98 protein-coding genes, 1 tRNA gene and 2 pseudogenes (1 of these 101 cut by a window edge) are annotated in these 112,987 nt (G+C 60.3%); 58 read left to right on the forward strand and 43 right to left on the reverse strand.

Translation table 11 applies throughout. The features are described from left to right. The first annotated feature begins 21 nt into the window (after nt 1-21). Complete coding sequence (locus F3Y30_RS12255) at nt 22-597, forward strand: dTDP-4-dehydrorhamnose 3,5-epimerase family protein (protein WP_203422989.1); 576 nt, start codon at nt 22-24, stop codon at nt 595-597. A gap of 77 nt (nt 598-674) precedes the next feature. Here the strand turns inward: F3Y30_RS12255 and F3Y30_RS12260 are convergent, their stop codons facing one another. The 3 genes from F3Y30_RS12260 to F3Y30_RS12270 all read right to left on the reverse strand — a co-directional run bounded on the left by F3Y30_RS12260 (nt 675) and on the right by F3Y30_RS12270 (nt 2,105). Beyond that, nucleotides 675-1,160 (reverse strand): VOC family protein, encoded by a 486-nt coding sequence (locus F3Y30_RS12260; RefSeq protein WP_203422990.1) that lies wholly within the window; start codon nt 1,158-1,160, stop codon nt 675-677. Nucleotides 1,161-1,385: 225 nt separating this feature from the next. Beyond that, nucleotides 1,386-1,769 carry a glyoxalase superfamily protein gene (locus tag F3Y30_RS12265; RefSeq protein WP_203422991.1) on the reverse strand — a complete coding sequence of 128 codons (384 nt, stop codon included), beginning with the start codon at nt 1,767-1,769 and terminating at the stop codon, nt 1,386-1,388. A gap of 105 nt (nt 1,770-1,874) precedes the next feature. Beyond that, nucleotides 1,875-2,105, reverse strand: a complete 231-nt coding sequence (locus tag F3Y30_RS12270; RefSeq protein WP_203422992.1) for a hypothetical protein — start codon at nt 2,103-2,105, stop codon at nt 1,875-1,877. 216 nt (nt 2,106-2,321) lie between these two features. Between F3Y30_RS12270 and F3Y30_RS12275 the strand changes: the two genes are divergently transcribed. Continuing rightward, nucleotides 2,322-2,723, forward strand: a complete 402-nt coding sequence (locus F3Y30_RS12275) for a pyridoxamine 5'-phosphate oxidase family protein (RefSeq protein WP_281435463.1) — start codon at nt 2,322-2,324, stop codon at nt 2,721-2,723. 624 nt (nt 2,724-3,347) lie between these two features. Here the strand turns inward: F3Y30_RS12275 and F3Y30_RS12280 are convergent. From F3Y30_RS12280 to F3Y30_RS12290, 3 genes are read right to left on the reverse strand one after another with little or no spacing between them, the layout of a single operon-like run. Then, complete coding sequence (locus F3Y30_RS12280; protein WP_203422993.1) at nt 3,348-3,812, reverse strand: hypothetical protein; 465 nt, start codon at nt 3,810-3,812, stop codon at nt 3,348-3,350. Nucleotides 3,813-3,843: 31 nt separating this feature from the next. Beyond that, the gene (locus F3Y30_RS12285) at nt 3,844-4,818 is read right to left on the reverse strand and encodes a YVTN family beta-propeller repeat protein (protein WP_203422994.1); all 975 of its coding nucleotides are present in this window, start codon (nt 4,816-4,818) and stop codon (nt 3,844-3,846) included. A gap of 20 nt (nt 4,819-4,838) precedes the next feature. Continuing rightward, a complete protein-coding gene (locus F3Y30_RS12290) occupies nt 4,839-5,027 on the reverse strand; it encodes a hypothetical protein (protein ID WP_246752725.1) in 189 nt (62 codons plus the stop codon). A 521-nt stretch (nt 5,028-5,548) separates the two neighbouring features. Between F3Y30_RS12290 and F3Y30_RS12295 the strand changes: the two genes are divergently transcribed. The 3 genes from F3Y30_RS12295 to F3Y30_RS12305 all read left to right on the forward strand — a co-directional run bounded on the left by F3Y30_RS12295 (nt 5,549) and on the right by F3Y30_RS12305 (nt 9,672). After that, nucleotides 5,549-7,090 (forward strand): ATP-binding protein, encoded by a 1,542-nt coding sequence (locus F3Y30_RS12295; protein ID WP_203422995.1) that lies wholly within the window; start codon nt 5,549-5,551, stop codon nt 7,088-7,090. Further along, nucleotides 7,087-7,752 carry a response regulator transcription factor gene (locus F3Y30_RS12300; protein ID WP_203422996.1) on the forward strand — a complete coding sequence of 222 codons (666 nt, stop codon included), beginning with the start codon at nt 7,087-7,089 and terminating at the stop codon, nt 7,750-7,752. Before F3Y30_RS12295 ends, F3Y30_RS12300 begins: the two co-directional genes overlap by 4 nt. Nucleotides 7,753-8,157: 405 nt before the next feature. Beyond that, nucleotides 8,158-9,672 carry a PAS domain-containing sensor histidine kinase gene (locus F3Y30_RS12305; RefSeq protein WP_203422997.1) on the forward strand — a complete coding sequence of 505 codons (1,515 nt, stop codon included), beginning with the start codon at nt 8,158-8,160 and terminating at the stop codon, nt 9,670-9,672. Between the two features lie 59 nt (nt 9,673-9,731). On the opposite strand, the gene F3Y30_RS12310 is transcribed toward F3Y30_RS12305, so the two are convergent. The 3 genes from F3Y30_RS12310 to F3Y30_RS12320 are packed head-to-tail and all read right to left on the reverse strand — an operon-like array spanning nt 9,732 to nt 11,755. Beyond that, on the reverse strand, nt 9,732-10,373 hold the full coding sequence (locus F3Y30_RS12310; RefSeq protein WP_203422998.1) for a response regulator: 642 nt from the start codon (nt 10,371-10,373) through the stop codon (nt 9,732-9,734). Then, nucleotides 10,367-11,059 (reverse strand): HD domain-containing protein, encoded by a 693-nt coding sequence (locus F3Y30_RS12315; protein ID WP_246752726.1) that lies wholly within the window; start codon nt 11,057-11,059, stop codon nt 10,367-10,369. Before F3Y30_RS12315 ends, F3Y30_RS12310 begins: the two co-directional genes overlap by 7 nt. 21 nt (nt 11,060-11,080) lie before the next feature. Further along, nucleotides 11,081-11,755, reverse strand: a complete 675-nt coding sequence (locus F3Y30_RS12320) for an NAD(P)H-dependent oxidoreductase (protein WP_203422999.1) — start codon at nt 11,753-11,755, stop codon at nt 11,081-11,083. 154 nt (nt 11,756-11,909) lie between these two features. Here F3Y30_RS12320 and F3Y30_RS12325 point away from each other — a divergent pair, with 154 nt between their 5' ends. The 3 genes from F3Y30_RS12325 to F3Y30_RS12335 all read left to right on the forward strand — a co-directional run bounded on the left by F3Y30_RS12325 (nt 11,910) and on the right by F3Y30_RS12335 (nt 14,288). Beyond that, nucleotides 11,910-13,337: a PLP-dependent aminotransferase family protein gene (locus F3Y30_RS12325; protein WP_203423000.1), complete on the forward strand. Its 1,428-nt coding sequence runs from the start codon at nt 11,910-11,912 to the stop codon at nt 13,335-13,337. Nucleotides 13,338-13,429: 92 nt separating this feature from the next. Continuing rightward, nucleotides 13,430-13,888 carry a carboxymuconolactone decarboxylase family protein gene (locus tag F3Y30_RS12330; RefSeq protein ID WP_203423001.1) on the forward strand — a complete coding sequence of 153 codons (459 nt, stop codon included), beginning with the start codon at nt 13,430-13,432 and terminating at the stop codon, nt 13,886-13,888. 85 nt (nt 13,889-13,973) lie between these two features. Next, nucleotides 13,974-14,288: a multidrug efflux SMR transporter gene (locus F3Y30_RS12335; RefSeq protein ID WP_203423002.1), complete on the forward strand. Its 315-nt coding sequence runs from the start codon at nt 13,974-13,976 to the stop codon at nt 14,286-14,288. A 392-nt stretch (nt 14,289-14,680) separates the two neighbouring features. On the opposite strand, the gene F3Y30_RS12340 is transcribed toward F3Y30_RS12335, so the two are convergent. After that, nucleotides 14,681-14,926, reverse strand: coding sequence for a hypothetical protein (locus F3Y30_RS12340; protein ID WP_203423003.1), 246 nt, complete (start codon nt 14,924-14,926; stop codon nt 14,681-14,683). 753 nt (nt 14,927-15,679) lie between these two features. Between F3Y30_RS12340 and F3Y30_RS12345 the strand changes: the two genes are divergently transcribed. The 4 genes from F3Y30_RS12345 to F3Y30_RS12360 all read left to right on the forward strand — a co-directional run bounded on the left by F3Y30_RS12345 (nt 15,680) and on the right by F3Y30_RS12360 (nt 19,214). Next, a complete protein-coding gene (locus tag F3Y30_RS12345; RefSeq protein ID WP_203423004.1) occupies nt 15,680-15,868 on the forward strand; it encodes a hypothetical protein in 189 nt (62 codons plus the stop codon). Nucleotides 15,869-16,116: 248 nt separating this feature from the next. Beyond that, the gene (locus F3Y30_RS12350) at nt 16,117-16,398 is read left to right on the forward strand and encodes a hypothetical protein (RefSeq protein ID WP_203423005.1); all 282 of its coding nucleotides are present in this window, start codon (nt 16,117-16,119) and stop codon (nt 16,396-16,398) included. Nucleotides 16,399-16,647: 249 nt separating this feature from the next. Further along, nucleotides 16,648-18,942 carry an FdhF/YdeP family oxidoreductase gene (locus F3Y30_RS12355; protein ID WP_203423006.1) on the forward strand — a complete coding sequence of 765 codons (2,295 nt, stop codon included), beginning with the start codon at nt 16,648-16,650 and terminating at the stop codon, nt 18,940-18,942. Further along, nucleotides 18,939-19,214: a hypothetical protein gene (locus F3Y30_RS12360; RefSeq protein WP_203423007.1), complete on the forward strand. Its 276-nt coding sequence runs from the start codon at nt 18,939-18,941 to the stop codon at nt 19,212-19,214. Before F3Y30_RS12355 ends, F3Y30_RS12360 begins: the two co-directional genes overlap by 4 nt. Nucleotides 19,215-19,509: 295 nt before the next feature. Here F3Y30_RS12360 and F3Y30_RS12365 read toward each other — a convergent pair whose 3' ends face one another. From F3Y30_RS12365 to F3Y30_RS12375, 3 genes are all read right to left on the reverse strand, one after another. Then, complete coding sequence (locus tag F3Y30_RS12365; RefSeq protein WP_203423008.1) at nt 19,510-20,619, reverse strand: sulfite oxidase; 1,110 nt, start codon at nt 20,617-20,619, stop codon at nt 19,510-19,512. 277 nt (nt 20,620-20,896) lie between these two features. Then, nucleotides 20,897-21,535, reverse strand: a complete 639-nt coding sequence (locus F3Y30_RS12370) for an alpha/beta family hydrolase (RefSeq protein ID WP_203423009.1) — start codon at nt 21,533-21,535, stop codon at nt 20,897-20,899. A 352-nt stretch (nt 21,536-21,887) separates the two neighbouring features. Next, the gene (locus tag F3Y30_RS12375) at nt 21,888-22,331 is read right to left on the reverse strand and encodes a cupin domain-containing protein (protein ID WP_203423010.1); all 444 of its coding nucleotides are present in this window, start codon (nt 22,329-22,331) and stop codon (nt 21,888-21,890) included. 109 nt (nt 22,332-22,440) lie between these two features. Between F3Y30_RS12375 and F3Y30_RS12380 the strand changes: the two genes are divergently transcribed. Continuing rightward, nucleotides 22,441-24,057, forward strand: coding sequence for a winged helix-turn-helix domain-containing protein (locus F3Y30_RS12380; RefSeq protein ID WP_246752727.1), 1,617 nt, complete (start codon nt 22,441-22,443; stop codon nt 24,055-24,057). 75 nt (nt 24,058-24,132) lie between these two features. On the opposite strand, the gene F3Y30_RS12385 is transcribed toward F3Y30_RS12380, so the two are convergent. Then, nucleotides 24,133-24,708, reverse strand: coding sequence for a TetR/AcrR family transcriptional regulator (locus F3Y30_RS12385; protein WP_203423012.1), 576 nt, complete (start codon nt 24,706-24,708; stop codon nt 24,133-24,135). A 111-nt stretch (nt 24,709-24,819) separates the two neighbouring features. Between F3Y30_RS12385 and F3Y30_RS12390 the strand changes: the two genes are divergently transcribed. Next, the gene (locus F3Y30_RS12390) at nt 24,820-25,848 is read left to right on the forward strand and encodes an aldo/keto reductase (RefSeq protein ID WP_246752728.1); all 1,029 of its coding nucleotides are present in this window, start codon (nt 24,820-24,822) and stop codon (nt 25,846-25,848) included. Between the two features lie 105 nt (nt 25,849-25,953). On the opposite strand, the gene F3Y30_RS12395 is transcribed toward F3Y30_RS12390, so the two are convergent. Further along, entirely contained in the window at nt 25,954-26,964 is a 1,011-nt protein-coding gene (locus tag F3Y30_RS12395) for an ABC transporter ATP-binding protein (RefSeq protein ID WP_246752729.1), read from the reverse strand. Nucleotides 26,965-27,244: 280 nt separating this feature from the next. Here F3Y30_RS12395 and F3Y30_RS12400 point away from each other — a divergent pair, with 280 nt between their 5' ends. Continuing rightward, complete coding sequence (locus tag F3Y30_RS12400) at nt 27,245-27,400, forward strand: hypothetical protein (RefSeq protein WP_203423013.1); 156 nt, start codon at nt 27,245-27,247, stop codon at nt 27,398-27,400. Nucleotides 27,401-27,463: 63 nt separating this feature from the next. Further along, nucleotides 27,464-28,447, forward strand: a complete 984-nt coding sequence (locus F3Y30_RS12405) for a zinc-dependent alcohol dehydrogenase family protein (protein WP_203423014.1) — start codon at nt 27,464-27,466, stop codon at nt 28,445-28,447. Between the two features lie 43 nt (nt 28,448-28,490). Here F3Y30_RS12405 and F3Y30_RS12410 read toward each other — a convergent pair whose 3' ends face one another. Further along, a complete protein-coding gene (locus F3Y30_RS12410; RefSeq protein ID WP_203423015.1) occupies nt 28,491-28,946 on the reverse strand; it encodes a pyridoxamine 5'-phosphate oxidase family protein in 456 nt (151 codons plus the stop codon). A 249-nt stretch (nt 28,947-29,195) separates the two neighbouring features. Here F3Y30_RS12410 and F3Y30_RS12415 point away from each other — a divergent pair, with 249 nt between their 5' ends. Then, a complete protein-coding gene (locus F3Y30_RS12415) occupies nt 29,196-30,881 on the forward strand; it encodes a heavy metal translocating P-type ATPase (protein ID WP_348649841.1) in 1,686 nt (561 codons plus the stop codon). Further along, on the forward strand, nt 30,812-31,030 hold the full coding sequence (locus F3Y30_RS26710) for a hypothetical protein (protein WP_348649842.1): 219 nt from the start codon (nt 30,812-30,814) through the stop codon (nt 31,028-31,030). The genes F3Y30_RS12415 and F3Y30_RS26710 overlap by 70 nt, the downstream gene beginning before the upstream one ends. Nucleotides 31,031-31,057: 27 nt before the next feature. On the opposite strand, the gene F3Y30_RS12420 is transcribed toward F3Y30_RS26710, so the two are convergent. Beyond that, nucleotides 31,058-32,785: an adenylate/guanylate cyclase domain-containing protein gene (locus F3Y30_RS12420; RefSeq protein WP_203423016.1), complete on the reverse strand. Its 1,728-nt coding sequence runs from the start codon at nt 32,783-32,785 to the stop codon at nt 31,058-31,060. 183 nt (nt 32,786-32,968) lie between these two features. Here F3Y30_RS12420 and F3Y30_RS12425 point away from each other — a divergent pair, with 183 nt between their 5' ends. Beyond that, nucleotides 32,969-33,805, forward strand: coding sequence for a universal stress protein (locus F3Y30_RS12425; protein ID WP_203423017.1), 837 nt, complete (start codon nt 32,969-32,971; stop codon nt 33,803-33,805). A 10-nt stretch (nt 33,806-33,815) separates the two neighbouring features. Here F3Y30_RS12425 and F3Y30_RS12430 read toward each other — a convergent pair. Continuing rightward, nucleotides 33,816-35,596: pseudogene (locus F3Y30_RS12430) on the reverse strand (ABC transporter ATP-binding protein/permease). A 197-nt stretch (nt 35,597-35,793) separates the two neighbouring features. Continuing rightward, nucleotides 35,794-36,240 carry a DCC1-like thiol-disulfide oxidoreductase family protein gene (locus F3Y30_RS12435; protein ID WP_203423018.1) on the reverse strand — a complete coding sequence of 149 codons (447 nt, stop codon included), beginning with the start codon at nt 36,238-36,240 and terminating at the stop codon, nt 35,794-35,796. A 584-nt stretch (nt 36,241-36,824) separates the two neighbouring features. Here F3Y30_RS12435 and F3Y30_RS12440 point away from each other — a divergent pair. Both F3Y30_RS12440 and F3Y30_RS12445 read left to right on the forward strand, forming a co-directional pair. Further along, nucleotides 36,825-39,752 carry an autotransporter outer membrane beta-barrel domain-containing protein gene (locus F3Y30_RS12440; RefSeq protein WP_203423019.1) on the forward strand — a complete coding sequence of 976 codons (2,928 nt, stop codon included), beginning with the start codon at nt 36,825-36,827 and terminating at the stop codon, nt 39,750-39,752. A 61-nt stretch (nt 39,753-39,813) separates the two neighbouring features. Further along, nucleotides 39,814-41,607, forward strand: a complete 1,794-nt coding sequence (locus F3Y30_RS12445) for a poly(glycerol-phosphate) alpha-glucosyltransferase (RefSeq protein WP_203423020.1) — start codon at nt 39,814-39,816, stop codon at nt 41,605-41,607. A gap of 6 nt (nt 41,608-41,613) precedes the next feature. Here the strand turns inward: F3Y30_RS12445 and F3Y30_RS12450 are convergent, their stop codons facing one another. Beyond that, complete coding sequence (locus F3Y30_RS12450) at nt 41,614-42,867, reverse strand: sensor domain-containing diguanylate cyclase (protein WP_203423021.1); 1,254 nt, start codon at nt 42,865-42,867, stop codon at nt 41,614-41,616. A 259-nt stretch (nt 42,868-43,126) separates the two neighbouring features. Between F3Y30_RS12450 and F3Y30_RS12455 the strand changes: the two genes are divergently transcribed. From F3Y30_RS12455 to F3Y30_RS12480, 6 genes are all read left to right on the forward strand, one after another. After that, nucleotides 43,127-43,900 carry an adenylate/guanylate cyclase domain-containing protein gene (locus tag F3Y30_RS12455; RefSeq protein ID WP_203423022.1) on the forward strand — a complete coding sequence of 258 codons (774 nt, stop codon included), beginning with the start codon at nt 43,127-43,129 and terminating at the stop codon, nt 43,898-43,900. 176 nt (nt 43,901-44,076) lie between these two features. Then, the gene (locus F3Y30_RS12460) at nt 44,077-45,525 is read left to right on the forward strand and encodes an amidohydrolase family protein (protein WP_203423023.1); all 1,449 of its coding nucleotides are present in this window, start codon (nt 44,077-44,079) and stop codon (nt 45,523-45,525) included. 413 nt (nt 45,526-45,938) lie between these two features. Continuing rightward, nucleotides 45,939-46,682, forward strand: a complete 744-nt coding sequence (locus F3Y30_RS12465; RefSeq protein ID WP_246752730.1) for a GntR family transcriptional regulator — start codon at nt 45,939-45,941, stop codon at nt 46,680-46,682. An 81-nt stretch (nt 46,683-46,763) separates the two neighbouring features. After that, entirely contained in the window at nt 46,764-47,249 is a 486-nt protein-coding gene (locus tag F3Y30_RS12470; RefSeq protein ID WP_203423024.1) for a flavin reductase family protein, read from the forward strand. Between the two features lie 48 nt (nt 47,250-47,297). Next, complete coding sequence (locus tag F3Y30_RS12475; RefSeq protein ID WP_203423025.1) at nt 47,298-48,782, forward strand: 4-hydroxyphenylacetate 3-hydroxylase N-terminal domain-containing protein; 1,485 nt, start codon at nt 47,298-47,300, stop codon at nt 48,780-48,782. Then, on the forward strand, nt 48,779-49,180 hold the full coding sequence (locus F3Y30_RS12480) for a cupin domain-containing protein (RefSeq protein ID WP_203423026.1): 402 nt from the start codon (nt 48,779-48,781) through the stop codon (nt 49,178-49,180). Before F3Y30_RS12475 ends, F3Y30_RS12480 begins: the two co-directional genes overlap by 4 nt. A 207-nt stretch (nt 49,181-49,387) precedes the next feature. Here the strand turns inward: F3Y30_RS12480 and F3Y30_RS12485 are convergent, their stop codons facing one another. Beyond that, complete coding sequence (locus F3Y30_RS12485) at nt 49,388-50,290, reverse strand: LysR family transcriptional regulator (protein ID WP_203423027.1); 903 nt, start codon at nt 50,288-50,290, stop codon at nt 49,388-49,390. A 219-nt stretch (nt 50,291-50,509) separates the two neighbouring features. Between F3Y30_RS12485 and F3Y30_RS12490 the strand changes: the two genes are divergently transcribed. Next, complete coding sequence (locus tag F3Y30_RS12490; RefSeq protein ID WP_203423028.1) at nt 50,510-51,127, forward strand: pyridoxamine 5'-phosphate oxidase family protein; 618 nt, start codon at nt 50,510-50,512, stop codon at nt 51,125-51,127. Nucleotides 51,128-51,815: 688 nt separating this feature from the next. On the opposite strand, the gene F3Y30_RS12500 is transcribed toward F3Y30_RS12490, so the two are convergent. After that, on the reverse strand, nt 51,816-52,589 hold the full coding sequence (locus F3Y30_RS12500; protein WP_203423030.1) for a type 1 glutamine amidotransferase domain-containing protein: 774 nt from the start codon (nt 52,587-52,589) through the stop codon (nt 51,816-51,818). Nucleotides 52,590-52,746: 157 nt separating this feature from the next. On the opposite strand from F3Y30_RS12500, the gene F3Y30_RS12505 reads away from it, so the two are divergent. From F3Y30_RS12505 to F3Y30_RS12515, 3 genes are all read left to right on the forward strand, one after another. Further along, complete coding sequence (locus F3Y30_RS12505; protein ID WP_203423031.1) at nt 52,747-53,664, forward strand: LysR family transcriptional regulator; 918 nt, start codon at nt 52,747-52,749, stop codon at nt 53,662-53,664. Nucleotides 53,665-54,096: 432 nt separating this feature from the next. Further along, complete coding sequence (locus tag F3Y30_RS12510; RefSeq protein WP_203423032.1) at nt 54,097-56,406, forward strand: rhodanese-like domain-containing protein; 2,310 nt, start codon at nt 54,097-54,099, stop codon at nt 56,404-56,406. Between the two features lie 160 nt (nt 56,407-56,566). Continuing rightward, nucleotides 56,567-57,370: a hypothetical protein gene (locus F3Y30_RS12515; RefSeq protein ID WP_203423033.1), complete on the forward strand. Its 804-nt coding sequence runs from the start codon at nt 56,567-56,569 to the stop codon at nt 57,368-57,370. A 162-nt stretch (nt 57,371-57,532) separates the two neighbouring features. Here F3Y30_RS12515 and F3Y30_RS12520 read toward each other — a convergent pair whose 3' ends face one another. Then, nucleotides 57,533-58,399 carry an amino acid ABC transporter substrate-binding protein gene (locus F3Y30_RS12520; RefSeq protein WP_246752731.1) on the reverse strand — a complete coding sequence of 289 codons (867 nt, stop codon included), beginning with the start codon at nt 58,397-58,399 and terminating at the stop codon, nt 57,533-57,535. A 317-nt stretch (nt 58,400-58,716) separates the two neighbouring features. On the opposite strand from F3Y30_RS12520, the gene ilvD reads away from it, so the two are divergent. Further along, on the forward strand, nt 58,717-60,390 hold the full coding sequence (gene ilvD, locus F3Y30_RS12525) for a dihydroxy-acid dehydratase (protein ID WP_203423035.1): 1,674 nt from the start codon (nt 58,717-58,719) through the stop codon (nt 60,388-60,390). A 58-nt stretch (nt 60,391-60,448) separates the two neighbouring features. Here ilvD and F3Y30_RS12530 read toward each other — a convergent pair whose 3' ends face one another. Further along, nucleotides 60,449-60,661, reverse strand: coding sequence for a hypothetical protein (locus F3Y30_RS12530; protein ID WP_203423036.1), 213 nt, complete (start codon nt 60,659-60,661; stop codon nt 60,449-60,451). Between the two features lie 434 nt (nt 60,662-61,095). On the opposite strand from F3Y30_RS12530, the gene F3Y30_RS12535 reads away from it, so the two are divergent. Beyond that, a complete protein-coding gene (locus tag F3Y30_RS12535; RefSeq protein WP_203423037.1) occupies nt 61,096-62,280 on the forward strand; it encodes a phosphatase PAP2 family protein in 1,185 nt (394 codons plus the stop codon). A gap of 248 nt (nt 62,281-62,528) precedes the next feature. Here F3Y30_RS12535 and F3Y30_RS12540 read toward each other — a convergent pair whose 3' ends face one another. From F3Y30_RS12540 to F3Y30_RS12550, 3 genes are all read right to left on the reverse strand, one after another. Then, nucleotides 62,529-62,744, reverse strand: coding sequence for a 4-oxalocrotonate tautomerase family protein (locus tag F3Y30_RS12540; RefSeq protein ID WP_203423038.1), 216 nt, complete (start codon nt 62,742-62,744; stop codon nt 62,529-62,531). Nucleotides 62,745-62,912: 168 nt separating this feature from the next. Continuing rightward, complete coding sequence (locus tag F3Y30_RS12545) at nt 62,913-63,128, reverse strand: hypothetical protein (RefSeq protein WP_203423039.1); 216 nt, start codon at nt 63,126-63,128, stop codon at nt 62,913-62,915. A gap of 77 nt (nt 63,129-63,205) precedes the next feature. After that, complete coding sequence (locus F3Y30_RS12550; RefSeq protein ID WP_203423040.1) at nt 63,206-63,664, reverse strand: Lrp/AsnC family transcriptional regulator; 459 nt, start codon at nt 63,662-63,664, stop codon at nt 63,206-63,208. Between the two features lie 218 nt (nt 63,665-63,882). Here F3Y30_RS12550 and F3Y30_RS12555 point away from each other — a divergent pair. The 3 genes and pseudogenes from F3Y30_RS12555 to F3Y30_RS12565 form a co-directional block, all read left to right on the forward strand. Further along, nucleotides 63,883-64,068, forward strand: a pseudogene (locus tag F3Y30_RS12555) (AzlD domain-containing protein); the annotation flags it as partial. Nucleotides 64,069-64,154: 86 nt separating this feature from the next. Continuing rightward, the gene (locus tag F3Y30_RS12560; RefSeq protein ID WP_246752732.1) at nt 64,155-65,219 is read left to right on the forward strand and encodes a class I SAM-dependent methyltransferase; all 1,065 of its coding nucleotides are present in this window, start codon (nt 64,155-64,157) and stop codon (nt 65,217-65,219) included. 140 nt (nt 65,220-65,359) lie between these two features. Further along, nucleotides 65,360-65,950 carry an isochorismatase family protein gene (locus tag F3Y30_RS12565; protein WP_246752733.1) on the forward strand — a complete coding sequence of 197 codons (591 nt, stop codon included), beginning with the start codon at nt 65,360-65,362 and terminating at the stop codon, nt 65,948-65,950. 15 nt (nt 65,951-65,965) lie between these two features. Here the strand turns inward: F3Y30_RS12565 and F3Y30_RS12570 are convergent, their stop codons facing one another. The 3 genes from F3Y30_RS12570 to F3Y30_RS12580 form a co-directional block, all read right to left on the reverse strand. Beyond that, complete coding sequence (locus F3Y30_RS12570) at nt 65,966-66,814, reverse strand: PhzF family phenazine biosynthesis protein (RefSeq protein ID WP_203423042.1); 849 nt, start codon at nt 66,812-66,814, stop codon at nt 65,966-65,968. A 325-nt stretch (nt 66,815-67,139) separates the two neighbouring features. Then, nucleotides 67,140-67,772, reverse strand: coding sequence for a CatB-related O-acetyltransferase (locus F3Y30_RS12575; protein WP_203423043.1), 633 nt, complete (start codon nt 67,770-67,772; stop codon nt 67,140-67,142). Between the two features lie 230 nt (nt 67,773-68,002). Further along, a complete protein-coding gene (locus tag F3Y30_RS12580) occupies nt 68,003-69,490 on the reverse strand; it encodes a DUF1254 domain-containing protein (RefSeq protein WP_203423044.1) in 1,488 nt (495 codons plus the stop codon). A 351-nt stretch (nt 69,491-69,841) separates the two neighbouring features. Here F3Y30_RS12580 and F3Y30_RS12585 point away from each other — a divergent pair, with 351 nt between their 5' ends. Beyond that, nucleotides 69,842-70,618 carry a DUF4239 domain-containing protein gene (locus F3Y30_RS12585; RefSeq protein WP_203423045.1) on the forward strand — a complete coding sequence of 259 codons (777 nt, stop codon included), beginning with the start codon at nt 69,842-69,844 and terminating at the stop codon, nt 70,616-70,618. Nucleotides 70,619-70,805: 187 nt separating this feature from the next. Here the strand turns inward: F3Y30_RS12585 and F3Y30_RS12590 are convergent, their stop codons facing one another. Further along, a complete protein-coding gene (locus tag F3Y30_RS12590; protein WP_203423046.1) occupies nt 70,806-71,627 on the reverse strand; it encodes a fumarylacetoacetate hydrolase family protein in 822 nt (273 codons plus the stop codon). A gap of 130 nt (nt 71,628-71,757) precedes the next feature. Further along, nucleotides 71,758-72,180, reverse strand: a complete 423-nt coding sequence (locus F3Y30_RS12595) for a helix-turn-helix domain-containing protein (RefSeq protein ID WP_203423047.1) — start codon at nt 72,178-72,180, stop codon at nt 71,758-71,760. A gap of 72 nt (nt 72,181-72,252) precedes the next feature. Between F3Y30_RS12595 and F3Y30_RS12600 the strand changes: the two genes are divergently transcribed. After that, nucleotides 72,253-73,653, forward strand: a complete 1,401-nt coding sequence (locus tag F3Y30_RS12600) for an MFS transporter (RefSeq protein ID WP_203423048.1) — start codon at nt 72,253-72,255, stop codon at nt 73,651-73,653. Nucleotides 73,654-73,759: 106 nt separating this feature from the next. Here F3Y30_RS12600 and F3Y30_RS12605 read toward each other — a convergent pair whose 3' ends face one another. Beyond that, the gene (locus tag F3Y30_RS12605) at nt 73,760-75,685 is read right to left on the reverse strand and encodes an adenylate/guanylate cyclase domain-containing protein (RefSeq protein WP_203423049.1); all 1,926 of its coding nucleotides are present in this window, start codon (nt 75,683-75,685) and stop codon (nt 73,760-73,762) included. 793 nt (nt 75,686-76,478) lie between these two features. On the opposite strand from F3Y30_RS12605, the gene F3Y30_RS12610 reads away from it, so the two are divergent. Both F3Y30_RS12610 and F3Y30_RS12615 read left to right on the forward strand, forming a co-directional pair. Further along, a complete protein-coding gene (locus F3Y30_RS12610) occupies nt 76,479-77,258 on the forward strand; it encodes an alpha/beta fold hydrolase (RefSeq protein ID WP_246752734.1) in 780 nt (259 codons plus the stop codon). A 198-nt stretch (nt 77,259-77,456) separates the two neighbouring features. Continuing rightward, on the forward strand, nt 77,457-80,267 hold the full coding sequence (locus tag F3Y30_RS12615; RefSeq protein ID WP_203423050.1) for an MASE1 domain-containing protein: 2,811 nt from the start codon (nt 77,457-77,459) through the stop codon (nt 80,265-80,267). 304 nt (nt 80,268-80,571) lie between these two features. Here the strand turns inward: F3Y30_RS12615 and F3Y30_RS12620 are convergent, their stop codons facing one another. Then, the gene (locus tag F3Y30_RS12620) at nt 80,572-81,474 is read right to left on the reverse strand and encodes an MBL fold metallo-hydrolase (protein WP_246752977.1); all 903 of its coding nucleotides are present in this window, start codon (nt 81,472-81,474) and stop codon (nt 80,572-80,574) included. Between the two features lie 424 nt (nt 81,475-81,898). On the opposite strand from F3Y30_RS12620, the gene F3Y30_RS12625 reads away from it, so the two are divergent. The 4 genes from F3Y30_RS12625 to F3Y30_RS12640 all read left to right on the forward strand — a co-directional run bounded on the left by F3Y30_RS12625 (nt 81,899) and on the right by F3Y30_RS12640 (nt 87,116). Next, nucleotides 81,899-82,339 (forward strand): hypothetical protein, encoded by a 441-nt coding sequence (locus tag F3Y30_RS12625; protein WP_203423052.1) that lies wholly within the window; start codon nt 81,899-81,901, stop codon nt 82,337-82,339. Nucleotides 82,340-83,033: 694 nt separating this feature from the next. Then, a complete protein-coding gene (locus F3Y30_RS12630; RefSeq protein WP_203423053.1) occupies nt 83,034-84,194 on the forward strand; it encodes an HlyD family secretion protein in 1,161 nt (386 codons plus the stop codon). Between the two features lie 154 nt (nt 84,195-84,348). Beyond that, entirely contained in the window at nt 84,349-85,893 is a 1,545-nt protein-coding gene (locus F3Y30_RS12635; protein WP_246752735.1) for an MDR family MFS transporter, read from the forward strand. A gap of 29 nt (nt 85,894-85,922) precedes the next feature. Next, nucleotides 85,923-87,116: an adenylate/guanylate cyclase domain-containing protein gene (locus tag F3Y30_RS12640; protein WP_203423054.1), complete on the forward strand. Its 1,194-nt coding sequence runs from the start codon at nt 85,923-85,925 to the stop codon at nt 87,114-87,116. Nucleotides 87,117-87,211: 95 nt separating this feature from the next. Here F3Y30_RS12640 and F3Y30_RS12645 read toward each other — a convergent pair whose 3' ends face one another. After that, a complete protein-coding gene (locus tag F3Y30_RS12645) occupies nt 87,212-87,646 on the reverse strand; it encodes an EF-hand domain-containing protein (protein WP_203423055.1) in 435 nt (144 codons plus the stop codon). Nucleotides 87,647-87,966: 320 nt separating this feature from the next. Here F3Y30_RS12645 and hlyD point away from each other — a divergent pair, with 320 nt between their 5' ends. The 8 genes from hlyD to F3Y30_RS12685 all read left to right on the forward strand — a co-directional run bounded on the left by hlyD (nt 87,967) and on the right by F3Y30_RS12685 (nt 97,618). After that, nucleotides 87,967-88,977, forward strand: a complete 1,011-nt coding sequence (hlyD, locus tag F3Y30_RS12650) for a secretion protein HlyD (RefSeq protein ID WP_203423056.1) — start codon at nt 87,967-87,969, stop codon at nt 88,975-88,977. Beyond that, a complete protein-coding gene (locus F3Y30_RS12655) occupies nt 88,974-90,716 on the forward strand; it encodes an ATP-binding cassette domain-containing protein (RefSeq protein WP_203423057.1) in 1,743 nt (580 codons plus the stop codon). The genes hlyD and F3Y30_RS12655 overlap by 4 nt, the downstream gene beginning before the upstream one ends. Continuing rightward, complete coding sequence (locus F3Y30_RS12660) at nt 90,713-91,858, forward strand: ABC transporter permease (RefSeq protein ID WP_203423058.1); 1,146 nt, start codon at nt 90,713-90,715, stop codon at nt 91,856-91,858. The genes F3Y30_RS12655 and F3Y30_RS12660 overlap by 4 nt, the downstream gene beginning before the upstream one ends. Before the next feature lies 1 nt (nt 91,859). Then, nucleotides 91,860-92,972, forward strand: a complete 1,113-nt coding sequence (locus F3Y30_RS12665; protein ID WP_203423059.1) for an ABC transporter permease — start codon at nt 91,860-91,862, stop codon at nt 92,970-92,972. Between the two features lie 86 nt (nt 92,973-93,058). Continuing rightward, nucleotides 93,059-94,378, forward strand: coding sequence for an ATP-binding protein (locus F3Y30_RS12670; protein ID WP_246752736.1), 1,320 nt, complete (start codon nt 93,059-93,061; stop codon nt 94,376-94,378). Nucleotides 94,379-94,539: 161 nt separating this feature from the next. Further along, complete coding sequence (locus F3Y30_RS12675; RefSeq protein WP_203423061.1) at nt 94,540-96,042, forward strand: mechanosensitive ion channel family protein; 1,503 nt, start codon at nt 94,540-94,542, stop codon at nt 96,040-96,042. A gap of 94 nt (nt 96,043-96,136) precedes the next feature. Further along, complete coding sequence (locus tag F3Y30_RS12680; RefSeq protein ID WP_203423062.1) at nt 96,137-96,772, forward strand: response regulator; 636 nt, start codon at nt 96,137-96,139, stop codon at nt 96,770-96,772. Between the two features lie 207 nt (nt 96,773-96,979). Next, entirely contained in the window at nt 96,980-97,618 is a 639-nt protein-coding gene (locus F3Y30_RS12685; protein ID WP_203423063.1) for a response regulator, read from the forward strand. A 71-nt stretch (nt 97,619-97,689) separates the two neighbouring features. Here F3Y30_RS12685 and F3Y30_RS12690 read toward each other — a convergent pair whose 3' ends face one another. Beyond that, the gene (locus tag F3Y30_RS12690) at nt 97,690-98,049 is read right to left on the reverse strand and encodes a response regulator (protein WP_246752737.1); all 360 of its coding nucleotides are present in this window, start codon (nt 98,047-98,049) and stop codon (nt 97,690-97,692) included. A gap of 365 nt (nt 98,050-98,414) precedes the next feature. Between F3Y30_RS12690 and F3Y30_RS12695 the strand changes: the two genes are divergently transcribed. Both F3Y30_RS12695 and F3Y30_RS12700 read left to right on the forward strand, forming a co-directional pair. Next, entirely contained in the window at nt 98,415-98,825 is a 411-nt protein-coding gene (locus F3Y30_RS12695; RefSeq protein ID WP_203423065.1) for a cupin domain-containing protein, read from the forward strand. A 102-nt stretch (nt 98,826-98,927) separates the two neighbouring features. Then, nucleotides 98,928-99,686 carry an SDR family oxidoreductase gene (locus tag F3Y30_RS12700; protein WP_203423066.1) on the forward strand — a complete coding sequence of 253 codons (759 nt, stop codon included), beginning with the start codon at nt 98,928-98,930 and terminating at the stop codon, nt 99,684-99,686. 168 nt (nt 99,687-99,854) lie between these two features. On the opposite strand, the gene F3Y30_RS12705 is transcribed toward F3Y30_RS12700, so the two are convergent. Together F3Y30_RS12705 and F3Y30_RS12710 are read right to left on the reverse strand one after the other, a co-directional pair. Further along, nucleotides 99,855-100,055, reverse strand: coding sequence for a 4-oxalocrotonate tautomerase family protein (locus tag F3Y30_RS12705; RefSeq protein WP_203423067.1), 201 nt, complete (start codon nt 100,053-100,055; stop codon nt 99,855-99,857). A 9-nt stretch (nt 100,056-100,064) separates the two neighbouring features. After that, nucleotides 100,065-101,096 carry a proline racemase family protein gene (locus tag F3Y30_RS12710; RefSeq protein ID WP_203423068.1) on the reverse strand — a complete coding sequence of 344 codons (1,032 nt, stop codon included), beginning with the start codon at nt 101,094-101,096 and terminating at the stop codon, nt 100,065-100,067. A 178-nt stretch (nt 101,097-101,274) separates the two neighbouring features. Here F3Y30_RS12710 and F3Y30_RS12715 point away from each other — a divergent pair, with 178 nt between their 5' ends. Then, nucleotides 101,275-101,958 carry a GntR family transcriptional regulator gene (locus tag F3Y30_RS12715; protein WP_203423069.1) on the forward strand — a complete coding sequence of 228 codons (684 nt, stop codon included), beginning with the start codon at nt 101,275-101,277 and terminating at the stop codon, nt 101,956-101,958. A 5-nt stretch (nt 101,959-101,963) separates the two neighbouring features. Here the strand turns inward: F3Y30_RS12715 and F3Y30_RS12720 are convergent, their stop codons facing one another. The 5 genes from F3Y30_RS12720 to F3Y30_RS12740 form a co-directional block, all read right to left on the reverse strand. Then, nucleotides 101,964-103,016, reverse strand: coding sequence for a proline racemase family protein (locus F3Y30_RS12720; protein ID WP_203423070.1), 1,053 nt, complete (start codon nt 103,014-103,016; stop codon nt 101,964-101,966). 528 nt (nt 103,017-103,544) lie between these two features. Continuing rightward, nucleotides 103,545-107,369, reverse strand: a complete 3,825-nt coding sequence (locus F3Y30_RS12725; RefSeq protein WP_203423071.1) for a vitamin B12-dependent ribonucleotide reductase — start codon at nt 107,367-107,369, stop codon at nt 103,545-103,547. Between the two features lie 834 nt (nt 107,370-108,203). Further along, nucleotides 108,204-108,701 (reverse strand): xanthine phosphoribosyltransferase, encoded by a 498-nt coding sequence (gpt, locus tag F3Y30_RS12730; protein ID WP_203423072.1) that lies wholly within the window; start codon nt 108,699-108,701, stop codon nt 108,204-108,206. A gap of 118 nt (nt 108,702-108,819) precedes the next feature. Continuing rightward, nucleotides 108,820-109,662 carry a universal stress protein gene (locus F3Y30_RS12735; RefSeq protein WP_203423073.1) on the reverse strand — a complete coding sequence of 281 codons (843 nt, stop codon included), beginning with the start codon at nt 109,660-109,662 and terminating at the stop codon, nt 108,820-108,822. Nucleotides 109,663-109,728: 66 nt separating this feature from the next. Next, complete coding sequence (locus tag F3Y30_RS12740) at nt 109,729-110,484, reverse strand: competence/damage-inducible protein A (protein WP_203423074.1); 756 nt, start codon at nt 110,482-110,484, stop codon at nt 109,729-109,731. 172 nt (nt 110,485-110,656) lie between these two features. On the opposite strand from F3Y30_RS12740, the gene wrbA reads away from it, so the two are divergent. From wrbA to F3Y30_RS12755, 3 genes are all read left to right on the forward strand, one after another. Beyond that, nucleotides 110,657-111,256 carry an NAD(P)H:quinone oxidoreductase type IV gene (gene wrbA / locus F3Y30_RS12745; RefSeq protein ID WP_203423075.1) on the forward strand — a complete coding sequence of 200 codons (600 nt, stop codon included), beginning with the start codon at nt 110,657-110,659 and terminating at the stop codon, nt 111,254-111,256. A gap of 155 nt (nt 111,257-111,411) precedes the next feature. Next, nucleotides 111,412-111,496 (forward strand) — tRNA-Leu (locus F3Y30_RS12750). A 95-nt stretch (nt 111,497-111,591) separates the two neighbouring features. Next, nucleotides 111,592-112,987, forward strand: partial view of a hypothetical protein gene (locus tag F3Y30_RS12755; protein WP_203423076.1) — the 5' portion only. It continues 215 nt past the right edge of the window; only the first 1,396 of its 1,611 coding nucleotides appear in the window; the start codon lies at nt 111,592-111,594; its stop codon lies beyond the right edge, outside the window.

Genomic DNA, 112,987 nt, shown 5'->3' on the forward strand with positions numbered 1-112,987 from the left:
CGCTGGCCGGAGGCCGCGCCCATGAAGCTCAACCCGCTGTCCGTCGACGGCGCCTTCCTGATCGAACTCGACCAGCAGGAAGACGAGCGCGGCAATTTTACCAAGCTCTTCTCGGCCGATCTTCTCATCGAACAGGGCCTCATCGCCTCGATCGGACAGATCAACAATTCGGTCACGTTCAATGCCGGGACCGTCCGGGGCCTGCACTATCAGGTGGAGCCGGCCGCCGAGGCGAAGATTTTGAGATGCGTGCGCGGGCGCATCTACGACGTCGTTGCGGATGTCCGCCACGGATCCCCGACATTCGGCCGCTGGGCGGGTGTGGAACTCTCAGCGGAAAAGCTCTCGCTCGTCTATGTTCCGCCCGGCTGCGCGCATGGTTTCATGTCTCTCACCGACGCGACCGAAGTGATCTACACCACGTCGGCCGGGTATTCCGAGCAGCATGAACGCGTCGTTCGATGGGACGACCCCTTCTTCGCGATCGGCTGGCCGATGGCGCCCACCCGTGTATCGCAGAAGGATTCGAGCGCGGCCGACTTCGCGCTTCCCGGGCGCGCGGTGCAACGCGACAGGGTGTGCGAGCCCCACAACTGAGGCCGACACGCCGCGTGGCGGCGTCATGCCGGAGATGCTCCGCTGCCACCCGACCGGGTTGCGCTCTGCTCCGAAATTCAGGTCGGCGAGGCGGAAAAGGCACGCTCGAGCCCGGCGATATCGAGCTTGATCATTCCCAGCATGGCTTCGGTGGCCCGCTTCGCAGCCGCGCGGTCGGGATCGTCGACCATTTCGATGAGCACGCGCGGAACGATCTGCCAGCACAGGCCCCAGCGATCTCTCAGCCAGCCGCATTGCTCCGTGGCGCCGCCATCGGCGAGCAGGCCATCCCAGATCCGGTCGATTTCCTCCTGGGTATCGCACAGGACCTGGATCGAGAAGGAATGGTTGAACGGATCGAGAGGGCCTGCTTCCAACGCAGTGAAATGCTGGTCGCCGAGCGTGAACTCGATGATCGTGACGCTGCCGGGCGGGCCGCTCGGTGTCTCCGCCGGCACGCCGGACGTGCGGATGACTTTGGAGTTCGGGATGAGCGAAACGTAGTGCGCGACCGCCTCGCGGGCCTTTTCGGCGAACCACAGATGGGAAATGACCTTCGGCATGAATGAAACCCTCCTTGCTCGTAACCGGGTGGTTACATCCGAAGGACGTTCCGCTTGCGCCGTTTCCGACAGGGGCAGGGAATTTGCGGAACCAGGTAGCAGATGCCACCAATTGACAACGACGCGGCGTTGGCAGCTTTGCGCCAGAGGCGGTCATTTCACCATTGCGGAAATGCACTGATTGCTATGGTTCTGATAGCGCCAAACGCCTCGGATAGATCACCGTCATTCGTACGCGACGAACGAAATCGCGTTCCCGTCGGGGTCACGGACATGGAAGTCCGTTCCACCCCAGTTCTGGCTGGTTGGTTCCTGAACAAACTCTGCGCCGCGTCCTTTCAGCTCCTCAAAAAGCCCGTGCACGTCCGAGACCTCAATTGTGGCGAGGACAAGCGAGACCTCGCGTGCCGCCAGATCGGCAAAATTCGGTTTGCTGACACAGCGAAGATGCAGGCAGGCCGCGCCGCGCGACACAGAGCCGTAAAACGGCGGCGTACCGTGGAGGAAATCGACGTCAAATCCGAGTTTCTCATTAAAGAATCGGGCGCTCGCGGGCACATCACGCACAAAGAGGATCGGGACAATAGACGTCAGGGAAATTTCGCTCATGCAATTCTCCGGAACGCCGATAGCTACTGGTTGAGTCTACAGGTCGATTCGTATGTCTGCAAAGGGGGGCGAGCCAAGCGACAGCGCCTCGTGGGCAAAGTGCCCTCATCTCGGACATAGCTTGCATCCTAGCAAAATCCCATAAGCGGCATCTCGGCGGATCCGCGAGTCGGCAGGTTTGCGCCAAGAGCGGTCATCCCCATGCAGGTGAAGCAACGTCCTGTCGGCGATTTTGCGTTCTTTTAAAACCTTGACCGTCTTCATGATGTTCGGCGCAGGACCCTGCCGGCCGATGACGTGGGAGAGCACCTCTGCAACCACTTCCTCGCTTGCCATGTCCCGGTCTCGACGATCATCGAACGAGGGCGAGCAATGTGTTAATCGTCTTGGAAGGTAACGGACGCGTCAATAGCTCGGTCGGGTGGTGAACGCATATCTCGCGGCGCTGGCCGCCAAACTCTGCCGAGGCCGGCGGGCTATCGAATGGGAGTGCACAAAAGTCGAGAATACTCACTGAGGGATGAGGCAATGGACGACGATCATAAGAAACGCATGATCCTTGAATTCCTGAGGAAGCACATCTTGGCGGTCATTGCGACATGCCACCGCAACGGAACGCCGGAGGCGGCCACGATCGACTTCTCGGTGCTGGACAATCTTGAGATCGTGTTCAGCTCTTTCAAAGAGACACGGAAGTTCGGCAATCTGGCGGAGCGTCCCGGCGTCGCGTTCGTTGTCGGATGGGACGACAACATCACGGTTCAATACGAGGGTGAGGCAACAAAGGTTCCTGCCGCCGATATCGAACAATACCAGGAAGCCCTTCTCAACAGCGTTCCTGCCGACCGGGAGTTTATCGAGAGAGGAGCAGTGATGTTCAAAGCAACGCCGCGGTGGATTCGATATTCCGATTTCAACAAGGAGCCTCCCGAGCTGATCCAGATTCAATTCTGACAGACGCAACGGCTTCGAGTCGCCGTCCGAGGGCGTCGGCTAAGGCTAAATCGTGACACCGACGGCCGCAATGGGCCTAATTGCGGACATCCGCGTTCATCCGCCAAGCGCCAAAAGCGGTCACCAGCTTGTTAGGTTGAACAACCTGTCCGGAAACATGGGGCAAGCCCACTTATGCCGTGTCATGGGAATGTTATCATTTCATCTGCGTCAACATGGCTGATGTTGTACGCAGCAGTCTTGAGGTAGTGCTCCCTCACGATAGATAGTGACAAGTAATAGCCTGGAAATATCTGAAATGTGGGATTGGTTCCCTATAGTCTTCTTTCCGCTCAAGGTTCTCGTGTTAGGCACGGGCATGTTCTTCGCCATCAAGTGGCATCACGATCAAGCGAAGAAGAAATAACGAAACCAGCGGACCGTAAGCGCCCACCGATTAGAGAAGCGCCGCCCATTTCGTCTGCTTAGGGCCCAAAAGTGGACGAAGTGCCATGATCGGAATGCGCCGAATACAGATCTCCCCCGACGTCTCCTTCGCAGCACAGCGGATATCGCGCCAACTTCCAAGCGCCCCTCGACCAAGAGGCGCTGCTTTGCGAAGCTCTGCTACTTGCGGGCCTTCGGCTACTTGATGATGATCTTCCCCGTCATGCCCTTGTCCGCGAGATCGGGAACCGACCATGTATACTCGCCGGGCCGCACAGCTGTGAACTGGACGCTGATCGTCCCTTCCGAATCGAACTCGAGCCACGCGGGCGCGCCGTTCATGTGCACCTCTAGATCGTTGATGACGATCTGGTTCATCCAGACATTGCGGAACAGATCGGTCTGGAACTTGTATTCGAGCCCCGCCGCCGAGGTTATCTTCCAGCGATACCCCTGACCGGAGACAAGTTCGAAATCCTTCTGGTTCACCGCGTAGCTGTCGTCCTTCGATCCGAGGATCAGCTCGGGAACGTTCTTGCTGGCTCGGGTGACGGCCGCCGGCTGTTCGTCGCCATCGTCGTCATCCTCCTGGGCAAAGGCGTAGGGTTGGATGCACAGAACACCAATCAGCGCGGCGAAAGCGAGTATTTTGGACTTCATCATTCTTCTCCTCCTCTAAGAACTTTGATGCAATTCAGTTCGGTGCCACGACCACTCCCCAGGGCATGGCGCCGACGGTGACGGATTTTATCGGCTCGTCCGTTGCCGTATCGATAAACGTGATGTCGTTCGAGAGCCCGTTGGTGCTGATGATATATTTGCCGTCCGGCGTGAACGCGAGCTGCCAGACCCTCTGGCCAACGAGGATGTATTTCTCGACTTCGTAGGTTTCGGTGTTGACCACTGCGACCCGGTTTGCCGGGCCAAGGGCGACATAGGCCTTCTTCCCGTCCGCCGAAATGCGCAGGCCCACCGGCTGGATCGCTTCCGACCGAATTCCCTGGATTTCGAAGGTGATCTTCTTCTTGACCTCGCGAGTGGCGTTATCGACAACGGAGACCGTCCCGCCGATTTCGGACGTTATCCACGCCTCGGATCCATCGGGCTTGAATTCGGCGAAGCGCGGGCGCGCATCGACCAGCACGTTGTTGACGATCTCATGGGTCGACGTGTCGATGAAATGGGCCATGTTGGTCGTTTCGGACGTGTTGACCATCGTCTTGCCGTCCGGGCTGATGCCCATGCCCTCCGGCTCCACGCCAACCGGTATCTCTGTGATAAGGCTGCCTTTCTCGACGTCGATCACCGTGACGAGATTGTCGTCCTCATTGGCGACGTAGAGTGTCTTGCCGTCCGGCGAAAGCACGAACAGCTCCGGATCCGGCCCGGAGGGCAGGGAGCCGATGATTTCATGTGTCGCGGTGTCGATAACCTCGACCGTGTCGTCATCGCTGGCGCAAACATACAGATGCTTCCCATCGTGAGAGATGGTGATGCCGCGCGGCCTCTGACCCACATTGATCGTCTTGACCACCTCCATGGTGGCTGAATCGACCACCGTAACCGTATTGTCCTTTTCGTTGGAAACATAGATCGCATTGGCCCAGGACGGCTGGGCATAGGCTAAGGCCGCCGCCGTGCCGAGGCATAATATCGGATACCTGCGCATTCTTCTCCTCCCTGCAATTTCTAGTTTAGCTTACAGGCCAACTGCCCAAGGAACTTGCCGGTCGTGTTGTTGTCGTTGATCGCGACCGTCGCGCCGGCCACTCCCTCGTCGCGCGGCGGCACGTCCAGAACTGAAAGCGCAAGTTGCGGCTCGTAGGCGCGCAGATATTCGATCCGGATTTCTAGGGGGCTTTTGCCCTCTTGCGCCAAAGGTGCGGACGCAGTGGGCTAGAGAAACCGAGGAAGAAAGCAAGAATAATTGGCACCACGTTTTCAAGGCCGTAACCCTCCGGGTGCCGTCCTCGACAAGGACGCCGCCGCTCCAGGTGCCACTATGTTCCCGCGTGTCGCCGCCTTGTGAAACGCTGGTCGATACCGCATTCCACAAGGTGAACATTCTTGATCTACAACCCGCGGTGGACGCCGGACGGCCCGGTTGAGTTCAGGGAGTGGGCCTCCCGGACGCCCAGTTCGCGTGTAAGCACCAAGCCTTTGAGCCAAATGCTCCGATATCCTATGAAGAGTGTTCTGGTGGCGCTATGGAAGATGGGCGCGACTTGATTGCCAAAAGTTCCCGAACACGTTGCCAACAATTCCCTTGTAGGAGAGGATGCCCTGGGCAGAACTGGTTTTGCCTGGTGTGAGCGAATTTGGGTGTTGGACGAGGCACCGAGGCCGAATAGTCGGCGAAGATTGCCCCTCAGGCCAGAGCGGGAGAGACAATAGCCGGGATGGCAATCGAGAACTCGGGCATAGCACCCCATCACTACGCGACGTTGCCGGTCGACGCGGAGCGGTCAGCACGGGTGTCCGGGCTTGATGGGCGGCCAGTTCGGCTATGGGATCGAGTTTCCCTGCGATGGCAAATTCTCTCGGCATTCTTCATTGCCACGCTTCTCGCTGGCATCGTCGCCGCGGTTGTCACTGTCTACGATGCGCGCCGGGCTGCCGAATTGGAGATCGCAGCATCGATGCGACTGGCGGAGCGTGTTGTGGTCGAAGCAATCGGTCACGCCCCGTCGGGTGGAACGGGTTCCACTGTTCTCGCGAATCTCGCAAGGGAGTTGGACGGCCTGCGGCATGTTCGAGTTCTCGTGACCGGTGACGGGGGCGGCATGGCATCACTGTTGCCATCGGAGGACAACGAGAGGCAAGAGGAAACAGTGTCGGCACCCGCCTGGTTTACTAGCCTCGTGCGGGTCAATGACGTAAGGCGCGAGATGCGGATCGGCTTGAGCGGACATCAGATTGGCTCCGTCGTGCTTATTGGCCACGCCGGCGACGAGATCGCCGAAGTGTGGAAAGACAGCAAAAATCTTGCCGCGGTCGCCCTTGCGCTTAACGCGGGCGTGGCTGCCATACTTTACGTCGCGCTTGGACGCGTCCTTCGCCCACTGATCAATCTTGGTGAAGGCCTGGAGAAACTGGAAAGAGGTCAGTTCCAATATCGTCTCGCTCGGTCAACGATACCGGAGTTGGCCAATGTCGCTGGCCGCTTCAATGCCCTCGCAGACCGACTGGCTGCCGCGAAAGCCGAAAACAGCCGACTGACGACCAGATTGATCACCGTTCAGGACGACGAGCGGCATCATATCGCGACCGAACTTCACGACGAAATAGGACCCTGTCTGTTCGGCCTCAAAGCGAACATCGCGTCACTGGACCAGTTCGCTGATGACCTTCCGCCAGCCTCAGCCGATCGTATGCGGGAACGCGCGGCGACGCTTGGCGATATAACCGACAAAATCCAAATGCTGAACCGTCGCCTTTTGAACAGAGTTCGCCCGATGGCATTGGGACACGTACCCCTTACTGATCTCGTGACCGGCCTCGTCGCGGACTTCGAGCGGCTCAATACAAGCACAGGAATCTCCCTGGCCCTTGGCGTGGTCGCCCATAGCTATGGCGACAGCATCGATCTTACGGTCTATCGTTGCCTCCAAGAGGGCATAACGAATGCCAAGCGTCATGGAGAAGCGAGGACCATTGCCGTGGAACTGGACGAAATACCAGTTGAGAACGGGCTCTCCCGCGACGCGTCCTCTGCGGTTTTGCACCTTTCCATCAGGGATGATGGGCACGGTTTCGCAGTAGAAACGCCCTGGGGCTTCGGCCTAACCGGAATGGAAGAGCGCGTGCGCGCACTCGGCGGCACCCTGGCGATCGTCGGATTGTCGCAAAGAGGCACCACCCTTACGATTACAATTCCGTTCGACAAAAGCCGAGTACAGACCGCTTCAAAGGCTCGAGGCCGACAAGGAACTAACAAATGACGCGCGTGCTGATTGTCGATGATCATCCAATCGTGCTGCAAGGCTGCAGACGCGTCCTGGAGGACGCGGGCATGTCCGAGATCGCGGAGGCCAGCAGCGCCGTCAACGGCTATCGACTTTTTCGGCGCAACCATCCGGAAATTGTCATCGTCGATCTTGCCTTGCAAGGTAACAGATTGGGCGGGCTTGATCTGATACGCCGCATGCGGTTTCAGAACCGCCGCGTTCCGATCCTGGTCCTCAGCATGCACGCTGATCCTCATATCGTTAGCCGTGCTTTGGAGGCTGGCGCTACCGGCTATGTGCTGAAGGACGCAGGTCCTCGCGACTTTATGGAGGCGATCCAGACGATACGCGCAGGCAAGCCGTACCTGAACCATGAAATCGCCGTGCAGGTGGCCATTCTGGGACCGCGTCAAAGTAGCGGCCTTCACGGCGATCTTTCGCCAAGAGAGTTGCAGACGCTCGCCTTGCTCGCCGAAGGTAAACCATACGCCGAGATCGCGCAGGATCTCAACGTTAGCTACAAGACCGTCGCCAACAATTGCTCGCAACTAAAGGAGAAACTTGGCGCACGCAATCTTCCGGAATTGATCCGAATGGCAATCCAGTACGTCACTGACGGACACGACCGACGGCTCACTCGGCCCCCTGGAATATGACATACTGACTTCGCAGTGGCTTGGCTGAGAAAATCGGAAGGCAAAATCTCCGTTGTCTTAACGTGTGTACGCTCGACGCACGAAAACCTTCGCGCGGAAATCTGCCGCTTTAGGGCCAGAAACCGAAATCCGCGTTCGTCCGCTAAACGCCCCCTAGTCGGCCGTAGAGACCAAATTGGCCGCTACCCGAAAGCAGACGTCGCCCAGCGACAAAGATGCCCGACTTAATTGCGCCAAAGGCATACGTGAGACCGGTTCTTATGTTGGTGTCCGCCGAAAAAACCGCTCTTCCTCTGTGCGATTGATGACTTGCGCCCATTGGGTATAGTGGAGCGCTCCGATTAACACGCTGCTGTGCAAGCGCCGTCTGCCGGTCGCGCGACTGTTCTTATATTGGGGGACGAGATGTCCAACAATGAAGCGCCGACGAACGAGAATGCTCCCTCCCGAGAGATCCGGAATGGAGGGGAGCTTGCTCTGCTGGAAACCATTCCTGGCCACGTGTGGTCGACGGATCCGGTCGGTCGTTTCACCTTCCGGAATCGCAGCATGGAATCCTTTTTTGGGGGTGGTTTCCCAAGAGATCTGGGGGACTGGCTGGAACGCGTGCACACGGACGACCAGCGCCCTGTTGCCGAGACCTGGCAGGCGAGTATTGACACTGGCCAACCACTCGAGAGTGCGCACCGCCTCTGCGGCATTGACGACAAGTACCGTTGGTTTCGCGTGTCCGGACGACCAGTCAGAGACGTCTTTGGACATATCCTCGCTTGGCACGGCCAGACGATCGACATCGAGGATGAAAAGCGGGCCGCAGAGGAATTGCGAGCCCGCTCAATTGAGTTGTCTCTCTTGGTCGACATTGTTCCGAGCCACGTTTGGCTGATGGCGCCCGAGGGCACGACGACCACGGTCAACAAGCACATGGCAGACTTCCTCGGCCTCGACCTGTCCAATGCCGGGAATGTTGAGGCCGTGATGGAAACGATCTTTCATCCCGACGACTCCGAGCCTGTTCGCAGCGAGCTCGGCCGTTGCCTGGCGACGGGTGAGAGTTTTTCAATGAGCTACAGACTTCTGCGGGCAGACGACACGTTTCGTTGGATGTTGGGACGAGTCGAACCAATACGGGACAAGGACGGAAACATCGTACAGTGGTTCGGCCTCTGCCACGACATAGAGGACCAGGTCCAAGCGGCAGCAGCCCTGCGCCGTTCTGCTGAACAGCTTGCTCACGCCGCTCGAGCAGCCAACCTGTCCCAGCTCGCCGCTTCTATCGCACACGAGATCAACCAACCGCTTACCGCGGTAGTAACGGATTCCGAAGTGTGTGTGCGATGGCTGTCTGCGGATCCCCCAAACGTCGAGCGTGGCAAGCAGGCGGCCGAAAGGGTCACGCAAGACGCACTCTCGGCCTTAGATATAGTCGGCCGCATTCGAGCACTGTTCAGGCGCCAGCCACAGACGCGGACGATGGAGGACATCAATCGTCTGGTGACGGAGGTGGTGGCCCTCATGTCCGACGAGTTCTCGGCGAACATGACCCGGGTCGATATGGAACTGGGCGTCCATCTTCCTACGGTCGCGCTGGACCGGATACAGGTGCAACAGGTTCTCGTAAATCTTATCCGGAATGGGATCCAGGCCATGGACGGCACCAACCCAGCCCGTGCCTTGAAGATCAAGTCAACCTGCGATCCTGCAAATGCAATCCTCGTCTCCGTAGAGGATGCAGGAACTGGCTTTACACATCCCGATCGCGTGTTTGAGCCCTTTTTCACAACGAAGAGCAACGGCATGGGGATGGGACTTCCGATTTGTCGTTCGATAGTCGAGGCCCATGGAGGGCGTCTCTGGGTGGAGAACAATCTCACGGGCGGAGCCACGGTCTCGTTCACGCTGCCAGCTACGGAAACCTAATGCCGCGGTTATCTATTGCGGTCGTACTCAGGAGATATTTGGCGCAGACTCTTGAGAGATCAGTCCGTGCGGAGCTTTCCAACCTTTCTGACGAGATCGGCAAGCGACCGAGTTTTCATTTTTCGCATGACGCTCATCCGATGAATCTTCACGGTCATCTCGCAGACGCCAAGCTGGTAGGCGACCTGCTTGTTCATGAGGCCACTGACAACCCCAAACATCACTTCCGTTTCCCGCGGCGTAAGCGTGTCGGCCAGCGTTCGAACCTCATCGCGCTCGGCATCTGCTTGGCGCCGCTCGACATTCACCTGCATTGCATGGTCTACGGCTTCAAGCAAAGCCTGGCTGACAAACGGTTTCATTATGAAATCGGTCGCACCTGCCTTGAGCGCCGCCACGCTGGACGGGACGTCTGCGTGCCCTGTGAGGAAAATCACGGGCATCCTGCTGCCAAGAGAGGCCAACCGGCTTTGCACATCGAGACCAGTCTCGCCAGGCATTTGAAGATCCACTACGACGCAACCGGGACAGTCAGCATCATCAACGGTTTCAAAGAACTCCGTGCCGCTGGCAAAGGCCGCCGCCCTCATGTTGGTCACCGTGAAAAGGTCAAGAAGGGAATCCCGCACGCTCCTGTTGTCATCGATAACGTAGACCGTTGGTTCGATGCTGGGATTCATACCTGCGTTCGAGTTCAACATGTGTGCCTCCGCCCATAGCCCGGTGGATGTGCCTCCGATCCGGTCTTCCTGCCGCTGCAAGGGGTGAGGATTCCCATTTCGATGGCAGAGTTTACGAGCCTTGAAACGAGGTGACCCAAAGTGCCTGAAGCGGCTGCGACGGGTTGCATGCGGCGCTCCACATCGGACGACGTGACACTGGCTGACTGCCAGTTTTGACCACCTGTAAAGTAGCTGTGAAGCATTGGTTGCAAGCGATCGATGGCATTCGCAAACAGGGCCTCAGGCGAAGCATTCGCCTCGAATTCGTCCCAGAGCAACCGAAATTCCACCGCCTGATCCTGGGGCAACAACTCGAAGATCCGTTCGGCAGCCCTGATTTCCCGTTCAAGCTTGTCGGTCGCGCCAACATTGTCGAAGGCAAAGGTATCGCCGGCATCAATTTCGACGATATCATGGATGAGCAGCATCTTGATGACGCGCGGTAGGTCGATGGTCCTGTCGGAATGCTCGGAAAGCACTACTGCCATCAGCGCCACTTGCCACGTGTGTTCCGCATCGTTCTCGACGCGCGAGCGATCCAGCAACGGTGTTCTGCGCAAGACGGTTTTGAGCTTTTCGACTTCAAGTACGAAAGCGAGTTGCTCTGACAGGCGACGGTCGCCTGTGAAATCCTCGATAGATCCTGCCGTCATTCGACTGGCCACGTTTATCCTCCTTTGGCTGGTTCAAAGCGCTTGCGTGAATTCCGTTCGCTTCGGACTGATGTGGATGCCTTCGTCCGAACTGATTGGGAGGAGCAAAGCAAAGTGCTCCTTGATTTCAACTGACGTTTGCGTCCTCGTCACCGCGACGTGCTCCGGGCTGGCCCCTGTTCCCTGGATGGAGAAGTACGTCAGATCGTGCAGGCCGATGGTGCCGAGGATCGTCGTCAGATAGGGTGTCAGAAAGTCTGGCTGGCGGGCCTGTTCCCCCGAGAACCGTCCTCCGGAGGCAACGGCCACGTAAACGGGACGATCACTCAGCATGCCGACCTTACCTCGTGCACCGATTGTGAAGGTCCTACGAGCCCGAACGACATAATCTAGCCATGCCTTCAGCGAGGCCGGGACGGTAAGATTGTGCATCGGTGTACTAACGACAAGGTAATCCGCGCCTTCAAGCTCTCGGACAAGCAGCTCCGACACCGCCATGGATCCTTCCCGTGAGACGTCCTCCCGAGATGACTGAGAAAGGGCATAGTCGTTGTCGATGTGCTGAAGAGAGCCGTCTCCGATGACCCGTTCGCGAACGCTGACAGCTGGCTCTCTTGCCAGCAAGGCCCTTATGATTTCCTGAGAAAGCCGGTAGCTCTCGGCGGTCTTGCCCCGCGGGCTGCAGCTCACATGTAGAATTGTCTTCATGGCTCGGTCCTGAAAAAGTTGGCCGTGCCAACGATTTGGCACAGGATTTCGGCCCAGGTTACCGCGAGAGCGGCTCGTTCCACAGAACCAAGAATGGCGTTTGTGTGTGGGCCATAATAGAGTCGCGGAACAACGCGGACGAGGGATAGTGAAGATGAGCGGTATTCGGAAAAGCAATATCTCTCCCCCGGATCCGAACGCCGACAAGCCTTACTATCGGCAAATTTACGATCGGTTCCTCAATGCATTCTCGGAAGGTGTCCTCAAGCCCGGGGATCGGATACCCGCAGTGCGCGCGCTTGCGAAAGAACTGGGACTGGCAAGAGGCACGGTAGAACAGGCCTACTCCTTGTTGGCGGCGGAAGGATACGTCCTGTCCCTCGGCCAGGCGGGGACCATCGTTTCTCCGGATATCAAGCCACAGCGATCCAGGCCACCTTCAGCCCGCAGCTTTGACCCGCTTCTCGCTCCAGTAACCTATCGGCCCGATACGGTTTTGCCTTTTCAAATGGGGCTTCCAGCGTTGGATGCCTTTCCACGAAAGATATGGGCAAGATTGGGAGCACGGCTGGCTCGCGCTATGCAGCCAGAGGACATGGTCCATCCGGATGTCCGCGGACTTTCCACGCTGCGGACCCAACTTGCCGCGTATTTGCAGGTTTCGCGTGGGATCAACTGCTCTCCCGAGCAGGTCTTCGTCACCAGCGGGTACAGGCATTCGGTCGAGCTTGTGTCCCACTCTCTGTTGAACGCCGGAGACAGCGTATGGCTTGAGAGCCCTGGTTACCCTCCCACCAGAAGGATCCTAGAGCACATGAAAATCACTCCGGTTCCGGTCGCCGTCGATCGGGACGGAATCATGGTTCCAGATGGCATCAAGTCTGCTCCTCGGGCGCGAGCGGCGGTCGTGACGCCCGCACACCAGAGTCCACTCTCGATGTCACTGTCGCTGCCTCGGCGCCTGGAACTGCTGAACTGGGCATCGGAAACCAAGGCTTGGATCGTCGAGGACGACTATGACGGCGAGTACCGTTATGTCAGCCGCCCGCTTTCTGCTCTAAAGAGCCTCGATAGGGATGGTCGGGTCGTATACACAGGGACTTTCAGTAAGGTTCTGTTCCCAGCCATTCGGCTGTCCTACCTCGTGGTGCCAGAGGCCCAGATCGAAACATTCGAACGCGTCGCAGGAGATCTTTCCGGCGGAAGCCCTTCTTTCACTCAAGCCATTGTCTCGGACTTCATGAACGGGGGGCATTTTGCGCGACACATTCAGCGCATGCGGCGGCTGTATTCGGAGCGCCGGGAGGCGACTGTAGCAGGGCTGGACCTTGCGCTCGGCGACAGAGCGGTACGGATCGATCCGCAACCCGGAGGCATGCATCTGATCTTGCGTGTACCGGATGTACCCGACTACGAGCTCGTTTCACGAATGCGGGTAGATGGACTGTATGCGGAAGCGCTGTCGGACTGGACGTTCGAAGGAAATCGGATGTCAGCCATTCTTGTCAACTTTACCAATGTGACGTCGCGGTCGATGGCGGAATCACTCGGTATCCGCATCTGCAAGCTTTTGGACGCTTGATTTATGGCCCAGGTCGGAACTCCATTCTTGGACCTTCAAAACTAGGCCAACAAGAGCGACCTTCCACTTCATCAAGAAAGGGAAGGAACGTTATGACCAATCGTATCAAGTATGCAGAGGTTTCACCGGAAGGCTACAAGGCGTTCGGCGGCGTCTACATGACACTGCAGAAGGGCACTTTGGCGAAGGGCCTTGTCGATCTCGTCAATCTCCGTGTGTCTCAGATTAACGGCTGCGCCTTTTGCATCGACATGCACACGCGCGACCTGATCAAGGAGGGCGTAGATGTCGAGAAGCTCGCGCTGGTAGCGGTATGGCGAGATGCGGGGGCTCTTTTCACAAACCGTGAGCGCGCAGCTCTCGCCTGGGCGGAAACCGTTACCCGCATTTGCGAAACAGGTGTCCCTGATTCCGAGTATGCGGCTGCGGCCGGCTCATTCAACGACAAGGAACTTGCGGATCTCACCTACGCGATCGGCTTGATGAACGCCTTCAATCGATTTGGCGTGTCGTTCCGCTCCATGCCCGTGGCTGCGACCAAGGCCGCTTAACACAGGATACTACGGGTGCTGGCAGGGCCCTCTCTTCGTCAGCGCCCGCCGCTTCATGTGGCCCATTCCAAAGGACATCATCAATATGGCGTGGGGCATGCTCGTCCTCGCAGGCACTCTCGAGATCGTCTTCGCGGTAGCCATGAAATCATCCGAGGGCTTCACGCGAGCCCTCCCAACACTTGTGACCATTGCAAGCGGCCTGTCCAGCGTACTGCTGTTGTCACTCTCTCTGCGTTCGCTGCCGGTCGGGACAGGCTATGCAGTCTGGACAGGTATTGGAGCTGCAGGAACTGCGATCGTCGGAATGATTGCTTTCGGTGATCCGGTCGGGCTGCCGAGACTTCTTTGCATCGGCCTCATCTTTTCAGGGGTCATCGGACTGAAAATCGTGGGTTGAGACTTTCACTACCGGCGATGTCGGTGAGTGATAGCTGCTTACGCTGGAGGCTGGAGGAACGAGCGCAGTTATCTCCACGAAGCCGGAACTCTGACCGCAAGGAGAAGAATTTGTCCGCTATGGTCGAACATCGGTTTTCGCACGTCGACCGCTTTGCGCCCGCATTTTCAGTCGTAGAGACCAACTTGGCCGCGGCCCGAAAGCAGACGTCGCCGGTGACAGGGCTGGACGGCTTGATTGCGCCTTCATAACGGTCATCGAGCCACCGGTCGATGTCGCTGCAAAGCGGACATGACGCGGAGACAACGCGGGTCGCAGTTGCGACAGAAGCGGTCATAACACGATCTTCTGTGTAATGGCGGCGGCTCACTACAGCGCCGTCGCCGGCAGTGTCATTTCAACTTGATCTGAACTTCCTTCAGGTCGCCTTTGAACGCGAAGGGTGGTGTGTAATCGAAGGTCACCGGTTGCCCGCTATCTCCACCAACTCCAAAGGTGTCGATCCCAAAGCGACCCGCGACGGTCTTCTCGATCTTGCCTTCGGCGACCTTCTTGTCATCGATGAATATGCTGGCAGTGCCGGATTTGCCGAGTTCTTTTCCACCCTCGTAGTCGAAATCGAACTGTTGGATCGTCATGCCGAGGCCGAATGCGAGCGGGCAATGGCTCTATTTGGTCCCTTCGCCATTCGGCGGAGGTGCTCCTCCAAAATCCTCAGCCACCCTGCAGAAGTTGACCGATTCGCCCGTCGCTACATCGCCTCGTCTGTGATACATTGGGGTTGAAGCGCTTAGCGCACGCAACCAATCGACCGCTTCAATCCCTGAAAATCTGCAAATTCACCGGACACGGGAGTGCAGGAGGTGCCCCAATGTCACCTCAATGAATGCGGCATTAGTTGCGAGTTCGGATGTTCGCGCATGCGGGACGCGACCGGCTGTGAATGCTTTTGCGAGAGCATGTCACTTCCACCTCTCCAACTTTTCAAGGCGAGGGGGCGGGCTGACCATGACATGATTTTGAGCTTCAGCGCTACCGACATGCCACTTTGCCGGCTAGCCCAGTGGTTCGATATATTGTTTCCCGGGCAGATACTCGTACCAGCTTCGAGGGTTAGCGAGTTGGTCACTACGGATGAAGCGATCAGGGACATCAAGCTCGGGGAATTGATCTAGCGTATAGGCCTGGTGCCATTGCAGAAGCCCCTGGTTGGACGCCACCTTGCGGACTACGTCGGTAATAGTGGGGAAGGATGTTGCGGTTCAAGCTAGACAGGCGCCGCCAGCCTCCCGATCAGGTTTTTCACCAACCATTCCCGGTCTCTCCCTGGAACCAAGCTGCTAGCCGTTTCGTTGCAGGACAGTGACATCACACCCACGGAGGAGATCACAATGGGCATCGAACAAGCACCGACGAAACAGGGCAAAGAATCCGCGCGCGGCCTTCGCAAGGCTGCCGCCGCAGAGGAACGCAAGGTGGAAGCAGAGAAGGGCTCTGAACTTCCTAAAGGAGCGGATCGTTTTGAGGAGCGCTCACGCAGTTCGGACGGGAAGAGCGCCGGCGAAAAGCAACGAGACTGAGTTTTCCGCGCGCGCGGAGCTTTTCAGTTGTTCGGGATGCTCGAATGACTGATCACTATGCGCTTTCCGTATCTTGCATCCAGCTGCGGTTGTGTGTTCAGCAGTTCGTGGGTCACGGGCTTTCTTTTCGGTGTGGAAATTCCAAAGCTTCATTCCCATCTTATGCCAAGAGAAGGACGCCTTCTCAAGCTGGCCAAAGACGGAAAAATCCGGAAAACTTAAGACTTACAGAAACATAGGAGACATGAATGGGTGCCGAACTCGGTCCTCACGTTCAGATGCGCACACTGGCGGAGCGTATGGCCACTGGTTATCAGATGGACACAAAACTCGACTTGGAGCCGTTGGTCGCGCACTACATGGAAGAGGTTGAAGTAAACATTGCTTCCGACAGGTTCGATCACTCGGGATTCATGAGCAACATTCGCGGCCCTCTAAAGATTGTTGCCACAGAAACTTCCAATCCTCGACGCAAGGAGTTCCTGCAAGCCGTGGTCGACGCCCTTCAGAGCCGTCTCCAACAGCCCTAAGCCGACTTAGCCCCGGCCACGCCTCGAGTTCGCTTCTTTGGACGATTAATTGGGTGGCGGGTTCAAAGCCAAACCTTATCACCGGTTTCGAGTTCTCGTCGACGCACGAAAGTTCAAGATGGTTGAGCTTGGCGGCGGCGGTGCGCGAGGCAAGACCCGCGCTCCACTCTGGGGCTTGATAGGTTTTAGCTATCGACACATGCTGTGCGCCCGCTTGACGGGAGAACCGCACAAAAACTACCTGGGCGCATGGACAATTCTTTCATCGGTAAGAAATCGTCAGCCGCTGGCGGCTGGGGGGCGTTGAAAAGCTGCGGCAAAAGACTCCTGCAGACCGGAATGCCAATATCCGGCGCCCGGACGATGCTCAAGGCAAACCAGCCCGATGGGTTCGATTGCCCTGGTTGCGCATGGGGTGACCCCGAACACGGCTCGTCCTTCGAGTTCTGCGAAAACGGTGTAAAGGCCGTGGCCTGGGAAGCGACCGAGAAGCGTGCTTCGCCCACGTTCTTCGCCGCACATACGGTCACCGAGTTGCGGCGGATGACCGACTACGAGGTCGAACTGAATGGCCGGCTCACACATCCGATGCGCTATGATCGGCTGTCTGACCGATATGTCCCGGTCGAGTGGGAGTCAGCGTTCTCGGAAATCGGCACGATCCTTCGCGACCTGCCGACTCCGGACAGCGCCGAGTTCTATACGTCGGGCCGTGCGAGCAACGAAGCAGCCTACCTCTACCAGCTCTTTGTACGCCTCTACGGAACCAACAATTTCCCGGATTGCTCGAACATGTGCCACGAGGCAAGCGGTGTCGCCTTGAAACAGGCCATTGGGGTCGGGAAGGGCACGGTCCTTCTTGAGGACTTCGAACACGCCGACGCCATCTTTGTCATTGGACAGAACCCCGGCACGAACCATCCTCGCATGCTCGGTGATCTTCGTCGTGCCGCCATGCGCGGCGCCCGTATCCTGGTCTTCAATCCAGTTAGGGAGAAGGGGCTAGAGAGGTTCTCCGATCCCCAGGACAAGATCGAGATGATCCGCGGCGGCTCGACCGAAATCGCCAGCCACTATTTTCAGCCGAAACTTGGCGGAGACATGGCTGCTTTCCGCGGAATGGCGAAGGTGGTGTTCGATGCTGAACGCGATGCCATCGCTTCCGGCGACCCATCGGTCTTGGACCAAGCGTTTATCGCGGAGCACTGCCAGGGATTCGAGCAATACCGCGATGCGGTCGAGGCCACCTCGTGGGGCGAGATTGAAAGCCAGTCAGGTCTCACACGAGAAGATATCGAGAAGGCTGCAGAGGTCTACCTGAACGCCTCGAAAGTGATCTGCACCTGGGCAATGGGAGTAACGCAGCATCACCACTCGGTGGAGACAATCCGTGAGATTGCCAACTTCATGTTCCTGCGTGGCAACGTGGGCAAGCCTGGCAATGGCCTATGCCCCGTCCGTGGCCACTCCAACGTTCAAGGCGACCGCACGGTCGGGATCAACGAGCAACCGTCGTCCGAATTCCTGGACGCACTCGAAGCGGAGTTCGGCGTTCCCATGCCACGCCGCCATGGCCACAATGTCCTGGCGGCCATAGGAGCGATGCTTGACGGCTCGGCCAAGGCGTTCATCGGGCTTGGCGGCAACTTCGCTCGCGCCACGCCGGACAGTACCCTTGTCGAGAAGGCGCTGAAGAACCTGAAGCTTACCGTCAACATCGCGACGAAGCCCAATCATTCGCATCTGATGCCGGGCGAGGTCTCCTACATCCTGCCATGTCTCGGCCGGACGGAAATGGAACTGTCCGCCGATGGGAGGTCTCAGCTCATCAGCGTGGAGGACTCCATGAGCATGGTTCACGGCTCGGCTGGCATCAACCGACCGGCTTCACCCCATCTTCTTTCTGAAGTGGCGATCATCGCCGGCATCGCCGGCGCGACGGTTGGATCGGACGTCGTGGATTGGAAGGCGCTTGCCGGGAACTACGACCTGATCCGCGACCGCATCGAGGCTACGATCCCAGGGTTCGACAATTACAACGAGCGCCTTCGCAAACCACGCGGCTTCCATCTGCGAAATGCCGCGGCCCACAGGGAGTGGAATACCGACAGCGGCAAGGCAACCTTCTCGTTCTGCCGGCTGCCGGAGGAGACAGTGCATCAGCGCGCGTCGAAGCGCGAGGGCCATTTCGCTTTGCAGACATTCCGCTCGCACGACCAGTACAACACGACCGTCTACGGCTTGGACGACCGCTATCGCGGCGTCTATGGCGAACGCAACGTGGTGTTTGTCAATCCGGCGGATCTGGCAGAGCTTGGCGCTGTGGCCGGGGACCGTGCCGATATCGTCGGACGCCACGACGATGGCGTCGAGCGGGTCGCACCAAACTTCCGCTTTGTGCCCTACGACATCCCACGGGGTAGCGTCGCCGGCTACTATCCGGAACTCAATGTCCTCGTGCCATTGAGCAGCTTTGGAGACCAAAGTGATACGCCGACGTCGAAGTCGGTCATGGTCTCCTTTCGAATGCGGGAGACGGCGTGAGCACGGCGGCCGACATTGAGGCATACTTCGACCTCGTCGCTGCACACCAGCGGCGAGATCCGGCTCTAACGCCACTGCAGGCCGGAATACTCTCTGGGGCTGATCTCGGCATAGCGACGGACACGCGGACATTCGCCCGTGCTCTTGGCATCGCACATGCGCTGGTACTTCGCGAACTGGCGGCGCTGGTTGAGCGTGATGTCGGAATTCGGATTATACGACGTGACGAGCGGACAATGCGCGTCTTCTACGCGTTCAACTCTGACGGCTAAGCCCGCTGTGGACGTTTTCCAGCGGGGTTGACCGCATCAAATGCTTTTGAAGATCGCGGGGTGCGGTTATGGCCCGTTTCGGGCGATTCCGCATTCGCGAAGCCGACGGGGTGGCTTTCCTTCGTTCAGCCTATCACGCGAACGATCGCATGGAAGGCGCGTTTCAGACGGAAAGGGATAAGCGGTGTTTTCCTCGCACACTGACCAAGCGCGGCAGGTCGTTCCGGAAGCTACCCCTGCGACATTGATGGCAAGAATGCGCGCCGGAAGCCGCCATTCCGCCCCATGCGGGTGACTAGATCACGAATTCTGCCTCGTACGTCTGTGGCTCGGGAACGACCGTAAGGTCCACCGGAATGATCCAGTTGGCCGCGTAGCTCTCGCAGTCGGACCGCTGGAGCTCGGGCTGTACGCGTCCCGCCCCATCGATCGCGCGACATCGCAGTATATATCGGCCCACTTCTTCAGGGGTCCACATGTACTCCCACAAGCGCCATGCAAAGGGACGTTCTGTTTCGAGGAGCCTTCCCTCGCGCCAGCCCCTGCCATCTCCGGTGCAGACCTGCACCTGCCGGATGGCAGCCTCTCCGCTCCAGGCGGCTCCGAAGATCCGGTACGGTTGGCCGACGATGAGATGCGCGCCCTGTACGGGACGCGCGATCTGCGCTTTGACCTCCATCTCCGTAAGGGGGACCAGCGTGGGTTCCCCGAGGCTGCGCTCCCAACGGAAATAGTCGCGCGCCTGCCAGTAGCCAAGGAACGGTTGCTCCACAACCGTGATATGCGTGATCCACTTGACCCAGGCCATGCCGAACCAGCCACCCACGACCGCGCGTAGCGGGTAGCCGTGATCGCGCGTCAACGGCTGCTCGTTCATCGAATAGGCAAGGATCGTGCTGGGAGCCATGGCCTTCTCAAGCGGTAAGCTGCGCGCAAAAGCGATGGGGCCGGGAGAAGCCGTTTTCTTGTTCGCATCGACGACGCCGCTGTCGGCACCTACGAGCAGAACCTCACGTGCGGTTTGCTTGACGCCCGCCATCTCCAAAATCTCGCGCAGAGGGACACCTGTCCACGCGGCATTGCCGACGGCTCCATTCTGCCACTGCAACCCCTCCCTCGGCGGCACATAGTAGACGCGCCCGTTCCCTGCGCACTCGACGACGGCGGTCAAAGTCGTGCTCCGCATCGCCTTTATGCTGTCGAGATCAAGTTCGATCGGCCGCTCCACCGCCCCGTCAACGCGCAATCTCCAGTCTCGCGCATCGAGATCCGGCGACGGGAAATGGTTTCGCACGAAGAACAGCTCGGTCGGGATCAGCCAATCGGAGAGCGACGCAAACGGAAACTCGATGTTGTCCGGGGATTTCTGTCGCACTATCAGACTGGGTTGCTGTCGTGTCGGCATCGTCCTCGTCTCCCCTTCCAAGAGCACAACGTCGGCTTTCGGTCGCGCGAATTCCGGTTCTCGATCACACCGCCCCTCGCAGTGCGCCTGTCGCATTCTGCCTTCGGACCGCATTCTAGTACATACCGCACGTTCCCCGGATCGACCTCGAACAGCCTACATAATATAGGGAATGCGCGGGGGATGAACGGGCGCGGGGGGCGTCTCGGTCAGGACGTGACGAAGAAGGCGCGGTGGGGAGCCATCATGGAATGCGGCGGACCCGCCGCACCGCGCGCTAGGGAAGCTCCGTGGCCCAGCTCTTCACGCAATCGGCCATTGTGGCGAGATGATCGGATGCGGAGAAGCCGGAGATCTTCTTCCGGGGCTTCAGGTCATGGTCTCCGTCCTCGAGCCAGAGCAGGCGGATTTTTTGAGACAGGCTGTAGGACGCGACTTCGTCCCGGGTGCCAAACTCGTCCCGGGTCCCTTGGACGATCAGCGCCGGCGTCTCGAGGTTTTCGAGATGGGCGGTGCGGAGGCTTTCTGGCTTGCCGGGAGGGTGAAAGGGATAGCCGAGACACAGCAGCCCGCGGATCTTTCCCGCCCCATGGAGTTCGTCGGCAAGCATGCTGGCGACCCGTCCGCCCATCGACTTGCCGCCGATGACGAGAGGGCCCGTCCCGCCAAGCTCGGCGACGGCCGCCCGGTATTCCGGAATGAGCGTTTCGGCCCGGGGCGGGGGCTTGCGGCTGCCTTCGAGCCGCCGCGCCGCCATGTAGGAGAATTCGAACCTGACCACGCGAAAGCCGGCCGAGGCAAGCGCCGTGCTGGCAGCCGTCATGGAGCCGGAGTCCATGGCGCCGCCGGCGCCGTGGGCGAGCAGAATCGTGCAAGGGGCGTCGCCCGCGCCGGTGATCAGGAATCGGTCGCTCATCGTGAATTCATAGACCCCGGTGGTGGCCGACGGCAACGGATTGGTGAGGTTCGACCCTTGTCGGGAGCGGTTTCCACCCCTCTATCGGGCGAATTTCTCGATCTTTCCGGCAGGCCCTTGACAACCGGGCGCATTGAGACCATCTACACGCCATCACCCGTTTCGACGACCTTCCGCGCGATCCATGATCGAGCATTCGATGGTTGTCCGGGTCGAAAAGGGCGCTCCCCGGAAACGGGTCGAGCGCCTTTTTCATTTCTCGCCTGCCGCTCAACTCAGCGGGGAGCTTTTCCGAAATTGTGCAGCAAATGCCACCAATGGCTGCTTTTTGCCGGTTGCGGCCTTCCACCTGTCACGGCACTCGGGAATCCATTTCAGGGTAAAGAACAACGCTTTCCTGTGCGGTTGGCTCGTTACGCGCCCCGACAAATACGGCTGGTTGGGCTCCCCGATTGACGGCTACGTGCAACACGTTGGCGGGGATGTATAGATAGTCTCCGGGATGCATCACATCCCTGTGCTGGAGTTCATCGCCACTCCACAGCTCCAACTCTTCACCGCTCAACATGTAGAAGGCAGTCTCGTGGCGCTCATGCACATGCGCCTTGGTGCGTCTCCCAGGCGGGATCGTAGCGATGCCGAGCCACAATGCGGTTGAGCCGACTGATTCCGCACTAATGCCGGGGAGGTAATCGGACCCCTGTTCGGCCCGGTATCCTGCGTCTCCTTTGGATACCGTGGCCTTGCCCCGAGAGAAGCCTGGACCTGCAACGGTTCGGTCTTTTGAAATCGTCATTTTGACCTCCTCTGTGGTAGCCTGCTCGACCAGCGCAAAAGGATCGCAAGAAGACCGACCGGAGTCCTTAATGGGAGGGCGAAAAGTTCCGAATTCTTCCGAAGAGGCCATGGCCGATAGCGTCGCGCCGGAACGGTTCGCGTTCGGGGCGTTCATCCTCGACATGCAGCGCGGCGAACTGACCTGTGAGGGGCGGCGGGTGGCAATTGGCCATAAAGGCTTGTTGTTGCTGCACGCGCTCGTGCGAGCGTCGATGCAGGTCGTGAGCAAGTCCGCGCTGATGGAAGCAGCCTGGCCCGCCGCTGTCGTTGAGGAAAGCAATCTCTCGGTTCAGATCGCTGCCTTACGCAAGATGCTGGGGCCCCAACCGGAGGGGAACGAGTGGATCGCCACCGTGCCTCGTGCGGGGTATCGTTTTGCCGGCCGGGTGAATAGCCTGCATCCCGCTGCCGCTGATGCGCCCGAGGCTTTGCCCGGTTCGCTCGAGAACCTCGGCACACCATCGATAGTGGTCCTGCCGTTCGCTAATTTGAGCAATGACAAGGAGCAGGCGTATCTGGTGGATGGTATCACCGAAGATGTGATCACTGCGCTCACGAGATTTCGGTGGTTTCGGGTCATCGGACGCAATTCAAGCTTCGTCTACAGGAACAAGTCCGTGAACGCCAAGCAGGTGGGCCAGGAACTGGGTGTCGGCTATGTGCTCGAAGGAAGTGTGCGCCGCTCTGGCGGTCGCCTTCGGGTCTCCACTCAACTGGTCGAGACCACCTCGGCCAGCCAAGTCTGGGCCGAACGGTATGACGTGGAACTGGTAGAGGCATTCGCAGTTCAAGACGCCATCGCGGAGAGGGTCGCAGGTGCGATTGAGCCGGAACTGCTGAAGACGGCATCACTCCCCGCGGCGGCGCAGCATACGGGAAACATGACAGCGTGGGAGATAGTGCGGCAGGGGACCTGGTATTTCCACCACGTTGGCCAGCAGACCCATCTGGCGGCACGAGAGCTATTCAGGCAGGCGTGTCGGCTCAACCCCGAACTTGCTGAAGCACATCTCTGGCTTGGTCGCGTGAGCGCCGGCATCGTCGCCTATGGATGGAGCGAGCACCCTTCGGAAGACATCAGGGAAGGGTTGAATGCCGCCTTCGCGGCAGTTCGGCTCGATGAAAAGAACCCGTACACACATTACGCGCTGGCGATCTGCAGCGCTTACTCGGATGCACCCGAACAGGCGGTCCTTGCCGCCGAAAGGGCGATCGAGATCAGCCCGAGTTTCGCCCTTGGCCACCTTGTCCTGGGAATGGCGGAACTCTTTAGGGGTAACGCGTCCAGTGCCATTGCGCCACTGGAACACGGCCTCATGTTGAATGCCAACGACCCTCAAAACTTCGTTTGGCTGAACCTGCTGGCGCTGGCCCACCTGTTTGCAGGCGACGGAACAAACGCGCTAGCTGCTGCCGTGAGAGCCCAAAAGGTGCGCCCTGCATGGCGGCCGGTCCAGGAAACGCTGGCCTGCTGCTATGCGACTGTCGGGCGTCTTGCAGAGGCTCGACAGTCGCGCGAGTTGATGAGCGAAATGGAGAACCCGCCAGGCGATGCTTTAGAGCCGCTAAGACAGCGCAATCCGCATTGGCAGGAACGATTGGCAGAATTGTTGAAGCAAATCCCGAGTGAGCCGCTTCCGACAGGAGCCGCGCATCAGGAGCTGCGGCAAAGGACGTTCGACTAGGCCGTTCCCAGATACCGCCGTCCACACATGGCGCAAGGCTGCCAACGCCGCATCGTTGCCGAATGGTGGCATTCGCTACCTGATACCCGAGTTTTCTCCGGTGCCGGAGGAGACCATCCGAAGCGTATCCTCGAGAATTTCGTCCGACAGATCCGGATCCTCCACCAGGCGTGACATGACCAGGGCGCCGACCAGGCTCGAGAGGTCGCGGATCGCGCGGGCGCGGTCCGGTTTCTGGCCGGCTTCTTCCTGAAGTTTCCCGATCAGCGCGATCCGGCTGCGCACGTAGTCGGTGATCTCCCCACGTTGGCCGGCGGGCAGTCGCGCGATCTCAGGGCCGAGCGCGGCGACGGCGCAGCCATCTCCGACGGCATCGCGATGCGAGGGCGCGAGATAGGCAGCGGCGAAGGCTTCGAGAGAGGGGATGGCAGGGTCCGCGCTCTCGCCTTGCCGGATGGCATGGGAGACGGCCTCGGCGACAAGGTCGTCCTTCGATTTGAAATGACCGTAGAAGCCGCCATGGGTCAGGCCGGCCCCCTTCATGACAGCATCGATGCCGACGGCGTGGATACCGTTCTCGCGAAACAGCTGTGCAGCCGTCTCGATGATCCGCTGCCTGTTTTCCCTTGCCTGCTCCTTGGTGGGGCGCATGTTTGATCCTCATGAATTCCTGCTTGACAAATTATATGACGATCGTAATTTAAATGCAACAAATGACGATCGTCATGCAAAATCATATTCACTCATCAAGGAAGGTGACACATGCGCTACAGGATGTTCGGCCGCACCGGCCTTCGCGTTTCCACCCTCGCGCTCGGCACGGGCAATTTCGGCACCGGCTGGGGCTACGGGTCCAGCCGTGACGAGGCCAAGGCGGTCTACGACGCCTATCGCGCGGCCGGCGGAAATTTCATCGATACCGCCGACCAGTACCAGTTCGGCCAGTCCGAGACGATGGTCGGCGAATTCATCGCCGGCGAGCGTGAGGACGTGGTCGTCGCCACAAAATTCTCGCTGGGCGCCACATACGGTGCCGGGCTTCACCACACCGGCAACAGCCGCAAGGCGATGGTCCAGTCGGTGGAGGCGAGCCTGAAGCGGCTGGGCACCGACCGGATCGACCTCCTGTGGGTGCACATGCCCGATGGCGTGACGCCGATCGACGAGATTGCCCGGGGCCTCGACGATCTCGTTCGGTCCGGAAAGATCCTCTATTCAGGCCTCTCCGATTTCCCGGCCTGGCGGGTCGCGACGGCGGCGACGCTCGCGGACCTGCGCGGCTGGGCGCCGATCTCTGCCCTCCAGCTCGAATACAGCCTCGTTGAGCGCACGGCCGAACGCGAGCTCCTGCCGATGGCCGCCGCCTTCGGGCTTGGCACCGTCGGCTGGTCGCCGCTCGGCGGCGGGCTGCTTACCGGAAAGTATCGCAAGGGCGAGACGGGAAGGGCGCAGGGTCTCGGCGTGGTGATCCACGGCGAGAGCGACGCGCGCAAGACCGCGACCGTCGATGCGGTTCTCGCCATCGCGGAGGAGATCGGGACTGCGCCCGGCCAGGTTGCCATTGCCTGGGTTCTGTCCAAGGGGACGCTGCCGATCCTCGGGCCGCGTACGCCCGCGCAGCTCGCCGACAATCTTGCTGCCATCGACGTGAAGCTGAGCGAGGACCAGATTGCCCGCCTCGATGCGGCAAGCGCGATCGTCCTCGGCTTCCCCACGATGTGGTGGCGGCAAGCGCCGGAACGCTTGCCGGCGGCAAGCTGGACCTCATCGATTGGCCGGCAGTGCCGGTGAAGTGACGGCGAGGCTTTCTTTCATTATCGGGCAAGGGGAGCCGCCGGTCGGCGGTTTACTGAGCCCCGGCAGCCGTTTACCCGGTGAGCGCACGGTGCCGCGCGGTCACTGGGGCAGTTCAAGCGCGGACGCAGCTTCTTCCCTGGAGGCCACAGGGACATTCGCGTCCGTGACCTTGCGGACCAGCTCGTATTTGGCTTCGGTAATCTTGAGCATGCGGTACCAGTCCACGAGGTCGTCCCAGGGGTCCTTGATCTTGCCGAGCCCCGAGACGAAGGCGACGACGGTGCCGATTTCGGTCTTTCCCTTCACGACGAAGTAGCCGCCAAGCGCGAAGATGCCGATGTACCCGATCTGGGACATCAGGTTCATCAGGAAGTTCATCACGAACTTCAGCATGTAGATGCCCATGCTGATCGAGAAGATCGTGCTCACGCGCATTTGCTGTGCGCCGTCGCTGTCGAACGCGCCGCCGGCCGCCACGATGCCTTCGCTGACGTCGCGCATGGTCGAAGTCTTGTTGACCACCCGGTAGTTTATGGCGCCCTGGATGATCGGCACGAAGACGAGCTGGGGCACGAACACGACCATCGTCACCAGGGCCATCATGGGTTGCAGGTAGATCAGGTAGCCGGTCACCGCGCACAGGATGCCGATCTGCAGGCAGGACTGGGACAGGCTGTCGCCCACGAAGCTCCCGATCGGCTCGGCCTCTGCAACGATGATCGACAGCTGGACGCCTTCCCCGAACCCGGGCCGCGGGTGGTCTTCGATGCACCTTGCCGTCTCGAAGATGTGCAGGCGGAGCCACCGCGTCGCCGACTCGCTGATCCAGTTGCGGTAGATGTTGAGGAGAAGCTTGGTCAGCCCTTCGCCGACGACCAACACGCCATAGACGATTGTGAGCAGCGCGATCATGCCGAACGGGCCGCCCTCGGTTGCGATATTGATGATGCGCCGCTGCAGCTCGAGCGGCACGGTGCCGATCGAGAAGAGCAGCACCGAGATGAGGATGACGCCGATCTGGTGACGACCGCTGACGTTCCAGACGAAGCCGATGAGACGCGCCGACAGCAGGCTTGCAGCGAAATCCGAGTTGGCGAGCAATGGTTTCATGTCACGACGCACCCGCGACACGGCGCATTCGCCGTGGACCGGTGGAGAGCATTGCAGCCGGCCTCGCATGCCGCCTTGATATTGCTCAAATGCCGGCCGGGAAAATCCGGCGGATGAGGGTCCAAGGCGGCGGAAGCGGCGCGCGAAAAGCTCGGACCGGCCTCCAAAATATGCGAAACTCCTCGTGGCGCTTGACCTGACGCAAGGACGACCCGCTGCAGTCTGCAATCATGAGCAGGACATCAACCGGCGGGAGCGGGAAGAGGGAGGAGGGCTTTCAATGATCGACGACGCGTGGCGAAACCTCTGGGTCGCAGCCCTTATGGCTGTGTTCATCGCGATCTCCTGGTACCTGTATTACAGTCGGTCCGCTGCCGAGAGCGGTCCGCCGCAGCCGACACAGTCGATGGAGCAGCGGATCGGCTCACCGGCATGAGCCGGGTCTGTCCGCTTGTCGGAAGGCTTCGGTTTGAAAAATGTCTGCGGAAGGAGGCCGGGCTTGAGGGCGATGGTTCTGGAAGAGACCGGTGGCGCTCTGAAGAGCGTGGAGCGTCCGGATCCGGTGCCGGGGGCGGGCGAAATCGCTGTCAGGGTGGAGGCCTGCGCGGTGTGCCGAACCGACCTGCACGTGATCGACGGCGACCTGCCTCCACCAAAGCTTCCGCTCGTTCCCGGGCATGAGATCGTCGGGATCGTCGAGGCCGTGGGGCAGGGCGTACCCTTCGAGCGGATCGGGCGGCGGGTCGGGATCCCGTGGCTCGGTCAAACCTGCGGGCGCTGCCCCTATTGCAGGACGGATGCGGAAAACCTCTGCGACAACCCGCTCTTTACCGGCTACACGCGCGACGGAGGCTTTGCCACCCATGCCGTTGCCTCCTCCGACTTTGCCTTCGACCTCGATCCCGACGCCGATGCGGTTTCGCTAGCACCGCTGCTGTGTGCCGGCCTCATTGGCTGGCGGTCGCTGAAGAAGGCGGGCGAGGGCCGGCGGATCGGGATATACGGCTTCGGCGCGGCGGCCCACATCATCACGCAGGTCTGCGTATGGCAGGGTCGCGCCGTCTATGCCTTCACCCGCGACGGGGACAACGAGGCCCAGCGCTTCGCGATGGAGCTCGGCGCGACATGGGCCGGCGGCTCAAGCGAACCCGCTCCCGTGTCCCTCGATGCCGCAATCATCTTCGCGCCGGTGGGCGATCTCGTACCGAAGGCGCTTGCGGCGGTGCGCAAGGGCGGCCACGTCGTCTGCGGCGGCATCCATATGAGCGACATTCCGGCCATGCCCTACGAGATCCTCTGGGGCGAGCGCAGCGTGGCGTCGGTAGCGAACCTCACGCGTTCCGACGCCGCCGAGTTCCTTGAGGTTGCGCGGCAGGCAAGGGTCAGGACCCGGACGACGGCCTATCCGCTGGCCGCGGCAAACGAGGCGCTCGCCGATCTGCGTGCGGGCAGGCTTAGCGGTGCCGCAGTGCTGGTACCGTGATGGCGAGGGGACGTTTTGCTCGGCGTGAGCAGGACCGGCACCATCAAGACGCCCGTTCCACGGCCATGCGGCCGGTGATCTCGGTGGGCTCGATGGCGTAGAAGATATGCACCGATTTTCCGGCGATGGCTTGCGTGTCGGGTTTCAGGCCACCCGGCTCCCACCAGTTCACGTAGCGCTCGAGCAGCGACCACGCTGTCATGTGCTGCTGGTGCCACTGGCCGGTGTCGGGCAGTTCCCGATAGCGGCCGTAGAGGACGACGCTTCTCCATTCGCTCGGGCCGCCGTGCTTTTCGGCCTGGACGCAGACCTTGGGATTCTCCCGCATCCAGTCGACCTTCCGCCCCGGCATGGTGAAGCTGTAGAGCATGTTGTTCGAGAACGCGTAGTAGATCGGGACGACATAGGGCTGCCCCTCATGAGAACAGGCGAGCCGTCCCAATCGACAGCTTTCGAGCAGCGAGACGCAATCTTCGTAACTCATCGGCTTGATAAACATCGCATGCATCCCCCGCCGAGAACAGGATGGCACTCTAGCATATCCGACGGTTCGTGACGTCCCAATCGGCCGCTCTCGTCGGAACATGAAAGCGCGAATGCCCCCCGTTTCCATTGATCCCAGTCAACGGGCAGCCGGGAATTCTCGGGCAGACGGAAGAGACGCCTTTGCGGAGAACGCCCATCCGTGCTCTGCTCGAGGCGCCACGCATGCGGCCTGCAACAGTTGTTCCGAGGATACCGGTCGCCGATGATCGTCCTGCCCGCATTGTCGACCTCTCGCGCCGTGCTCGTCGCGATCGCCTGCAGCGGGCTGGTGATCGGCGGCGCTCTCTGGATGGCTTCCGGAGAGACGGCCGCTGAGTGGGCGTGGACCGTGGCCACGCTTCCCGTTCTCGCCGCACTGGCCGTCGAGATCGTTACGGCCTTGAGAAGAGGGGAGGTCGGGCTCGATCTGGTCGCGGCCCTCTCCATGTCCGCGGCTCTTGCCTTCGGCGAACCGCTCGCGGGAAATGTCGTGGCGCTGATGTATGCGGGCGGGCAGCTTCTTGAAAGCTACGCCGAGGGGCGTGCGCGCCGCGAGATGACCACCCTGCTTGGACGCGTCGCGCGCACTGCCATGCTCCACGACGGCGAAACGCTCAGGGAGGTGCCCGTCGTCGATCTGAAGCCGAAGGATCTCATACTGGTTCGCCACGGTGAGGTCGTCCCGGTCGACGGATCGCTCGTCTCCGAGATCGCCGTCCTCGACCAGTCGAGCCTTACCGGCGAAAGCGTGCCGGTGGAGAAGTTCAATTCCGACGAGATCCTCAGTGGTTCCACCAATGTCGGCAATGCCTTCGATCTCAAGACTGAGAGATCCGCCACGGACAGCACCTATGCCAATATCGTCCGGCTCGTCAGCCAGGCGCAGGAGAGCAAGGCGCCGAGCGTTCGCATGGCCGACCGCTTTGCCGTCTGGTTCCTGCTGCTGACGCTGCTGATTGCAGGGGTGGCCTGGTGGGTCTCGGGCGACCGCGTGCGCGCACTTGCAGTGCTCGTCGTGGCGACGCCCTGTCCGCTAATCCTAGCCCTGCCGGTCGCCATCATTTCCGGGATGTCGCGTGCGGCGAAGCTCGGTGTCCTCATCAAGGGCGGGGAAGCCCTGGAGACGCTCGCCAAGGTGAAGGCGGCGGTGCTCGACAAGACGGGGACGCTGACCTACGGCCAGGCGCGCATCGTGGACATCAGGACTGTCGAAGGCTGGCGGGAAGACGAGTTGCTGAGGCTCGCCGCCTCACTGGACCAGGCGTCGAGCCATGTGATCGCCGAGGCGCTGGTGGAAGGGGCGCACCGAAGGAACCTGGTGCTCTCCACGCCGACGGGCGTGCGCGAGGCCGCAGGGACCGGTGTCTCGGGCACCGTCGAGGGCCGGCGCGTCGTCATCGGCGGCAGCCGCTACGTGCGCGAAAACAGCACGCGCGGCGACCCCTACGCCCTGCGACAGGGCGTTGCCGACGATGCTGCGGTCGTCGCCGTCGCCGTGGATGGGGCGGTCGCCGGAATAATCCTGCTCGCCGACCGGCTAAGACCCGATGCACCGGCCATGCTGCAGGCCTTCCGGGAAATCGGCATAGAGCGGGTCGTTCTCGCTTCGGGGGACAGGAAGGACGTCGTCGCGTCGATCGCCCGCCAGCTCGGGATCACAGAGGCGCACGGCGAACTGGACCCTGTTCACAAGGTGGAACTGGTGAAGCGGGAGGCCGAGCGATGTCCGGTCATGATGCTCGGCGACGGCGTCAACGACGCTCCGGCGCTCGCGACGGCGACGGTGGGCGTCGCCATGGGGGCGAGGGGGCGGCGGCATCGTCGGAGAGCGCGGGCGTCGTGCTGCTGGTCGACAGGCTCGACAATCTCATCGGCGCAGTCAGGGTGGCGCATCGCACGCGAAGGATAGCGCTGGAAAGCGTGCTTGCCGGTCTCGGCCTGTCGGTCGCCGCAATGATCGTCGCCGCCTTCGGCTATCTTCCGCCGGTGGCCGGCGCCCTTGCGCAGGAGGCGATCGACGTTGCCGTCATCCTGAACGCCCTGCGTGCCCTGCGGTAGGCATCGCCGGGCTTCGGGCGACCGGGGTTATCTTGGCGGCGATCGCGGGAGACCGGCACGCTGGACGCGGGCGACCAGCTCGTCGATGATGGCGCGGTTCTCGTACAATTCCTGAAGGCGTACATACTGCGTCGACAGGCCCGGATCGAGCGCCAGCGCCTGCTGGACGAGCGCGCGCGCCTGATCGAGGTCGCCCAGGGCCGAAACGGCGGCAATCTGGTAGATCAGCGTCCTGCGGGTCTGGAACAGAAGCGCATGGGCGATCCGCAACATCTCGTCGTACCGCCCAAGCACGTAGAGCGCCGCCACGCGTTCCTCCACGATCCAGACCGGCAGGAACGGATCGAGGGAATCCGCCCGGTCGAGGAGTTCGAGCGCGCGCTCCGGGTCTCCCGAAAACAGATGGAACGAAGCAATCCTGCCGATCGTGTAGGCATTGTTCGGCGCAAGTTCATAGGCCTTGCCGTGATGGTAGCGGGAGGTGGCGAAGTCCCCCGACTTCATCTTGATCGCGCCCATGATCCGGTGCGCTTCAGGGTCGGTCGGGTCGACATCGAGCGCGTGGGCAACCTGTTTTTCGGCGCGGGGCATGTCGAAGTTCGGCAAGTTGCTCCAGGAGCATACATGCATTGCGAAGGGCCGGCCGAAACCCGGATCGGCGCTCATCGATCGCTCGAACCAGCCCATGGCCTTGTGGATGTGATCGTCCGACACGCCGACCAGCCGGTGATGATCGAGGCCGCGAAGGTAGCATTCATAGGCGGACATGTTTTCGGGGCGCTTGAGGCGCGCGGCCGCGAGCTCCGACTGTTCGACCCGGCCTGAAACGGTCGCCGCCACCTTTGCCGTGATCTCGTCCATGACGTCGAAGATGTGGTCGAACGGGCGCACGATCCGGTCGCTCCAGATCAGATGGCCCTCCGCTGTCTCCGTCAGCGCGATGTTGATGCGGATGTCGGTGCCGGTCTTGCGCACCGATCCGCCGACCACGTAGCGCACGCCGAGCTTCCTGCCGATCTCGACCGGGTCGGCGGTCGTCAACACGGTCGAGGCGGAGCGGGAACTGACATAGAGGCTCTTCAGCCGGCCGAGTTCGAGCGTCAGGTCGTCGGTTATTCCTTCCGCGAGAAACAACTGGTCCTGGTCCGCTCCGGAGGCGACGGAAAAGCGTGAAACCGCGATGGAATTCGGCCGGACAGGGTTCACGAGGCTTGCCTCGGGACGGGTGGGAGCGACCTGGCAGGCGTGCCGGTCCATCACCGCAGCCACGCGGTAGATCCGCAACGGCTCCGATATGCCCTTAAGCGTCCTCTCGCCGACGAAATCGAACTTGCACGGCGAAATGCGGTGAACGTGGTCATAGAGAGCACCCGAGACCTCGATCTCGCCTGGCGCCGCTGAGGCCTCTATCCGGGCGGCGATGTTCACGCCATCACCACGCAGGTCATCTCCGACGATCACGACGTCGGCGACATGCAGGCCGAAGCGCATGTCCCGCGCCGACACTCCGCTGTCGACGTCCATGCGCCATCGCGCCTCGATTGCGGCCCTGAGCGCATTGACGGGGCTCTCGAACTCCGCAAGCGCCGCGTCACCTGACGTAGCGAACACGCGGCCGCTGTGGCGCCGCACGATCTCGTTGACGATGCTCAGGCACGAATGGACCCTCGAAACAGTTGCCTCTTCGTCCACCTCCATTGCAGGAGTGGAGCCGACGAAGTCGCCCACCAATATGGTCGCCAGCTTGCGCTGCATCTCCTGAACCTCGGATCGCAGGTGCCCTATTGACGGACGATCTTAGCATAGGGTGCCGTGATCCGCGTCGAACAATACTGGACCGAAATCCTTCGCTTTCCGGCTTGACGGAAATCAATGCCCGATCATGACAGCCAGCTACTCTGACCGCTATAATCTGCGCATCAGCCAAGGAGTTCCGTCATGCCGTACAAGACTGTCTTGAGCGTTTCCGGCGTCGGCGATCCCGACGACGATCTGAGATCAGCAATCGAGCTTTGTGCGGCCGAGGGCGCCCATCTTTCGGCGCTGATCATGGCACTCGCAGCGCCGCCACCGATCGGGGAGTATGCCGCGGCCGTATCGGAGGCATGGCTCGAAGAACGGGAGCGCGACATGTCCGCCCTCGGAGATCGCAGGGTGCGCGCGCAGAACCTGCTCAACAACTCCGGCATCTCCTACGAACTCGCCGAGATCTATACCGAGGCCGCGTGGGTGTCGGATGAGGTCGGCACCCGTGCCCGGTATGCGGACGTGGTGCTGGTCGGCGGAGCGCTTTCGGCCGAGCGCAATCTCAGGAAAGGCGCGGTCGACGGCGGTCTCTTCAATTCCCCGTGCCCGGTCCTGATGGTTCCCAAGGGATGCAGGGCGACGCTTTCACCGCGCAGGATCCTGCTTGCCTGGAACTCCGGCCTCGAAGCTGCGCACGCGGCACGCGAAGCGATCGGCATGATGGCCGGCGCCGAGATGGTTCATGTGACGATGATCGATCCGAGGGCTTCGGAAATCGGCCAGGGCGAGGAGCCCGGTGCCGACATCGCCGCGCATCTCGCGCGCCATGGCATCACGGTGACGGTGGATCGCCTGTCGGGCGGCGGACGCACAGTGAGCGCGGTACTGAACGCGCATGCGCGCGACATCGCCGCCGACCTCATCGTGATGGGTGGTTACGGCCACTCGCGCCTCAGGGAACAGATCTTTGGCGGCGTCACGCGGGAGATGCTCGACACGGCGCAGGTGCCGCTGCTGATGGTGCACTGAAGCCGCTCGGTCACGCAGGCCCCGGCGTCACCTCCGCGGGCACGTGCGCCGGCGGGGGTGTGCCGAAATCGCGCTTGGGCTGCGGCGACCGGATGAGACGGAGCTCCCGCAGGAAGAAGCCTCGCGCCCGCTGCTGGCTACCGAGATTGATGACCGATGCGTTCGGCAGGTCGTTCTCGAAGAGCGACAGGACCCGCTGGAGCGTGGCGCGGTCCATGGTCTCGAGCGCCTCGTCGATGATGACCCACTGCGGCTTCAGCAGGCGAAGCCGGGCAAAGGCGAGAAGGCGCTGCTCGTCTTCGCTCAGCGTCCGGTCCCAGCGGCCCTCGCGGTCGAGTTTCGCCGAAAGCCGTTCGAGCCCGACGGCGGCAAGCGCGCCGGCAAGATCCGTATCGGTGAACGCTCCGAAGCGGGGGTAGGAGAGGACATCCCTCAACTTGCCCGTGGGCACGTAGGGGGTGCGGGGACAAGTGCGACCGTTTCGCGCGGTGGCATGTCGATCCTGCCGCTTCCCCAGGGAAGCAGGCCCGCGATCGTACGGAACAGCAGGGTCTTGCCGACGCCCGGCTCGCCGGTGATCAGCACCCGTTCTCCGGCCCGTATCGTGACATGCGGTTCCGTCAGCCGCGCGGAGCCGGTCGGGCACTTCATCTCGATCGCATCGAAGGTGAGGTGATCGCCCGAATTCTCTGAAAACTCGATATGCCGGTCCTGGTCGAATTCGGGGTCGGTGGAGACCAGCGCATTGCGGAAGTCCGCCACCCGCAGGAGCGTCGCCCGCCAGTCGGCGATGACCTCGATGTTGTTGATGAACCAGCGAAGCGACGAGTGCACCTGCGTGAAGGCGCCGACGGCCATCATAAGTCCGCCGAAGCTGATGTTTCCGGCGAAATAGACCGGTGCCGCGACGAGAATGGGGCCGACGACCATGAACCAGCCGTAGCCGTCGACGACCCATGCGAGCCTGAGCTGCGCTCCGAAGATGCGTCGCGTCACGGCGAGAATGGATGCCACATCGACTTCGAGGCGGCGCTTCTCCTCCGCCTCGCCGCCCGCGATCGCAATCGCGTCGACGTGTTCGTTGACTCGCATCAGCGAGAAGCGGAAATCCGCCTCGCGTGCATAGCGCTCGGTGTTGATGGTGATCTGCGAACGGCCGACGAGCCAGCTGAGGCATGAGGCCGTGCCGGCAAAGATGAAGGCCGCCCACACCATGTAACCCGGAATGGCGAAGGACGTTCCGCCGACATGGAAGATGAAGCCGGATGACAGCGACCACAGGACCCCGATGAAGGAGACCAGCAGGATCGAGGCCTGCAGGAGACCGAAGCCGAGATCGGTGGAAAGGTTCGCAAGATGCTGGGCATCCTGCTGCATCCGCTGGTCGGGGTTGACCCCGATGGCACCGGCATTGGCGACGCGAAACGCCCTTCCGGGCTTCATCCATTCTCCGATCAGGTCGAGCGTCAGGCCCTCACGGAGCTTCAGGCGGACCATCTGGTTGAGCCAGGTCTGTGTGATGTTGAAGAGCAGCAGAACACCGGCAATCTCAACGAACACCACGAGCTGGTGGAAGAAGGTGTCGAGGTCGCGGCGCTCGATGGCGTCGAAGAACGGCTTGTTCCAGCGGTTGAGGATGACCTGTCCGACAGCGGTTGCGACGACAACCGCGATGCTGGCCGCGACGAGCACGATAACCCTCGTGCAGACCGGGGAGGCCCAGAAGGCCCGCCGCATCGTCTTGACCTGATCGAGAAGTTTCGCTTCCGGAGGGATCTCCGTGGGGCTCATGCGCTTGTCCATGCTTCATTCCCTTCACCGCGAAAGGCAGGTGCCGATGCCGACCCATGCTCTCGAAGCGCTGCCTCCGAACCGGCGTTTTCACGGCCGCGGCAGGATGGCTCCCGAACATGAGTACGCGCGAAACAACCAAATGCTCGTATCGCCCACGCTGGGATACACGCCGGCGATCCTGGAAGGCCCAATCTTCATCCTATGAACCTCGCCCTCTGCTGCGGCGAGGGTACGAAGCAGGCGTCTCTCCGCCCTGCAATCCTGAACCTGTTGCGCGCAACGAACTCGTATGCACGGTCCGCCACTCTTCGAGGGATTGCGGAAAGTATCCGCACCAGGGTCCAGGGAAAACCGAGCCCTGCGATCATCCGGATCGAACCCTCGGACCGGAGATAAGCTCTGCCGTCTTCGATCAGCATGCTGGTCTCATGGTCGTGGCTGTCGAGACCGTAATGGCGGTAGAGCGCGGCGCCGGTCGCGGACTGGGTCGTCAGAAAACGATAGCGTCCGCGGCTGTCGGCATTAAGAGCGAACCGGACCCAGCCAGAGCAGAAAACGCATTGACCGTCGAACACGATAACCGGCCGGTCATCAGGGAAATGAGGGACGGTCGGGTCGCTGCGGTAGCTGTACTTCTGCATCCTGTTCGCTGGTCCGATTGTACTCTGATTCTTTTAAATCACTCCGCGATCATTGCCCAGCCAAGATGCCGTGACCGCGATCACACTGCACATCATTGCTGTAGATCATGTGATCTCCGACACATCGAACAGTGTGTGGAAACGTGGCGGAAAACCCTACGGAAACGGGTCCGCGCGATCGTCAGAAACAGTAGTGCGCGTTAACTCGCCGTTAATGAGGACGCCTGTTCCATAAGGCGGAAGTACTCGTGCAGTCTGTCCTGCTCACGGAAAGAATTCTGACACAGTATGCTTGATGTCGACAAAAATTGCGGCGATTTTGTCGTACCCTTTTCGCATTCGATCTGCTCGATGGTGCAGCCTGCCTTGCGGCGCGCGCAAATTACAGCAAGTAATACAACTCGATACCACCGATACCGTGCGGCACCTTCAGGTTAAACTTCGGCGAGGAAGGAGAAGACTGCCAACCCAATACGCATAAGGCGCGAGGAGCGCCTGAAGATCAGGACACTCCTGACCATGTGGTCAGTGATTTCAGTATGACGGACCACCCGTCACCCCTGTTCAGCGAATTGAGGAATTCTATGGCTCGCAAGAAACCGAGAAGCTACTTCAAGTCACACAGCATGGGCGCGATCATCGCGGTGCGCCGCCGCAAATCCAACAAGGCCTATGCCGCAGCTCTCGCCGCGTTCTTCACTTTCCCCACACCCGAACAGGCAGAGGCCGCCTGCGTCCCAGCCGTCCCGGTTTCGAACGACACGGTCGTCTGCAGCGGCAATGTGGACACCGGGTTTACGGTCGGCGGGTACACTGCCTTGACCGTGGACATTCTCAGCGGAACGAATTTCAACGGTCCGCTCGAGCTCTTTGACATCGGTGATCTCGATGTGACGGCTGCGGGCAACCTGCAGCGGGTCACTCTTTCCGATGCGACTGTGCTCACCTTCGACAATTCCGCCAACATCAACGGCGGCCTGTTCGTCAACGGCGACGGTACCTACACCGTCATCAATCGCCGGAACGGGATCATCAACACGGGATTCATCTTCATCGGGGACGGCGACTACACGATTCTCAACGAAGGTGATGTGCCGCTGACGAGCGTCAGGGGAACCTTCAACCAGGGGATCGTGGTCACCGGAGATGGCACGACGACCATCTACAATGCGGCCGATGCGACCATCAACGCGGGCATTACGATCAACGGAGCTAGCCAGACGACGATCACGAACTACGGCACGATCCAGAACCGCACGGCGCTCGGCAGCGGCGACGACCTGATCACCAACTACGACGGCGGCACGATCAACGGGCTCACGACGCAGGCCGACGGCGACGACCGCTTCCTGATGATCGGCGGCATCGTCAACGGCGAGATCCAGCAGGGCGCCGGGGAGGACGAGTTTTCGCTTCAGGGAGGTTCGGTGCAGGCCTACCTACGGGCGGGCGAGGACGACGACCTGATGACCTGGACCGGCGGCCTGATCAGCGGGATCGACATGGAAACCGGCGACGACGTTGCCACGATCACAGGCCAGACCGACACCGAACTGCGCAACATCGAAATCAATGGCGGGCTGGGTGACGATAGCCTGACGTGGGAAGATACGCAGGGGTCCAACCCCGCGCGGCTCGTGAACTGGGAACTGATCAGCCTCGAGAACGGCTCGACGCTGACGATGAACACCAACCTGACGCTCGGCGACACCGGTACCGGCAGCGGAGAGCTGTTCATCGACCAGACGAGCACGCTGTTTTCCGGTGCCGGCGACCACGTGATCAGCCCGGCGGTCACCGGCCAGCTGGTCGATGTCGTCAACGCCGGACTGATCGACCTGACGGACGGCTCTCCGCGATCGAACGACAGCCTCAGGATTGTCGGCAACTACGTGGGCCAGGACGGCGAGCTGCGGATCCAGACCAGATTGGACACGGACAATTCCCCATCCGACAAGCTGATCATCGACGGCGGCTCGGGTACGGGATCGACCGGGATCGACGTGATCAACCTCGACGGCACGGGAGCGTTGACCACGGCGAACGGCATTCTCGTGGTCGAGGCGCTGAACGGCGGGACGACTTCGACGGGCGCATTCTCGCTTTCCCACCGCGTCGTTGCCGGTGCCTACGAGTACCTCCTGTTTCGCAGCGGCGATACCGACGACACCGAGGACAACTGGTATCTGCGCAGCCACGTCGATGATGGTGACGGGGACGGCGATGGCGACGGAGACGGAGACGGAGACGGGGACGGCGATGGCGATGGGGATGGTGATGGAGACGGGGACGGCGATGGCGATGGCGATGGAGACGGTGACGGCGATGGGGATGGCGATGGGGATGGCGACGGCGATGGTGACGGTGATGGTGACGGGGACGGGGATGGCGATGGGGACGGGGATGGCGATGGGGACGGTGACGGGGATGGCGACGGCGATGGCGATGGGGACGGGGACGGTGACGGGGATGGGGACGGTGACGGGGATGGCGATGGCGATGGGGACGGCGACGGCGATGGGGACGGCGACGGTGACGGCGATGGAAACAGCGGGGAAGCGCCGCTCTACCGCCCGGAGGTGCCGGTCGATGTCGCCGTTCCGGCGGCTGCGCGGGAATTGCTGCGCACGACGCTCGGCACGTTCCATGAACGTCACGGTGAGCAGGCCTGGGTTATCGACGAAGAGGCTCTGCAGGCGATCTGGACACGCGTCTTCGGCGAGCGCTACTCGCACTATGTCGGCGGCCGGGCCGAATCCGACATCGATGCGACGATCTGGGGCTTCCAGCTAGGAGCGCCCCTCTACATCAATCCGCATGACAGCGGGCAGACCGACATCCTCGGCATTTTCGCGGGCTACAGCCGGTCGAGTGCCGATGTCGACGGTTTCGACCTCGGGCAGCATGGCGACGATGCCGGCAGCTTCGACATCGACGCCTACAGCGTGGCGGGCTACTGGACCCACACCTGGCCCGGCAATGGCTATCTCGATGCCGTCCTGATGTATTCCTGGCTCGATGTGGAAACGAATTCGCACGGCTTCAGTTCGGACTTCGACGGTTCGGCGATTACCGCTTCGCTCGAGGCCGGCAAGATCTTTGCGCTGAACGATACCTGGGCGATCGAGCCGCAGGCCCAGATCATCTTCACCCATCAGAGCTTCGACGAGTTCACCGATCCGGGCGGCAAGGTCGACATCAACAGCGGCAATGCCGTCATCGGCCGCATCGGAGGGCGCCTGCAGGCGGAGTACAAGACCGATACGGGCACGGTGAAGCCGTTCCTCCTCACCAATCTGTGGCATTCGTTCACCTCGGGGGACACCGTCCACTTCAACGGTGACAGCTTCACCAGCGACGACAACACCACGACGCTCGAGCTGGGGGCGGGCATCACGGCTGATGTCAGCGACAATGTCCGCGTCTATGCCAATGCGTCCTACGAGTTCGGTCTCGGCGGTACCGATTTCGACAGCGTAGAAGGCAAGATCGGTCTCAGGATCAAATGGTAGCGGGATCGGACGGAAGCCGGCCGCAGCGCGTCCCGGCCCGCAAAGACACGGGACGCGGCTCATGGCCGCTGGATGCGGCGAGGTCAGGCCTTTCCGCTGGGACCTCGCCGGTGCTGGAGTTCGCCGCGTTCGGGCAGGGGATTTCGTGCAATTGCGACCTCTGAAGGCTGATCTTTCTGCCCTGCGCGATGCACTGCAGCCGCTTTCGGCGCGGGTACTTGCGGACAATTCCTCACACTTCGGCAGAACCTCGAAGATCGTGCTGTTCCTGTCGGCATCCAGCGTCGAAAGGCGCGCGATCTCGGCCTGCGGCACCGGAAACACGCTGGAGACCGCCTGGAAGGCGGCGGTCGGCAAACTTGGAAAGCTGCTGCCACGGGAAGAGGACTGGCGATGGGTGAAGGCCGATCTTGCCCACTCGATCCGTGCATGGTCGCCCGAGGCCCTCGTGTCGGAAATCGCCGAGACCCGCCGCAACTTCTTCCGGCGCGGGATCGCCTTCGATCCGAATTTCAACATGGCCTTCATGGAACAGGAGCTGAACGGGATCGGCGGGATCAGCTTCGATGGCGAGAAGCGGCTGATCCTGCGCTTCGACCGCATCAACCGCTACCTCAAGTCCTCGCGCAAACTTGCGCCGCTTTCGCCTGACGTCGGTGGGCGCGAAGCATGGTACACCTTCGAGACATCAGGGGTCTTCCGCGACAGGACGCGTCCGGACGAACCGGTCCGGACCCTGATCAGCGGAGGATACGGGAACGGAATCCGGGCCGAGCCAACCGCTGCGCACGACCTGCGGAACCTGGTCGAGAGCGCCGGCCTCTACCTCGCTCGCCAGCTCCGCGCCGACGGCTCGTTCGAGTACGGCTATTTCCCGGTCGGGCAGGAGCCGATCGGCACCTACAACATCCTGCGTCACAGCAGCACGCTCTACTCGATGCTGGAGGCGTGGGAGGCAACGGGCAATCGTGAAATCGCAGCCGGGGTGGAGAAGGGGCTCGACTATGTAGTCCGCGAAGCCTTGCGCCCCGCCGGCGATCGCGCGGTGGTGGTCGACCATGCCAACAAGGGCGAGATCAGGCTCGGCGCCCAGGCCGCCTTCATCCTCGCGGTCGCGAAATACACCGGGCTCACCGGGGACGACCGCTATCTCGATGCAGCGCGCCGGGTCGCCGGCGCGATCGTCGATCGCTTCCTCGATTCCTCGACCGGCGGGTTCGTTCATGTGCTCGACGGAAGCGACCTGACGGTCAAGGAGGCCTTCCGCATCATCTTCTACGATGGGGAGGCGGTGCTGGCGCTCCTGCGCCTCCATGAACTCGATTCAAATCCGCTGTGGCTGGAAAAGGCAAAACTGGCCTTCGACAATTTCGTCCGCACGGATCACTGGAAGCATTTCGACCACTGGCTCGCCTATTGCTCCAACGAGATCACCCGCTACCTGCCGCAACCCCAGTATTTCGAGTTCGGCCTGAAGAATGCCTTCGGCAATCTCGACTTCATCTACCATCGCGACACTGCCTATCCGACCTTTCTGGAACTGCTGATGGCGAGCTGGAAAATGATTGGGCGGATGCGCGAGAGCGGCCTGGACATCCGTGAGGATGCACACCCCGCCCTTCTGGCGGCGATCCACCACCGCGCGGAGCACCTGCGCTACAGCCGCTTCTATCCCGAAATGGCGATGTACTTCCTGAAGCCCGGATCAATCGCCGGAAGCTTCTTCATCCGCCACCATGCCTTCCGCGTGCGGATCGACGACGTCGAGCATTTCATCTCCGGCTATTGCCTCTATGCCGCCGCTTTCGGCCACATCGGCGCCGGTGGAGATCGCGTCTTGCCGGAGCGCGCCTGAGAGCGTCTATCCGAACGCGACCTCGAGGTTCTGGCGATCCTGAGAGATCACCTGGCATTTGGTTTCCAGACCTTCGCCCTTGATGGCGAGGATGAACTCGGGAGGAATTCCTGCCGAACTGGATACGGAAAGACCCGCGCCATCGGCGCCGAGGGACTTGATGGTGCAGTCAAGGGTCGAGCGCCGATCGTTGAAGATGATCGAACCTGCCTTCAGGACGCGCCGGCGGGACCCCATCTTGTGATCGGCACGGATCGCGTTCCAGGAAATGCACTGGTTCCGCCCGTTGTGCTTGGCCTGATACATCGCGGCATCGGCCTGGGCCAGCATCGTCTCGATGTCCTTGGTGACGATCGACAGCGCCGACACGCCGAAGCTCGCCGTCACGTTCAGCGAGCCATAGCTGCCATGGACAGGCTGCGACGAAATCGCAGCCCGCACTTTCTCGGCGACCGTGAGTGCGCCCCTCGTGTCGAGATGCGGAAGGATGATGACGAACTCTTCGCCGCCGAAACGGCCGAACAGGTCGCCAGCCCTAAGCACACTCCTGCAGGTTGCCGCGACCGCCTGGAGAACCTCGTCACCGGCCGCATGGCCATAGGTGTCGTTGACCCTCTTGAAATGGTCGATGTCGAGGACGATGCAAGACAGATCGTGCTGGTGCCGCAGCGCGACGGAGATCAGGCCGTCGGCCTCCTGCTTCAGGGTGCGCCGCGTCAGCGCTTCGGTCAGGCTGTCGGTCGTCGCCAGTTTCAGAAGCTGGATCCGGTCCATCGCCACACCCGCCAGTTCCTCAAGGATCAGGAGATCCTTGTTCCCGAAGGTCCTCGGCCTGCGATCGATCGCGCAGACCGTCCCGACGGTGTGCCCGTCCTTCGTCTTCAGGGGAACGCCCGCATAGAAGCGGATATGGCTTTCGCCGGTGACAGCGGGATGCTGCGCAAACTGCGGGTCCCGGGTGGTATCGTGCACGATGATCGGCTCCTCGCCGTCGACCACGAATCGGCAGAAACTGTCCCTTCGCGGAACCTCGTCGGCTGAAAGCCCGGAGCACGCCTGGTACCATTGACGGTGCGCGTCGATCAACGACACGAGCCCGATCTCGATCGTGAAGATCTCCTTGATCAGCCGCACGATCCGCTCGAAGCCCTCGTCTCTCGGGGTATCGAGGAGGTCAAGCTCTTCGAGCGCGGCCAGACGATCGATTTCCCGCCTTTTCGCGTCTGCTGACGATTTGCCGAATGGCGTTGCCACTACCAATGGTGCCTTCCTCCTCAAAGCGGCCGGAACAATGATGGGTCTCATACAATGGTGAAGGAATTCAATACGCTTGCCGCACCAATTCGCTCAATTCCTTGACTGCTGCGCCGGCCGGTCGCCGGGGTGGGGTGAGGGCGGCGCAATTCGTCGCGCCTCTGTCATTGCCCGGAACAATCACGAGTTGCCAAAAGCAGTCGAATGTCACAAGCTTGCTGCCATGCGGCCATAGGATCTCGCCAGCCGGAGCAGATTGCGGAACATGACAACTGCCTCTTCCCTCGAGCCTACAAACCATGGCGTCGCCAGCATCTGCCGGGGGTGCTGGGATCAGATGCGCGTGCCCATCCCAATCCGTGGTGCGCTCGCGCTTCCCTTCCGCGCGTTCGGCATCACCCGCAGCAAGATGAATCCGAACATCTGCACGATCTGCGAACGCTCCTTTCGATACGTCAAGAAACAGCGCCATATCACCGCGAGGGCAACGATCCTGTTTGCCGACATGAGGGGGTTCACCGTCCTGTCGGAGAGGATCGAAGCGGTCAGGCTCAGCGAGATCGTCAGTCTGTTCCAGGATCGGTGCGCCCAGGCGATCTGGGCTCACGACGGGATCGTCAACAAGCAGATGGGCGACGGCCTGATGGCGATCTTCAACTTTCCGATCGCGATAAAGGACCACGCAACAGCCGCCATCCTGGCGGCGATCGACATACAGCGAAACTGCTCCGCAGCGCTCGACGCCCTGAACGCGAGCCTCGGCGGCTTGCCGGGCCAGGTGCCCGGCGTCGGCATCGGCATCCATACGGGCGATGTCGAGATCGGCGAGTTTTCGAGCTTTCGAAGCGATTTCACCGCAATCGGCGGTGCGGTCAATCTGGCCGCAAGACTCGAATCCCAGGCAGGCGCGGGCGAGATCCTGGTATCGGCAGCCAGTGCGGCCGAGGCTCCGGGCCTCGTTGCCGATACCGAAGCGCGCCTGCTTTCGCTGAAGGGCATAGAACAACCCGTTGAGGCGAGGGTGCTTGTGAAGAGCTGATCGGGATCCGGCGGAAGGACGAGGGCAGGATGGGGGGAGAATTGCTTTCGGTTCCGGAACAAGGGTTTGCGTCAAGACAGGGAAGTACAGCGTGAAGGGTGGGCCCGAACAACGTGGCACGCCTCCGTCGCTGTCCGGCGTTGCATCGGGTGGAACTGCAAGAAGGAGAGCAGGCAATGATCCGCATGGGCAAAAAGTACAGCCATTTGATCCACGGTCTCGGCTGCGGCTGCCTCTCGCCCGAGGTCCAGCAGGCATCGCGTCGGCTGGATGATCTCACGCGAAGGGGGCTCCTGGCCGGCATGGGTGCGGCCGTGTTTGCCGCCGGCAGCCCGCGGCTCGGCCTCGCGCAGTCCTCATCCCCCACGCCTAAGATCCTTTTTAGGCAGGCGAGGCTCTTCGACGGTACATCCTCTACGCTTCGGCCGAACGTACAGTTGCTGGTCGAGGGAAACAGGATCGTTTCCATCGACACGACGAACAACCCGCCGCCGGCCGACGCGACGGTGATCGACTGCGCGGATCGCGTCCTCATCCCGGGCCTGATCGACGTGCACTGGCACACGCTCTTTGCGGCGGTTCCCGCGCTCGTCGCCTCGACGGGCGAACCCGGTTTGATCTTCACGGCATCGACGGCAGAAGCCGAGCGCACGCTTCTTCGCGGCTTCACCACGGTGCGCGATCTCGGCGGGCCGGTCTTCACCTTCAAGCAGGCGGTCGACAACGGCACGATACCGGGTCCGCGCATCTATCCCTCCGGCGCCTTCATCACGACGTCGGGCGGCCACGGCGATCTGCGCATGCTCTCGGAGATCCCGCGAAGCCCCGGTGAGCTCAGCAGTGTCGAGGAGTTCGGAGGCGCGATGATCGCCGACAGCATCGGCGAGGTACAGCTTCGCGTTCGCGAACAGTTGCTGCAGGGCGCCTCACAGGTCAAGATCGTCGGCGGCGGAGGCGTTTCGTCGCCGCGAAGCCCCCTCGACATGACGACGTTCAGCCTCGAGGATCTCACTGCCGCAGTCGCAGTGGCCAAGGACTGGAACACCTATGCGACCGTCCATGCCTATACCCCGCGGACCATCCAGCGCGCCCTGGCCGCGGGTGCCGCCTGCATCGAGCACGCGCATCTGATGGATGAGGAGACGGCAAAGCTCATCGCCGACAAGGGGGTGTGGCTCAGCATCCAGCCGTTCCTCTCGGTGGAGGACTCGGTGCCTCTGACGGGACCGTCCGCAGAGAGGCTGCACCAGGTATTTGCAGGCACGCTTGTCGCTTACGAGCTTGCGCGCAAGTACAACATCAAGACCGCCTGGGGCTCGGACATGCTGTTTTCGCCCGAGATGACCGCGCGCCAGGGAACGATGCTGACGCATCTCTCCCGCTGGTACACCAATGCCGAAGTGCTGCGGGCCGCGACCTCGACCAATGCGGAACTCCTGGCGCTCTCCGGCCCGCGCAACCCCTATCCGGGCAAGCTCGGTGTGCTGGAGGCAGGTGCATTTGCGGACATGCTCGTCGTCGACGGAAATCCCCTTGATGACATCAACCTCCTCAACGACCCCGACAAGAGCCTCGCGGTCATCATGAAGGACGGCAGGATCTACAAGAACACGCTGGGCACGTAGGGTTTGGCGACAGGCCCTCGCATCAGGCTGAGGAGATCTGAGGGGATCGATTGAAAGCGGGAGCGCTGTTCAATGCACGCGCAATGCATGGGGGCGAACGCGGCTGCATTTCCGCTTCTGGGCCGGGAGCGGACATCGTTTCCGTGGTCGAGTATGGGCATCGGACCACCTGTCAGAAAGCCGATTAAGGTCGACATCGGGAGTTGCGATAGGCTGCCGTTCCTCCGAGTTGCTCCTGCTCTTCGCGGGTAGCCGCGCCTGCGGCGAAATTTTTACACGATCGCCATCCGTTCAAACCGCCAAGAGCAATTTTGCCTGTTGGTATCGCGCCATGCCCAGGGACAGGATGACCAACGATTGCCAGACCTGTGGCCAAACAGTCGGTCTCAAAACCGTGCGGACAGCTCGGACGAATGTCCGATATTGACATTTATAAGCAACTTGTATACAAGATGTCTATGATATTCGGCGATGGTTCAAGTGGTGCCGCCTCCAGTCAGCGCCCCGAAGCTGCGCAAGACATCGTCTATGCCTGGTTGAAACAACATGTGCTGACTTTACCACGCCATGAGACAACGTTTTTGACGGAATCGCAGGTCTGTCGGGAAACAGGTGTGTCGCGAACCCCCGTCAGAGAAGCTTTCTTGAGACTTGAGGCAGACGGTCTGCTGAAAATTCTGCCGAAGAAGGGGGCGTATATCTCGCCGATCACCGACGCGGAGGTGGTCTCAATCATGCAGGCGCGCCGTTTGGTGGAGGAGTGGTGTGCGCAGCAAGCGAGCCGCTTGGGCGTTGCGGTGGCTGACGAACTGGACCGATTGATCGCCTTGCAGGAACAGGTTCGAAACGATCCTGTCGCCTTCATAGAGAGCGATCGGGAGTTCCATCGTACGATCGTGAGGGCCGCGGGAAACCCGATACTCGTGGTGTTCTATGAGAGCCTTCGTGATAGGCAGGTGCGCATGGGCGTGCATGCGATCTCTGTCGGCAGCCGTATTGATGAAGTGCTGGTCGAACACAGGGCGATCGCGCAGGCCATCCGTGAATCAGCGGCAGATCGGGCGGTCGCCGCGGTGGGCACGCATTTGGAACTGACACTCGCGGCGCTGCGAGCGCCTGTGTTCGGCGATTGGTCGTCGAACCTGCAGGCAGGATAGCGTCGGACTCGACACCACCATGGAAACTCAAATTGCAGGAATGGGCATCGGATAGATCAAATCGACATTGAGGGGCCGGACATGGAACCAGTCTTTGACGTAATTGCATTCAGGCAGGCGTTAGGGCAGTTCCCAACCGGAGTATGCGTGGTCACGAGCGTGATCGGCATGGATAAACTCGGTGTGACGATAAGCTCCTTCAATTCGCTTTCGCTTGATCCACCGTTGATCCTGTTCAGTATCGATCATCGTGCTGCCAGCCTCCCCCTGTGGCGGAAGGCGAAAGGCTATACGATCAACGTCCTGTCCGAAAATCAGGCGGATGTGTCGAGCCGCTTCTCTCGGCCCCTGACCAACAAATGGGAAGGCATCGCCTGCCAGTTAGAGGCGGGGCACGGCCTCGTGCTGCCCGGCGCTGCGGCGCTGTTTCATTGCGCGCGCTGGGCCGTGCACGAAGGCGGCGACCATTTGCTGTTCATCGGCAGGGTAAAGTCGTTTCTGTCGTTCCGCGATCGCCGGCCACTTGTGTTCATCGGGGACGATATGCTGCCCTGGAGTCCGGAGTGAGCGACGAAACGTCCTGGCCACTGGCCATCCACTACTGAGGGAAAAGTCATGCTGAAAACAGGTTCGCAGCATACAGAGACCCTACGCGACGGCAGGCAGGTATATATCAATGGCCAGCTTGCGGGTGATGTGACGACACATCCGGCCTTTCGCGAAACCATTCGCTCCGTCGGACGGCTCTACGATTTCCAGAGTGCAGATGAGAACCGATCACTCATGACATTCGACATGGAGGAGACCGGCGATCGCGCGAGCCGCATCTGGCAGATGCCGAAGACCTATGCCGAACTCGTGGAGCGCCGCAAGGCACTCGAGGCCTGGGCAACATTGCATTGCGGCTTTCTAGGTCGGGCCCCGGACCACGTCGCCTCCTGTCTTGTCGGCATGATGATGGGTGCCGAGATATTTCACGATCATGATCCGCAGCGCGCCGCAGCGTTGGCAGACTATTATCGCCACGCCCGCGACAACGACCTTTACCTGACATATGTGATCATTAACCCGCAGGCAGACCGCTCCAAGGCTGCGAGCCAGCAACAGGACCGCACCTTGACGGCGGGCGTCGTCGACCAGGACCAGGAAGGCCTGACGATACGCGGCGCGAAGATGCTGGCAACCGGCAGCATCATGGCAAACGAGGTCCTGGTCACCTGCATCCAGCCGCTCACTGAGGGCGATGAGCCCTATGCGGTCTCCTTTGCCGTCCCGATGAATGCGCGCGGGTTGAGGATCATGTCGCGCAAATCCTATGAGGAGTACGCGACAAGCGTCTTTGACAGTCCGCTCTCCAGCCGCTTCGACGAGAACGATGCAATTCTCTATTTCGACGATGTCAAAGTGACTTGGGACCGGGTCTTCATCAATCAGGACATCCGCATGTGTCAGCGGCAGTTCCATGCAACGCCCGCCCATGTCATGCAGAACTATCAGGCGCAGATCCGCTTGATGGTGAAGATGCGCTTCCAACTGGGACTGGCGCACCGCATCGCGGAAACCAACGGCATCGTCAGTTTCCCGCAGGTGCGCGAGACGCTTGGTCTCCTTGCCGCACAGACCGCGATGGTCGACGCACTCGTGCAGGCCATGGAAGTCAAGGGGCAGGCCCATGGCAAGTATTTCGTTCCGGATGCCCACACCCTCTATTCGGCGCAGGTGCTCACCCAGAAGCTTTACCCTGAGGTCATTTCGGCGCTCAGGGAGTTGGCAGGCGGCGGGCTGATAATGCTGCCCTCGAGCGTCGATGACTTCGCTGATCCGCAGTTGAGGGCCATGATCGAGAAAACACAGCAATCGCCTGCCACGAGCGGCGAAGGCAGGGTCAAGCTTTTCAAACTCGCCTGGGACGCGATAGGCTCCGAATTCGCCTCCAGGCATACCCAGTACGAGATGTTCTACGCGGGTGCGAACTTCGTCACCAAGAACCACAGTTATCGCACATGCGACTGGGACGCGCGCACCAGGCTGGTCGACCAGATGCTCGACTCCTACACGCTCGACGGCGCGCTTCGCACCAACAAGGCGGCGGCGGCATGAGCGCGTTTCGGTCCATGTTCAAGGATCACAAGGAATTCCACCGGGTGGATATGGAGGAGGGCTGGCAAGTTCCGCCAGGCTATCCCCCTGGCATCGAGCAGAAAATCCTGGCGGGACGGCTCGACGAAGCGAACCGTGAAGGCAACCGCACGAGATTGCTGCGTTTCCTGCCGGAGGCGCATACCGACAAACCATTCGTGCACGACTATTGGGAAGAGGTCTATCTGGTGGAAGGCGATCTCGTCGTCGGCGATCCATCTACCGGAACCACGTCGTTTCCGGCTCACACCTATGCCTGCCGTCCCCCGGGCGTCCTTCATGGACCGTTCAGGTCCGAGACGGGCTGCCTGCTGCTGGAGATCCACTACTATGACCAGCGTCCCGGCGGACATGACTGAAGTGTGCCCGCGCATGAAATACGTTCACGGATCAGCACCGGTGCCGCCACCCCTTACAGAAGCGGGCTTGGAGTTGTCGCAGGTATAGTGGAGGAGTTGGCAGCTTTTGGCGGCCAGAACCGGATATCATTTCCGGTTCAAACCTAGGTTTTCGTGGCGAGTAGGCCATGATCCCGACCACCCTCTGCCAATGTCCGCAGTCGTCGCTTAGCCGTCGTTAACACGGTCCTTCAAGCGCGATGTCGCGAAGTCGAGGAAAACCCTGACCTTCTGCGGTATCCGCCCTCGGGAAGGGTATATGACGCTGGCGGGCCACGGGTCGGGTTCGTAGTCGTCAAGAACCGTTGTCAGCATGCCCCGTGCAATGGCTTCTCGCGCCTGGTAGGAAAGGACACGGGTCAAGCCCAACCCCGCAATCGCAGCGTCAATTGCGGCCTCGGCTGTGTTGACGACAAGTCGGGAGTGGATTGGTATGCTTTCCACCGATTGACCAGTCGTGAAGGACCAGTTCTCGGTCGACGTGATGCCCTCGAAGCTGATGCAATCATGTCCTGGCAGGTCCGTCGGCTGTGAGGGCGCTCCCCGTCCCTCGATGTAGTGAGGGCTTCCGCAAACGATGCGCCTGATCGTTCCAATGTTGCGGAACACGAGACTGCTGTCTGGCAGCTTGCCGATGCGAACAGCGAGATCCACATGCTCTTCCGGCAGGTCGACAAGCCGATCCGATTGGATCAAGCGCACATTGATTTCCGGATAGGTCTTCAAGAACTCGGCGATGACAGGCAATACGTGCAGGCGGCCAAACACGATCGGCGCAGTGATGGTGAGATTGCCTCTCGGCGCGCGAAACTCACCTCCGGCAGTGCGTTCGGCTTCTGCCACGTCTTCCAGAATACGACGGCAGGAGGATACGTAATCTGTACCCGTCTCCGTAAGAATCAGGCCTCGACCCGCCCGTTGGAAAAGGCGCGCTTCAAGGTGCGTCTCCAGTTCGGAGATTTTTCGGCTGACAGTCGCCAGCGGCAGGCCGAGCTTGCGCGACGCAGCCGTCAGGCTTCCCGCATCTACTGCCGCGATCAAGATCGACATTGCTTCCAGACGATCAGCCATGCTTCCAAAAATCGAGAGAATGATTTTCGATTTTACAGGATAGTCGCGAAATTCGGAAGGACCTAAATTCCGTCATCGACAGGCACGGAAGGAAATCCAATGCTCCGCTTTGCAATTCGCACCACCATTGAAGCCGCTTCGCCTGCATCACAGCCGCTTCCGAGCTGAGCTTAGGGCAATTCCATCAGGCGTGACTTGAGACGATCGGGGTGTAGAACCATGTACGAGACCGATTCCAATTATTCCAGTGACGTCGCCTTTACCTCTGCGGTGAAGGCGATACAGACGCGCAAGGGATCAAGGCCGTCCTATTCGAGGATGGAAACTGGCGGTTCCTGGCAGACGACGATCACCAAGGAGCTCGCCGCTTTCATCGAAAGCCGGACAACTGTCTTTCTGGCAACAGCGAACGCGGCGGGGCAGCCTTACATTCAGCATCGCGGTGGGCCTGCCGGGTTCCTGAAAGTCCTTGACGACAAGACAATAGGATTTGCCGATTTCGCAGGAAATCGACAGTACATCACCCAGGGAAACCTCTCGGAAAACCACAAGGCGCATCTCTTCCTGATGGACTACGCTCATCGGCAGCGCGTCAAGATTTGGGGCGAGGCTCGCGTGGTCGAGGGCGACGACGATCTGACCGCTCGGCTATTCCCCGAGGGGTATCGTGCTCGGGCGGAGCAGGCGATCCTTTTTTCCGTCACAGCATGGGATGCGAACTGCCCTCAGCACATACCGCAGATGTTTGATGCCGCGGCAGTTCAGTCAGCCTTGGCTGAGAAGGATCGGAGGATCACCGAACTCGAAAGGGAAATCGCACGATTGAGTGGGGCGTGAGCACAAGGCCGCCTGGGGTTATTCACGTCCGCCTGTCCGCAGTTGGCGCAACGCGGTCATGGACAATCGGCCGAACCCGAGGTGCGAGGCTGATCAGGCGAAGATTGGCGACCGCCACAGGGTGCGGATGCCGATGATCGGTCTTGGCCCAAAGCGGTCATCCGTGCCCCGCATTCCGCGCGAGGCGCCATGCCAGGAAAATGCCAATAGATAAACAATGCGCAACTAAAACCGCCGAAGTTGATCATTTCGGCGTGAGCCTCATTAGTCTTGCGTTCTGGCTGTCTTCAAGAGGCCAAATCGAGCCGTCTTTCACGATGGTAACATCGCGGATTCTGGCACCAACATCGCAACGATCTGTTCGGCGAACGTTTTCTACGCCGTCGAAATGGACCCTTATCAAGCCTCTGCCAGCTAGCGCGCCGATGAGAGCGGTGCCCTCCCAAACTGGAACAAGTCGCCCGGTATAGAATTCCAGTCCGACGGGCGCGGTGACCGGTGTCCAGTAAATGACGGGAGCTTCGAATTCCGGATGGGGCTTGTGATCGGGAATTTCGGAGCCGTCGGCAATGCCCGATTTGTTTTCCGTGTAGACAAATCCACGGCCTATTCCTGATCCGACACATAGTTTCACATTGTGATGTCACGTCTTCAGAGCATCAGACGTGACATCGTGAGCAGTTGTGGGTTACTGCGTCCTGGTGGCGAGCGCCTTCACGATTGCCTCGGCGAATGCCTTGGCCGACGCTGGGTTCTGGCCCGTGATAAGACGGTCATCGACAACAACCTTGTTTTCGAAAATCGGCGCTTCTTTGAATGTCGCACCTGCGTTCTTCAGCGCGCCCTCAAGCTCAAAAGGAACGATCTTGTCATACTGGCGGGAAGCTTCCTCTTCTGCCGTGAAGCCTGTGAGCTGGCGCCCCTTGATCAGGCTTTCGCCATTGCTCAGCTTGACGTTCAGAAGACCTGCCGGACCATGGCAGACTGCGCTGACGATGCCGTTGCTCTCGTAGATCTTCCTGACAATATCCTGCAGATTGGTATCGTTGACAAAATCCCACATTGGGCCGTGGCCGCCGACGAGTTGGACAGCCGCATACTGCGAGGCGTCGATGTCAGAAAGCTTGATCGAATTGGCGATCTTGTTTCGGTGATCCGGATTGGTCCAGAATGCGAGTGTCGCAGGATCCTTTAGATCGAATCCATCAAAAGGCGATAGGCCGCCCTTAGGACTTGCGATGTCGAAATCGATACCAGCTTCATCAAACACTTCTACGGGATGCGTTAGCTCGGGGAACCAGTAGCCACCGACGAGTTCGGGTGTTTTCTTGTCCAGGCTGGACACGACGATCAGAATTTTTTTCTTCGCAGTTTCAGTCGTCTGCGCGAAAGAGTGGACAGGCAACGCGACAAAGGTGGCGATGGCGACGCAGATACCAGCGACATGGTTTAAGAGAGACATATCCGTTCCTCAACTTGTTGATACGCTCTCCATATGTTCAGCTTCGATTAAAAACATAAGTGCCATGCTTCTATATGGATTGTTTAGAAAACCATCGTTATCTATCTGCCGCGCCATGTGAGGTGGCCTGCGAAAATTGTGTGGCTGGATAGATGAGATGACGCGTCACGATGCATTCGACGGACTGTCGGAGTTTCTAGCAATCGCAAAACATAGAAGTATTCGTAAGGCTGCATTGGAGCTTGGCGTGACGCCAGGTGCGATCAGCCAGGCGTTGCAAAAGCTGGAACGCAGGCTTTCGACTCCTTTGTTTCATCGCACAACCAGAAAGATATCACTAACAGAAGCAGGTGAAGGGCTTCTGGCGAAGATAGGCCCGGCCGCTCATTTGATTGAGGCAAGCTTTGAGGAGACGCTTCAGTCTTCAAGCGAACCGTCCGGGACGCTTCGTCTTATCGTGGAGAGGCTTGCTATTCCGCACGTCATGGAGCCCGTGATGCCCCTGTTCAGAGAAGCTTGGCCGCTGGTGAATGTCGACGTAACTGTCAGTAATCAGCATCACGATTTTGTTGCGCAAGGTTATGATGCAGGCATCTTGCTCGGATCCTATGTCGCGCAGGAAATGATCGCTATCAGGCTGTCACCACCGTTCAGTTGGGCAGTTTTCGGTTCTCCGGAGTATTTCAGATCGCACGGGAAGCCTCGAACACTTGGCGAGCTAACGCAGCACCGATGCATTCGATTTCGACGCCCGGAAAAAGGAGACATCTATAGGTGGGAGTTTCTCGACCAGGGTCAGACCGTGCGCTTGGAACCGAATGGACCCATCACGGTGAACGATGGGGAACTCATGCGGCAATTCGCCTGCCAGGGGCAAGGCCTCATATATTCGTCAACATTCCATACGTCGCGCGAGCTCGCTCAGGGCTTGCTCGAACCTGCCTTGCTTAATTACTCTCCCGGCGGCGACGGCCTCTTCCTCTATTTTACCAAGGCCGCCCAGGGTCAGCCAAAGTTGCGAGCGTTCATTGATGCTTGCTCGAAACTACGCAAGCAGTCCAAAGCAGGGACTTGATGCATAGCTAACTCCTACCTTAGGCGGTAACGCCTTCAGCCCTGCCTCGCAATGGTATCATTCTGATCGACCCCCGAGTTTAGGCTAAGGATACATCAACGGGTGCGTTGCAGATTTAGGTCACAGTTTGTGAGCTGTTGATAAGGCGGCTGAAGCTAACCAAACTGTTCAGCCCTGCTGAAAGGTCAACGAAACCTTAGACTCTTGCCCTGGCAGAAGGTCGGCGCCCACTTTGTATTCAATGCCGCATAGTCTCTTGAGCGGACATCCGCCTCTGGCGCAAGGCGCTCGTACCGGCAGGCTCCCGCGCGAGGCGATAAATCTGGCACCGGCGTGCGAACAAGTGTAGCTTCAGGAGGATGAGAGGCCGGGAATGTTCCGGCCCCAGACCAACGCAATAGCGAGGCCTTCTACACCTTCGGAGAGGTGGTTATGGAAGCATTTCGCGCGGAACGGCGGCTGGTTGCAGTTCTTGCCGTCGACATTGTTGGTTATTCGCGCCTCATCGAAGCCGACGAGGCCCGGACGCTGTCAGCAATCAAGGCGTGGCGTTCAGAAATCTTCGATCCCCTTATGAAGGAGTACCACGGACGCATCGTGAAACTCATGGGCGATGGTGCGATCGTGGAATTCGGTTCCGTCGTCGACGCCGTTTCTTGCGCAGTCGCGTCACAGATCAGGAACGCTTCACGCCAGGTGGGTGTCGCACCCCAGCACGGACTTCTTTTCCGCATGGGCATCAATCTCGGCGATGTCGTCGTCGATGGGGACGATCTGCTGGGCGACGGCGTCAATGTCGCGGCACGCCTTGAGCAGATCTGCGAACCAGGCGGGCTTTTCGTATCCGGCACTGCCTTCGATCATTTGCAGGGCAACTTCGAGCTGCCGCTGGAATTCATCGGCGAGCAGCATGTGAAGAACATCATGCGGCCCGTCCGTGTCTACCGGGTGAGGTTCGAGGGAAGCAAGCGGCTTTCGCGCTTCAACGTGGAAAGCCTTCGCAGGTGGGGAATTCCGGCTGCCCTGGTTCTCCTGCTTCTGATCGGCGCGCCTGCAGTCTGGCTGGCCGGGAGGCAGGAGAGTGCCGACGCGACGTCCGCCGCAGAGACGGCCTTGCCGCTGCCCGAAACGCCATCGATCGCCGTTCTGCCATTCGACAATCTCAGTTCCGATGCGGGGCAGGGCTATTTCGCCGACGGAATGACCGACGACCTGATCACGGAACTCTCGAAACTGTCGGGCATCTTCGTGATCGCGCGCAATTCGACCTTCACCTACAAGGGCAAACCCACGAAGGTGCAGCAGGTGGCCGAGGAGCTGGGCGTCCATTACGTCCTGGAGGGAAGCGTGCGCCGCGAGGGGGACCATGTCCGGGTCAATGCCCAGTTGATTGACGCGGTCGACGGGCACCATCTCTGGGCCGAGCGTTATGACGGTGAAATGAGCAGCGTGTTCGGGCTGCAGGACAGGGTGATAAAACAGATCGTGTCCACGCTCTCCGTGAAGTTGACGAGTGCCGAGCAGAAGGTGGCGGCGGTACCGGAAACGACGAACCCGCAGGCATACGATACCTTGCTGCGAGGCTGGGAGCATCTTCGCCGGGACAGCGAGACCGGAAGGATTGCGGCCACCGACTTCTTCCAGAGGGCTATTGTGCTCGATCCGAACTATAGCCGCGCCTATGCGTCACTGGCGGCGGCAAACTGGAGGACCGGCGTTTCATCCGGGGATTTTACCCGCAGAGAGAACGCCTCCAGAAACCTGACCAGAAACCTCGCAAAGGCCATGGAAAATCCGACGCCGCTTGCCTATGCGATATCGGCGCAGGTGCTTGCCCAGCAGGGGCGCTATGGCGACGCATTCGCTGCCATTGACCGGGCGATGAAGCTTGCGCCGAATGATCCCGACAACCATGTCAGCATGGCCCGGGTGCTGAACGCGACGGGACACGCGGCGGAAGCGGAACAGCAGGTCCGCCTGGCGATGAGGTTCGATCCCCATCCCTCGCTGGCAACGCTGCGCATGCTCGCGGTCTCGTTCTTCTCGCAGGGAAAATATGACGAGGCCATCGACACTTTTGAACGCGTGATCGAAAAGAGGTCCGATCGACTGGCAGATTACGCCACTCTGATATCGAGCTATGGACACCTCGGACGCACTGACGGCATTCAGGCGTTGATCGACCAGTACAACAAGTGGGCCACGGTCTACGTCGGCGATACGCTCACCGTTCAGGAAAGTGCATATGATTGGTATGGTAGCGTGCTCAACTACCATAGGCCCTACATCACGTTGATGCAGGAGGGACTTCGCAAGGCCGGGGTGCCCGAAGGGGCCGGAACAGACCTCGCCTTTGACGACTACGTCAAGTTCATGACGCTGACGAAAGGCGAACTCAGTGTCGACAGAACGATAAAGATCGATGTCGCGGAGGCGAGGGCGCTCTTGGCCCGCGGCGTGCCGTTCATCGATGTCCGCGCGCCGCTGAACTATGACGATGGCCATCTCCCCAAGGCCGTCAACCTTTCGCTCATCACCGGCCTCTCGAAGGAAAGCCTTGCCCAGGTGGCGGCCAAGGAAGACGAAGTCGCGTTCTACGGTCAGGGAAAGCATTCCGCCTATGCCGCCTATGCCTGCGCCAAGGCGATCGCCTGGGGTTACACGCGCATCTACTATTTTGCCGGCGGATACATGGAGTGGACTGACGAGGGGTATCCGCTCGTGATCGAGGTCAAGAGGTAGCTTGGGCAGGAACTGCCACATGCGGCCCCAAGGGTTGCCGGTGCCGGCATTGCCGAAACACCGAAGCAAGTGCGCGGGTCGGCTGATATTGAGACTGCAGTCTTGGGGTTACAGGCTTTGCATTGCCATCTCGGCATGTTTTCGGAAGGGGGCGAGACAGATGAGCATCAGCGGTCTATTGCATAGTGAGGAGGACACAGCAACCGCTCAAATGCAAGCTTTGCAGGACCGGTTGACCGAAACCAAGAAAACAATAACGCGTCAGAACAGCATGCGACGTGCTCTTTATCGATTTGCTGGACTGATCTTCTTGAGCACATGCACTTGGTTGGCGTGGACTATTCTTAACATGGACGTGCTTCATGAACCCATCTGGGGATTTTCCACGAAGCAAAGCAACATAATTACAGTGTTGGGCATCACATATTCGTTCTTCATTGTACTGTCGGCGTTGTTGTACTCGGACCGCGGGCGCGAGCTCGACGCCAAGGATCTTGAAGACGAAATTGACCTTCGACAGATGGGGGCAGCTTCACTGGAGCAGAAGGCGCACAAGCTTCTGAGAATTCAACAAAACCAACTGTCGCGATATTTGGAGCTCATCCTTCAGCAAAGCCGCGGCATCTTTTTTGTTGGCATTGGCGCGATGGTGGCGGGGGTAGCCGTAGTTGTACTCACCATCTGGCAAACCAGGACCATGGGTCCGGAGGCTGACGTCTGGCAAAAAGCAATAGTTGCGGTCGTAGGTTCGATCGGCGCAATCATGACGAATTTTGTTGCGGCGATATACCTGAAGATGTTTTCCAACATCGGTTCGGCGGTGCAGAAATCTATCAGCTCGCTTAGTCAAAGCACCAACTTGAATTTCGCAAATGTTCTGATCGCAAACATTACCACCGAAGAAGCTCGCAACGAGACTTTGAAGGCGATTGCGGAGGCAATCAGCAAGCCCAACCAGAGCTAGCGATATCTTCTCTGGGCCAGAGTCGCCGTGCGGCCTCTGCCGCCGCATGCCCGGAGTTGAGTGAAGAGCGGAAGAGGTCGTTATCCCCTTTGAGGACCGCAAACGGCGCCAGACGGATAGTCTCCAAATAGAGGCAAGCCGGTTCCGCCCGGTTCGCACCGCCTATGGCACATATTGCAGCATGATCTGCGAGTGCAGCATTGGCGCCTCGGCTCCGAAATAGGTCTCGAGCAGCGGCAGGAAATCGTCCGACAGGTAGAATTCCGTCAGCGCGCGGTCCGCCAACAGGCGGAAGTCGGCGTCGTCGCGGCGCAACGCAATCGCATAGGGTTCATGCGTGAACAGGCGATCGCCGACTTCGAGCGAGGAAGGATCGCGCGCCCGCTTGGCGAGACTGATGAGCAGCACCTGGTCGGCGATGTAGGCATCGATCTTGCGATCCTCCAGCGCCCTGAGCCCGTCCTCATGGGTGTTGAAATCGGCAAGCTTCGTATTCGATGCCTGGATTGCCAGCGCTTCGCGAAGCGTCGCTGCCGTCGTCGTGTTTGCGCGCATACCGATGACGTTTGTGGCGGCACGCTCGCTGACGGCGTGAACGACGGGTCCGTCGAGAAAGAGCGTCTGCAGGTAGTCGGGTGAATCCTTGCGCAGCAGCGCGCTTGCCCCGGTAAGAAAGATCGGTTGTGAGAAATCGACGGTTTCCCGCCGCTCCAGGTTCACGGTGATGGAACCGCAAAGCAGGTCGATCTCTTCATTCTTCACCGCGTCGAAGCCGTTCGCGAGGGTCTTTTCGACATATTCGCGTTCAAGCTCCGGGAACTGATGTTCGATTTCGTCGGCGATCCTGCCGCACAGGTCGATGGCATATCCCACGGGTTCGCCGCCCGGGTTGCTGGAGGAGAAGGGCGCTTCGTCGGAGATGTAGCCGATGCGCAGGCTTCCGCGCTCCGCAATCGTGTCGAGCGTTCCGGCACCAGCCGTGAAAGCCGAAAGGCAAAGGACCAGGTTCGCCAGCAGAAACCGTCTCATGCGCCTGGCCATACGTGTCTGCGGAACACCTGCATGATCTTCATCTCGGGAAAACGGTGGTGATCTCAAAGGCGTGCGCGCAGCTTATGGGCTGCGCGCCATTTGTCAACGGAGGACACATTGGCGGCGCTCGTCGGCATCATCGCCGTGGCAAGATCAATCGACCCATGACCGCAGATGGCGCGAAGCGGCCGTGAAGTAGCGGCCGCTGCTGGCCCATTTCGGTCCCGCGCACCGCCGAAAGAAAATCGGGCTATTGCGATATATGCTATGACCTCTGCTAGTCCCCCTCGCTAATCCGGAGCCGGAGGTGTGCAATGCCCTTTAACGATAGGTCAAAGCATATTACCGAGGGGGTGGCGCGCTCACCTAATCGGGCAATGTATTATGCGCTCGGTTATGAGAAAGCCGATTTCGACAAGCCGATGATCGGCATTGCAAATGGGCATTCCACGATCACCCCCTGCAATGCAGGTCTGCAGCCGCTGGCAGATGCGGCTATCGCATCGATCAAGGCGGCAGGTGCCAACCCTCAGGTCTTCGGCACGCCGACGATATCTGATGGCATGTCCATGGGCACCGAGGGCATGAAATACTCACTGGTTTCCCGCGAGGTGATCGCAGATTGCATCGAGACCGCAGTCCAGGGGCAATGGATGGACGGAGTGCTCGTCATCGGCGGCTGCGATAAGAACATGCCAGGTGGGATGATCGGCATCCTTCGGGCAAACGTTCCTGCAATCTATGTCTACGGTGGGACGATCAAACCAGGTAGATGGAAGGGGCAAGAGCTATCCATTGTTTCCTCCTTCGAGGCCGTTGGTGCGTTCATGGCGGGGAACATGAGCGAGGAAGATTTCGTAGGTATAGAGCGCAACGCCTGCCCATCGACGGGTTCGTGCGGTGGAATGTATACGGCGAACACCATGAGCTCGTCGTTCGAGGCGTTGGGCATGTCGCTACTCTATTCTTCGAATATGGCCAACACGGACCAAGAGAAGATTGATAGCGCTTCTGTATCCGCGAGCGTGCTGGTCGAAGCCGTCAAGAAAGGCATCAAACCTCGCGATATCGTTACGCGCAACGCAATCGAAAATGCCGTCGCTCTGATCATGGCTACCGGTGGCTCGACCAATGCCGTTCTCCACTATCTCGCGATCGCGCACGCGGCAGAAGTTGGATGGTCTCTCGACGATTTCGAGCGGACACGCAGGAAAGTGCCGGTCATCTGCGATCTCAAACCGTCCGGAAAATTCATGGCGGTTGATCTCCATCAGGCCGGAGGCATTCCTCAGGTGCTGAAGCTGCTGCTCAATGCAGGGCTCTTGCACGGCGACTGTCTCACCGTCACCGGCCGCACGATTGCTGAAGAACTCGACGGACTGGCAGATCAGCCACGTGCCGACCAGCATGTCATTCGAACGCTGAGTTCACCGCTTTACAGCGAGGGCCATCTGGCAATCCTCAAAGGCAACCTGGCGGAGGATGGGGCGGCGGCAAAGATCAGCGGCTTGAAGAAGCTTGCAATTACCGGTCCCGCGCGTGTTTTTGAAGACGAGCAATCGGCCATGGATGCCATCTTGGCTGACAGGATCAAGCCGGGCGACATACTCGTTTTGCGCTATCTCGGCCCAAAGGGCGGACCTGGCATGCCTGAGATGCTGGCTCCGACATCTGCGATCATCGGCCGAGGACTGGGCGACAGCGTGGGACTTATCACTGACGGCCGGTTCTCGGGCGGGACTTGGGGAATGGTCGTTGGCCACGTTACCCCTGAGGCATTTGTCGGAGGGACGATCGCGCTGGTTCAAGAGGGCGACATGATCACCATCGACGCGCATCGCAAGCTGCTGCAGCTTGAGGTGGGAGATGACGAAATCGCGCGGCGGCGCGCTCTTTGGAAGCAACCCAATCCCAGATACACCAAAGGAGTGCTTGCAAAATTTGCAGCACTTGCCAGGCCCGCTAACGAAGGGGCGATTACAGGGTAATTTCAGTTGAGTTCGCTCTTCGCAAAGGGTGCGACGGCCAGCAGTCCCATAAGGTCCACTAGACTTCGCACGCACTGTAGCGCGGTGCTTGAGGTGCGTTCGCAACCATCAGCAGATTGCCGTCTGGATCGTCGGCGTTGAAATGAAAGACAGGCTTGTTGCGGTGCGGCCCGACGAACGATTTGCTGTCGAGCTCAGGTGCAGTACTTCCCGTCATGGACATCACAAAGAGATGCCCGAAGAGAATCCCTCCCTCGATCGATCGGCTCAATGTGGATCCCCTTGCTGTCAGCACGTGGGCACCTGACCGGACGTCGGATAGTTGTTCGCGCCGGGCGCATGTCACCCTCGAAACGCGTGTGAAGATATGGCGTCGCAATTACCGCGCTTGTCCTCTTCCAGCTCCCATATTGGTCCTTTCACTTGGCAGCGCGTCGCGGTATAATTAGCGGTTGTTAAAATACAAAAAGACAAGGCCGTCAAAACAGGAAAGCTTCCATCTTTGGGGGAGGGGATTCAACTGTAGGAGGGTCGAACATGCTTAGCGGCTTTAGCAGGGCCTGCGCGCTAATTCTTTTGACAGGAAACTTCGCTCTCGCCCAATCGGATCAGATAGAGCCAAATGCTGGAACGTGGAAGACGTGGGTAATCAGCTCGGGCAAAGACTTTCGCGTCCCGCCGCCACCGGATACGTCCGCCACCGAGTTGGAAGAGGTCCGCGAACTTGTCGCAAAGAACGATGCGCAGGCCGCCGTCAAGATCACGTTCTGGGACGCCGGCTCGCCCGGGTATCGATGGATTGACCTGGTCAACAAGCGTCTTCTCGCAAACCAGCCGATCCCCAATGCGCATCGCGTCTATACCTATCTGACGATGGCGGTCTACGACGCCACCGTCGCGGCCTGGGAGTCAAAATACTTCTACAATCGCCCCCGGCCGGCCCAGATGGATGCGACACTGTCGACTGCGCTGCCTACCCCTCGTAGTCCCGCTTATCCATCTGAGCACGCGGCAGCGGCCGGAGCCGCCGCGACCGTTCTTGCCTACTTCTTTCCGGACGAGGCGTCGTCGTTCCAGGCGATGGCCGAGGAAGCCGCACAATCGCGTGTCCTTGCCGGTGTCCAGTTCCCGAGCGACTCTTCCGCCGGCCTGGAACTGGGGCGACGGGTGGCAGAGCAGGTGATTGCGCGGGCAAAGGCCGACGGGTCCGATGCCGTCTGGTCCGGAACGGTCCCGACCGGTCCGTGCATGTGGGTCGGAGACAAACCGGTCAATGTAACCATGCCAAACTGGAAGCCGATCCTGCTCAAAACATCCGATGAATTCAGGCCGCCCGCTCCGCCCGACTGCAAGTCCGCGGCCGTAAAGGCCGAGGTGGAGGCAGTCCGGCAGTTTGATCGAAAATTCCCTAACAACTACAAAGCCTTCTACTGGCAAAGCCCGTCCGGCCTGCATACCAGCTGGTATGACTATGCCAGCAAGTGGATGTTCGAGGACAAGACGGATTCGAACGCGCCGCGAGCCGCTAGGGCTTACGCGATGCTCGCAGCCGTCAACTACGATACCTTCATCGCAAGCAACGACGGGAAATACGCTTACTGGTACCTGCGGCCCAACATGCTTGACCCGGGCATCACTCCGTTGTTCGCAGTGCCGGCCCATCCCAGTTATCCGTCGAACCACTCCGCATTGTCGACTGCCCGATGCGAGGTACTTGCCTATCTGTTCCCCGACCACGCGGAGTTCATCCGCACGGTCGGCAAGGAGGCGGGCGATTCCCGCATCTGGGCCGGCATCCACTATGAAATGGACAACCAGGCCGGTGCCGCACTCGGCAAGGCGGTCGCCGGGAAATTCATCGAGAGGGCAAAGGAAGACGGGGCGGAGTAGCGAAAGGGAGGAGGGCTGATCCGTTCCAGCGGATAACCGCCGGTGCCTTTTCCTGAAATGCCGCAATCCCGAGCGAGGGGTCTGCGTGGAACGTTCCGTTCACGCGGCAGCCGACGTGCGGGGCAGCAACGTTTCTCCGGAAATGGCGCCTGGCGGACGAACGCGGATGTCCGCTTCTGGACCGAAGCAGCCACAATACGGCGAAGGGATCTCGTTCGCCTCCCTCGATATTGAAGGACCGGCGATTTCTAGGGTTTATCCGGCTTGTCCTGTTGCCACAGATCGGTAAGCGAGAGTCCTTTTCTCCCCCAGTTGTCGGTGTCCACCTCGTCGATCACGACGAAGACATACTCGGGATTGCGGCCCAGCTCCTCGACGAGAACCTCAGTCATCCTTCGAATGACGGCGCGCTTCTGATCAACGCTGGCAATGCCTTTCGCGATCTCAACCTTGACGTATGGCAACGGTTGGCCTCCATGCTTCTCGAGCTTTTTACCCCTTGGTAGCCCTTCCTTGCAATGTCCGCAGCCGGCGCTTGGCGGATCAAGCCCGAGGTTCGGCTGTGGCCGCGATCCGTTCCGCCGGCGCTTGCAGGCGTGTCTCGGTCACGAACCGGTGACGTCCATTATGCACTACCAATTGCCGGGGTCCGCAGTGTGATCGACTCCGGCAAATTCATCCGCATATTTCCGATCCAGCGTCAGGGTGGTCTCAGTCATTGTCTCATCCCTGACCAGGTAATCCAGGGGGGCCGGCTCGATGGTCAGTGCCTGGTACATGAGCAATGCGGCCTCCTCGGCAGTGTCTGCCTCGAATTCCTTCGTGAGGGTAACGGTGAACTTGTGCATGGCATTGACCTCATCTGTTGGGTCGGCTTCTCGGGTCTCGAGAGGATGACACTCTTTTCGTGGCGTTCATGCAGGGGTCAGACAGGTATCTCGGTTGATTGCTTGACCCTCTGCATGGGTATCTCCGACTTGATATTTCTGACCCCCTTGATGCGTCCGAGGTGTTCGATCTGGAATCTCCTGTAGCCGTCGAGATCGGGAGCGACCACGCGTAGGATAAAATCGCAGTCTCCAGCCATGAGATGGCACTCGACGACTTGAGGAAGCCTACCGATGGCTTCGATGAATGGCACCACAGTTTCTTCGTCCTGACCAGTCAGCCAAACGCGTGCGAAGACGGTGAAGCCCATTCCCAGCTTCGCCGCATCGACCAGAGCGACATACCGCTCGATGATGCCAGCCTCCTCCAGGAGCTTCACCCGCCTGAGGCACGGCGATGGCGAAAGGCCTACTCTTGAGGCCAGTTCAGTGTTCAGGATTTTTCCATCCTGCTGGAGAACCCGCAAGATGGCGCGATCGATAGAGTCGAGCTGCATTTGGCGTCAAAGTCCATGAATTTTCATCATCGTGGCATCCTATGCTAGTTTACCCTGAAATCACATCATGTTCGCAACCAAATGCCGCTGAACCTGCAATAAAACATATCGGGAAGGCGGGGCGGCCTTATCCTCCGCCAGCAATAGACGATCGGGGTTGTTGCGGCCTATGCGTGGGCGAGGCCGGCATGACCGATCCGATCAATGTTCTAACGATCGCGGTCATGGAATGTGCGCCGGGCTGCGTCCTGATAACGGTGATAGCGCCCGACTTTGTCACAGGGCAACCGGCCGATCTGATCGCGCTCGGGCTTACCACGCTTGCGGCGACCCGCATGCCGCTACTTCCGACGGTGATCATTTCCATCGTTTCAGCAGCGCTTCTCAGAAGCGTGCTGGCCTAACGGCTGTTTCCGGCCCGAAGGAGACGTAGGTTCGCCAAACCGAACGTATTCTGATAGGCTATGCGCACATCAAGCCGGGGCGTGCCATGTCGAACAATCCGCCTCAAAGTGGTTCGGCAGCGATGGAAGGTGGCGGGTTCTATAACCGTCATTCCGCGATGCAGGCGACCGGCATCGCTGCACTCCTTTCACTGTGGGAAGATGCATGCCGGACGGTCGATCTCGGACAAGGTCCAGCAACAATCGTTGACTTCGGTTCCTCGCAGGGCCGAAATTCGATGACCCCAATGCGTGTTGCGATTGACACGTTGCGAGCCAGGTTGGGACCATCCGTCCCCATTGAAATTGTCCACACCGATCTTCCATCGAACGACTTTCCGGCTCTGTTCGAGGCGCTTGTTTCAGATCCCAACAGCTACATGATCGGCGCTTCCGATGTGTTTCCTTTTGCAATTGGCAGATCGTATTTCACACCGTTGCTCCCTCCGCAACGAATGCATCTTGGCTGGACGACCTGGGCTCTACAGTGGATGAGTAGTAGCGCGATCAAGGCGCACGACCATATTCTCGCGGGAATGAGCGTTCTTCCATCTGTGGTTTCTGCCGTCGCCAAACAACAGGCTGGCGATTGGGAGTGCTTTCTGAAATTGAGGTCGGTGGAAATGCGGCCCGGTGCGAAACTCATTGCAGGCTTTACCGCCCGCACGGCGGCCGGCACCGGCTGGGAATGGCCCCTGGGGGAGCTTTGGTCAGCCGTCGTCGAAATGGGTGAAGATGGCTTGTTTTCGGAAGAAGAACTGAACCAACTCACGATACCAATCGGTCTGCGGACGTTGGAGGATATCAAAGCACCCTTCGTTCAATCCGAATATTTCGCAGACCTGCACCTGGAGCATCTCGATCTCATCAATGTGTCGGACCCTTTCTGGGAAGAATTCGAAAGGAGCGGTGACAAAGCGACATTCGCTAAGCATCATGCAGACATGATGCGAGCCTGGTCTGGCCCCGTGATCGCCAGTCTAATCGCAGAGCGCCGTAAAAGAACTGAGCTAGTCAACGAGTTGTTCTCCCGCTTGGAGAGCCGACTATCGGAAAATCCCAGACCCCATCAACCCTACATGGCCGCAGTGGTGTTGTCGAAACGACGCTAGCCAAGGCCGCTTAGGGGCGCGTTGCGGTCATCGACAATCGGCCGAACGCATGGTGATAGGCTGATCAGGCGAACGTTGGTGGCCGGAAAAGCGTGCGGCAATAGATGACCGGTCTTTGCCCTTTGCGGACATGATTGCCCATGGTAGGCCGCATCAGTCGCGTTCACAGGTCCCGAGTGGAGTGGAAATTGGAACAAGCCCTTGTAATTATCGACATGCAGATGCTGATGCAGCATCGTCTCGATGCGGGGCGCGATCACGTCCACGGTGATGCTCCGGCCAGGATCGCCGCTTTGGCTGCTGAGTTCCGCAGAACTGGTCAAAGGGTGATCCACGTTCGCCACAGCGATCCTGATCCAACATCCCCGATGCACCTTGGTTCACCCGCCCAACAGGTGATGCCCTGCGGAGAAGCGCTCGATGACGAGCCGGTTTTCGTCAAGACGACTTCGTCGCCTTTCGCCTCCACCGGGATGGAAAAGTATCTCCGCGACAATGGCATCGGCACTCTCGTCGTGACGGGCGCAGTTGCAGGTTTTTGCGTCAACACCACAGTTCGAGTTGGATCGGACCTCGGCTTCAAGATGATCGTCGTCCGGGATGCCGTCATGGGCTTTGACATGCCCGACGAGCAGCTATCCGCGCGTGCGATTTTCGATGTGACGATAGCTCATCTCAAATCCGACTTTGCGGAAATCATCGATAGCGATGCGATCGTGGCGGCCAGCTAGCCTACAACGAGCACTTTAGAGGGCTGCGACGCCCTCGATGCAAGTCGTAACGTCGCCACCGACCCAAATCTGATCTTTGACCAGCTCCACATGAACACGTCCTTGCCGTCCAAGGACGGTGCCCTGGCTGGCAATGTATGATGAAGGAGCGATGCCGTTACCAATCAACCATTGAGCGATGCCCGCATTCAAGCTGCCGGTTACCGGGTCTTCATAACCGGCCGCGCTAAAGGCACGCACCTCGAAATCCGCTTCCCGCCCATCCATTGTTGGATCCCAGGGTGCAACGACGCCGACCCGTAATCCGGACAGGACAGCGAAATCCGGGCGAAGTGCGAGGACGTCAGGCCGGGAGCGCAGCAGGACAGCGAGCCAGCCGGGGCCATTGTCCACCCAGTTGGCATCGGCGATGTCATCAGAGGTCAACCGCAGGCCCTTGAGAACTCGCGTCAGTGTGTCGGGTTCCACCGGGCCTGATTGCCGCAGTTCGGGAGCTTCAAAGGAAAGTCGTCCATTGTTGCGCCGAATGTGGATCAGTCCTGCCTCGCACTCCTGGACAATCTCGCCACTCTTTGGCTTTCCACCGGACGACAGCCATGCGTGGCAGCTCCCCAAAGTGGGGTGGCCCGCGAAGGGCAACTCAGCAACGGGTGTAAAGATGCGAACGCGGTAGTCGGCATCTGCCGACCTCGGCTGTAGAAGGAAAGTCGTTTCGCTAAGGTTCGTCCAGCGCGCGAAAGCAGCCATCTCAGGCGCTGTCAAGGAATCTGCTCCAATGACAACCGCCAGCGGATTGCCCAGCAAAGCTTTGGAGGAAAAGACATCAACCTGCTGGAATGGAAATTTTGCGATCCCGTTTCTCATGACGATGTCCTGACGCTCTTAAGGTACGCTCTTGAGCCACTCGGTGCGGATTGGTTGAAAGCCCGGTTTGCGGCAGAATTTGTCCCATTACAAAAGCTAGAGTAATCCGAAGAGCAGGCCAGACTGAGACGCCCTTAAGATAAGGCATGACATCCCCTCTACGAGGCCTGTGCCAAGCTCCACGCGTACGCACCAGCGCCAACCAATACGCGCGAAACACTCCAAACACATTCCGGTTCTTGGCAGGCTTGTCTCGGCTGAAAGACTTGCCTCGGCGACTGCTCGTGGCCCGGAGCGGACGTTCGGAACTCAGGTTTGCCTTTGTTCAGGCCGCTCGGAGGGCTGGGAGGTCGCCATCGCTCAAGGCGGCCATGTTGCGTTCGATTTTTTCTATCGGCCAGTCCCACCAGGCAATACCGAGAAGCTCCGTGATAACCTCCTCGGGATAACGCATCCGGATGACTGTTGCCGGGTTTCCTCCAACCACCGCATAGGGCGGAACGTTGCGAGCAACGACCGAAGCGGCGGCAACAATTGCGCCTGCGCCGATATGCACACCCGGCATGATAGCTGCGTCATGACCGATCCATACATCGTGGCCAACAACGGTATCCCTTGTTGGCAAATCCTTGTAGCCGAAGGTCTCTGGCTTGAAGATACGGAATGGATAGGTACTGAAACCGGTCATGGGATGGTTGGCCGAACTGGTTATGAAGTAGCTTCCCCGTGCAATCTGCACAAACTTGCCGATAACCAGCCGTTCGCGAACGCCATGGCCGAGATAGGGGGCCAATATCTGGGCTGTGTCTTCAGGCTTTCCGGAATGGGTGTAATAGCTGTATTCGCCGACCTCGATGCGCGGATGATCGATGACGTTCTTCAGATAGACCGTATCGCGATAGACGGTGCCATCGGGCAAGGTGATGGGATGAATGGCCTCGGCATCGAGAAGCGGCATGGAAATCCCTTAAATGAAGGCGACAGCAAAGAATTATGTCGGGCAGGCTAGCGTCGTAGCGCGTTACAATCCATGGCAGCATTCAAATGCTGTCATGAAACATCTGAATGGACGCAGCGACATCGATAAGCGTACGCGATGATTGCCATGAGGCGCGAAGTGGGGGAACGAAGTGATCGATGGACAATTCGAATGGCCCGCAGCATGACAGGCAACGGGCCAAGCGTTGGTTATTTCACCTTCACGAGATCATCCGGCTTCCACGTCTGGTCGTAGAATTCTGTTCCAGTCCCGTACAGACGAACCGTGGCGAGGAAGTTGCGTCCCTCGACCGTCTGGATGAAGTTCGTGTCTGGCGCATCCGCAGGCTTGCTTGGCCCGAACCACAGGTCGATCGAACCGTCGTCATTCATCTTGACGCTGTTGAAGGCGTTGATCGAAGGCAGGAGTTGCGGCGTCTCAGGCATTGTTCCGTCGGTGATGTCGTAGGCCGTTACGGCCCAGAACAGCTTGGCAGGAGGGTTCGCCGGCAGATGCAGCTTGTAGGCCTTCGAACCGTCGAGGAAATCACCGTCGGCATCCCGTAAAGTGGTGGGATACTTCGAACCTGCATCGATCGTTCGCATGACCATGGCTGGCGCGGACGAATAGGCGACCTGGAAGTAGGTCGCTCGCTGGTTCACGTCGATGTAGCTGTCTTGCAGCCACTCCGCCGTCGCACCGCCCCAGACGTTCTCATACTGCCGGTCCGTGTAATACTTGTTCCGACCATCGGGGCGGCCAGTCTGGCGAAGCGCCATGATCATCTTCGGCGCAGTCTCGACAGCTTTCTTGAGTAGTTCCTGCTGTTTCTGGCTTGGCTCGAAGGGCTTACCCTTGACGATGCCGATGGAGGCCAGAACGCCACGCAACTCCGGATCGATAGCCGCAACGGGTTCGTGATCGACAAACTCCTTCAGCTTGGTCCAGTAAGCGTTGTCGACCGGGTACATCATGTTGATCCGTTTGCCCGAACCGTTCGGGAACTCCATCGGCTTGACGTCCTTCTCCGATGCGAAGAGCGGATAGATGCGGGTCCGTTCGGCAAGTGCGACCGCTGGGGCTGGATCAGGACCATTCGCGCCCTTTGTCATGATGGTGCGGAAGAACAGGAAGACGTTGTAGGTCGGCGACTTGAAGGTGAAGTAGCCCTTGGGAACCTCGCCGTCGTAGTCTGGCGGTAAGAGAAGATAGAGGCCACCGCCAGCGCGATCGGGCCCGATCGCACCGACATCGGTGATTGTCCGCTGGAAGAAATCCGTGAACATGCCGATGACGTTCGGCGGTGCCGCGATCACCAGCGGCCCGGTTTCCTTCAGGTCCAGATAGTTCATGGAGTAAATCACGTCGGCGTTGGGCGTCGGCACCCAGGCGCGGCTGTCCATCCGGTCTTTCCAGATCGGCAGCACATTGTAACCTGCCCCGAAGGTCGCCTCGGAACCGTCGCGCATGCCGATGACATTCAGAGCCGGCAGCATCGTCATGTAGGCCTGGATTGCGCGCTGGTAGTAAAGCTCTTCCAGCAAGGCCTCAGCCTCCGCCTGTTCCAGCCATTTGCCCTTATTGATCTGCTCGACCAGCGGAGGTGCTTTGCCCTCCTGGGCATGCGCGAGTGGGACTGAAAATGCGGTCGCTGCAATGACGGAAGCGACAGCGGTATGCAAACGCCATTTCAACATCGCCTGAGCTCCTGGGATTTCGACTTGGCCGAGCAGGGTGCCACAGCCATCTACCAACTTAGGAGCGAGTTGATAAAAGTCACGTCACGAGAAACGAAATTTGCCCAGGACTCCTCCTGGCGCTTAGCGGACGAACGTGGACGCTCGTATCGGGCCGATTGCTGCCAGCGCGTGGCGGCAATTTGCCGAGTTTGTGCCCCGCATCGGCGCCTATGCCGAAAAACAGACGCCTGATGCTTCAGGGTCGGCTCATCGCGCTCTGATTGCGGCTTTGAACCATCGGATGTAGTCTCCGGATCGACACTTCGAAAAGCTCCAGAACGCGATGTCAGGTTGAATGGAGAACGTTGTTTGGTCCCCTCAATTCTCGTAGGCATCGGGTTCGTACTGGCCGCCATCGCCCTGGTACTCGGTTGCTATTTTGGTGCGCGGCAATTGCTCCACGGTGGCGACGAGCTGGACAAAACGCATGATGTGGCAGGAACAGTCGCCGTGCGAGTTGCTGCCTTGCATGGGTTAATTCTCGCCTTGGTCTATGCGCAGGAACTCGACGACTACAAGGGAGTGCGCACGGTCATCACGCAAGAAGCAATAGCCATTTCCGACGTGTATCACGACATCAGCCGCTATGGTGGAAGTGCCGCAGCAACCATACAGCCGGAGTTGGCGCGATATCTTGCGATTGTGGTCAACGAAGAGTGGGACATGCTGGGCGGCAAGAATGGCCTATCACCGGCTGCATGGGGTGTTTGGGACAGTTTGTACGGTCAAATACTGGACCTGGATCCTGCAACGGATCGACAGCGTTATCTGGCGAACAGGATGCGCAACAGTATTACGGACGTGGCCCGTCTCCGACAAACGCGAGAGGCTACGGGAGGGCTGGCGACACTCTTTTGGGCGCCGGCGGTCATTGGTCTCGCTCTCGTGGCGATACCGTTCTATGTGTATCGGCCAACCAGGACGCACATTACCCTTCTGTCCCTGTACGGGGCATATGCAGGTGTTCTCCTCTTCTTCATCTTCGCATTTTCTAACCCGTTTGCGGAGCCGGGCAGGCTGCCACCGAGAGCGTTCGAGCATTTGCTTGCAGGAGACATTGGCAAGTCGTTGCCGGCTGCCCCCTAGGTCTGCCGTCTTTGGCGGGCGGCTTTCAGGCAGCTTTGATGGCTTGATCCTGCATTGAGCAAAGCGGTTCCCGACGAGGCAGCCGCGGGAACACTCCTGCGCTGCTCGGTTGCGACCGTGCCACCGGGCCAGATGTGCTTGACGGCGCCTGGCGCTATAGAGACGTGCGCTTGCGTCGTGAAATCCCTCATATGAGGGAAACACTGATACCGCTGAGGTCGAGACCGGAGAGGGTGGTTGACCAACGCTCACCCCTAGCGACGGGCATGGCGGACGTGAGGGTGCCCGTGGTCACGATTTCGCCCGCTGCGAGCGGTGGATTGATCGTGTCCTGAGCCAGCAGGTCGTTGAGATGCTTCAGCGCTGACAGGGGCCCGCCCAGCACATCCGAAGCGTGGCCGCGCGCGACCGGCGTCCCGTTGCAATGCAGCTCTGTCTCGAACGTGCTCAGCGCTTTCAGCCAGGCTTCGGGTTGTTGGCCGATCATGTGTCGCGGGCCCATGACATACGCGCCGTGAAGTCCGAATGCTGCAATCGTATCGGCAGGGGCAAACTTCCAGCCGGGAAACAGCGATTGAACGAGCTCAAATCCGTGCGCGATCCAGTCTATGCATCCCAACAGGTCGCTCTCGCTCATCCCCGGCATGGGGGCTTTTGCGAGATGAAACAGAATTTCCGGCTCGATGCGCGGCTCTGGAAGGCCATCGATAGGGTATCCTTCCGTCAAAGCGTCGAGATCGAAGACGGTCCTGTCATACATGTAGCCCCAGATGGGGGCATAGACATTGTACTGTGGCCAGATCGTGCGGTTGGTAAAGCCTATCTTGCGCCCGACCATGCACTCGCCGCGCTGTTCGCGCAGCTCCCGCACCAACCGAGTAACCCCGTAGGCTTCGGCAAGACCGAAGTCCTGGTCGCGTGTGGAGAACGGGGATGTCTGGCGGCCCGTCCCAAGCAAGGTAACGACTTCTGTTGCGATGGAACGAAGGTTGGCGGACGGCGGCGTCATCGAAAGTCCCTCTCTCACCGAGATCCCAGGCTGCGTGCGGCAAGGGATGATAGTCGCAGACATCGATCCTCGCCATGCGGCTGCGGCGACAGTCGGCCGAGACGGCAAATACCTGCGCCCGTAATTCCCGTTATGAGCGGCCAGCTTGCCTTGCGTGGCGAGACGATTTGGATGCCACGATCAGCAGCCTGCGGAACCTCGGGCACTCCATGTGGCTCTCCGCCGGGCAATCGGCGACATGGCGAAGTGCATTGCTGAGGGCGGTCATCCTGCGGATCTGTGCGTCGAGTTCCTCGGCACGAGCATGGATGGCCGCGCGCGGAAGGTTCGGTGCGCCGCCTTTGCCGAACATTCCCTTGATCTCTTCGAGCGAGAATCCCGCGGTCTTGCCGAGCGATATCAGCGCGAGCTGGGTGAGGGCTTCGGTTCCGAACTGGCGTCTCAAGCCCCGGCGGCCGATCGACTCGATGAGGCCGATCTCCTCGTAGTAGCGCAATGTGGATGGCGGGACTCCGCTCTGTTCGGAAAGCACCCCGATGTCGAGAATTTTCATGCTTGACCTCAAGTCGGCTTGAAGTGGCACCGTAACCGTCACCCGAGATCCAGACAAGAGGAGACGATATTCATGGTCATGCGAAGGACCACCCAGCCATTGATCGCGCTTGCGGGGGCGACACTCACCGCATCGCTCGCTGTCAGCATCGCCACCGTCACGCTTCCAGCCTTGTCGCGTGAATTCGCAGCGCCGATCGCCAGCATCCAGTGGGTCATACTCGCCTATCTCGTTTCGACGACCGTGACGATCGTGCTGGCCGGGCATCTCGGCGATCAGTTCGGAAACAGGCGTGTGCTGATCATCGGGACGGCGATATTTGCTCTCGCGTCCGCGGTCTGCGTCGGCGCGCCGACACTTGGGGTACTGGTTGCAGGCCGGGCGATCCAGGGTCTCGGCGGGGCGGTCCTCCTGTCGCTACCCCTGTCGGTCATCAGGCAAGTGGCATCGAAGGAACGGACGGGCTCGGCGCTGGGCCTACTCGCAACCATGTCGGCGATCGGAACCGCACTTGGCCCTTCGGTCGGCGGGATCCTGATCTCGCAATTCGGCTGGCGCGCCGCGTTTGGAGGGCTGACGGTGCTCAGTGTCCTCGTTCTCGGCCTGAGCATCCAGTTCATCCCGGAAATGCCTGCGGGCAGGCGCGACCGGGGCATGCGGGCCGATTGGCTTGGCGCCGGGTTACTGGCCGTCACGCTTATACTCTATGCGCTGGCCACGACCGGCGGCCACAGTGTTCCCAGTTGGATTGCTGTGTTGCTGCTCCCGTCGACCGCTCTGGCGTTTGTCGCGTTCATGATCGCAGAGTTGCGCGCAGACGCGCCACTTGTCCCTTTCTCGATCTTGCGCAACCGGCCAACCGCAATGGCCTTGTCCGCCAATCTCCTCGTTTCCACTTCGATGATGTCGACCCTGGTGGTAGGGCCGTATTTCCTGTCGTTCGCGTTGGGCCTGAACGATGTAAGCGTCGGTCTGGTCATGGCAATTGGCCCCATGACGGCGGCACTCACGGGTGTCTTGGCCGGACGTGCGACGGATCGCTTTGGTGCGCAGCCCGTGGTCACGGTGGGACTGATCGAAATCGTCCTGGGTCTTGTCTGCCTTGCGCTCCTCCCGAGATACCTTGGCGTCGTCGGCTACATCGCCGCGCTGGTGGTTCTTACTCCTGGTTTTCAGCTTTTCATCGCGGCCAACAGCACCACGGTCCTGCTGACGGCCCCCGCAAACCAGCGGGGCCTCCTCTCCGGACTGATCGGACTATCCCGAAACCTGGGCTTCATGACGGGGGCCTCGGTGATGACGGCCCTGTTCGCGGCAACGGTCGGTTCGGATGAGATCACCAGGAGTTCGGCCGGCGCTGTTTCCGAAGCTTTCACGACAACATTTCTCGCCGCGGCAGCCGCGACCTTGCTTGCCGCGACGCTTGCACTGGTCGGCCAGGCGGCAGCGGTCAAATCCGAGGATGGCGCGTGAGGGTCACCAAACTCGTCCAAAACAGCGTTGCCGATCGCTTTGGGCACTCTGCGGGAGAGATTCCAGGAGGCTGTCGGGCGAGACGCCGCCAGCGACGACCATTTCGTCACGAAAGGGCAGGGTGCTCGCGCGCGCTTCTGAGTTCGAAGACTTCGACACTCTCGGCGCGGCCCTTCAGCTTCACCGGACCGATGGGCCGAAACTCGAAGAGGGCAGCGGCAGCCTTCTCCACTGTCGCACTGGCCAGGACCGACGTGCCATACTCCTTGTTCAAGCCCTCGAGCCGCGACGCCACGTTGATCGTATCGCCCATGGCTGTGTACTGCTGGCGCGACACTGCGCCGAAGCTGCCCACGACCGCAGGTCCGCTATGGAGTCCGAACCGCGTGAAGAGCTCGGGACGACCGTTCTTGCAATTGCTGGCATTGAGTTCGCCGATGGCCGCTTTCATGGCCAGCGCGCAGCGGCAGCCGTTTGCGACGTGGTCGCTGTCGGGGATCGGGGCGTTCCACATGACGAACAGGGAGTCCCCGAGATACTGGACGACGGTGCCGCCGTGGCGTTCGGCAATCACGTTCAGCAACTCGAAATAGGACGACAGGATTTCGACGACCTCTTCGGGGGGATGCACTTCGGCAATGGTGGTGAAGTCGCGGATATCCGTGAACAGGACCGTGACCTCCTGGCGTGCCGCATTTGTCGAGATGTCCGTTGGACTGACGATCCGGCGGACCACCTCGCGGGGAACATAGAGGGCAAACTGGGCAATCGCGCGTCGCGAGGCCGTGAGGGCGCTTGCCAGGGTGTTTATCTCGGTGATCCAGGAGTGCGTTGTTCCTTTGCCCGCGAAGTCGAGGTCACCGATCTTCCGGGCTTCGTCGGCAAGTTGATAGAGGGAGGCGCTGATCAGGCGCGAGAGAAGAATCGAAGCGCCGATGCCCACGACGACGAAGCCTGCGGCCATCAGGAGGTTGCGCACCAACTGTCGGTTTGCCTGCTCCAGAAGGTCGTCAAGCGGCACAACGACGGCGACCGAACTTCCCTTGAAGAGGTTCGAGAACGTGACGGGCGAGATTTGGACAAGATAGCTTTCCCCGTCGAGCTCGAACCGGGCCATGCCATCCTTTCCGTCGAGCATGTCCTTGCGAAGCCGGGTGACCGTTTCGATCGTCCTGTCCGTCTCCTTTGCTGCGCCCTGATCCGGTCCTCCACGTTGCGACCAGGTGCCAAGTATCATGCTCATCATGGCCGGGTCGGAATGCGCCACGAGCCTGTTCTGGTCATCCAGGATGAAGCTGCGGGCACGCGGCGATATATCGCGCGAATAGAGCAGGCGGCTGATGGTTTCGAGGTGGATGTTGACCCCGATCACGGTTTGGGCGTCGTCCCTCATCGGAACCGCGACGGTGAGCGTCGGCACCCTCAGCGTGCCGCTGACAAAGGGCCCCACGGATGTGGGTGCGCCGGATCTGACCACCGCGCGGTACCATGGGCGATCCCTTGCATCGAACGTCCTCTCCCCGAAGGGCCGTTCCTCGATCAGCCTGCCGGCCGCGTCCACAAACCGCAGCGCTGCTATACTCCCGCCTTCCGCTGATTGCGGCGTGACGATCCGCACCGCAAAGGCGGTGCCTTCCGGCGCCCGGAGCGCGGAGCGGACATGCGGGTCCGCCGTATTGATCGCCTGAATGAACGAGCCGTCCGGATAGCCACCGAGGACGCTTGTCGCATTCGTGACGTTGCGAAGGACCTCGAGAAAGAACGCCTGCTTCTCCTGAAGTTGCAGGGGCGGACGGGTGATCAGCTGGGGCAGGGTGGAGGCGACGGCGACGGCCTCGTATCCCCCTTCGAGTGCATATCGATAGCCCTCGACCAGACGCAGGCTCATCTGCCGCATCTGCTTCTCGCCCGCCAGAATGGCTGCCTGACGCCCCTGATTGAAGGCCATCCAGATCAGTGGCGTTGAGATACACAGAAGCAGCGTCGCGACGAGAACGCTGAGATGCAGTCTGAGAGGTTTCGACCAGTGCACTTCGATATCCAATTGGGCCCAGGCGTTTCCGAATTCCACAACCGTCAATCGTTTCGCCGTGCGCGACCACCATCAAAGGCGCGATTGCAGGGCGCATCATTCGACAGGCCGAACGCTATCGCAAGCTGCAATCCATTGAAACGGATCGACGGCGGGGCGCCGGTTCATGAGGCGAGGCGTTCGATGCCTGCTATTGGCCCTATGCAGCTATGGCGTAGTGTTCAACGTCTGTTTCTTCTGATCTTCTTTGGGCACCTCTCAGTACCCTGAGATGTCACCAGTTCCATATTTGTCCAGTCAAACTGTCCGCTGGGATAGATTTCACCAGACGCGAAGCTGTGGCACTGACCGTTCCTTGCGGCATTTAGTGAGTTAATCATGGTCGCGTGTATTCCGATGCGGAAAGATAGTGCTCGCAATGACGAAGTGCGTCACATTCAGTCCTCGAGCAGGGGCGATCGACAATATTGGGGTCAGGCCAGCCTGTCTGGCTCGATGGATCCAGGTCCTCGTCTCAGTGCTGGTCTTTACGCTCGCCGCTTGCGCTTCACGACCTGGGCCGGGGATCCTGGAATCGTCTGGAGCGAAACGTGGCGACAGAAACGTCACCATCCTCGTTGCAACAATGCGAGCGCCGGAGCCTGGATCCACATTTTCGTTCAACAGCGGTCAATCGCAGACGCTTCGCTTCGCACGGCACATCATCTCGATTCCACCAGCGCACCAACCTGATGTGATCGAGTGGCCAGGCAACCCACCTGATCCTGCCACGGATTTCGTCACGATTGAATCGGTGGGCATTTCGGAAGGCGAATTCAGATCGAGCGTCGCCGGTGCAAGGGGCAACGGACGGCCCCTCAGGCTTTTCGTTCACGGATACAACAACAACTACCAGGAGTCCGTCTATCGCCTTGCCCAGATCGCCGAGGATGCTCGCGACAACCGGGGCGCAGTACTCTTCGCCTGGCCATCCAAGGCCAGCGCGCTTGGCTATGGTGCGGACAGGGCGGCGGCGGCGGCATCGAAGGACGGCCTTGCGAAGACCATCGAAATTCTGACCGAGCCTCCGGACGCGCAGGTCGCATTGCTTGCACATAGCATGGGAGGGTGGCTCACGATGGAAACACTGGCGAAAATGAGCCGCGAGCGCCGTGGCGCGGCCTTCGAACGCTTCTCGAATGTCGCCCTTGCTGCTCCGGATATCGATGTCGCCGAAATGGTTGGTCAACTCGAAACGATCGGTCGGCTTCCCCGTCCACTTACGCTGCTGGTGTCGCGTGATGACAAAGCTTTGGGCCTGTCTCGGATTATCAGCGGTGGCCGGCGTGTCGGCGCCGACGATGTCCACGATCCGTGGGTCCAAGCTGCGGCAAGGCGATACGGTGTAAGAGTTGTGGACATCTCGGGGCTGAGGACGGCTGACGACTTCCGGCATGGACGCTTCACCGCGATGGTGGCGCTCTATTCGAAATTTCAGAGGCAGATCGAAGATCCGCTGGCGAAGCACTATGCGGGACCCGGTGTCTTTGTGTTCAATACCGTGACTTCGACACTGGAGCCCATAGAGCGGTGAGGGCCGGGCCGTCCGGTACTTCACGCATGTCGCAGGCAGACCGGACCGGGCCAATATGTTGGTTCGATCAACAAGAGGGCAGGGCTTCCGTTCCGTCTCCAAGGTGGAACCATGGGGCGGCCTGCCCAACACTTGAGAACATGTGCTATATCAAGTCCAGGGAGGCCGTAGGCCCTTCGTGTTCGGCGGGAGCAGCCGATGATGTCCGTATGGTCTCAACGTCCTCTGTTATCGCACCTCGGGCTGTTTTTTGCAGCGTATGTCCTGGGCTGTGCATTCGCTGACGCGCTTGCAATCGTTCCTGGAATAACGGTTTCCATCTGGCCGCCGGCGGGGGTATTCGTCGCGACCTTGATCCTCACCTCGCCCCACACCTGGCCGTGGTGGGTGCTGTCCGGCTGTTTTGCCGAGATGTTCGCGCAACTCATATGGTTCCACAGCCCATTGATTGTGGGTCTCCTCATTTACGCTGGCAACGCACTCTGTGCCGCGACCGGCGCGACGCTCGTGAAGCTGGCCTGCAGCCGACCGCTGCGGATGGAAACCTTGCGGGAGGTTCTCGCATTCGTTGGACTTGGTGCGGGCGTTGCACCACTCGCCAGCGCGACGGTGGGAAGTGCCGCTCTTGCCTGGTTTGGTGTCGAAGGCCAAACGTTCACGGAAGTATGGCCGCTATTCTGGATAGGAGACGCCACCGGCATCCTGCTCGTGGGGCCATTGTCGTTGATGGTGATCCAGCACTGGCCCAGCAGGACCAAGCTCTCTGCGGCAAAGCGGATGGAGGCCGGCCTTCTGGGGCTGGTCTTCTTCGCTGTTGCCGCGCTTTCCTTGAGCACAGACTATCTGGCTTCCGCCTATATCATCATGCCGCCGCTTCTCTGGGCGGCCGTGCGCTTCGAGTTCAAGGGCGTGGCCGTCGCCCTGACTCTCCTCGCCCTGATCACGATGGCGCTCACCATCTCCGGCGGCAGCCACTTTGTGGGAGATCCCGAGACCCAGCGGGAAAAGCAGGTCATGTTGCAGCTCTTTCTGGCGATATCGGCCTTTTCGTCCCTCATTGTGGCCGCCCTATCCCGGCAGAACCAGCAGGCATTGCTTTCCTTGGGCGAGCGGGAGCGGGAACTCTCACAACTGGTGGACATGGTCCCGGTCCACATCAGGCGCATGACGGCCGAAGGGGAGCCGATCTTTTTCAACAAGCGCCTGCTGGACTTTTTCGGCCTGGATAACCTGAACGATCTGGACAAGCAGGGGACGAGCCGGCTCGCCACAACCATCCATACGCTTGTTCACCCCGACGACGCAGGCGGATTGCTTGCGACCGCCCGCCATTCCTTTGCAACCGGCGAGCCCTTCGCCTTGAAATACCGCATGCTCCGCGCAGATGGCGTGTACCGATGGGTCGATGGCCGTGGGGAGCCGCTCAGGGATCAAGGCGGCGCGATTGTGCAATGGTACGTCATATCCATCGACATCGATGACGAGATGCGTGCGCAGGAAGCGCTGCGGCGCAGCGAGCGCCAGCTTCAGCAGATGATCGACGCCGTGCCGACGCTCATCTGGTGCATGACACCAGAAGGAATACCCTGCTATCTCAACAAGCGAGCGCTGGACGTCACAGGCCTCACCCTCAAGGACATGGTTTCTCCCGACGGAGCTCGTTTGCTGGCCGTCATTCATCCAGATGAGCGTGAAGCCGTGGAACGGGTATTCGCGCAAGCAGTCGCGACGGGAACGCCGATTGTCACACGGTATCGCCAGCACCGGGCCAGCGGACCTCATCGCTGGGTTGAAAGCCGCGCCGAGCCATTGCGCGACGATACTGGCGCAATCATCCAATGGTACGGGGTGAGCGTCGACATTGACGACCTGGTGAACGCGCAGGATGCGCTGCGCAACCGGGAGCGGGAACTCTCACAGCTTGTCGATATGGTTCCCAGCCTGCTCTGGCGTCTGTCGCCAAATGGCGAACCGACCTTCTTCAGCAAGCGGCTGATCGAGTTCTGCGGCCAGGACGTCGGTGACTTCGACAAGTCGGGCACTGATCGGCTGGCGGCAGCGATGGCGACCTTGTTCCATCCGGACGACATCGTCCGGCTGGAGGAGACGCTCAAACGCTCCCTTGTAACAGGCGAGGGCTTTGCCCTCAACTATCGCATGCGCCGGGTGGACGGCGTCTATCGTTGGATGTTCGGCCGCGCCGAGCCTCTCAGGGATGATGGCGGACGCATCGTCCAGTGGTTCGGCCTCTCGCACGACATCGATGACCAGGTCCGTGTCGAGGAAGAACTGCATCTGGCGCGAGAGAGCCTTACAAGGGCAAGCCAGGCCGCGAGCCTTGCCGAGTTGTCCGCCGCCATTGCTCACGAGGTGAACCAACCTCTGGCAGCGATCGTCGCCAACTCCAGCGCATGCCAGGGCTGGCTCGCGGCGACGCCTCCCAATCTTGAGCGGGCCCAGAAAACGGTGGAACGCATTATCGACAATGCGAATTCCGCAAGCGACGTCGTGAGCCACATCCGTGCCCTGTTCAAGCCCTCTGTGGAGACGAGGACAAGCACGACGATAGAGAGTGTCATCGGCGGTGCGCGCAACCTCATGGCTGAGGAGGCAGCACGGCGACGCATCCGCATGAAGATTGAAGTGGAAAGCAATCTTCCGGCGATCTCGCTCGATCGCGTCCAGGTTCAGCAGGTTCTCGTCAATCTCATTCGCAATGGCATGGATGCAATGGACTCGGTCGCCGATGACAGGGTCCTGGGAGTGCGCGCGCACCGCCCGGGGGATGCCATCCAAATCGATGTCAGTGATCGTGGCGGAGGGGTCGAATCTTCGGAGAAGATCTTCGAGCCGTTCTTCACCACAAAGGATCGTGGCATGGGGATGGGGCTCGCAATCTGCCGGTCGATCGTCGAGTCTCATGGCGGTCGGTTGTGGGTTGAGAACAATGAGCTGCAGGGGGCAACGTTCATATTCACGCTGCCTATCGAAGCAGACACGGGTTCCTGAAGTCCGCTGACCGAGATCTCACATGTGCGCAGCGCAGTGGCGGTTGTCGTGGAATGCCCGGTGCCCCGTGGCCTCGGCGCCAACGCGGGAAAGTGCCGACAGAATGGTCGGAAATGCCTTCGAGCTTCCCGGGAATAGGGACGGCAGTTGCCGTCCCTCGGTGATTTTCCGGAGTGCCTCCCTGGCTTCGGCCGCCGCTCGGCTTGCCAGGGGAGGAGGTGGGACCTTCCGTCGCGAGAAAATACGGCGACGGCTAGCTCTGCCGTCGCACGCGGTGGCTCCATCCGCTTGATCAAGTCAGCAGTCAGTAGTCCCAGAACACCGGCACCCAACGGAAGGCATCGCCCTCGACGGCCACTCGGCCGACGGACGGGAACGGCAGATGGGTGGCAATCAACAGATCGCCGCTTGCCGCCAGGTCCCGCAGAAGACGGATACGAACGCGGGCTGCCTCCTCGGGGTCATGTTCGAAACCGTTGTGCCAGTCGGGTTGGTCAAACCCGACCGCGAACACGGCGTCGCCGGCGAATGTCAGCCCGTCTCCACCGGACGACACGTGGACCACGCTGTGGCCCGGGGTGTGGCCGCCAGTGCGTCGAACGACTACTCCTGGCGCCACTTCCTGCTCTTCCGCGAACAAACGCAGATGGCTGCGGTATTCATTCGTGAAGCGCTTGGCCGCGGAGCGAAGCGCGTCGGGGAACCCCGGCGGCATGGCGGTGCGAGAGAAATCAGGCGACTCCCAGAATTTGACCTCGGCGGCCGCCACGTGGATCCGCAAGTCGGGATGGATTCGGTCCTTCACCCCGTCGACGAGCAGCCCGCCGATGTGGTCCATATGCAGGTGGGTGAGCACCACGTCGGTGACGGACCCGAGATCGATGCCGGCAGCATTGAGTCGCCGAACCAGCTGCCCGGCACGTGGTAAGTTCAAGTCCGGGTCCAGTCCCAGGCCGGCGTCCAGGAGTATTGTCTGCTCGCCGCTGCGAACCACCACTGCGTTCAGCGGCCAGTCGAAGGCGTCCGGCGGCAGGAACATATTGTCCAGCCATGCTGCGCGCACGGCCGGCTCGGCATTGTGTGCCAACATCTCGGTGGGGAGCGGGAGCACTCCATCACTGATCACCAGCACGTCAATCTCGCCCACCCGTAGCGCGTAGCGCGACGGAACGAGTTCGTCGCGGCCCGGTTTGCCTGAGCGTGGCATGCTCTGCGAGCTGATGTCTGCTTCGTGCTGACCGATCGGCCGCGACTTCCTCAATTCTGCCTGTGACATGTTGCTCTCCTGTTTCGCGTAGTAGAGACGTGTGGTCACGAGCCACGGCAGGACTCTAGGGTGAAGCCCGTCTGCGTTGAAGGTAAACGGTCGTTGGGCTTGATTCCCGTTTTTGGGCTGCTCTGAGAGATTGCCTTCTGCGTGAACTGCAGAAGCGTCGCTCACTTCGGTGGCACGGCCAGGCGGCGCGCAACGGCTCCGATGGTTGGCCCGCAAGGAGAAAAGCGGGCTGCGAGGAGTGGCGCAGTCCGACGAACCGCCAACCTGCTCCCGGTATTCCCCTAAACCTTCGTTTGGGAAGCAACCGCCCATCCACGATGATAGTTTCCGGCAGCAATGTTTGAAGGAGGTCGAAATGCAGACTTCAAAACACATCGTCTACGGGATGGTCGGGTTCAACATACTGCTTGCGGCCTGGCTCTCGCTCCACATGCTCTATGACCCGGAAGGCTGGTACTATTTCGTTCCGGGTGTCACGGACACCGGCATGTTCAATCAGCATTTCGTTCGAGACATCGGCATCATCCAGGGGTTCGTGGCGCTCGCTTTTGCAGTTGGACTTTGGAAGCCGCACCGCCGATTGGAACTGTGGGCGGGGGCGACCCTGTGGCTTATCGCGCATGCCGCCTTCCACCTGTGGGAAGTAGCGGTCGGCATCTGCTCTGCGTCGGTGATCATTCGCGACTTCCCGGCCGTGAGCCTCCCGGCGATCTTCGGGGTGGCCGCGACGATTTGGGCGTACAAGCAGGTGATGAGCGTGCCCATCCGCCGGGAATCGGGCGGACTTCGAGCATAGATGTCGAGTGCCGTGATCGGCGGTAGACGGATCACTGCCGTCTGGCCCAGCACCTGCGCTCGTCTTCGCCGCAAGAGGTAAACTCCCGTATAGCTTCCGCGTTTGCGGCAAGTCTGTACGCTTTCCGATCTTCATCGAAATTTGTTTGCGGGGGTGAGCTTTTGTCCGTGCGAGGCGGCGGCTGCGCATATGTGCACGAAAGGCGCAAGATGACTTGCAGTGACACCGGTGTGCCCGAAGTGACCAAATCGGAGCACGTATGGGACATTGCCGACTATTGCAGGCGGGCGGGAGTATGCCAGGCGGAGGAAGAACGCCTGATCAGGATACTTGGAAAATACGCATCAAGACATGAGCTGCAGATGAACATCGTCCGCGGGCCGTCGCGTGCTCGCTAGGGCGCGGAGAAATCATGCGCAATGCATTGGTAGGGATGCTCACGATGAGGATCCATTTGTGCCTGCGGCCCGCGCCTTCCTCTTTTAACCTTCGTATAGCTGTCCTGCGATCCGGGAAAAATCCAAAACAGATACGCGTCCTCTGCCCATGACGGTTTCTTCGAGCAGAAGCGACACTCGCTGATGTCCGCCCTGGGGCGGCCACTCACCAGGCGAGATGCGAATTACCTGTGGTTGCGACGTAAGGCGCGCTCGGGCTCAACGATGCTCGCGAGCGATGGCCGTTGGAGATCGTGATGGTTGAAATTCCGCGTAAGGAAGCATTCGAATTGACAAGCGATAGTGACGATGCCGAAGCGGCATCTGGCGAACCGAACGTTGCCGCGACCACCGCTGTTCCCCGGCGCGGATCCTCTCTCAAGAAAGGCATACTGGCCCTGGTCCTGGTTGCCGGTGCCGGGTACGGCGCTCACTTCGGTCACCACTACTGGACAGTCGGTCGATTTATCGAATCTACCGACAATGCCTACGTAAAGGCAGACTATACGACCGTTGCGCCCAAGGTCGCGGGCTATGTCAAAGAGGTGCTGGTCGACGACAACGACGTCGTGAATGCGGGGCAGGTTCTTGCGCGGATCGATGATCGCGACTTCCAGATCGCCCTCAACCAGGCTCGGGCCGAGTTGAAGGCTTCGGAAGCCGCGATCACAAATATCGACGCCCAGATCGACCTGCAACAGTCGATCATTGGACAGGCAGAGGCTTCGGTGGAAGCGTCGAACGCCTCGCTCGTCTTTGCGAAATCCGAGGCCACACGCAGCACGCGCCTGAGCACGACCGGGGCAGGCACGCAGTCACGTGCGGAGCAGAGCCGCTCCCTTATGGACCAGGCATCCGCCGCGGTCCAACGGGACCAGGCCGCCCTGATCTCCGCACATGACAAAGTGCCTGTTCTCAGGAGTCAGCGTGATCACGCGGTTGCTCAACGGGACAGAGCCGCCGCAGCCGTTCAGCAAGCCGAATTGGACCTTTCCTACACGAACATCGTCGCAGCCATCGACGGCACAGTTGGCGCACGTTCAATCCGTGTGGGGCAGTATGTCACTGCCGGCACGCAGCTGATGGCGGTTGTGCCTCTCCATTCGGTCTACGTCGTCGCCAATTTCAAGGAAACGCAACTGACCTACGTTCGTCCGGGCCAGCTCGCAGTCATCGAGGTTGACGGCTTTCCCGGACTGGAAGTGAAGGGTCACGTGGATAGCGTATCGCCCGCGAGCGGCCTCGAGTTCTCGCTGCTCCCCCCGGACAATGCCACGGGCAACTTCACGAAGATCGTCCAGCGGATCCCCGTGAAGATCATCATCGATGACGAAGCGCGAGCAGCCCAGTTGCGCTCCGGAATGTCCGTCGTGCCGAAGATCGACACCAGTATCGCTCGGCTGTCGAAACAGGAGTGACGGCAACTTGCGGATACGGGCCTTCGTCCCGACCACCTGCATAGCTCAAGCAAGGATCCGCACCTGCGGAAGAAGCATGATGATCGATCGCAAGCTTGTCGCAACCAAGAGACAGCATGTGCCAGACACCGACACAGCTGGTTCGGGAAATGGCATGAGCGCCGCGCGAATGTGGTGCGCCGTCGTCGGCTCCACCCTGGGCGCGTTCATGGCGGTTCTCAACATCCAGATCGTGAACGCATCGCTCGCCGACATCCAGGGGGCGATCGGCGCTGGCAAGGACGACGGCGGTTGGATCTCGACCTCCTATCTTATCGCGGAAATCGTGGTCATTCCCCTCAGCGCCTGGCTGGCCCAGGTGTTTTCGCTCCGAAAGTACCTGCTGACGAACGCCATCCTGTTCCTGGTGTTTTCGGTCGCCTGTGCGTTCGCCGCAAACCTGAAGCAAATGATCGTGCTCCGTGCGATCCAGGGGTTCGCTGGCGGTGTTCTGATCCCCATGGCCTTCACGATCATCATCACCCTGCTGCCCAAGTCAAAACAACCGGTCGGACTGGCACTCTTCGCGCTTTCGGCGACATTCGCTCCAGCCATTGGACCGACCATCGGTGGATATCTGACCGAGAACTACGGGTGGGAATTCATTTTCTACGTGAACCTGGTTCCCGGTCTGTTGATGATCGGTCTGCTTTGGATTTCGCTCGACGAAGCTCCGATGAACCTGGGCTTGCTTGCAAAAGGCGACTGGGCCGGGATCCTCACGCTGGCGATCGGCCTTGCCTGCCTGCAGACGGTGCTGGAGGAGGGCAACAAGGAGGACTGGTTCGGATCCGAACACATTGTCCACCTCTTCATCGTCGCCGCGGTTTCCTTGACGCTTTTCCTGATCATCGAGTTCAGGACCACGAACCCGCTGTTGAACCTGAGGCTTCTTGCCCGACGCAACTTCGGCTTCGGCATTCTGGCCAATACCTTGCTCGGGATTGCCCTTTACGGATCAGCCTTTGTGCTGCCCATCTATCTGGCGCGCATTCAAGGCTACAATTCCGAGCAGATAGGCGTTGTACTTGCCTGGACGGGCATCCCTCAGTTGGTTCTGATCCCGCTCGTTCCCAGGCTCATGAAACTCATTGATGTCCGGATAATGATCGCGCTGGGTTTCGCCTTGTTTGCCGGCTCGAACTTCATGAACGTGAACATCACCGGTGACTATGCGGCCGACCAGCTTTTCTGGCCCAACGTCATACGCGCCATCGGACAAGCCCTTGTCTTCGCTCCGCTCTCGGTTGTCGCGACGGCAGGAATCGAACAGGAGAACGCAGGCTCCGCATCCGCGCTCTTCAACATGATGCGCAACCTCGGCGGTGCGGTCGGAATTGCCTTGCTCCAGACGCTTCTTACGAAACGGGAACAGTTCCATTCAAATATCCTGACGAATTCGATCAGCCTGTTCGAGGAGGCGACGCGAACCCGTATCGCCAAGCTGACATCTTACTTCATGGAACAGGGCGTCAGCGATCCGGCCCTCGCCACCCACAAGGCCGTTGTCGCCGTCGCAGCCAGCGTCCGCAAGCAGGCCGGCATCATGGCCTTCGGCGATGCCTTCTTCCTGCTTGGAGCCGGGCTCGTCGTCGCATTGTTTGCCACGCTTCTCCTGAAGAAGCCAAGCAGCCAGATGGCAGGTGGTGGAGCTCATTGATCGGCTCTCACAAGGAGGCAACGACAGACATGATTGTCAAAGAGCAAGCATTGCGCGGGCAATGCGCATGGGCCGGACGCAACATCGATCCCGACCACATTCTTGCTGTCCTGGAATGGCTCGCAGGAGAGGAATGTCATGCGTTCGATGAGGTCGGACTGATTGCCGAACTTGGCACCAGGTTGCGAAAGATCGGCCTTCCGATTGACAGGCTCACTCTTCACCTTATGACCCTTCATCCAGAGATCCTGGGCCGGACACTTGCCTGGTCTCCGTCTGAACCAGTCGAGATCCTTGACAGGGCTCACGGGATCAAGCGCGAGCTCGCCTCCAGCCCGGTGATCAGGGTACTGGAGACAGGTCAGCCGTTGATTGTGGACGCGGACGACGTGGCATCGACGTGGCAGCATGTCGACGTGTTCGCAAAGAGAAATCTCGCCCAGGTCATGATCGCTCCGCTCCGCAATATCGACGGCTCGGTCAGCGCTGCGGGATTCGGGACGAAGAGGCCGGGCGGTTTCACGGTGTCAGAGATCCGTGCGATCGAAAGGCTCCTGCCTGCCTTGCGCAATGCGTGCGAGATGCGGGTCCTGCGGCACGCCGAGTTGTCGCTGCTCGAGACGTATATAGGGCCGATGACGGCCCGCCGGATCCTCGCTGGCAAGATCCGCAGGGGCGATATTGAAACAATACAGGCGGCTCTTCTGCTTTGCGACATGAAGGGCTTCACCGAGCTTTCCAACCGACTCCTGGACGAGAAGGTGCTGGAACTGCTCAACGCCTATTTCGACATGGTCGTGCCGGCCATCACGGCACACGACGGCGAGGTGCTGAAGTTCATTGGCGATGCCGTTCTTGCGTTTTTTCCAGCCGCCGACGCTGTTGTGGCAAGCCGGCAGGCGCTCGCGACATGCGAGGAAATCTTCTCCCGCCTTGCCGATTTCGAAATGGACGGTGTGCGCATCGAAGCGACCGCGGCACTGCACTACGGAAGTGCCAGCTATGGAAACATCGGATCCGGAGGAAGGCTGGACTTCACCGTGATCGGATCGGACATCAATCTGCTGAGCCGGATCCAGGGTGCATGCAGCGGGCTGGGGAAGTCCATTCTCATGTCGGATGCCTTCCGTCGCCGCGCCGAGGGCGAGCATGTTGTCTCTGTGAGTTTTCATCATCTGAAGGGCTTCTCCGAGCCGATCGAATTGTTCACGTTTGCAGATTGATCGCAGCCACTTCGGCTTCCGCTGAAATGCCGGCGCCGCAGGCCTGTGCGTCGCCAGGGCTTGCGGCGGCTATGAGCTCGAACCGCCGCGGGGTCTCAGTCCGAGTTCCTGCGTCCACGAAGGCGTTCGGCGAAGTTCGCGTCCAGATGGCCTCCACCGATCGGCAGGAGGTTTTCGAGACCTTCGCGGAGCTCGTTTACGTCAACAGAGCCTTTGTCGTCAGGATCGAGCTTCGCCCAGTGCGCGTTGCTGTGCGCGCTGTCGAACGTCTGATCATTCATTTCGGCCAGCCGCCTCTGGCCGTCCATGTACTCGGCCTTCGTCACGTTGCCGTCCCTGTTTGCATCGGACCAGTTGAGCTGCTGCTCAGCCATCCTTGCGTAGAAGTCGTCGACGCGCAGAGCGTCAGAGCGAACCGAGGGGGTCTTCGCCGGCGATGACGAGGCGACGCCAGGTCCTTCCTCGGCGATCGACGGAGCTTTTCGTGTCCGCGATGCGATCATGCTGAACATGGAACTTTCGATCTTCATAAGACCTCCTCGGCTTGCGGTGATGAAGCCGTCTGGTTGCAACACAGAGTTTTGTCGCTCCGGGGATTCGCTCCCTTGTCGACAACCGATCCGTGTTCTTCGCCACTGATCGCGTCAACGCATACCAACGTTGGCCTAGCAACGCGCGCCCGTTCGGTTGCTTAGTGGGCTTTGGGCCTTGTGACGCGAAGGCCGGGAAAAGTCGCGTTGCGCGACGGAGAAAAGCGGGTTCTCGACCTGAGTGCGGCGGAGAGCCGGATTGCCCCCAGCGATAAGCGCCTCCCTTCTTGCCGCAGCGGGGTCCCGCACAGGAGACGAAAATGAACAAGGCAATACCGATCGTGATCGCGTTGGCCGCCCTCGGCGCTGCCGGTTGGAAATACGACGTGCTCGCGAGCCTCGGCATTGCGCGTGGCGTTGACCAGGACATGGTCCTCTACGGCAACATCGACATACGTCAGGTCTCCCTCGCGTTCCGCGTGAACGGCCGCATCATGGAAGCGATGGTTGACGAAGGCGACGTGATCAAACGAGGAGACCTTCTGGCCCGGCTCGACAAGGATACGTACGAGCACGCCGTGATTTCAGGGGAGGCGGATGTCGCCGCGCTTCGCGCGACACACGAGAAACTGGTCGCAGGCCCACGGCAGACCGAGATAGCGCAGGCCAGGGCCACGCACGACGCCAGCATCGCCGACCTTGAGAAGGCCCGCCTTGCCTATGACCGGGCGCAACTGCTGCGGTCCCGAGGAACGATCTCCGAGGCCGGCGTCGATGAAGCGACCGCGGCAAGGGCGATGGCCGTGGCACGCTCGAATATGACCAAGGAAGCGCTCGCCTTTCTGGTGGAGGGCAGCCGATCGGAAGACATAGCCACCGCTGCCGCGCAGATGAAAGCGGCGGAGGCGGCGCTCCTTACGGCGCGCACCTCTCTGTCCGATACGGAACTGCGTGCGCCGAATGACGGCGTTATCCTGTCCCGGATCAAGGAGCCCGGCGCAATCGTATCGTCCTCCGATCCTGTATATGTCCTGTCGCTCACGGCTCCTGTGTGGGTGCGCAGCTATATCGGCGAGGCCGATCTCGGACGGATTTACCCGGGAATGAAGGTCAAGGTCGCGTCCGATACGCATCCCGGAAAGAGCTACGAAGGAACGATCGGCTTCATTTCACCGGTTGCGGAATTCACGCCCAAATCCGTCGAAACTCCCGAGCTTCGCACCGATCTCGTCTATCGGATTCGTGTCGTCATCGGCGCTCCCGGCCAGGATCTCCGCCAGGGAATGCCGGTGACCTTGCGCTTGCAGGAAACAGAGGCGGCAGGGAAATGAATCTCGCAGCCGAACATGCAGCTACTGCCGACTTCGTCCGACTGGACGATGTGACCAAACGCTTCGGTCCGGGAAAGCCGGCGCTGGACCAGGTCTCGGGCGTCATCCGTGGCGGCGAGATAACAGGACTTGTGGGGCCCGACGGTGCCGGAAAGACGACGCTGATCCGCCTGATGACCGGGCTGATGTTTCCGGATGGCGGCAACGTCGATGTCCTTGGCTTCAGGACGCGCGAGCGGTCGGCCGACATCCAGGCGTCCATCGGCTACATGCCGCAGCGCTTCGGCCTCTACGAGGATCTGTCTGTGGAGGAAAATCTCGAGCTCTATGCGGACCTGCGGGGACTTCCGAAGCCCGACCGGGCGCGCATCTTCGACGAGTTGCTCACGTTCACCGACCTGAAGCGCTTTTCTGCCCGCCTTTCCGGAAAGCTGTCCGGTGGAATGAAGCAGAAGCTTGGTCTTGCCTGCGCGTTGTTGAAGAAGCCGCGATTGCTGCTTCTCGACGAACCCGGCGTTGGCGTCGATCCTATCTCCCGGCGCGATCTCTGGAAGATGGTCGAGGTCCTGATCAAGGAGGGCGTCGGCGTCGTCTGGTCGACCGCCTATCTCGACGAGGCCGAAGCCTGTGATCGCGTTCTCCTGCTGAACGAGGGGAAGCTGCTGTTCTCGGGCAGGCCGCAGGAATTGACCGACCGGGTGAAGGAACGGGTCTACCGGGTGACTGGTGTATCCGGTCGAAGGCGCTCGACGTTGGCGAAGCTTCTCGATGAAGACGGCATCGTTGACGGCGGAATCCAGGGGGAGGCGATAAGGCTGGTGACAACGCCCGGCCGTGAGGCCCGGTTTGCGGCGAGCGGCGAAGCGAACGTCAGTGCCACCGATCCGCGCTTCGAAGATGCCTTCGTGGATATGCTGGGCGGAGGGCCGGGCGGTCGCTCGAGGCTCGCAGAGGCCCAGGCCTCTCTGGCTGCCAGACAGGAAGGCCCGGTCATCGAAGCGAGAGGGCTGGTCAAGCGTTTCGGCGATTTCACCGCTGCCGACAAAATCACCTTCGACATTCCGGGTGGCGAGATATTCGGGCTCCTTGGACCAAACGGCGCCGGCAAATCGACGACGTTCAAGATGCTGTGCGGCCTGTTGAAACCGACTGAAGGCGAGGGGCGCGTGGCGGGCTTCGATCTCCGCCGTGATGCAGCCGAGGCGCGCAACCGGCTGGGTTACATGGCGCAGAAGTTTTCGCTCTACGGCGACCTGAGCGTTCAGCAGAACCTTCAGTTCTTCGCTGGGGTCTATGGCCTCACCGGTAGCAAGAAGCGTGAGCGGATCGAGCTGATGACGTCGATCTTCGATTTCGGGCCGCGCCTGTCGATGTCGGCAAAAGACCTTCCGCTGGGCCTGAAACAACGGCTGGCGCTCGCCTGTGCGGTGATGCACGAGCCGCAAGCCCTGTTCCTCGACGAGCCCACCTCGGGCGTCGATCCGATTACGAGGCGCGAGTTCTGGACGCATATCAACGGTCTGGTGGAGAAGGGCGTGACCGTACTGGTCACAACGCATTTCATGGACGAGGCCGAGTACTGCGATCGCATCTCGTTGATCTATCGCGGCCGATCGATCGCGCTCGGCTCTCCGGATGAGCTCAAGGCCAGCGTCGCCACCGAGGAAACCCCCGATCCGACGATGGAAGACGCCTTCATCGCGCTCGTGCAAGGCTCGGACTTGGAGAGTGCCCGATGACGGATTCCGCAAACAGCTCGCATGATGGCGGCCGCACGGTTCGATTTCTCGCGCTTGTACGCAAGGAAAGCCTTCAGGTTGCCCGCGATCCGAGCAGTATCCTGATCGCCTTCGTGCTGCCGCTGATCCTCCTCTTCCTTTTCGGATACGGCATTTCCCTGGACACGAAGGAGACGCGCGTCGGTGTCGTTATCGAGGATGTGACGCCCGTTACGAGCGATCTCGCTGCCAGCTTTCAGGCCTCGCGCTATTTCTCGGTCTCGACGGGGCGTGACCGTCGTGAATTCGAGGAGGACCTGGTGCTGGCGCGTATTCGCGGCATCATCGTCATTCCCTCGGATTTCATGGACAGATACACCGCCGGAAACCACCCCCAGGTCCAGGTGATCGTCGACGGGTCCGATCCCAACACGGCGAACTTTGTCCAGAGCTATGTCCAGGGTGCGGTGGCGACGTGGCAACAGCTCCGGCAGTCGGAGACGGCGGCAATGGGGGAGCCGATCTGGGTGGAACAGCGCTTCTGGTTCAACCCTGAGCTAACGAGCCGTTCCTTTCTCGTTCCCGGGTCGATCGCGATCATCATGACGCTTGTCGGGACACTGCTGACGTCGCTGGTCGTTGCCCGCGAGTGGGAGCGCGGCACGATGGAGGCAATCATGGCGACTCCTGTGACGGCAATCGAGCTCCTCGCTGGGAAGGTTCTTCCCTATTTCGTTCTCGCGCTGGCATCGATGACGCTCTGCGTGCTGCTCGCCGTCTTCATGTTCGGCGTCCCGTTCCGGGGTTCCATTGGAGCACTTTACTTGCTTTCCGCGGTCTTTCTGGTTCCGGCGCTCGGGCAGGGGCTGTTGATTTCGGCGGCCACCAAGAACCAGTTCCTGGCCTCGCAGATGGCGCTGATCACGGCCTTTCTCCCGTCCTTTCTGCTGTCCGGATTCCTGTTCGAGATCAATTCGATGCCCCAGTTCATCCAGTGGATCACCTTCGTGGTGCCCACGCGGTATCTGATCCCATGCCTTCAGAGCGTCTTCCTCGCCGGAGATATTTGGCCGATGTTCCTTCGCTCCATCGGCGCTATGTCACTGATCGGTCTCGTCTTTCTCATGTTCGCCGCCCGCAGCACGCGCAAAAGGATTGCCTGAGATGTGGTGGTCGCGATTGTTGGCCCTTGTGCTGAAAGAACTGCTGACGGTACTTCGTGATCCGAAGGGCCGGACAATCCTGATCGGTCCGCCGATCGTGCAGCTTGTGGTGTTCTCGTATGCGGCAACGCTCGAAGTCCGCAACGTCGACGTCATGCTGCTCAATAGGGATGCGGGCCATTGGGGCGAGGAACTCGTCGCACGCATCGACGGTTCGCCTCGGTTCAGGCATGTCACCCTCACGGACAGTCCGCAGGAGGCGCGGGCAGCGATCGACCGCCAGCAGGTGACCGCCGCGATAACGATCGGCGCGGACTTCTCCCGCAGCATCGAAGCAGGCAAGCCTGCGGATCTGCAGATCCTGCTGGATGGACGGCGATCAAACGCAGCTCAGATCGTTTCCGGCTACATCTCCCAGATCGTAAGGGCGTTGGGTGCCGAGACGCCCGCGGGCAGGCTCAAGGTGGCGACAGCGATAGAAGTCGTGCCGCGCTACTGGTTCAATCCCAACCTCATCTATCAATGGTTCATGGTGCCGAACCTGATCGCGAACATCGCGCTTCTGATCGGATTGATCGTTACCGCGCTGTCCATCGCTCGCGAGCGCGAACTCGGGACTTTCGATCAGTTGATGGTATCGCCGCTCCGCACGCATGAGATCGTGATCGGCAAGCTCACTCCGCCGATGCTCATCGGACTGTTCCATATGACCGTCTATGTGCTTGCCGCGGTCTTCGTCTTCGCGGTTCCCTTGCGTGGGTCTCTCGTCCTGCTTTATGCGAGCTCGCTCTTCTATCTCGCCTCGATTGCCGGGGTAGGGCTATTCATCTCGGCGCTGTCGATGACGCAGCAGCAGGCAATCCTTGGCGCATTTCTCTTTCTTGTCCCGGCGACGCTTCTGTCCGGGTTCGCGACGCCGATAGAGAACATGCCGTCCTGGCTGCAGCCGATAACCGCGGTCAATCCGCTACGGTACTTTCTCGTCGTCGTGAAAGGCATCTTCCTCAAGGACATTCCCGTGTCCGAGGTCTTGAGACAGACGATACCGCTGCTGGTCATCGCAATCGTCACGCTGTCGGCGGCGTCGTGGCTTTTTCGACGTCGCCTCGAGTGATGCCAACCCTCATCGCGGCGATCGATCGGACAGGCGCCGACACCCAGCCTCGATGCCGTCTTGAAGATATGAGTTTGAGAACCACCATGAAGAGCTCTCATCGCCGGAACCGCCAGTCTCCCACGCCAGACTTCGAAAGTGGTGCCGGTGCCACGGTCGATCCCCGGGTGTACCGGGATCTGAAGGCGAGCGAAGCACGCTATCGCAATCTCATCGACAACGTGCCGCTGCCACTCTGGCAGGTCGATGCCAGAAGCATGACGAAGCTTCTCGATGAGCCGGGACTTTTCGCTGGTAACTACGGGGACGTCCGCGGGCGCAGTTTGGAATTTCTGGAGCTTGCCAACGATACGGTGGTCGTGACCGGCGTGAATGAAAGCGCCGTCGAACTGCTGCGCGCTTCAGGAAGCGAGGACCTTCTCGGTCCCGTCGGGTACCTGTTCGCCGCCAGTCCGGACACCGCCGTGCGCATCGTGGAGGCCCGCTTTGCTCAGCGGCGCAACCACGTCGAGGAAATGAAGGTCCGCGCATTCGACGGCCAGCTTCTCGATGTCCTGCTCTTCGCGACATTTCCCCAGACGCCCGACTGCGCCGATCTCGCCCTGATCATGATGGTCGACGTGACGGCGCAGCGGAGAACCGAACAGCAACTACGAAAAGTACAGTCGGACCTTGTCCATGCGTCGCGCGTCTCGGCCCTCGGCGAGCTTGTGGCCACCATTGCGCACGAGGTGCGGCAGCCTCTCTCGGTGATCGCGACCGACGCGGACACAGCGACGCGATGGCTGGACCGGGCGGAGCCAAACCTGCCCAAGGCGAGAGAACTCATGACACGGGTTGCGGAAAATGCCCACCGTGCCAGCAGAGTGATTGGCCGCATCCAGGACATGACCGCCAAGCGCGATCCGGCGCGAACGCCGGTCGATATCAATGCGATCGTCGAAGAGACGACCGCATTCGTATCCACGGAAGCCCGCCTCCATGCGATCGTCGTTTCGCAGCGGCTGCAGGAGGGGCTCCCTGCTGTCATGGGTGACCGCGTCCAGCTTCAGCAGGTCGTCGTGAACCTGTTGCTGAACAGCATACAGGCCATTGCAGGCTCCGGCCCGGAAAGGCGCGAAATCACCGTCGAAACATCATACGGCGGGCGCGGCGCGATCTCGCTCACCGTGCACGATACGGGTGGGGGCATCCCGCCAGAACACCTGGACCGGATCTTCGACGGTTTCTTCTCGACGAAGACGGATGGCATCGGGATCGGCCTGGCCATATGTCGATCCATCGTGGGGGAGCATGAAGGAACCGTCCGTGTCGACAATGCGGAGGGCGAGGGAGCCCGCTTTGTCGTGACACTCCCCATCTCGCCCGGACATGCGATCGGCAGGGAAAGGCAAACCTTCGTTTGATGGTTTGGAACGCCTTTCTTGACTATCCTTCGTCCTCGCTCGGCCGCAAGAAAGCCTGCAACCGTCCGGTGGGGGTTGCCGGATCGAGGCGGCAGGGCTGCATCTTCCAACCGCCGCCATCCGGCTCAAGCACCCGAGCTCCTGCTCCCGTGAGGTTTGACATGGGTCATGACGTCCCCCTCCTGCCGCTGATTATCAGCCTGCTCGGGATCGCCGGAATTATCGCATGGCACCTGCAAGGGCGGTCGCGCCCCACCGCCCGGCTGATTGTCCAGATCGCGTTCTTCGCGGTTATGACGGCGGTGCTAAGCTTTGCCCGAGCCTCTCCCTTTCACTACGATCCGAGCGGGATCGACGGCGCGAGCGCGTTGCTCCTTCTCGCGAAGGTCCTGTGGTGGATCCATCTGGCCTGGGCCATGATCGGCTTCGTTCGCATCTATATCGTCCTTGACCATCGGCCGAGAGAGGCGAGGCTGATCCAGGATCTGATCGTCGCGACCGTCTATCTCGGCGTGTCGCTGTCGATCATGGCCTTCGTTTTCGGCGTTCCCGTCGGCACGCTGATGGCCACATCCGGCGTGATTGCAATCATCCTCGGCCTGGCGCTGCAGAATACTCTGAGCGATATGTTTTCCGGCATCGCCCTGACCTTGGGGCGTCCGTACGTCATCGGGGACTGGATCTCCCTGACGGACGGCACCGAAGGGAGGGTCGTGGCGAGCAACTGGCGCTCGACATATCTCTTGACCGGCGCCCATAACGTCGTGGTGCTGCCGAACAGCGTGCTCGCCAAGCTCGGGCTGACAAACGTGAGCCAGCCCGACGAGAACCATCAGCTCACGCTTCCCATCCGGGTCGCTCCAACGCGCATGCCCCGAACGATCGTGGAGGTCATGCGTGACGTGCTCGAAAGCAGCAACGTCATCGTCAAGCAACCGAGCCCGTATGTCGTCCTGACGGCCATCGACGCGAGCGCGGTCACCGTGGAACTGCAGTTCCGCGTGACCAGCCCCGCGCAGCGTGGCGAGGCTCGCAACGAGGTCATCGATCTGGTCTATCGTCACTGCAAGGCCAGCGGTCTGGAATTGGCGATGCCGCCGGAAGCCGTGGTCGTTTCGAAGGATAGCGTTCAAATGGCCGAGCACCCGACGCCGGAGGCGTTGGGGCTTGTCGAGGCCGTTTCGACGTTTGCCATCCTTAACAGGGATGAGCGCATCTCTCTCGCGGCCCTGGCAACACAACGGACGTTCTCAGCCGGGGCGGAAATCGTTCGCGCCGGCGATGTCCTGACACGTCTCATGATCGTCAGGTCGGGTATCGTCGCCATGAAGACGAACAATGAGGAGGTTGCGAGATTGGCTCCGGGGGACTTTTTCGGTGAGCAGGGTCTGCTGGCCGGCTTGGAGGAAACGCACACGCTGCAGGCCGTCACGCGTGTCGTCGTCTACGAGATCGACAAGGACGCGTTCGCGCCCTTGCTCATCGAGCGCCCAGAGCTCGCCGAAGACCTGGCAGCGAACCTGGCCTGCCGGAACCGTCTCGGCGAGAGACGACTGACACCGACCAATACGGACGATGGCAGAACGTCGGACCTTCTGAAGAGGATACGATCGATGTTTCGACTGCACAGGAGCCATGGGGAGCCGGCCCGATCGCGACACTGACTACACGCGGCGCGGGGTCATTTCCCGGCCGGCGATCGCGACCGGCGGGTGACCTCGTGGTATTGTTCCCGTCCTGCAGAACCGAGAGGGCCACATGCCTGAGGCAGCAGATCCACAGCAGTCCATCCCGACGATCCATGTCATCGACGATGATACCGACCTGCGGACGGCGCTCCTCGGTTTCTTTGAGGCCATTGGAATGCGGGCGGCAGGCTTCGAAAGCGCAGGCGCATTCCTTGAGCATGCCGATCTCTCTGAGCCCGGCTGCATTCTCCTCGACATCAGGATGCCTGGCATGACCGGGCTCGAACTTCAGGCGAAGCTGACCGAGCTCGGATTTCCGCTGCCGATCATCTTCATGACCGGAAACGCCAGCGTGGCGACCAGCGTTTCCGCTATGAAAGCGGGAGCGCTTGACTATCTGGTCAAGCCGTTCAGCTCGGAAAGCCTGATGCAGGCGACGAAACAGGCGCTCGAACACAATGCCGAACTTCGGGCCAGGGATGCGGTGAGCCTGCAGATGAACGCCCTCGTGGAGAAACTCACCCGGCGCGAAAGGGAGGTGTTCGGATACGTCTCCAAAGGGTTGATGAACAAGCAGATCGCACATGAGATGCAGATAAGCGAGATCATGGTCAAGCTCCACCGGGGCCGGATGATGAAGAAGCTGGACGCCCGATCCATCGCCGATGTCGTGCGTATCTTCGACGAGGTCAACCGCCGCGCCTAGAGCGCGTTGCGGGTTGCCTGGCTTCCGAACCTTTTGGCGCTGGGCCTTGCCAGGCCCGACGGCACCTGCGGAGTAAACCAAGGTTTACGGTCCCAGCGTCGAGGACCCGTGATAGATTTCCTCCGCGGCCGCCGCAGTCCATCCGCGAGGTTCGCCCTCCACATTCCTGGGACTGCGCAGATTGCCGGGCAACGCGGAGGATCAGCCATGGAAAGCCTTGAGATGGAGACTGATCGAGTGGTGGAATCGGTTGTGTACGTCATCGATGACGACAAGCATATGCGTGAGGCCTTGCTCGATCTTTTTCTGGTTACGCACTGGCAGGCTTCGGCCTATTCGAGCGGATCCGAGTTCCTGGCCACCGTCGATACGACGGGACCCGGCTGCATCGTGATCGACCTCCGGATGCCGGGAGAGACGGGCCTGGACGTACAGAGCCGGTTGGCCTCGACTGGAAGCCGCATGCCCGTCATCTTCCTGACCGCGCATGCGGATGTCGCAGCCAGCGTCAGAGCGATGAAGGCCGGCGCGTGCGATTTTCTTACCAAGCCGTTCGTCACGCACGACCTGCTGGCCGCCGTCGGCAATGCCATCCGGTTGGATGGCGAGAGGCGCAAACTGGAAGCCGAGCGCGACCATATCGGGGCGCTCGCAGACACGTTGACGCCGAGAGAGCAGCAGGTGATGTTCGGCGTGGTCAGCGGGCTGATGAACAAGCAGGTCGCCTATGAGCTCGGGATCAGCGAGATGACTGTGAAGCTGCATCGCATGAGCGTCATGCGCAAGATGCAGACACGATCGCTCGCCGACCTTGTGCGAAAAGTGGAGAAGCTCCGAAAGAACTGAGCATGCAGGGGTTCTGACGCCTCGACGTTGGGGCAGCCCCGCGGGGTCGGCCCCATGTCGTCGCCTGAGCTTCATGCGGGGTCCGTCCGGACCGCCTGCTCGATGGCTGCTCGCAACTCGCCGCCGGCAAATGGCTTGAACAGGCATGTGCCCGCCTGCTTCGCTTCGCGAACGAGTGCATCCTGGGCGTGCCCCGTCATGAACACCACAGGTATTCTGATGTCCCGGCGTTTCAGTTCCCTGTAGAGATCGACGCCGGACATTCCTGGCATCGAGATGTCCAGGAGAAGGCATCGCGTCTCCGAGATCCGTGGCGAGCTCAAAAATTCCGGTGCGGATGCAAACGTCTCGACGGCGTATCCAAACATCTCCACCAGGTCGAGCAATGATACCCGAACCGCTTCGTCGTCATCGATTATGGCAATCAGCATCGGAAGTATTTCCATGTGAGGTCAACGATGTGCTTCTCTACCTGGTTGCACCGGCGCCCATCGGCGACTCGGTCGTGAGGCGAAAGGCTGGACTTCCGGCAGAGTTACATTTCCCCGCATGTTGAAGACAACCCAATTGTCGGTCTTTGGCAGCGCTCGCGTCAATGCAAACTAAGGTTTGCTAGCGACGTGGCTACTCGTTGACATCGCTTTGGACAGGCGGTTCCCAGCCGGTCGCGGCAAGGGGACGGGAAGGGGAGGCATAAGCGCGGCGCAGCCACATAACCTACGTATACCTAGGCCTGTCCCGCGGGCGCCGTATAGCATCATGAGCATCATCCAACAGGTCAAGGAGGAGAGATGCCATGCGAATACTGGCGAATGGCTTGCTCGGTCTGACGATGCTCGCGCTTCCCGCGGTGGCGGGAGAAAAGCCCTATAATGCCAAGGTCACCCTGGTGTTCGACCACGCGCTTCCGAATGTACCCGGCAAGAGCATGCGCGGAGTTCTGGTCGAATACGGACCGGGAGGCCACAACCCGTCGCATACCCATCCGAAGAGCGCGTTTATCAGCGCGACGGTGATCGAAGGGAGCATCAAGAGCCAGATCAACGATGGACCGGTCAAAGTTTACAAGGTCGGCGAGAACTGGATCGAGGTACCCGGTGACCATCATCGGGTGAGCGCGAACGCCAGCGAGTCGGAGCCCGCGAAGCTGCTCGCGGTCTTTGTCGTCGACACGAACGAAACGGAACTGACGACTTTCGACGATTGAGAAAGTCGGTGTGACCGACGGCGGAAGGTTTCGCCGTCATAGCTTTTCCGCGAGAGCAGGATCGTCCTGCCGCTAGAATTCTCTGACAGAAGGAGCTTAGCCATGAGAGTCGTCATCATCGGAGGCACGGGCCTGATCGGAACCAAGGTTGCCGCAATTCTGAGACGGGAAGGGCACGATGTCCTGCAGGCGTCGCCTGCGACCGGCGTCAACACGCTGACGGGCGAGGGATTGTCCGACGCACTCACAGGTGCCGAGGTGGTCGTGGATCTCGCCAACTCGCCTTCGTTCGAGCCGAGTGCAGTGCTTTCGTTCTTCGAGCAGTCAACGTCCAACCTGATCAAGGCGGAAAAGGCAGCCACCGTTCCCCATCACGTAGCCCTCTCCATCGTCGGCATCGAGCGGTCGCCCGGCAATGGCTATTTCCCGGGCAAGGTCGCGCAGGAAGCTGTCGTCAAGGCGGGTGGCGTCCCATACACTATCATCCGGTCGACCCAGTTCATGGAGTTCATGAGCGGCATCATTGACGGCGCGACGGACGGCCAGACCGTCCACGCCTCGCCGGGCGCCTTCCAGCCCATCGCGGCCGACGACGTCGCGGCCTTCGTCTCCGAGGCTGCAACCTCCGCACCGTTGAACGGGACAATCGAAATTGCCGGTCCCGAAAAGAAACCGATGAGCGATTTCCTCGCCGGCTATCTTGCCGCCACCCATGATGCGCGCACCGTCGTCGTCGACAAGGAGGCGCGCTATTTCGGCTCTCTCGTCGACGAACAATCCCTGGTTCCGCTCGGGCCGGCCAAGCTCGGGAAATTCGACGTCAAGACATGGTTCAGGCAGCGCACCCAATCGGCAGCTTGAATAAGAAATCGCCGGCGGCCGGGACGCTTTTGCCACCGGCCGCCCTGGTTGAAGGTCGGCCACATCCGCCATTCTTCGCAAGCGGATCCACGATATCGGTGCTCCAAAACGCCTCTTTTAGGGAGGCTTCGAGAAATCACTGGTCGTGGTACAGCGCGTCGCCCGCAGTTATGGTGCCTCGGCGGGCGGAGAGCCATAAGCTTTTCCAGCCACGAACCATTGGTGCGGCGGCACTTCGGTGATCAATACCGTCGTGGCCTCCGGCGGCACCCCAGCGACACGCTCCAGGCTTGCCGTCAGCTCGTGCGCCAATCTGGCTTTCACCTCCTCCGTCCGCCCCGGAAATAGTTCAACTCGGATAATAGGCATTTGAAATTCCTACTTAATCGTGGGCCAGGTGTCCGAAAGTTTGTAGCCGCCCGGCCACGGGTCAGCCGGATCGAGCATTAGCTGGGACGTGCCGGTTATCCAGGCGCGACCGGAAATCGACGGAACGATCGCCTTCTGTCCTGCCACGGTCGTTTCATCGACTATGGTTCCCACGAATTCGGAACCGATAATCGAGACCGCCGTCAGCGTGTCTCCCTTGGCTAGGACCCCACGGGCATTCAGCAGCGCCAATCGAGCCGAAAGAGCAGTACCTGTCGGCGAGCGGTCGAGTTTCCCGGGCTGGATCGCGACAACCGATCGGGCTTTCAAACGCTCGTCCTCTCTATACAAAGGTCCGGCGAACAAACAGAAAGATATATGGTTCCAGCCGGTATCTTCGGGATGCAGGAACCCCAGTTGTTCGTTCGCCGCGTTTGTGATCCTGATCCCTGTTTCGGCTATGGTGCGTGCGTTCTCTGGGACGAGCGCCAGGCCAAGCTGGTCGGGGTCTACCACCACGAAACTATCGCCGCCATATGCCGTGTCGACGGTGATTTTGCCGAGTTCTGGAACGTCCAATGTCGCGTCGAGCTGCGCTGCGAAGCTTTTCACGTTGGTGACGGTGATACGCTCCGCTTTGCCGTTCCTGCATTCTGCGACGACTTCGACAAGCCCGGCGGGAGCTTCGAGCGTCATCCTGGTGATCGGTTCGGTCATGGGGACGATGCCGCTGTCCAGAAGGACAGTGGAAACGCATATCGAGTTAGATCCCGACATCGGAGGGGTATCTTCGGGCTCCATAATGATCCATCCCATTTGAGCCTTCGGGTTCTTGGGAGGCACCAACAGGTTGACGTGCCGGAAGACGCCGCCGCGGGGCTCGTTCAGGACGAATTTGCGCAGTGTCTGATCGCGCGCAATCCACCTCGACTGCTCCCATATCGTATCGCCGGGAGGAGGGGCCACGCCTCCGACAATAACATCTCCGACTTCGCCCTCAGCGTGGCAGTTAACGACGTGGACTATCTTGGAGGATCGCATTTGGGCTCCCTGTTGAGCGTCGCAACCCGTGCTCCAGCAAGGGTCTTCATTGAATGTTCGTATACGATATTCTATCGTGGTGCGCGCGGCAGCCAGTTCGCGCTCCCAGATTTCCAAACCCTTTACATGTGCTCATCGGCTGCGATACGTGCATGTGCTTGCTTACGAAGGTGAACCGATGCCATTGAAGGCTGATCGTGCAATCAATCTTGGTGCCGCCCCTTCCGCGTCGGAAGTGATCATGAAATTCGTGCGCGACTCGATCATGGACGGCACGTTGGACGAGGGCGAACCTATCCGACAGGACGACGTCGCACGGCTTTTCAACGTATCGAAGATTCCGGTGCGCGAAGCGTTGAAGCGGCTCGAAGCAGAAGGCCTGGTTGCCTTTCACAGAAATCGCGGTGCCGTCGTCACATCGTTGTCGGAGCCTGAGATCGTAGAGGTGTTCGAGGTCCGGGCACTTCTCGAGGCGGGCGCAATTCGCTATTCGATCCCGCACATGACGGAAGAGACGTTCCAAAAAGCGCAAACCTATTGCGACGCATTTGCCAATGAGAACAACGCGGCACATTGGGCTGAACTGAATTGGAAGTTCCATTCGTGTCTCTATGAGGACGCCAAACGGCCCTACCTGTTGAACACGATCAGGTCCGTGAATGATCGAATTGAACGCTATCTCCGTGTCCAGCTTTCCCTTTCCAAGGGCCATCACACCGCTGATGTCGAACACCGCCAAATCCTCGCTCTCTGCCGAAAGCGGGACGTTGACGGTGCGGCCAGCCTTGTCCACGACCACATCATGGGCGCGTGCAGTTCCCTCTTGCAGCATCTCCCGCGCACATCGAAGGCGAAGGGCTGAGAACCTCAAGCCCAAGTGTCTCCGACCGTGAACCCTTCGGTGAACGGGTCGTCATGATCTAGGACGATCGTGTTCAGTCCATATATCCAGCTCCTGCCCGAGAGAGTTGGGACAACGGCGCTATGCCCGCCGATCTCAACCTCTTCTACCAGTCGGCCTGTGTAGACGTTTCCGAGAATACCTTGGTGGCGGAAATCCCGGTTCAGATTCAACTCGCCTTTAGCATGAAGCGTGGCCATCTTCGCGCAGGTCCCGGTGCCGCACGGGCAGCGGTCCAGAGCACCGGTCCACGTAGACGGGTTGTCCCACGAGAAGTCGCCGGAAGCCATGGTAACGGCGTTCTTCCAGTCCGCATTCGGGTCCTCGGTCGGCCCGGAAAGCTGCGAAATGGTAATCCCTATCCCCGGGTAATGGGGATGTGCCACCGGAAGCTGTTCGATGGCTGCCTGCCTGATCATGGAGGATACACGGGCGATTTCCTTCCCATGTTCCGGGATGAGTTCCAGGCCCTTGAACTGACGAACATCCGCGATCACGTAAAACATGCCGCCCCAGCCAACATCAACGGTCACCTTCCCGAGGCGAGGGACATCAATGACTGCATCGAGATGTGCTGCGAACGCTGGCACATTCTTAAACGTGACCTGTTTGACCTTGCCGTTTTCGCAGTCAGCTTTGACCCTGATGAGGCCGGCCGGGGCTTCCAGTACTAGCTCTGTCACAGGTTCCTTCATGGGAAGAATTCCCATCTCCAGCAAAACGGTGACCACGGAGATCGTATTCCCGCCCGACATTACCGGGTACTCGATCTGCTCAAGGATGATGTAACCCGCGTCTGCCTCGGGGTGGTTTGGAGGAACCAGAATATTGCAGCAGTGAGCCGGATAGCCACGTGGCTCTCTGAGAAGTAGCTTCCTCAGGCTGTCGTCGTTCGCTTCCAGCCACTTCATCTTTTCGTAGACACTCGCGCCCGGAATGTGAGCAACACCCCCGGTGATTACGCGCATCGGCGTTCCGGCATGTGTATCCACTGCATTGAGAGTCCGTTTGAAAGCCATAAGTTTGCGCCTCAGTTGACCGGTTTAATGAACAGACGTCGCGGGCGGGGCGATGCCAAGCGAAATCGTATACGATATAACGTATTCTAAAAGAATCGTCTGTCAATGAAAAATGTACACAGCTGTCATTGCGATATTCGTCTGGATCATTTTCAATGAGACCGCGACGATATGGGGCATTTCTGGGTTCCGCAGACTTGAGGCATGTATCCAGAGAAACCGAGCCCGATAGTCGCGACCTTCCAATTTGCAATTAGCGCGTCAGCTATGCGGCTTTTACGACTACCGCTGTGTTCCTGTTTTGTTCTTGAAGCCATTTTCCGCCGACACAACTCGTGTCGGCGGAAGTGTTTCGTATTGGCCGGACATCTGCACCGCTAGCAGAAGTCCCTTTCTTGCCTGCGTTCGCTGGAGCTACCGCGACGCAATTTGTTCCGTATTGGCTCAGACGCGCTTCTAAAGGTCTGCCAGACGCACATCACGGGCCATGACGCAAATCTGCGTCACGGGACTGCCTACCTCAAGCCCTCAAGAGCAGCCGCTGGTTGCGCCGCAGGTGTCGCACTTCTCGCAGGTGCCGTTGCGCACCATCGTGAAGTTCTGGCACTCGGAGCACATGTTGCCGGTGTAGCCCTGGGCGATCGAGCGCATGCGGCGCTCGGCCTCAAGCTTCTTGGCATCCGCCTTTGCCGCTGCCGCGTCGGCCTGGGCCTTGTCGGAGAAGAGGGCGGTGACGGACTGCTGGGTTTCGCTTGCGGCCTCCGGGGCCTCCTCGGCGATCTCTTCGGCGAGTTCGGCCGCGCGCTCCTCGTAGTCGCGCTTGAAGGCGACGATCTCGGAGGTGGAGATGGCGGTTGCCGTCTCCAGCTTGCGGGCGGCATTTCCTGCAAACGACGTGACGTTGCCGACGGACGATGCCTTGGCAGGTGCTGCTGTCGCAGCCCCCTTCGGCTCGCCGAGCTGACGTTCGCCGCTGTTTCCGCCCTGGATCAGCGTCGGCTTGTGGCCGCGGGTCCAGCCGGTGGAGATCAGGTTGGTCTTGCCTTCCTTGATTCCCTTGCCGAGCGCCGTGTTGCCGAAGTCGGAGGTGTCGACATGGGCGAGGTCGTGGCGGCCGAGGTAGGAGACGGCAAGTTCGCGGAAGACGTAGTCGAGGATCGACGTTGCGTTCTTGATCGCATCGTTGCCCTGGACCATGCCGGCCGGCTCGAACTTGGTGAAGGTGAAGGCCTCCACATACTCCTCGAGCGGTACGCCGTATTGCAGGCCGAGCGAGATGGCGATGGCGAAGTTGTTCATCATCGCACGGAAGGCGGCCCCTTCCTTGTGCATGTCGATGAAGATCTCGCCGAGGCGTCCGTCACCGAATTCGCCGGTGCGCAGATAGACCTTGTGTCCGCCGACGATCGCCTTCTGGGTATAGCCCTGGCGGCGGTTCGGCAGTTTTTCCCGCTCGCGCGTGACCCGCTCGATGACGCGTTCGATGATCTTCTCGGTGACCGCGACGGCCTGGGCGGCGGCCGGAGCCTGGATCAGTTCCTCGAGCGCTTCGTCGTCGTTCTCGTCCTCGATCAGCGAGGCGTTGAGCGGCTGGGAAAGCTTGGAGCCGTCACGGTAGAGGGCGTTCGCCTTCAGCGCCAGCTTCCACGAGAGCATATAGGCGTTCTTGCAGTCCTCGACGGTCGCCTCGTTCGGCATGTTGATCGTCTTGGAGATGGCGCCCGAGATGAACGGCTGGGCAGCCGCCATCATGCGGATGTGGCTCTCGACCGACAGGTAGCGCTTGCCGATCTTGCCGCAGGGGTTGGCGCAATCGAAGACCGGCAGGTGCTCGTTCTTGAGGAAGGGCGCACCCTCGAGCGTCATCGCGCCGCAGACGTGGATGTTCGCGGCCTCGATGTCCTTCCTCGAGAAGCCGATGTGCTCGAGCAGGTTGAAGCTCATGTCGGCAAGCTGCGCGTCCGTGACCTTCAGCGTCTCCTTGAGGAAGTCGGCGCCGAGCGTCCACTGGTTGAAGACGAACTTGATGTCGAAGGCGCTCTTCAGCGCACCGTTGACCGCCTCGACCTTCTCGTCCGTGAAGCCCTTGGCCTTCAGCGTGCCGGGATTGATGGCGGGTGCCTGGTTGAGGTTGCCGTGGCCGACCGCATAGGCCTCGATCTCGGCGATCTGGCTCTCGGAGTAGCCGAGCGTGCGCAAGGCTTCCGGAACGGCGCGGTTGATGATCTTGAAGTAGCCGCCGCCGGCGAGCTTCTTGAACTTGACGAGCGCGAAGTCGGGCTCGATGCCGGTCGTGTCGCAATCCATAACGAGGCCGATCGTGCCGGTCGGCGCGATCACGGTCGTCTGGGCGTTGCGGTAGCCGTGCTTCTCGCCGAGCGCGACCGCCTTGTCCCAGGCGGCCTTGGCGTGGGCCACGAGATCCTGGTCCGGATTTTCGCTGTGGATGAGGGCGACCGGGTTGACCGAAAGTGCCTCGTAGCCTGTGGTCTCGCCATAGGCGGCGCGGCGGTGGTTGCGCATGACGCGCAGCATGTTGTCGCGGTTCGGCTCGAAGCTCGGGAAGGTGCCGAGCTCGCCCGCCATCTCGGCCGAGGTGGCGTAGGAGATGCCGGTCATGATGGCGGTGAGGCTGCCGGCGATCGCGCGGCCCTCTGCGCTGTCATAGGGAATGCCCGACGACATCAGCAGGCCGCCGATGTTGGCGTAGCCGAGGCCGAGGGTGCGGTACTCGTAGGAGAGTTCGGCGATTTGGCGCGACGGGAACTGTGCCATCATCACCGAGATTTCGAGGACGATGGTCCACAGGCGAACGGTGTGCTCGTAGTCGGTGATGTTGATGCGCTTGGTCGCCGCGTCCTTGAACTGAAGCAGGTTCAGCGAGGCGAGGTTGCAGGCGGTGTCATCGAGGAACATGTATTCCGAGCACGGGTTGGACGCGCGGATCGGGCCGGCGGCCGGGCAGGTGTGCCAGTCGTTCATCGTCGTGTTGAAGTGCAGGCCCGGATCGGCCGACGCCCAGGCGGCGTAGGAGATCGATTCCCACAGCTCGCGCGCCTTCAGCGTCTTCATCACGCGTCCGTCCTTGCGGGCGGTGAGGTTCCATTCGCCATCGGCCTCGACGGCCCGCAGGAAGTCATCCTTGATCGAGACCGAGTTGTTGGAGTTCTGGCCGGAAACGGTGAGATAGGCTTCAGAATCCCAGTCCGTGTCGTAGGTCTTGAATTCGATGTCCTTGTAGCCCTGACGGGCGAACTGGATGACGCGCTGAACGTAGTTTTCCGGAACCTGATCCTTCTTGGCGGCGCGGATCTCGCGCTTCAGGGCAGGGTTCTTCGTCGGGTCGAAGCAATCGCCGTTGTCGGCTTCGCAATTGACGCAGGCCTTCATGATCGCCTTGAGGTGACGGGCGACGATCTTGGAGCCGGTCACGAGGGCCGCGACCTTCTGCTCTTCCTTGACCTTCCAGTTGATGTATTCCTCGATATCGGGATGGTCGATGTCGACCACGACCATCTTGGCCGCGCGGCGCGTCGTGCCGCCCGACTTGATGGCGCCCGCCGCACGGTCGCCGATCTTCAGGAAGCTCATCAGGCCGGAGGAGCGGCCGCCGCCGGAAAGCTTCTCGCCTTCGCCGCGCAGATAGGAGAAGTTCGAGCCGGTGCCGGAGCCGTACTTGAAGAGACGGGCCTCGCGGACCCACAGGTCCATGATGCCTCCCTCGTTGACGAGGTCGTCCTCGACGGACTGGATGAAGCAGGCATGCGGCTGCGGGTGCTCATAGGCGGACTTGGACTTCACCAGCTTGCCGGTGAAGGGATCCACGTAGAAGTGGCCCTGGCCGGGTCCGTCGATGCCGTATGCCCAGTGGAGGCCGGTGTTGAACCATTGCGGGGAGTTGGGGGCGACGCGCTGGGTGGCGAGCATGTAGGCGAGTTCGTCGCGGAACGCGGAGGCATCTTCTTCCGAAGCGAAATAGCCGCCCTTCCAGCCCCAGTAGGTCCAGGTGCCTGCGAGCCGGTCGAAGACCTGACGAGCGTCGGTTTCCGAACCGAAGCGCTCGTTCTCGGGCAGCGCCTTTAAGGCGTCGGTGTCGGGCACGGAGCGCCACAGCCAGGACGGGACGTCGTTCTCTTCCACCTTCTTGAGGCGTGCGGGCACGCCGGCCTTGCGGAAGTACTTCTGGGCAAGGATATCGGACGCGACCTGGGAGAACTGGGAGGGAACGTCGATGTCGGCGAGCCGGAAGACGATGGAGCCGTCCGGATTCTTGATTTCACTGACGGCCTTGCGGAATTCGATTTCCGCATAAGCCGATTGGCCTGCCTTCGTGAAACGACGTTCTATGCGCATGGTCCCGTTGTCCTTTTCTTGCTGCAGCCCGCTGAAGGCAGGGCGCAATGATCCCGTCCGGCCACGATGCCTCGCAGCCAGCCCCATTGTCTTGTTTTGTGCGGGAAGCCCGACGTGTCGGGACCCTCTATATTGTGCTGAGTTTGGCTGCAAACACTAAATATAGTATTAACAGTTTGTTTATGCCAGCCCCATCTGTCGCTTCGGCGCATCAAAAAATCGTGCGCAAGGACCCCATCGCGGCCAGCGGTTCATCCACCATGCCACTTGCGCACCATACGCGATTTCCTGAAGAGAACCGGCCTCGTAACCAATCCGGTCCAGCCGCCTTCGCAACCTAGAAACCATTAACGCTATCGGGCCCGATTCCGTCAAGGGGTGGTTTGTGTCGGAATTTTGAACCCAAGATGTTGTGTGGATGAGCTGTGGAAACTGGGGACAGAGGCGATGCCTGAAAAATCAGGCGGTTGAGCGGAAGGGGTCATGGAGATGCGGTCGGAATGGCCACAGATCCAAAAAATCACCTGTGATTTCAGCGGGGAAAACTATGGGTGCAAATTGTCGGCATGGCCCTCGCTTCGGATTTGTGCCTTGTGGGAAAAGTGATTCGGCCTATCCCGAAATGGCACAAGCTGTAGTGGGTCGCGATCCCGCGCATACGAACACGGGGATGGCGGCCGCGAAGCGGTGCATCGGTCGCCGGGCAGGCGGCGAAGGTTTGGAATAAACGTTATGCGGGTGTCGCGTGGGGCGAGGCTTTGCCCCGGGGAGGGGTGTGGCAGGGGCGCCCGGAGGCGCGACGTTCGCCCGGCTGAGCCGCCGGGCGCCCGGCAATCAGCCGCGGCTGCCCTTGGCGATCGGCTCCTGGTAGGTGAACCCCATGTCCCAGGGGAAATAGATCCAGGTGTCCTGGCTCACCTCGGTCACGTAGGTATCGACGAGCGGCCGGCCCTTGGGCTTGGCGTAGACGGCGGCGAAATGCGCCTTCGGCAGCATCGAGCGCACCTGAGCGGCCGTCTTGCCGGTGTCGGTGAGGTCGTCGATGATCAGGATGCCTTCGCCCTCGTTCTGGGTGAGCTCCGGGGCGATCCCCTTGAGGACGTGCATTTCCCCCTGGGAAACGTAGTCGTGGTAGGAGGCGACGCAGACGGTCTCGATGAGGCGGATGTTGAGTTCGCGCGACACGATCGCCGCCGGCACCAGGCCGCCGCGGGTGATGCAGACGATCGCCCGCCATTCCCGGTCGCCGTCCGCCAGCCGCCACGCAAGCGCGCGGGCATCGCGGTGAAACTGATCCCAGGAGACGGGAAAGGCTTTCTCGGGCAGGGACATGACGGGCTCCTCGTTCGACGGAAAGCGGAAAGCTTCGCTCTAATCCAGTTCTACGCGCCTGGAAATCACCTGTAACGGCAAGGAACGGATGATCCACAGGCAAGCGGGAGCAGAGACCTCACCGCGACATCAGGACCGGAACGCGCGCCTCCATCATCATGGCGCTGGTGACCCCGCCGAACAAGCGCTGGCGCAGGCGCGAATGGCTGTAGGCGCCCATGACGACGAGATCGGCCCGGCTTTCGGTCGCCTTTGCATTGATGATGCTCGTGACGGACTTGTGGCCGGATTGCGCCGAGCTTGCTGTGACATTGATGCCATGGCGCGCAAGGCTCGCGGCGATCTCCGCGCCGCACATGTCGGCGGACTGGGTTTCCGTTTCCGCCGGGTCGACACACAGCACTTCCACCTCCGATGCCCCGTCTATGAAGGGCATGGCGTCGAAGACTGCGCGGGCAGCCTCGCGCGATCCGTCCCAGGCGATCAGCACCCGCTCGATCGGCGCAGGACCGGCGAGCGCATCGGAAACGATGTAGAGCGGGCGGCCGCTGTCGTAGAGGAGATCCTCTATGTCGGCACGCGACGGTCCGTCGAAGTTGGGGTCGAACTGGGCGGTGATGACGAGGTCGGCCGCGCGGGCGCTCGCGATGATGCCTGCCGACGCATAGCCGGCCGAGCCGGTGAAGAAGCGCCATTCATGCGAGAGGCCGTCCCGTTCGCAGCGCGTGCGGAATTCCCGTTCAACGGCCAGCGTCTGTTCGCGCGCCCTTTCCTGGAGGTCGAGGATGGCGCTCGGATCGGGATACTCCATCGGGGCGACGACGGTGACGACGATCGGGGTCTCCGCGTGGATGCCGATCACGTGTGCGTCGAAGCGGTGGGCAAGCGCCACGGCGTGTTCGGTAACCTTTGCGGTGTCCTCGGGGGCGCTCAATACGGCGACAATGGTTCGATACGACATTCACAGTCTCCTCGTTAACATGTCACGACGCATAACGCAGCTAAGCGAAGTCGCGTTTGATTTCGGTCACTTCGCCGACTTTGCTGCAGCAATCTCCGCAATCATCGCCAGGACGTCGCGTTCGACTGCCTCCGCCGGCGCTTCCTCGCGGCTGCGGATGACGATTTCCGTCGAGAACCGGTTGCCGTCGAAGCGCGGATAGGAGCCGATGCTCGTCTCCGGATGCGCCTTCTGGATCGCCGCGAGCTGGGTGCCGATGTCGCCCTCGCCGAACGGCGAGGTGACGGCGCGCGACAGCATCGGGGAACCGGCGGCAAGCGTCGGCACGAGCGTTTCGAGCATGGCGGTGAAGACCTGCGGGACGCCGGCCATCACATGGACGTTTCCGATGATGAAGCCCGGCGCGGTCGAGACCTTGTTCTCGATGTGGCGGGCGCCTTCGGGCATCCGGGCCATGCGCTGGCGCGCCTCGTTGAACTCGATGCCCCGGCGGTCGTACATCTCGCCGAGAAGCTTCATGGCGAGCGGATCGTGCACGCAGGCGAGCCCGAAGGCTCTCGCGACCGCGTCCGCGGTTATGTCGTCGTGGGTTGGACCGATGCCGCCCGAGGTGAAGACGTAGGTGTATCGGCTGCGCAGCGCGTTCAGCGCCTCGACGATAGCCTCCTCCTCGTCCCCGACGATGCGCACCTCCTTGAGGTCGATCCCCGCAAGGTAGAGGACATCGGCGAGGTGGCCGATGTTGCGGTCCTTCGTCCGACCGGACAGGAGTTCATCGCCGATCGCGAGCATGGCGGCGGTAACGAGCTTGGGTGAAACCATCAATGAAGAACCTCGAAGGGGGGTATCGTTCACCCCGCATGCCGTATTGTCAACGCGCATTGAACAGTCTGTTGCCTTCAGGCGTTCTGGCCGCGTGCATGTGAAGTGCTACAACCTGAATGTGACCGCGATCAAGCGGAAATCAATTCCCACAAGGCGACAGGAGACAGTGATGGCGAAAGTGCTGGTTCTTTACTACTCATCCTACGGCCACATCGAGACGATGGCCTATGCGGTGGCGGAAGGGGCGAAGTCCGCCGGCGCCGACGTGACCGTCAAGCGCGTGCCGGAGCTGGTCTCCGAGGAGGTCGCCAAGGCATCGCACTACAAGCTCGACCAGAAGGCCGAGGTCGCCAAGGTCGATGAACTCGCCGACTATGACGCCATCATCGTCGGCTCCGGCACCCGCTTCGGCACCGTCACCTCCCAGATGCGCAATTTCTGGGACCAGACCGGCGGCCTGTGGTTCTCCGGAAAGCTCGTCGGCAAGGTGGGCTCCGTCTTCACGTCCTCCGCGACGCAGCACGGCGGCCAGGAATCGACCATCCTCGGCTTCATTCCGACCCTGCTTCACCACGGCCTCGTGGTTGTCGGTCTTCCCTACGCGTTCCAGGGCCAGTCGGGTGTGGACGAGATCAAGGGCGGCTCGCCCTACGGTGCATCGACCATCACCGACGGCGACGGCTCCCGCCAGCCCTCGGCGATCGAACTGGAGGCTGCCAGGTACCAGGGCGCCCACGTCGCCAAGATCGCTGCCAAGATCGCCGGCTGACCGGCGAGCGTCGGCCGTTCGGAAAAAAGCAAGGAATGCAGCCGCGCAAGGCTGCATTCGGCCTGTCAGGCAGGCCCCATGAGGCAAGGCGATCCCCCGGATATTATTGACGCCCACTTGATCGCCTGCCGCGCCTCGGCTACCCACACGGGAGCGCGGACGTGGCGAAACTGGTAGACGCAAGGGACTTAAAATCCCTCGGTTAACACCGTACGGGTTCGACCCCCGTCGTCCGCACCACTCCAAATCAATCTCCTTGATTTGCCAGATAGTTGCCGATATTCAGAGGCTTATCGTCGCCCTGCCGCTACAAAGGGCGCTACAAAATGGTGGTTATGACTTCCCTCAAGAAAGCCAAGAACGGCGATTGGTTCAGCCGCAAGGCAATCCCGGCAGACGTGCGCGATGCCTATGGAAGTGCCTTTGGCGTTGGCCGTGAAGAGCGTTTTCGCAAGCCGTCATCAACGTCTCACATGCAGGCCGTCGCGGAGTTCAGGGATTGGGACGCAATGGTGTCGTCCCGTATTGACCATCTACGCTCTGTGGCCGCGGGGAGGGGAGTGACGCTCACCCAGCGCCAAATCAGTGCGCTATGCGGGGAGTGGTACACTTGGTTCACTGGCCAGCATGAGGAGGAGCCGGGGCAGGCTTCCACGTGGGATAGTTGGTACGACACCCTCAATACCGCCTACGAGCGATTTGACATTGTCCGAGAGGAAGTGACAGAGGAAGACCCACTTCCCCCAGCAGTCCAGCGTCACGTGGATGCCAAGGTGCAGGAGATAGGTCACGTTGCCACGTTCCTGGCTGAGAAGGAGATGCTTCTATCAGAGGACAGCCGCCGTGATTTTATCAAGACGTTGGAGCCCGAGCTGGTGGCAGCACTCGCCTTGCTGCGAAGACGTTCACGGGGCGACTATAGCCCCGATAAGCGCCTCTCTCGATTTGCCAACAGTGCAGCTCTCATCAGCAGCCAGAACGTCAAGCTTGCGGGCATGGATTGCTGGCAGGCCTTTGAGGCGTGGGTAAAGGAACGTCAGCCCGCAGGAGCGACAGTGAACAGGTGGCGTGGTGTCCTCTTGGGTCTCAACAGCTACTTCGATAAACGAGACGTGGCGACGATTACGGACACCGAGGCGGTGGAATGGAAAGGCACCCTCACCACAGAAGATCGCTCGGCAGCGGTCGCAAACGATGTATGGCTGAGGGCCGCGATCACGGTCTTTAATTGGCTCAAGGACAACAAGAAGATTGCGGCCAATCCTTTCGATGGACTTCGCATTGTCGGTCGCAAGAAGCCCAAGAAGCGCGAACGTGAGTTCCTGTCGGACGAATGGAAAGCCATCCTGAAAGCCTCACTTGAAGCCTCTACTGCTGGCCGTATCAAACCTCAAAAAATCGCATCTCGACGCTGGGTACCATGGCTCTGTGCATATACGGGTTCGCGGCCCGGTGAAATGACGCAGCTTCGCGGGGCCAATGTCTACCAGCAAGATGGAATTTGGATCATCGATATCAGTCCGGAAGACGGCACCGTCAAGGGAGCATCGTTCCGCAAGGTGCCGATCCATGAGCATCTGATCGCGCAGGGTTTCATCGAGTTCGTAAAGCGATCTGGTGATGGTCCGTTGTTCTACGACCCCTCAGATCGAAGGGCAGAGAGCAAAGACCCAACCAAGCCAGCCCAACCACCCTACGTCATCACCCGCAACAAGCTGGCGGAATGGGTGC

The sequence above is a fragment of the Sinorhizobium sp. BG8 genome (genome assembly GCF_016864555.1).
GTDB lineage: Bacteria > Pseudomonadota > Alphaproteobacteria > Rhizobiales > Rhizobiaceae > BG8.

What these genes read in the sequence shown, in the direction of transcription:
- F3Y30_RS12275 (WP_281435463.1), top strand. Translation starts at nt 2,322, where the DNA reads ATGATCCTTGAATTCCTGAGGAAGCACATCTTGGCGGTCATTGCGACA.
- F3Y30_RS12625 (WP_203423052.1), top strand. Translation starts at nt 81,899, where the DNA reads ATGCAGACTTCAAAACACATCGTCTACGGGATGGTCGGGTTCAACATA.
- hlyD (WP_203423056.1), top strand. Translation starts at nt 87,967, where the DNA reads ATGAACAAGGCAATACCGATCGTGATCGCGTTGGCCGCCCTCGGCGCT.
- F3Y30_RS12595 (WP_203423047.1), bottom strand. Translation starts at nt 72,180, where the DNA reads ATGAAAATTCTCGACATCGGGGTGCTTTCCGAACAGAGCGGAGTCCCG.
- F3Y30_RS12335 (WP_203423002.1), top strand. Translation starts at nt 13,974, where the DNA reads ATGGCGTGGGGCATGCTCGTCCTCGCAGGCACTCTCGAGATCGTCTTC.
- F3Y30_RS12630 (WP_203423053.1), top strand. Translation starts at nt 83,034, where the DNA reads ATGGTTGAAATTCCGCGTAAGGAAGCATTCGAATTGACAAGCGATAGT.
- F3Y30_RS12570 (WP_203423042.1), bottom strand. Translation starts at nt 66,814, where the DNA reads ATGAGAAACGGGATCGCAAAATTTCCATTCCAGCAGGTTGATGTCTTT.
- F3Y30_RS12690 (WP_246752737.1), bottom strand. Translation starts at nt 98,049, where the DNA reads ATGCTGATTGCCATAATCGATGACGACGAAGCGGTTCGGGTATCATTG.
- F3Y30_RS12640 (WP_203423054.1), top strand. Translation starts at nt 85,923, where the DNA reads ATGATTGTCAAAGAGCAAGCATTGCGCGGGCAATGCGCATGGGCCGGA.
- F3Y30_RS12510 (WP_203423032.1), top strand. Translation starts at nt 54,097, where the DNA reads ATGGAAGCATTTCGCGCGGAACGGCGGCTGGTTGCAGTTCTTGCCGTC.
- F3Y30_RS12480 (WP_203423026.1), top strand. Translation starts at nt 48,779, where the DNA reads ATGAGCGCGTTTCGGTCCATGTTCAAGGATCACAAGGAATTCCACCGG.
- F3Y30_RS12515 (WP_203423033.1), top strand. Translation starts at nt 56,567, where the DNA reads ATGAGCATCAGCGGTCTATTGCATAGTGAGGAGGACACAGCAACCGCT.
- F3Y30_RS12260 (WP_203422990.1), bottom strand. Translation starts at nt 1,160, where the DNA reads ATGCCGAAGGTCATTTCCCATCTGTGGTTCGCCGAAAAGGCCCGCGAG.
- F3Y30_RS12325 (WP_203423000.1), top strand. Translation starts at nt 11,910, where the DNA reads ATGAGCGGTATTCGGAAAAGCAATATCTCTCCCCCGGATCCGAACGCC.
- F3Y30_RS12300 (WP_203422996.1), top strand. Translation starts at nt 7,087, where the DNA reads ATGACGCGCGTGCTGATTGTCGATGATCATCCAATCGTGCTGCAAGGC.
- F3Y30_RS12615 (WP_203423050.1), top strand. Translation starts at nt 77,457, where the DNA reads ATGATGTCCGTATGGTCTCAACGTCCTCTGTTATCGCACCTCGGGCTG.
- F3Y30_RS12255 (WP_203422989.1), top strand. Translation starts at nt 22, where the DNA reads ATGAAGCTCAACCCGCTGTCCGTCGACGGCGCCTTCCTGATCGAACTC.
- F3Y30_RS12350 (WP_203423005.1), top strand. Translation starts at nt 16,117, where the DNA reads ATGGGTGCCGAACTCGGTCCTCACGTTCAGATGCGCACACTGGCGGAG.
- F3Y30_RS12645 (WP_203423055.1), bottom strand. Translation starts at nt 87,646, where the DNA reads ATGAAGATCGAAAGTTCCATGTTCAGCATGATCGCATCGCGGACACGA.
- F3Y30_RS12295 (WP_203422995.1), top strand. Translation starts at nt 5,549, where the DNA reads ATGGCAATCGAGAACTCGGGCATAGCACCCCATCACTACGCGACGTTG.
- F3Y30_RS12560 (WP_246752732.1), top strand. Translation starts at nt 64,155, where the DNA reads ATGTCGAACAATCCGCCTCAAAGTGGTTCGGCAGCGATGGAAGGTGGC.
- F3Y30_RS12695 (WP_203423065.1), top strand. Translation starts at nt 98,415, where the DNA reads ATGCGAATACTGGCGAATGGCTTGCTCGGTCTGACGATGCTCGCGCTT.
- F3Y30_RS12330 (WP_203423001.1), top strand. Translation starts at nt 13,430, where the DNA reads ATGACCAATCGTATCAAGTATGCAGAGGTTTCACCGGAAGGCTACAAG.
- F3Y30_RS12445 (WP_203423020.1), top strand. Translation starts at nt 39,814, where the DNA reads ATGGCCGCTGGATGCGGCGAGGTCAGGCCTTTCCGCTGGGACCTCGCC.
- F3Y30_RS12725 (WP_203423071.1), bottom strand. Translation starts at nt 107,369, where the DNA reads ATGCGCATAGAACGTCGTTTCACGAAGGCAGGCCAATCGGCTTATGCG.
- F3Y30_RS12685 (WP_203423063.1), top strand. Translation starts at nt 96,980, where the DNA reads ATGGAAAGCCTTGAGATGGAGACTGATCGAGTGGTGGAATCGGTTGTG.
- ilvD (WP_203423035.1), top strand. Translation starts at nt 58,717, where the DNA reads ATGCCCTTTAACGATAGGTCAAAGCATATTACCGAGGGGGTGGCGCGC.
- F3Y30_RS12460 (WP_203423023.1), top strand. Translation starts at nt 44,077, where the DNA reads ATGATCCGCATGGGCAAAAAGTACAGCCATTTGATCCACGGTCTCGGC.
- F3Y30_RS12700 (WP_203423066.1), top strand. Translation starts at nt 98,928, where the DNA reads ATGAGAGTCGTCATCATCGGAGGCACGGGCCTGATCGGAACCAAGGTT.
- F3Y30_RS12710 (WP_203423068.1), bottom strand. Translation starts at nt 101,096, where the DNA reads ATGCGATCCTCCAAGATAGTCCACGTCGTTAACTGCCACGCTGAGGGC.
- F3Y30_RS12565 (WP_246752733.1), top strand. Translation starts at nt 65,360, where the DNA reads ATGGTAGGCCGCATCAGTCGCGTTCACAGGTCCCGAGTGGAGTGGAAA.
- F3Y30_RS12310 (WP_203422998.1), bottom strand. Translation starts at nt 10,373, where the DNA reads ATGTTGAACTCGAACGCAGGTATGAATCCCAGCATCGAACCAACGGTC.
- F3Y30_RS12620 (WP_246752977.1), bottom strand. Translation starts at nt 81,474, where the DNA reads ATGCCACGCTCAGGCAAACCGGGCCGCGACGAACTCGTTCCGTCGCGC.
- F3Y30_RS12660 (WP_203423058.1), top strand. Translation starts at nt 90,713, where the DNA reads ATGACGGATTCCGCAAACAGCTCGCATGATGGCGGCCGCACGGTTCGA.
- F3Y30_RS12520 (WP_246752731.1), bottom strand. Translation starts at nt 58,399, where the DNA reads ATGAGACGGTTTCTGCTGGCGAACCTGGTCCTTTGCCTTTCGGCTTTC.
- F3Y30_RS12435 (WP_203423018.1), bottom strand. Translation starts at nt 36,240, where the DNA reads ATGCAGAAGTACAGCTACCGCAGCGACCCGACCGTCCCTCATTTCCCT.
- F3Y30_RS12600 (WP_203423048.1), top strand. Translation starts at nt 72,253, where the DNA reads ATGGTCATGCGAAGGACCACCCAGCCATTGATCGCGCTTGCGGGGGCG.
- F3Y30_RS12470 (WP_203423024.1), top strand. Translation starts at nt 46,764, where the DNA reads ATGGAACCAGTCTTTGACGTAATTGCATTCAGGCAGGCGTTAGGGCAG.
- F3Y30_RS12635 (WP_246752735.1), top strand. Translation starts at nt 84,349, where the DNA reads ATGAGCGCCGCGCGAATGTGGTGCGCCGTCGTCGGCTCCACCCTGGGC.
- F3Y30_RS12270 (WP_203422992.1), bottom strand. Translation starts at nt 2,105, where the DNA reads ATGGCAAGCGAGGAAGTGGTTGCAGAGGTGCTCTCCCACGTCATCGGC.
- F3Y30_RS12705 (WP_203423067.1), bottom strand. Translation starts at nt 100,055, where the DNA reads ATGCCTATTATCCGAGTTGAACTATTTCCGGGGCGGACGGAGGAGGTG.
- F3Y30_RS12370 (WP_203423009.1), bottom strand. Translation starts at nt 21,535, where the DNA reads ATGAGCGACCGATTCCTGATCACCGGCGCGGGCGACGCCCCTTGCACG.
- F3Y30_RS12720 (WP_203423070.1), bottom strand. Translation starts at nt 103,016, where the DNA reads ATGGCTTTCAAACGGACTCTCAATGCAGTGGATACACATGCCGGAACG.
- F3Y30_RS12590 (WP_203423046.1), bottom strand. Translation starts at nt 71,627, where the DNA reads ATGACGCCGCCGTCCGCCAACCTTCGTTCCATCGCAACAGAAGTCGTT.
- F3Y30_RS12390 (WP_246752728.1), top strand. Translation starts at nt 24,820, where the DNA reads ATGCGCTACAGGATGTTCGGCCGCACCGGCCTTCGCGTTTCCACCCTC.
- F3Y30_RS12375 (WP_203423010.1), bottom strand. Translation starts at nt 22,331, where the DNA reads ATGACGATTTCAAAAGACCGAACCGTTGCAGGTCCAGGCTTCTCTCGG.
- F3Y30_RS12740 (WP_203423074.1), bottom strand. Translation starts at nt 110,484, where the DNA reads ATGGTTTCACCCAAGCTCGTTACCGCCGCCATGCTCGCGATCGGCGAT.
- F3Y30_RS12420 (WP_203423016.1), bottom strand. Translation starts at nt 32,785, where the DNA reads ATGCAGCGCAAGCTGGCGACCATATTGGTGGGCGACTTCGTCGGCTCC.
- F3Y30_RS12500 (WP_203423030.1), bottom strand. Translation starts at nt 52,589, where the DNA reads ATGTCTCTCTTAAACCATGTCGCTGGTATCTGCGTCGCCATCGCCACC.
- F3Y30_RS12285 (WP_203422994.1), bottom strand. Translation starts at nt 4,818, where the DNA reads ATGCGCAGGTATCCGATATTATGCCTCGGCACGGCGGCGGCCTTAGCC.
- F3Y30_RS12465 (WP_246752730.1), top strand. Translation starts at nt 45,939, where the DNA reads ATGTCCGATATTGACATTTATAAGCAACTTGTATACAAGATGTCTATG.
- F3Y30_RS12425 (WP_203423017.1), top strand. Translation starts at nt 32,969, where the DNA reads ATGCCGTACAAGACTGTCTTGAGCGTTTCCGGCGTCGGCGATCCCGAC.
- F3Y30_RS12715 (WP_203423069.1), top strand. Translation starts at nt 101,275, where the DNA reads ATGCCATTGAAGGCTGATCGTGCAATCAATCTTGGTGCCGCCCCTTCC.
- F3Y30_RS12265 (WP_203422991.1), bottom strand. Translation starts at nt 1,769, where the DNA reads ATGAGCGAAATTTCCCTGACGTCTATTGTCCCGATCCTCTTTGTGCGT.
- gpt (WP_203423072.1), bottom strand. Translation starts at nt 108,701, where the DNA reads ATGTCCCTGCCCGAGAAAGCCTTTCCCGTCTCCTGGGATCAGTTTCAC.
- F3Y30_RS12575 (WP_203423043.1), bottom strand. Translation starts at nt 67,772, where the DNA reads ATGCCGCTTCTCGATGCCGAGGCCATTCATCCCATCACCTTGCCCGAT.
- F3Y30_RS12675 (WP_203423061.1), top strand. Translation starts at nt 94,540, where the DNA reads ATGGGTCATGACGTCCCCCTCCTGCCGCTGATTATCAGCCTGCTCGGG.
- F3Y30_RS12305 (WP_203422997.1), top strand. Translation starts at nt 8,158, where the DNA reads ATGTCCAACAATGAAGCGCCGACGAACGAGAATGCTCCCTCCCGAGAG.
- F3Y30_RS12485 (WP_203423027.1), bottom strand. Translation starts at nt 50,290, where the DNA reads ATGGCTGATCGTCTGGAAGCAATGTCGATCTTGATCGCGGCAGTAGAT.
- F3Y30_RS12735 (WP_203423073.1), bottom strand. Translation starts at nt 109,662, where the DNA reads ATGTCGTATCGAACCATTGTCGCCGTATTGAGCGCCCCCGAGGACACC.
- F3Y30_RS12670 (WP_246752736.1), top strand. Translation starts at nt 93,059, where the DNA reads ATGAAGAGCTCTCATCGCCGGAACCGCCAGTCTCCCACGCCAGACTTC.
- F3Y30_RS12365 (WP_203423008.1), bottom strand. Translation starts at nt 20,619, where the DNA reads ATGCCGACACGACAGCAACCCAGTCTGATAGTGCGACAGAAATCCCCG.
- F3Y30_RS12340 (WP_203423003.1), bottom strand. Translation starts at nt 14,926, where the DNA reads ATGACGATCCAACAGTTCGATTTCGACTACGAGGGTGGAAAAGAACTC.
- F3Y30_RS12545 (WP_203423039.1), bottom strand. Translation starts at nt 63,128, where the DNA reads ATGCACAAGTTCACCGTTACCCTCACGAAGGAATTCGAGGCAGACACT.
- F3Y30_RS12505 (WP_203423031.1), top strand. Translation starts at nt 52,747, where the DNA reads ATGACGCGTCACGATGCATTCGACGGACTGTCGGAGTTTCTAGCAATC.
- F3Y30_RS12665 (WP_203423059.1), top strand. Translation starts at nt 91,860, where the DNA reads ATGTGGTGGTCGCGATTGTTGGCCCTTGTGCTGAAAGAACTGCTGACG.
- F3Y30_RS12680 (WP_203423062.1), top strand. Translation starts at nt 96,137, where the DNA reads ATGCCTGAGGCAGCAGATCCACAGCAGTCCATCCCGACGATCCATGTC.
- F3Y30_RS12395 (WP_246752729.1), bottom strand. Translation starts at nt 26,964, where the DNA reads ATGAAACCATTGCTCGCCAACTCGGATTTCGCTGCAAGCCTGCTGTCG.
- F3Y30_RS12380 (WP_246752727.1), top strand. Translation starts at nt 22,441, where the DNA reads ATGGCCGATAGCGTCGCGCCGGAACGGTTCGCGTTCGGGGCGTTCATC.
- F3Y30_RS12440 (WP_203423019.1), top strand. Translation starts at nt 36,825, where the DNA reads ATGGCTCGCAAGAAACCGAGAAGCTACTTCAAGTCACACAGCATGGGC.
- F3Y30_RS12410 (WP_203423015.1), bottom strand. Translation starts at nt 28,946, where the DNA reads ATGTTTATCAAGCCGATGAGTTACGAAGATTGCGTCTCGCTGCTCGAA.
- F3Y30_RS12385 (WP_203423012.1), bottom strand. Translation starts at nt 24,708, where the DNA reads ATGCGCCCCACCAAGGAGCAGGCAAGGGAAAACAGGCAGCGGATCATC.
- wrbA (WP_203423075.1), top strand. Translation starts at nt 110,657, where the DNA reads ATGGCGAAAGTGCTGGTTCTTTACTACTCATCCTACGGCCACATCGAG.
- F3Y30_RS12455 (WP_203423022.1), top strand. Translation starts at nt 43,127, where the DNA reads ATGACAACTGCCTCTTCCCTCGAGCCTACAAACCATGGCGTCGCCAGC.
- F3Y30_RS12400 (WP_203423013.1), top strand. Translation starts at nt 27,245, where the DNA reads ATGATCGACGACGCGTGGCGAAACCTCTGGGTCGCAGCCCTTATGGCT.
- F3Y30_RS12490 (WP_203423028.1), top strand. Translation starts at nt 50,510, where the DNA reads ATGTACGAGACCGATTCCAATTATTCCAGTGACGTCGCCTTTACCTCT.
- F3Y30_RS12655 (WP_203423057.1), top strand. Translation starts at nt 88,974, where the DNA reads ATGAATCTCGCAGCCGAACATGCAGCTACTGCCGACTTCGTCCGACTG.
- F3Y30_RS12345 (WP_203423004.1), top strand. Translation starts at nt 15,680, where the DNA reads ATGGGCATCGAACAAGCACCGACGAAACAGGGCAAAGAATCCGCGCGC.
- F3Y30_RS12320 (WP_203422999.1), bottom strand. Translation starts at nt 11,755, where the DNA reads ATGAAGACAATTCTACATGTGAGCTGCAGCCCGCGGGGCAAGACCGCC.
- F3Y30_RS12475 (WP_203423025.1), top strand. Translation starts at nt 47,298, where the DNA reads ATGCTGAAAACAGGTTCGCAGCATACAGAGACCCTACGCGACGGCAGG.
- F3Y30_RS12280 (WP_203422993.1), bottom strand. Translation starts at nt 3,812, where the DNA reads ATGATGAAGTCCAAAATACTCGCTTTCGCCGCGCTGATTGGTGTTCTG.
- F3Y30_RS12415 (WP_348649841.1), top strand. Translation starts at nt 29,196, where the DNA reads ATGATCGTCCTGCCCGCATTGTCGACCTCTCGCGCCGTGCTCGTCGCG.
- F3Y30_RS12580 (WP_203423044.1), bottom strand. Translation starts at nt 69,490, where the DNA reads ATGTTGAAATGGCGTTTGCATACCGCTGTCGCTTCCGTCATTGCAGCG.
- F3Y30_RS12550 (WP_203423040.1), bottom strand. Translation starts at nt 63,664, where the DNA reads ATGCAGCTCGACTCTATCGATCGCGCCATCTTGCGGGTTCTCCAGCAG.
- F3Y30_RS12355 (WP_203423006.1), top strand. Translation starts at nt 16,648, where the DNA reads ATGGACAATTCTTTCATCGGTAAGAAATCGTCAGCCGCTGGCGGCTGG.